Raw genomic sequence first — 112,992 nt, forward strand, 5'->3', positions numbered from 1 at the left:
CGGCCGGCCAGGAGCCGATGTTGCTGGTATCCAGATCGTTGAAGTCGATGTTGCGCAGACTTTGCAGCCATTCGGACGGCTTCATTTGTCGCCCTCCGTCGCGGCTGGCTGGGACTGACGCACGGTCAGCTGAAAGACGTTGGCCTGATCCACCTGACCGGCAGTCGTCGCTTTCACTTCATTAAGACTCGGCGCATCGAACCAGTCGGAAGCATCCAGATTGCGCATCAGCTCCGAAACGCGGTTGTTCGACTCCGCCGCGCCGCTGATCGACAGCGTCTTGCCGAGCAATTTCACGCTGGTGAAATACACCCCGTCCGGCAGCGTGCGCGCCAGTTGGTCGAAGATCCGCCCGCTGATCTGCCGGTTGCCCTGCAAGTCCTGGATGATGCGCATGCGCTCGACCAGTTGCTGGCGCCGTGCCTTGAGTTCGCTGATCTGCTTGATCCGTTCGTCGACCACGGCGATCTGTTTGCCAATGTAGTCATTGCGTGCTGTCTGCCGCTCGATGGCGGTGCCGACGATCTGATCGGCGATGAACACCGCGCCCACCGAGCCGACGAAGACCCCGATCAGAATCAGCAGAAAGCGTTTGCGCCGCTCTTCGCGGCGCTCTTCACGCCAGGGGAGAAGGTTGATCCGCGCCATCAGTCGAAACTCCTGAGCGCGAGCCCGCAGGCAATCATCAGGGCCGGCGCGTCACTGGCCAGGGCCCCGGCGTTGACCTTGCTGCTCAAGGCCATGTCGGAAAACGGGTTGGCGACCTGGGTCGGGGTGCCCAGACGCTGTTCGATCAGCCGATCCAGCCCCGGCACCGAGGCGGTGCCGCCGGCCAACAGGATGTGATCGACGGCGTTGTACTGCCCGGAGGCAAAGAAGAACTGCAACGAGCGCGAGACCTGCTGCACCAGAGCATCACGGAACGGTTGCAATACCTCGCTGACATAGTCGTCCGGCAGACCGCCCTGCTTTTTCGCCAGCCCGGCCTGCTCGACAGTCAGGCCGTAGCGGCGCTGGATTTCCTCGGTCAGTTGCCGGCCACCGAACAGTTGCTCGCGGGTATAGATGATGCGGCCGTTATGCAGGACGCTGAGGGTAGTCATGGTCGCGCCGATGTCCACCACCGCCACGGTCAGGCGTTCCTGCGAGGCTGCCAGTTGAGTGGCGAGCAGACCGAACGAGCGCTCTAGCGCATAGGCCTCGACATCGACCACGCGCGCGGTCAGCCCGGCCAGCGCCAGCGCCGCTTCGCGGACTTCGACGTTTTCCTTGCGACAGGCGGCCAGCAGCACGCTGACCCGCTCCGGGTTGCGCGGCGACACGCCCTGGACTTCGAAATCGATGGCGACTTCGTCCAGTGGATAGGGAATGTATTGGTCGGCTTCGATCTTCAGCTGGTTTTCCAGCTCGTCATCGGTCAGCCCGGCGTCCATCTCGATGATCTTGGTGATCACCGCAGAACCGGCCACCGCCACCGCCACGCTCTTGAGCCCGGTGCGCGCCTTGACCAGTACCCGGGCCAAGGCATGGCCCACGCCTTCGAGCTCGGCGATGTTCTTTTCGACCACGGCGTTGGGCGGCAGCGGCTCTACCGCGTAGGCCTCGACCCGGTAGCGGTCGCCCTGACGGCTCAACTCCAGCAGCTTCACCGAAGTGGAGCTGATGTCGATCCCCAGTAACGTATTGGTCTTTTTCTTGAAGAGTCCCAGCACTACCAATTCCCTATGACTTTCCGTGAGTTACGGACTCTGTAATACGCATTGCGTTCCTTCACCCCGTCTTGACAGAAGCGCAAATGACGCCCCCAGCAGAAAAGTGCTTATAATGCCCAGCGTTTTTTTCCGCTTTTTACTGCCGGCCCAGGTTGTTCTGTGTGTTACCGGAACCCTGTCGCCCAATTCATTCTTTGCCCTGGATGTTCAAAAGCCTTGATTCGTCTGCTGAAATTTTTCGGTTGGTCCATCGTCGCCGTTTTCTGCGGACTGCTTTTAGGTCTCAGCGGCGCGTTTCTTTACCTTAGTCCGGGTTTGCCGTCTGTGGAGGCGCTGAGAAGCATTCAGTTGCAGATTCCGCTCCGGGTCTACAGCAGCGACAACAAGTTGATCGCAGAATTTGGCGAAATGCGCCGTACTCCGATCCGTTTCGCCGACATTCCACCCAATTTCATTAATGCGTTACTAAGTGCTGAAGACGACAATTTCGCCAACCACTATGGCGTCGATCCGAGCAGCCTGATGCGCGCCGCGACCCAACTGGTCAAAAGCGGGCACATTCAGTCCGGCGGCAGCACCATCACCATGCAAGTGGCGAAGAACTTCTTCCTGACCAGCGAACGCAGCTTCTCGCGCAAAACCACCGAGATTCTTCTGGCCCTGCAGATCGAGCGGCAGCTGACCAAGGACGAGATCCTCGAGCTGTACGTGAACAAGATCTACCTGGGTAACCGCGCCTATGGCATCGAGGCGGCGGCGCAGGTGTATTACGGCAAGTCGATCCGTGATGTCAGCCTGGCGCAGATGGCAATGATCGCCGGCCTGCCGAAAGCCCCGTCGCGCTTCAACCCGCTGGCCAACCCGGCGCGCAGCAAGGAGCGCCGCGACTGGATTCTCGGACGCATGTACAAGCTCGGGAAGATTTCCGAGGCTGACTACACCGCCGCGATCAACGAGCCGCTGAACGCCAGCTATCACGTGCCGACCCCGGAAGTGAACGCACCGTACATCGCCGAAATGGCCCGTGCCGAAATGGTCGGTCGCTATGGCAGCGACGCTTACACCGAAGGTTTCCGCGTCACCACCACGGTGCCGAGCAACCTGCAGGAAATGGCCAACACCGCGCTGCACGAAGGCCTGATGACCTACGACCAGCGCCATGGCTACCGTGGCCCTGAATCGCGTCTGCCGGGCAAGACCCACGAAGCCTGGGCGACCGAGCTGACCAAGCAGCGCACCATCAGCAGCCTGGAGCCGGCCATCGTCACCCAGGTCGACAAGAATGGCTTGCAGGTGCTGACCCGTACCGGCGAAGAACACGTCGCCTGGGACACCATGAAATGGGCGCGGCCGTTCCTCAACACCAACAGCATGGGCGCCGCACCGCGTCAGCCGTCGGATGTGGCGCAGGTCGGCGACCTGATTCGCGTGCAGCGTCAGCCGAACAATTCGCTGAAGTTCAGCCAGATCCCGCAGGCGCAAGGCGCGCTGGTGTCGCTGGATCCGCAGAACGGCGCGATTCGCTCGCTGGTCGGCGGCTTTGCGTTCGAGCAGAGCAACTACAACCGCGCCCTGCAGGCCAAGCGTCAGCCGGGTTCGAGCTTCAAGCCGTTCGTCTACAGTGCTGCACTGGACAGCGGTTATACCGCCGCGACGCTGGTCAACGATGCGCCGATCGTGTTCGTCGACGAGTACCTGGACAAGGTCTGGCGGCCGAAGAACGACACCAACACCTTCCTCGGCCCGATCCGTCTGCGCGAAGCGCTGTACAAGTCGCGTAACCTGGTGTCGATCCGCCTGTTGCAGGCGATGGGTGTGGGCAAGACCATCGACTACATCACCCGTTTCGGCTTCAACAAGCAGGACCTGCCGCCGAACCTGTCGCTGGCGCTGGGCACCGCGACCCTGACCCCGATGGAAATCGCTACCGGCTGGAGTACCTTCGCCAACGGCGGCTACAAGATCACCCCGTACATCATCGACAAGATCGAAAGCCGCAACGGTGACACGCTGTTCGTCGCCAACCCGCCGACCGTGCCACAGGGTGGCTCGGCGACCGATGGCATCGCGGCGCCGACACCTCAGTCGATCACCGTCAACGCCGCACCGGTTACGGGTGAAGCACCGGGCGCTGCCGCCGCGCCACAAGCGCCGGCCGTGGCCGAGCGGATCGTCGATGGACGTACCACGTACATCCTCAACAGCATGCTGCAGGACGTGATCAAGCTCGGCACCGGACGCCGCGCACTGGCCATGGGCCGCAGCGACATCGCCGGCAAGACCGGTACCACCAACGAATCGAAGGATGCGTGGTTCTCCGGTTACAACGCCGATTACGTGACCACCGTGTGGACCGGTTTCGACCAGCCGGAAAGTCTCGGTCGCCGCGAGTTCGGCGGCACCGTGGCGTTGCCGATCTGGATGAACTACATGTCTGCCGCGCTCAAGGACAAGCCGCCGCACGTGCAGCCTGAGCCGGAAGGCATCCTCAGCCTGCGGGTGGATCCGGTCAGCGGTCGTGCGGCAACGCCGAGCACGCCGGGCGCCTACTTCGAGCTGTTCAAGTCCGAAGACACGCCGCCCTCGGTGAATGAGCTGGGCAACGGCGCCGTACCGGGCAGCCCGCTGCCGGCGGATGAGCAGGCGCCGATCGATCTGTTCTGATCAATGCGCCCCAAAAAGCCCCGCCTTCGATTGAAGTGCGGGGCTTTTTTTATGGCTGTGATTTTATGTTGTCTGGGCCGGCCTCTTCGCGAGCAAGCCCGCTCCCACAGTGAGCGAGTTGTAGCCACAAAACCTGTGGGAGCGGGCTTGCTCGCGAAGAGGCACTGAAGAACACCACAAATCACACAGGCACAAAAAAGCCCCGACTCTCACAAGCCGAGGCTTTCGTTGAAGCGCTACAACGGCTTAGCCGTTGAACACGTCATCCACGCTTTTCAGCGGGTAGTTCTTCGGATACGGCAGGGTCGCCACACCGGTCTCGATCGCAGCCTTGGCCACAGCGTCGGAGATCAGGGTGATCAGGCGCTTGTCCATTGGCTTCGGAATGATGTACTCACGACCGAATTCCAGCGGCGCACCACCGTAGGCGTCACACACGTCCTGTGGCACTGGCAGTTTGGCCAGCTCACGCAGGGCGTTGGCCGCAGCCACTTTCATTTCTTCGTTGATGCGCTTGGCGCGAACGTCCAGGGCACCACGGAAGATGAACGGGAAGCCCAGAACGTTGTTCACCTGGTTCGGGTAGTCGGAACGACCGGTGGCCATGATCACGTCGCTGCGGGTGGCGTGCGCCAGCTCCGGGGAGATTTCCGGATCCGGGTTCGAGCAGGCGAAGACGATCGGGTTGGCCGCCATCGACAGCAGACCTTCAGCGCTCAGCAGGTTCGGACCGGACAGGCCGACGAACACGTCAGCGCCTTTCAGAGCATCAGCCAGGCTGCGCTTGTCGGTGGCGTGAGCGAACACGGCTTTGTACTGGTTCAGGTCATCACGGCCGGAGTGGATCACGCCGGTACGGTCAACCATGGAGATGTTTTCGATTTTTGCGCCCATGCTCACCAGCAACTTCATGCAGGAGATGGCCGCAGCGCCGGCGCCGAGGCAGACGATTTTGGCTTCCGGCAGGGTTTTGCCGGCGATTTCCAGGGCGTTGATCATGCCCGCAGCGGTCACGATCGCGGTGCCGTGCTGGTCATCGTGGAATACCGGAATGTCGCACTGCTCGATCAGAGCACGTTCGATCTCAAAGCACTCAGGCGCCTTGATGTCTTCCAGGTTGATGCCACCGAAGGTGATGGAGATGCGTTTTACGGTGTCGATGAAGGCTTGCGGGCTTTCGGAGTCGACTTCGATGTCGAATACGTCGATACCGGCGAAGCGCTTGAACAGTACACCTTTACCTTCCATCACTGGCTTGGAGGCCAGTGGGCCGAGGTTACCCAGGCCCAGAATCGCGGTGCCATCGGAAATGACTGCAACCAGGTTGCCCTTGCCGGTGTATTTGTAGGCCAGTTCAGGATCGCGGGCGATCTCACGCACTGGTTCAGCTACGCCGGGGCTGTAGGCCAGCGACAGGTCGCGGGCGGTAGCAGTGGCCTTGGTGAGCTCGACACTCAGCTTCCCTGGACGAGGATTGGCATGATATTCGAGAGCGGCAGTTTTCAGATCAGACATTTTGGCATTCCGCTTTTTACTGTTGGACAGACTGGTCAGCGAGGATACGCGCCTCGCAAAGTCCCCACAAGACTGAGCGGTCACCCCTGTCAAGCGCCCTGTCCTACGACTTTGGGCCAAGAGCCACGGCGCACAAGGGCTTGACTGTTCACAATCGGTAGAAAAAATGTCTACAATTTTTCTTCAGCGCGCGCTTAGCAGCATCGACGGATCGGTCAACGGCAGCAGCCAACGCGGCTGACCCGGTTTCAACCCGCCACGCCGCGAACGATCGACAACCCACCCGCGAGCCTCGATCTGTCTGCCCTTCAGCGTTTGCAACCGAGCGCTGTCGAATTGTCCGACCAGATTGGGTGCAACGCGCAGTACAACCGAGTCCTGTAACTCGATCCAGATTCCGCCGCGATTGCGCTGAACCTTGCTCACACGCCCACTGACCACGGCGAAACCCGAAGTGCGGATCTGCTCCGCTTTCAGTACAGGCGACTGGCGCCAGAGGCCTCGACCGGCCTGACGGGCGCTGCGTTCGGCCGCCTGCTGACAGGCAACAAGATCGACATTCGGCGCCACCGCCACCTGAAACCCAAGGCCGTCGGCGAGCATTTGCGCTTCAAGATTGGTGCCGTTGGTGCTGTAGACATGCGCGAGGGTGCGACCGAAATGGTCTTTGGCCTGCTTGCCGGGGAGCAGACCGACCCGACCGTGGCTGTCCGCCACCAGTGCTTCAAGACGTTTGCGCGCCGCCACGGCGAAGGGTTCGTCACTGCGGCCCTGCTTGCCCAGCTCCGGCGTGTTGAGACCGATCATCCGCACACTGCGCCCATCGCTCAGGCGTAGCGTGTCGCCATCGACCACGCGCTGGACGCTGACGCTGCTCAGGCCGGCAGGCGTGGGGCAAAATGCCTGGGCAGCGGACAGCCAAATCGCGGACACAAAAAAGGCGCCCACAAGGGACGCCTTTTTCATCAGCCTGGAGAAACCGTCGAAGTTTTCCAGAATGACCAATCTTACTTCTTGGCGCCGAAGGCACCGAAACGGTCGGCGAACTTCTGAACGCGGCCACCGGTGTCCAGAGTCTTCTGCTTACCGGTGTAGAACGGGTGGCACTCGTTGCAAACGTCGATCGCCAGGGCTTTGCCGAAGGTCGAACGGGTTTCGAACTTGTTGCCGCAGCTGCAGGTTACTGCAACTTCTGGGTAATTCGGGTGGATATCAGCTTTCATGATGTCTTCCTCAGCTAGCGTGCCGCCACCCAACACTATTGTTGAATACCGCACGTAATTAGGCCGCGGATTCTACCAGACAATGTCAATCGCGCAAGCTGTCCCTGAGACCGACCGTCTGCTAGGCTCCCGGCCCATTGCGCTGTCCCTGTGGGAGCGAGCCTGCTCGCGAAGACGATCTATCAGCCAGCATATCAGCCGCCTGATACACCGCTTTCGCGAGCAGGCTCGCTCCCACAGGTTATATACGCAGTCCTTTTAATCGCCTGCTGATCGAGATCCCCCCGCGTGCCCGACGCCATTCTGCGCCTCGCCCTGCCTTCGCCCCTGCGCCGCCTGTTCGATTATCGGGCGCCGGCCGGGGTGCTGCGCGCCCAGTTGCAGCCGGGCATGCGCCTGCGGGTGCCGTTCGGGCGGCGGGAGATGATCGGGATTCTGGTCGAGATCGCCGATACCAGCGACGTGCCGCTGGAGAAACTCAAGCCGGCGTTGGCCCTGCTCGATACCGAGCCGCCGCTGCCGCCCGCGCTGTTCAAGCTGTGCCTGTGGACATCGCAGTATTACCAGCACAGCCTCGGCGACACCTTGAGCTGGGCACTGCCGGTATTGCTGCGTCAGGGCGAACCGGCCGAAGCCCGTCAGGAGCGTTTCTGGTCGGTCGCGCCGGGCGCCAGCCTTGATGATCCGCGCATCGCCCGCGCGCCACGGCAACGGGAAGCGCTGGCGACGCTGGCGCAGCACCCGCACGGCGTCGCCCATCAGTTGTTGAGCAAACTGATGTTGAGCAAGGACAGCCTCGACCTGCTGCTGGCCAAGGGCCTGGTGCAGGTGGAGATCCGCCGGCACGCCCCCGGCGTGCGCCATGAACACTGGCTGGCGCAACCGGAACTGCCGCTCAATACCGAACAACGCGCCGCTTACGAAGCGATCCGCGCCGGGTTCGACAGTTATCACGCGTATCTGCTGGCGGGCGTCACCGGCAGCGGCAAGACCGAAGTCTATTTGCAACTGATCCGCGAAACCCTCGAAGCCGGCAAGCAGGTGCTGGTGCTGATCCCGGAGATCAACCTCGGCCCGCAGACCCTGGCGCGTTTCGAGCAGCGCTTCAATGCGCGCATCGCCCTGCTGCATTCGGCGGTCAACGACCGTGAGCGTCTCGATGCGTGGCTCGCCGCCCGTGACGGCGAGGCCGACATTATTATCGGCACTCGCTCGGCGCTGTTCACCCCGATGAAGAACCCGGGTCTGATCATCATCGACGAAGAACACGACGGCTCCTATAAACAGCAGGAAGGCCTGCGCTACCACGCCCGGGATCTGGCACTGGTGCGCGCGCGACAGGAAAACATCCCGATCGTCCTCGGCTCTGCCACGCCTTCGCTGGAAAGCCTGCACAACGCCTACACCGGTCGTTATGGCCTGCTGCGCCTCAACGAGCGGGCCGGCGGCGCCAAGCAACCACGTTTCCTGCGCCTGGACGTGAAAAGCCGCCCGCTGGACAGCGGCATTTCCGGGCCGATGCAGCAAGCCATCGGCCAGACCCTCGCGGCGGGCCAGCAGGTGCTGGTGTTTCTCAACCGGCGCGGCTTTGCGCCGACGTTGCTGTGCCACGATTGCGGCTGGATGTCCGAGTGCTCACGCTGCGATGCGCGAATGACCGTGCACCAGCGCTACGGCGAACTGCGCTGCCACCACTGTGGCAACGTCGAGCGCACGCCGCGCCAATGCCCCAAGTGCAACAAAGTCGATCTGCGGCCGGTGGGCGCCGGCACCGAACGCGCCGAAGAGCGCCTGGCGATTCTGTTCCCGGACTACCCGGTGCTGCGCGTCGACCGCGACAGCACTTCGCGCAAGGACGCGATGAATCAACTGTTCGCGACGATTCAGAAGGGCCAGCCATGCATTCTGGTCGGCACGCAGATGTTGGCCAAGGGGCATCACTTCCCCCGGGTCACGCTGGTGTCGATTCTGGATGCCGACGGCGGGCTGTTCTCCGGCGACTTCCGCGCCAGCGAGCGCATGGCGCAATTGATCGTGCAGGTGGCCGGGCGCGCCGGGCGGGCGGAGGAGCCGGGCAAGGTGATCATCCAGACCCACCTGGCCGACCATCCTTTATTGGTGCAACTGACCGAGCAGGGTTACTTCGCCTTTGCCGAACAGGCCTTGAGCGAGCGCCGCGCCGCCGGACTGCCGCCGTTTTCACACTTGGCGCTGTTGCGTGCCGAAGCGCACAAACCGGGGCAGGCCGAAGGTTTTCTCGATGAGGCATGCAACGCGGCCGAACGCTTGCTGGTCGAGCAGAATCTGAGCGGCATCGAATTGCTCGGGCCGGTGCCGGCGCCGATGGAGCGCCGAGCCGGTCGCTATCGTGCACAGTTGTTGGTGCAGGCGGCAGCCCGGGCCCCGCTGCATCGGTTGCTCGCCAACTGGTTGCTGGAACTGGAGCAGATGCCGAGCGGGCGGGCGGTGCGCTGGTCGCTGGATGTCGATCCCGTGGATCTGTATTGATCTGAAAATCGCCTTCGCGAGCAAGCCCGCTCCCACAGGGTATGAGCCAGACAAATGAACGCCGCTGATCCATTGTGGGAGCGGGCTTGCTCGCGAAGAGGCCCGAATTGTCACCACATATCCATAAGCTGCCTGCTAAGGTTGGCAAGCCCGCCTTCGCAACGGATAATGCCCAGTTTTTCCACCCGCGCATCGATGCGCCGCCGCGCTTGCGGTCGAAAGAGAAGACCATGAAAGACACCATTCGCCAGCTGATCCAACAAGCCCTCACCCAACTCGTCAACGAAGGTGTGTTGCCTGAAGGCCTGTCGCCGGCGATTCAGGTGGAGAACGCCCGCGACAAAACCCACGGCGACTTCGCCAGCAACATCGCCATGATGCTGGCCAAGCCTGCGGGCATGAAGCCGCGCGATCTGGCGGAGAAAATCATCGCTGCGCTGCCGGCCGACGAGAACGTCACCAAGGCCGAAATCGCCGGTCCAGGCTTCATCAATTTCTTCCAGAACACTCAGGCGCTGGCCAATCGCCTCGAAGCCGCTTTGGCTGACGAGCGCATTGGCGTGCGCAAGGCTGGTCCTGTACAGCGCACCGTGGTCGATTTGTCGGCACCGAACTTGGCTAAAGAGATGCATGTCGGTCATTTGCGCTCGACCATCATCGGCGACGGCGTGGCGCGCGTACTTGAGTTCCTCGGCGACGAAGTGATCCGCCAGAACCACGTGGGCGACTGGGGCACCCAGTTCGGCATGCTGATGGCAATGCTGGAAGATCATCCAGACATGCTCAAAAGCGCACTGTCGGATCTGGAAGAATTCTACCGCGCCGCGAAAAAACGTTTCGACGAAGATCCAGTGTTTGCCGATCGCGCCAGGAAGCTGGTAGTCGATCTACAAGCAGGAGATGAAGAGTGCATCAAGGCATGGAAGGGCTTTACCCACATTTCCCTTTCTCACTGCCAGGACATCTACGAAAAGCTCAACGTCAAACTGACCATGGCCGACGTGATGGGCGAAAGCGCCTACAACGACGACCTGATCAACGTGGTCAACGACCTGAGAGCGGCGGGCATGCTGGTCGAAAGTAACGGCGCCCAGTGCGTGTTCCTCGACGAGTTCAAGAACGCCGACGGCGACCCGCTGCCGGTGATCATCGTCAAGGCTGACGGCGGCTACCTCTATGCCACCACTGACCTGGCAGCCGTACGCTACCGCAGCGGCAAGCTGAAAGCCGATCGCGCGCTGTACTTCGTCGACCAGCGTCAGGCCCTGCACTTCCAGCAAGTGTTCGCCGTGGCGCGCAAGGCCGGCTTCGTCACCCATCCGATGGAAATGGAGCACATGGGCTTCGGCACCATGAACGGCGCCGACGGCCGTCCCTTCAAAACCCGTGATGGCGGCACCGTGAAACTCGTTGACCTGCTGATCGAAGCAGAGGATCGGGCGTTCAAACTCGTACAAGAAAAGAACCCGGAATTACCGGTCAAAACTCTGCACGAAATCGCGAAAGTCGTCGGTATCGACTCCGTGAAATACGCCGACTTGTCCAAGCATCGCACCAGCGACTACAGCTTCAACTTCGACCTGATGCTGAATTTCGAAGGCAACACCGCGCCATACCTGCTGTACGCCTACACCCGCGCTGCCGGCGTATTCCGCAAACTGGACAAAGACTTCAGCGAGGTCCAGGGCCAAATTGTCCTCGAAGCCGAGCTGGAACAGGAGCTGGGCACCAAACTGGCACAATTCGGTGAAGTGCTGAACGGCGTCGCGGAAAAAGGCACTCCGCATATTCTGTGCACTTACCTCTACGATCTGGCCAGCCTGTTCTCCAGCTTTTATGAGAACTGCCCGATCCTGAAAGCTGAAACACCAGAACAGATGCAAAGCCGTCTGCGCCTGACCGAGTTGACGCGTCGAACCCTTAAACAAGGCCTGGAGCTGCTGGGCCTGAAAGTCCTGGAGCAAATGTAAGTTGGCTGCCAAGAAAAAACCTGCACCCAAGCGTGGCGCCAGCCGTTACCAAGCTCCTGCAAAGCAACCGATCCCGGGCTGGCTGTGGATGGCCATCGGCCTGACGGTCGGTGCGTTCATCGTGTTTCTGATGAAACTGGAGCCTGGCAAGGGCAGCGACACGGTCAAGCGCGAGAAAGTCGAGCAGGCGCAACAGCAGAAAGCGTCGAAGATCGCCGAGGCCAACAAGACCCCGCCGAGCCCGACGCAACCGGTGAAGCCGAAGTACGACTTCTACACCTTGCTGCCGGAATCGGAAGTGATCGTGCCGCCGGATGCCGTGCCGGAGAAAACCCTGCCGACGCCACAAGTGCCGACCACGCCGGTCACCCCGGCGGAAGCGGCGAAGATCGACACCGCGCGGGCGCAGGCTGCGCTGTCAGGTATTACCCCGCCGCCAGCGCCACCGGTGGCGAAAGCGGCGCCGGTGACCAAGTTCTTCCTCCAGGCCGGCTCGTTCCGCAAAGAGGCGGACGCGGACAAGGTGCGGGCGCAGATCATTCTGCTGGGCCAGGCTGTTTCGGTTGAGTCGGGCACGGTGAAGGATGAAACCTGGTACCGCGTATTGGTCGGCCCGTTCAGCAACCGCGAACAGCTGACGACTGCGCAGAAACAACTGGCCGGCAGCGGCTTCAGCAACCTGTTGTTACAACAACGCCAGAGCCGCTGATTCCGTCAGTCGCATCGCGTCATCGTTCATTCGCGAGCAGGCTCGCTCCCACAGGAATCACGCAGTCCCTGTGGGAGCGAGCCTGCTCGCGAAGGCGTCATAACCGGCACAACATATTCCCGGTCTGTCCTCCGCCGTTCGTCCCCCTGCGCCCTCCTCGGTTGAAATCCTATCCAGCACCCCCATATGAATGGGCATAAGGCATTTTCGCCCCGCTGCGTGGAGACTCTTCCCTTGACCACCATCGTTTCAGTCCGCCGCCACGGCAAAGTCGTCATGGGCGGCGACGGCCAGGTTTCTCTCGGCAACACCGTGATGAAAGGCAACGCGAAGAAAGTTCGTCGCCTGTACCACGGCCAGGTCATCGCCGGTTTCGCCGGTGCCACCGCCGACGCCTTCACCCTGTTCGAACGTTTCGAAGGCCAGCTCGAGAAACATCAGGGCCACCTGATCCGCGCCGCTGTCGAACTCGCCAAAGAATGGCGCACCGACCGCTCCCTGAGCCGCCTCGAAGCGATGCTCGCGGTCGCCAACAAGGACGCCTCGCTGATCATCACCGGCAACGGTGACGTGGTCGAACCCGAAGACGGCCTGATCGCCATGGGTTCCGGCGGCGCCTACGCGCAAGCTGCGGCCAGCGCGCTGTTGAAAAAGACCGACTTGTCGGCCCGTGAGATCGTCGAAACCGCCCTCGGTATCGCCGGCGACATCTGTGTATTCACCAACCACACCCAGACCATTGAGGAGCAGGATCTCGCTGAATAAGCCTGACGCGGCCAAAGTGCCACGGCTTGTTTCTGCTTGAGGACCGTCAATTACTATGTCCATGACTCCCCGCGAAATCGTCCACGAACTCAACCGCCATATCATCGGCCAGGACGATGCTAAGCGCGCCGTCGCGATTGCCCTGCGCAACCGCTGGCGCCGCATGCAGCTGCCTGAAGAGCTGCGCGTTGAAGTGACCCCGAAAAACATCCTGATGATCGGCCCGACCGGTGTCGGTAAAACCGAGATCGCCCGTCGCCTGGCGAAACTGGCCAACGCGCCGTTCATCAAGGTCGAAGCGACCAAATTCACCGAAGTCGGCTACGTTGGCCGTGACGTCGAATCGATCATCCGTGATCTGGCCGACGCCGCGATCAAGATGCTCCGCGAGCAGGAAATGACCCGCGTGCGTCATCGTGCCGAAGACGCTGCCGAGGACCGTATCCTCGACGCACTGCTGCCGCCTGCACGCATGGGCTTCAGCAATGAAGAAGCACCGAGCAGCGATTCCAACACCCGTCAGCTGTTCCGCAAGCGCCTGCGCGAAGGCCAGTTGGACGACAAGGAAATCGAGATCGAAGTCGCCGAAGTGACCGGCATCGAAATCGCCACGCCGCCTGGCATGGAAGAAATGACCAGCCAGCTGCAGAACCTGTTCGCCAACATGGGCAAGGGCAAGAAGAAAGCTCGCAAGCTCAAGGTCAAAGAAGCGCTGAAACTGGTGCGCGACGAAGAGGCCGGGCGTCTGGTCAACGAAGAAGAGTTGAAGGCCAAGGCGCTGGAAGCGGTCGAGCAACACGGCATCGTGTTCATCGACGAAATCGACAAGGTCGCCAAGCGCGGCAATGTCGGCGGCGCCGACGTGTCCCGTGAAGGCGTACAGCGCGACCTGCTGCCGCTGATCGAGGGCTGCACCGTCAACACCAAGCTGGGCATGGTCAAGACCGACCACATCCTGTTCATCGCCTCCGGTGCGTTCCACCTGAGCAAGCCGAGCGATCTGGTGCCGGAGCTGCAAGGCCGTCTGCCGATCCGTGTCGAGCTCAAGGCGCTGAGCCCGGAAGACTTCGAGCGCATCCTCAGCGAGCCGCACGCTTCGCTCACCGAGCAATATTGCGCGCTGCTGAAAACCGAAGGCCTGAACATTCAGTTCCAGCCGGAAGGCATCAAGCGTCTGGCGGAGATCGCCTGGCAGGTCAACGAGAAGACCGAGAACATCGGTGCCCGTCGTCTGCACACACTGCTTGAGCGCCTGCTGGAAGAGGTGTCGTTCAGTGCCGGCGACCTGGCCAGTGCGCATGACGACAAGCCGATCCTGATCGACGCTGCGTACGTCAACAGCCATCTGGGCGAATTGGCGCAGAACGAAGATCTGTCCCGTTATATCCTGTAGGTCACTCTTACAGATGTAATGGAACTGTGGGAGCGAGCCTGCTCGCGAAGACGGCAGTACATTCAACCGTTGCGTTGACTGAACCACCGCATTCGCGAGCAGGCTCGCTCCCACAAGGTTCCGCACAAGACGGAAACCTGCTCATGATCCCCACCGACATCAAACTGCACAAAGCCTCGAAAACCCTGACGCTCAAATACGCGTCCGGCGAGGAGTACACCCTGCCCGCCGAATTCCTGCGCGTGCATTCCCCTTCCGCCGAGGTCCAGGGCCACGGCAAACCGATCCTGCAATTCGGCAAGCTCAATGTCGGCCTCAGCGGCCTGGAACCGGCCGGTCAGTACGCACTGAAACTGACCTTCGACGACGGTCACGACAGCGGCCTGTTCACCTGGGATTATCTCTACGAGCTGGGGCGACGTCATGACGCACTCTGGGCCGATTATCTGGCCGAGCTCAAAGCGGCCGGGAAAACCCGCGATCCGGACGAGTCAATCGTCAAGCTGATGCTCTAGTCCGAGACTCTTGCTCTTTAGAGGGCATTTTCTAAATTCATCTGTTTGAATGCTCTGCTGTGTGGCCGAGGATCGGCCTGCTTGCGAAAAAAATTAAACTCGGGTAACCAATGGAGCTGGCAAGTTCCCTGCAGTGCTCTACGACTGTAAAGCAGCTATGCAGAATTAACGGTCACCCGAGCAGTAGTACCTGGCATTCGCTGTGGAACTGCACAGCAGAAAACGGGTACTCGTCTCAGGACAATGGAGCGTCGTAGATGAGTAACAAGAATAACGATGACCTGAAGTACCAAGCCTCGGAAAACACCCTGGGGCTTAATCCCGTCGTTGGGCTGCGCGGAAAGGATCTGCTGGCCTCTGCTCGAATGGTGCTGACCCAGGCCATCAAACAACCGATCCATAGCGTCAAGCACGTGACCCATTTCGGTCTTGAACTGAAGAATGTGCTGTTCGGCAAATCCGAACTGCAACCGGCCAGCGATGACCGTCGCTTCGCTGATCCGGCGTGGAGTCAGAACCCGCTCTACAAACGTTATCTGCAAACTTACCTGGCGTGGCGCAAGGAGCTCCATTCCTGGATCGACGACAGCAGCCTGTCACCCAAAGACATCGCGCGCGGCCACTTCGTGATCAACCTGATGACCGAAGCCATGGCCCCGACCAACACCGCCGCCAACCCGGCGGCGGTCAAACGCTTCTTCGAGACCGGCGGCAAAAGCCTGCTCGACGGCCTCTCGCATCTGGCCAAGGATCTGGTGCACAACGGCGGCATGCCGAGCCAGGTCAACATGGGCGCGTTCGAAGTCGGCAAGAGCCTCGGCGTGACCGAAGGCGCGGTGGTGTTTCGCAACGACGTGCTGGAGCTGATCCAGTACAAGCCGATCACCGAGCAAGTCCACGAGCGTCCACTGCTCGTGGTGCCACCACAGATCAACAAGTTCTACGTTTTCGACCTGAGCCCGGACAAGAGTCTGGCGCGCTTCTGCCTGCGCAATAACGTGCAGACTTTCATCGTCAGCTGGCGCAACCCGACCAAGGCCCAGCGCGAGTGGGGCCTGTCGACCTATATCGATGCGTTGAAGGAAGCGGTCGACGTCGTCACGGCGATCACCGGCAGCAAAGACGTGAACATGCTCGGCGCCTGTTCCGGCGGCATCACTTGCACCGCCCTGCTCGGCCACTACGCCGCCCTCGGTGAGAACAAGGTCAACGCCCTGACCCTGCTGGTCAGCGTCCTCGACACCACCCTGGACAGCGACGTCGCCCTGTTCGTCGACGAACAGACGCTGGAGACCGCCAAGCGCCATTCGTATCAGGCAGGCGTGCTCGAAGGCAAAGACATGGCCAAGGTCTTCGCGTGGATGCGCCCCAACGACCTGATCTGGAACTACTGGGTCAACAACTACCTGCTGGGCAACGAGCCACCGGTGTTCGACATCCTGTTCTGGAACAACGATACGACTCGACTGCCGGCCGCGTTCCACGGCGACCTGATCGAGATGTTCAAAAACAACCCACTGATCCGCCCCAATGCACTGGAAGTGTGCGGCACGCCGATCGACCTCAAGCAGGTCACCGCCGACATCTTTTCGCTGGCAGGCACCAACGACCACATCACCCCGTGGAAGTCCTGCTACAAGTCGGCGCAGCTGTTTGGCGGCAAGGTCGAGTTCGTGCTGTCGAGCAGCGGGCACATCCAGAGCATCCTGAACCCGCCGGGCAACCCGAAATCGCGCTACATGACCAGCGAAGGCATGGCCGCCAATGCCGACGAATGGCAAGAGAACTCGACCAAGCACACCGATTCCTGGTGGCTGTACTGGCAGGCGTGGCAGGCCGAGCGCTCGGGTAATCTGAAAAAGGCACCACTGAAACTGGGCAACAAGGCGTATCCGGCTGGCGAGGCCTCGCCGGGCACATACGTTCACGAGCGGTAACTGACACACCTCATTCCCCTGTGGGAGCGGGCTTGTGGTGAGGGGATTCATCCCCGATGGGTCGCGCAGCGGCCCCAAAACCTGCAATCGCGGCAACTATGATTCTCCGCGTTTGAGGGTGTGCGACTGCTTCGCAGTCGATCGGGGATAAATCCCCTCGCCACAGGCTCACTCCGACAAGGGAGCGGGGATGAATTAATCCACAGGGCCTGAAGCATGCCGCAACCGTTCATTTTCCGTACCGTCGATCTGGATGGGCAGACCCTCCGCACCGCGGTACGCCCCGGCAAGCCTCATTTGACGCCCTTGCTGATTTTCAACGGCATCGGCGCCAACCTGGAGCTGGTGTTTCCGTTCGTCGCGGCGCTGGACCCGGATCTGGAAGTGATCGCCTTTGACGTGCCCGGTGTCGGCGGCTCGTCGACGCCCAACCGGCCTTATCGCTTTCCCGGGCTGGCGAAGCTGACGGCGCGGATGCTCGACTACCTCGACTACGGCCAGGTCAATGTGATCGGCGTGTCGTGGGGCGGCGCGCTGGCGCAGCAATTCGCCCACGACTACCCCGAGCGCTGCAAGAAACTGGTGCTGGCGGCGACCGCGGCCGGCGCCTTCATGGTGCCGGGCAAGCCGAAAGTGCTGTGGATGATGGCCAGCCCACGCCGTTACATCCAGCCATCGCACGTGATCCGCATTGCGCCGTTGATCTACGGCGGCTCGTTCCGCCGCGACCCGACGCTGGCCGCCAGCCATGCAGCGAAAGTGCGTTCGGCGGGCAAGCTCGGTTACTACTGGCAGCTGTTCGCCGGCCTCGGCTGGACCAGCATTCACTGGCTGCACAAGATCCATCAGCCGACCCTGGTGCTGGCCGGCGACGACGATCCACTGATCCCGCTGATCAACATGCGCATGCTCGCCTGGCGCATCCCCAACGCCCAGTTGCACATCATCGACGACGGTCATCTGTTCCTGATCACCCGCGCCGAAGCCGTGGCGCCGATCATCATGAAATTCCTTGAGGAGGAACGGCAGCGCGCCGTGATGCACCCGCACCCGACCCCGCTGGGCGGATAAATCACGGCGGCAGGCTTTATGCAGGGTTTTGAACAACGTGCGCGGCAGGACGCCGCGCAGGCAGCAACCCGTAACTGCGACTATGGTGTTCTGGTTCGGTGAGTTTGTTTTTGACCTGAAGACGAAGGAGTGTTGAGTCATGCGCGACAAACCTGCGACGGGCGTAGTGCCCAGTCCCGCCGTGTTCATCAATGCACAAAGTGCAATGACCGGCCTGCGTGGGCGGGACTTGCTCTCGACCTTGCGCAGCGTCGCCGCCCACGGTCTGCGCAACCCGATTCACAGCGCGAAGCACGCCTTGAAACTCGGTGGCCAGCTCGGTCGCGTGCTGCTCGGTGAAACCCTGCACCCGACCAACCCGCAGGACGCGCGGTTCGCCGATCCGGCGTGGAGCCTCAATCCGTTCTACCGGCGCAGTCTGCAGGCGTATCTGGCCTGGCAGAAACAGGTCAAGAGCTGGATCGATGAAAGCAGCATGAGCGAGGACGATCGCGCTCGCGCGCACTTCGCGTTCACCCTGCTCAACGATGCCGTCGCGCCCTCCAATACCTTGCTCAATCCGTTGGCGGTCAAGGAGCTGTTCAATTCCGGCGGCCAGAGTCTGGTGCGCGGCCTGAGCCATCTGTTTGATGATCTGCTGCACAACGATGGCCTGCCACGCCAGGTTACCAAGCAGGCGTTCGAGGTCGGCAAGACCGTCGCCACCACCACCGGTGCGGTGGTGTTTCGCAACGAGCTGCTGGAGCTGATCCAGTACAAGCCGATGAGCGAAAAACAGTACGCCAAGCCGTTGCTGGTGGTGCCGCCGCAAATCAACAAGTACTACATTTTCGACCTCAGCCCGCAGAACAGCTTTGTCCAGTACGCGCTGAAAAACGGCCTGCAGACCTTCATGATCAGCTGGCGCAACCCGGACGTGCGCCACCGTGAATGGGGCCTGTCGACCTACGTCGAAGCCGTGGAGGAAGCGATGAACATCTGCCGGGCGATCACCGGCGCGCGCGAGGTGAATCTGATGGGTGCCTGCGCCGGTGGCCTGACCATCGCTGCGCTACAGGGGCATCTGCAGGCCAAGCGGCAGCTGCGACGGATTTCCAGTGCGACCTATCTGGTCAGCCTGCTCGACAGTGAGATCGAAACCCCGACCACCCTGTTCGCCGACGAACAGACCATCGAAGCCGCCAAACGCCGCTCCTATCAGCGAGGCGTGCTCGACGGTCGCGACATGGCCAAGGTGTTTGCCTGGATGCGGCCCAACGATTTGATCTGGAGCTACTTCGTCAATAACTACCTGCTCGGCAAAGAGCCGCCGGCCTTCGACATTCTCTACTGGAACAACGATAACACTCGCCTGCCCGCCGCGTTCCACGGCGACCTGCTGGACTTCTTCAAACACAACCCGCTGACCCACCCGGGTGGCCTGGAAGTCTGCGGTACGCCGATCGATCTGCAGAAAGTCACCGTCGACAGCTTCAGCGTGGCCGGCATGAACGACCACATCACGCCGTGGGACGCGGTGTACCGCTCGACCCTGCTGCTCGGTGGCGAGCGGCGTTTCGTACTGTCCAACAGTGGGCACGTGCAGAGCATCCTCAACCCGCCGAGCAACCCGAAAGCCAATTACGTCGAGAACGGCAAGCTGAGCAGCGATCCGCGCGCCTGGTACTACGACGCCAAGCGCGTCGACGGCAGTTGGTGGCCGCAGTGGCTGGAGTGGATACAGCAGCGCTCCGGCACGCAGCACGAAACCACGTTTACCCTCGGCAACCCGAATTATCCACCGATGGAGGCAGCACCCGGCACCTACGTGCATGTGCGCTGACGCTTAACCGAACTTTTCTAAGAAGACTGGATGAAAACCCGCGACCGGATTCTCGAATGTGCCCTGCAACTGTTCAACGAAAAGGGTGAGCCCAACGTCTCCACCATGGAAGTTGCCAACGAAATGGGGATCAGCCCCGGCAATCTCTACTACCACTTTCACGGCAAGGAGCCGTTGATTCTCAGCCTGTTCGAACGCTTCCAGAACGAACTGGCGCCGCTGCTCGATCCTCCATCGGATGCCGAGCTGGCGCCGGAGGATTACTGGCTGTTTCTGCACCTGATCGTCGAGCGCCTGGCGCAGTACCGGTTTCTGTTCCAGGACCTGTCGAACCTCGCCGGGCGCCTGCCGAAACTGGCCAAGGGCATTCGCAACCTGCTCAACGCGCTCAAGCGTACGCTGGCGTCCTTGCTGGCGCGGTTGAAGGCTTCGGGGCAACTGGTCAGTGACACCCAGGCGTTGGGGCAACTGGTGGAACAGATCACCCTGACCCTGCTGTTCTCGCTGGACTATCAGCGGATTCTCGATCGCGAAGGCGAGGTCAAACTGGTGGTGTACCAGATCATGATGCTGGTGGCGCCGCATCTGCTGCCGCCGGTGAAAGTGGCGACGGAGCGGATGGCCCTGCAATACCTCGAAGATCACGACTGAATGGGCTACACATTGCCCCCCTGTGGGAGCGGGCTTGCTCGCGAAAGCGGTGGCTCAGCCAACATCAATGCTGAATGACACACCGCCTTCGCGAGCAAGCCCGCTCCCACAGGAGAATGGCGCTGTTCCAGCGATTCTCTGCACAAACAAAAACGCCCGACCTTCACAGGCCGGGCGTTTTGTTTTGCCCTGAAAAATCAGGACTGACTGGTTGGCGTCGACGGGGTCGATGCAGCAGTCGGGGTGGCTACCGGAGTCGGTGCAGCGGCGGAGTTCGACGCGCTGGCCGGGGTTGCCGGGGTGGCTGGCTTGGCTGCTGCGGGTGCAGCTGGCTTCGGCGCAGCGGCCTTCGGCGCGGCCGGTTTTTTCACTGCCGGTTTTTTCGCCGCAGCCGGTTTGGCCGAAGGTTTGGCAGCCGGTTTCGCGGCAGCGGTTTTCGCTGCTGGCTTGGCGGCTGGCTTGGCCGCGGACTTGGCCGCAGGTTTCGCAGCCGCTTTGGCAGCAACCGGTTTCGCGGCAGCCTTGGCGGCTGTTTTGGCAGCGGCCGTTTTAGCAGCAGGCTTGGCGGCAGCGGTTTTTGCCGCTGGCTTGGCCGCAGCTTTGGCAGCTGGTTTCGCAGCCGCTTTAGCCAGTGGCTTGGCGGCGGTTTTGGCTGCCGGTTTGGCCGCTGCGGTTTTCGCCGCGACCGGTTGGGTTTTCAGACCGGTGAGTTTCTCGATCTGCTTGGTCAAGGTCTCGACCTTGCTGTGCAGCGCTTTGACTTCATTGCGGCTAGGCACACCCAGGCGCGAAATCGCGCTGTTCAGGCGCTTGTCGAAAGCCCCTTCCAGCTCGTCCCACTTGCCCAGTGCGCGATCTTTCACGCCGCTGATGCGCGATTTGGCCGAAGAAGCGGAATCCTTGGCGGCATCGACTTTCTTGCCGACTGCAGACTTGGTGAGCTTCTCGGCTTTCTCGCCGTCTTTGACCAATGTATCGAAGAGCTTGCTGCCGTCAGTGTCGATCTTCGAGTACACGCCTAAACCAGCCAGCCAGATTTTGCGGGAGTAGTCTTCGACTTTCCCAATCCACGAGCTGCCTTCTTTATCGGTGTTCTTTTTACCAGCCATCCCGTTCTCCTTAAGATTTACGCGCGACGCGTTCGAGCAATGCCGTCAGCTCATCGAGCTTAGCAGAGAGTGTCTCAACGTCATGTTTAGACGGAATGCCGATACGATTCAAGGCGCTTGCTACACGGGAGTCGAACGCCTTCTCGACCTTGTCGAGCTGAACTTCGACGCGACCTTTGAACGAGCTGACTTCATCCTTGGCTTCGTCGATCTCGGCATTGGCGGCTTCGAGTTTTTCGGTGACGACTCTTTTGCCTTTCTTTTCAACAGTTTGACCAGCCTTGATCAGCTCTTGAAAGTAGTCGCTGCCCTCCTGGCCGACCTTGGTGTAGGCACCCAGGCCTGCCAGCCAGATCTTGCGGGCATAGGATTTGACGTCGCTCAGAGCAGAAGTCGAAGCGTCGATTTTTTTCTTCAGAATGACTTTGGCCATGGTGCACCTCACGCGCAGAAGGTTTGAGGAACTGCCCGCAAAAGTGTCGGGCTCAGGCACAAAGTAGGGAGAAAAATTAGAAACGGCACCCTAACAACTGACATAAACAGCAGGGGCACCACCAAACAAATGTGGGAGCGAGCCTGCTCGCGAATACGGTGTATCAGTCAATATTCGAGTCGACTAACACACCGCTTTCGCGAGCAGGCTCGCTCCCACAAGGGATCTCGGGTTACCGAAGAATCGCGATCAGACCAGCGCTTTATCCAAAGCCTTCTCGATCTCGGCTTTGATCATGCCGCTCATGGCCGACATCATGATGCCCAGTTCCACGTCGACACGGATCGAGTCGTCGGCCACATGCACCGCGCCTTTCACGCCCGAGCGCTTGAGGTTCAGGGTGTCGCCCGACCACTGCGGCTCCAGGCCATATTGATCGGAGAGTTTCTGCGCCAGCTTGTCGGCCTTCTCGCGGGCGGCTTCCTTGCCCAGGCTGTGGGCACGCTCAACACTGATTTTGGCCATCGAATGACTCCTGCTTGATGAATAGATGACGGTAAATCTTGACCGCGTCTGCGGCAAATCGTCCCGAAGGTCGCCCATCTTACCTTTAGCCATTCCAAGACAAAGCATGGCTTGGGGATTAGAATGTCGCGCATTCTCTTTTGGTGACAGCGATATGACTGATCAGCGCAAAGGCAGCGATGCCGAACCCACCACTCACTTCGGCTTCAAAAACGTTCCGGAAAGCCAGAAAGCGGAAAAAGTCGCTGAGGTGTTCCACTCCGTAGCCGCGAAGTACGACCTGATGAACGACCTTCTGTCGGGCGGCATGCACCGTCTGTGGAAGCGTTTTGCGATCGAACTGTCTGGCGTGCGTGCAGGCAACCGCGTGCTCGACATCGCCGGCGGTACCGGTGATCTGACCAAAAAATTCTCGCACCTGGTTGGCCCGACCGGTCAGGTGGTATTGGCCGACATCAATGAATCGATGCTCAAGGTCGGCCGTGACCGTCTGCTGGATCTGGGTGTGTCGGGCAACGTCGAATTCGTTCAGGCGGACGCGGAAAAACTGCCGTTCCCGGACAACCATTTCGACTGCGTGACCATCGCCTTCGGCCTGCGCAACGTGACGCATAAAGAAGACGCCCTGCGCTCGATGCTGCGCGTGCTCAAGCCCGGCGGCCGCCTGCTGGTGCTGGAGTTCTCCAAGCCGACCAACGCGCTGATGTCGAAAGCCTACGACGCCTACTCGTTCGCCTTCATGCCACTGATGGGCAAGCTGATCACCAACGATTCGGAAAGCTATCGCTACCTGGCCGAATCGATCCGCATGCACCCGAATCAGGAAACCCTGAAGTCGATGATGGTCGACGCCGGTTTCGACCGCGTGACCTATCACAACATGACCGCAGGCATCGTCGCCCTGCACCGCGGCATCAAGCCCTGATGTTGCTCACCGGGCTGCTTGCCAGCGTCGAACTCGGTCTGAACCGGGTGCTGCGTCTCGACAGCACGGCGCTGCCGCGGCTGGCGCATCTGACTGGCAAAGTGATTGCCGTCGATTGCCGCAGCCCGGCGCTGCAACTGTTCATCCTGCCCAGCGATGAGGGCCTGATGCTCGCCTCGCACTGGGAAACCGGCGTCGACTGCACGCTGCGCGCCCCGGCCTCGAGCCTGGTGAAACTGGCCCTGAGCAAAGACAAGACCGCGGTGCTGCACGCCCCGGAAGTCGAGCTCGACGGTGACAGCGGCGTGCTGCTGGAACTGGCCGGGGTGCTGCAGGACCTCGAGCTGGACTGGGAGTACGAACTCTCGCGCTGGCTCGGCCCGGTCGCCACGCAACTGATTGGCGGTCACCTGCGCAGCCGCGCACGCTGGTATCAACAAGGATTTGCCAGCCTCAACCAGAACCTCGCCGAATACCTCGCCGAAGAATCGCGCACCCTCGTCGGGCAGCGCGAAGCCGAAGCGCGATTCAGCGAACTGGACCGGATCAAACTTGATCTGGAACGTCTCGAGGCGCGTTTCGAGCGCCTTTCCCGATCCCTCGACCCAAGCGATAACGCATGAAGCTGCTTGCCGTCCGCCGTCTGTTGCGCATCCAGCGCGTCGTGATCCGCTACCGCCTCGATGACCTGCTGTTCGAGCTGCCGCTGCCCTGGTTCCTCCTGGCGCTGCGCTACGTGCTGCCGTGGCGCTGGTTGCCGCGCAAGCCGCTGGAGCTGAGCCGTGGTGCGCGTCTGCGCCTGGCGCTGCAGGATCTGGGGCCGATTTTCATCAAGTTCGGGCAGATTCTTTCGACCCGCCGCGACCTGCTGCCGGAAGACATCGCCGATGAGTTGATGCTGCTGCAGGACCGCGTGCCGCCGTTCGATTCGCAGCTGTCGATCAAGCTGATCGAAGAACAGCTGGGCAAGAAGATCAGCGAAGTGTTCAGCCGTTTCGACGTCGAGCCGCTGGCCTCGGCCTCGGTGGCGCAGGTGCACGCCGCGCAACTGAAGACCGGCGAAGAAGTGGTGGTCAAGGTGATCCGCCCGGGCCTGAAACCGGTGATCGCCCAGGATCTGGCATGGCTGTTCATCCTCGCCCGCGCCGCCGAAAAGGTCTCCGCCGACGCCCGCCTGCTGCACCCGGTGGACGTGGTGCAGGACTACGAAAAAACCATCTACGACGAGCTCGACCTGCTGCGCGAGGCGGCCAACGCCAGCCAGTTGAAGCGCAACTTCGAAGGCTCGCCGCTGCTCTATGTGCCGCAAGTCTATTGGGACTGGTGCCGGCCGAAAGTGCTGGTGATGGAGCGCATCTACGGGATTCAGGTGACGGATCTGGCGACCCTCGCCGACCAGCGCACCGACATGAAAATGCTCGCCGAGCGCGGCGTGGAGATCTTTTTCACCCAGGTGTTCCGCGACAGTTTCTTCCACGCCGACATGCACCCGGGCAACATCTTCGTCAGCACCGTCAACCCGTGGAGCCCGCAGTACATCGCGATCGACTGCGGCATCGTCGGCAGCCTGACCCCGGAAGACCAGGACTATCTGGCGCGCAACCTGTTCGCCTTCTTCAAGCGTGACTACCGCCGCGTGGCGCAGTTGCACATCGATTCGGGCTGGGTGCCGGCGGAAACCAAACTCAACGAATTCGAAGCGGCGATCCGCACCGTATGCGAACCGATCTTCGAAAAACCGTTAAAAGATATTTCATTTGGCCAGGTGCTGATGCGCCTGTTCCAGACCGCACGGCGCTTCAACATGGAAGTCCAGCCGCAACTGGTTCTGCTGCAGAAGACTCTATTGAACATCGAGGGCCTCGGTCGTCAGCTGTACCCGGATCTGGATCTGTGGAACACCGCGCAGCCCTTCCTCGAGCGCTGGATGCGCGAGCGCGTCAGCCCGAAAGCCTTGCTCGGCAACGTGCAGAGCCAGTTCGAACAGCTGCCGCACCTGGCCAACATGGCCCGCGACCTGCTCGAACGCATGTCGCAACCGCACGCCTACGACCCGCCACCACCGTGGCACAAACGCAAGGACGACTGGTTCCTGCGCCTGCTCGGTTGCGCACATCTGGCCGGCGGGACGATCCTCGCCGCCGGTGGCCCGTTGCACGAACTGGGGCATTGGCCGGCGGGCATCATGGTGGCCGTCGGCTTGTATCTGGTCGTTCGCCGATAGCCAGTTTGCTGATCGGCTGGCACACTGTTTGAACGCCTGAACCCGACTATTGAAGTGCGGGTTCGCTGTCGGAGTCGAAGATGAAAAACTGGCTGGACGAGATCAAGTGGGACGCCGATGGCCTGGTGCCGGCGATTGCCCAGGATCACAAGACCGGACGCGTGCTGATGATGGCTTGGATGAACCGCGAAGCGCTGGAACTGACCGCTGCGGAAAACCGTGCAATCTACTGGTCACGTTCCCGTGGCAAGCTGTGGCGCAAGGGCGAAGAGTCCGGCCATGTACAGACCCTGCATGAAATGCGTCTGGACTGTGACGCCGACGTGATCATCCTGATGGTCGAACAGATCGGCGACATCGCTTGCCATACCGGCCGTCAAAGCTGCTTTTACCGCGTCTTCGAAAACGGCGACTGGAAAACGGTCGACCCTGTCTTGAAAGACCCGCACGCAATCTATTCCGCAGGACACAAACATGAGTGACACCCTGACCCGCCTCGCTCAGGTACTTGAAGAGCGCAAAGGCGCAGCGGCCGACAGCTCATATGTAGCTAGTCTGTATCACAAGGGCCTGAACAAGATTCTGGAGAAAGTCGGCGAAGAGTCGGTCGAAACCATTATTGCCGCCAAGGACGCCGCCATCAGCGGTGACTGCAGCGATGTGATCTACGAGACTGCCGACCTGTGGTTCCACAGCATGGTCATGCTCGCCCAACTGGGGCAGCATCCGCAGGCCGTGCTGGATGAACTGGATCGTCGCTTCGGTCTGTCCGGACACGTCGAGAAAGCCTCGCGTCCGTCCGCCTGAACAATTTTTAGAGAGGAACAGCAACATGGGCATTTTTGACTGGAAACACTGGATCGTCATTCTGGTAGTCGTGGTGCTGGTGTTCGGCACCAAGAAACTGAAAAACCTCGGCACCGACGTCGGCGAGTCGATCAAGGGCTTTCGCAAAGCCATGAACGATGACGAAAAACCGGCCGCCGATCCGACCGTAACGCCTGCGCAGCCGGTACCACCGGTGCAGCCGCAAGCCACTGCTCAGGCCAACCCGCCGCACACCATCGACGTGCAGGCGCAGAAAGTCGAAGAGCCGATCCGCAAAGACGTGTGAGCACTGACTAATGTTTGGTATCAGCTTCTCTGAACTGCTGCTCGTCGGCCTCGTCGCCCTGCTGGTGCTGGGCCCCGAGCGTCTGCCGGGCGCTGCGCGCACCGCCGGCCTGTGGGTCGGCCGGCTGAAGCGCAGCTTCAACGCGATCAAACAGGAAGTTGAACGTGAAATCGGTGCCGACGAGATCCGTCGGCAACTGCACAACGAGCACATCTTGTCGCTGGAGCAAGAGGCGCGGAAGATTTTCAACCCGGTTCAGCAGGAGCCGACGCCGGTTGAACATGTGGGTCAGCAGACGATTCATGCGCCGACTGCACCCGTCGCGCCTGCTCCGACACCTGCACCTGCTGCAGTTGTAGCGCCGACAGAACCGGCAGCCGTAAAAACCTCGGTTGAACACGTTGCGCCAAACGCCGCGCCGATCACACCAGCGCCTCACGACTCCACTCTGCCGCCGCGAGCCCCATGAGCGATCTCCCCGAAAACGACCAGCACATGCCGCTGGTATCGCACCTCACCGAGTTGCGCACCCGCCTGCTGCGTTGTGTGGCGGCGGTGTTCATCATCTTCGCCGGGTTGTTCGCCTTCACCCAGCAGATCTACACCTTCGTCTCGACGCCGCTGCGCCAGTACCTGCCGGTCGGCGCGACGATGATCGCCACGGATGTGTCGTCGCCGTTCCTGACGCCGCTGAAGCTGACGATGATGGTCTCGCTGTTCCTCGCGATTCCGGTGATCCTGCATCAGATCTGGGGCTTCATCGCGCCGGGCCTGTACAAGCATGAGAAGCGCATCGCCGTGCCGCTGCTGGTGTCCAGCATCCTGCTGTTCTACACCGGCATGGCGTTCGCCTATTACTTCGTGTTCCCGCTGATCTTCAAGTTCTTCGCCGCCGCCACCCCGGCCGGCGTGGAAATGATGACCGACATCACCAGTTACCTCGACTTCGTGATGACGCTGTTCTTCGCCTTTGGCGTCGCGTTCGAAATTCCGGTGGCCGTGGTGCTGCTGGTGTGGATCGGCGTGGTCGACGTCAAATACCTGAAGAAGATCCGCCCGTACGTGATCATCGGCTGCTTCGTGGTCGGCATGATCCTCACCCCGCCGGACATCTTCTCGCAGACCCTGCTGGCGGTACCGATGTGGATGCTGTTTGAAATCGGCATTCTGTTCGGCGGCCTGATCAGCAAGCGCGAACGCCCGGACGAAACACCGGCCGACGATCACAACGACCAGCCGCCAGCGACCCAGGCATGAACCTGCTGTTGCTCGAAGAGGCCGACTTCATCGCGGCCGACCGCGTCGTGCTGCGTGACCGGCGCCTGACCCACATGCAGGAAGTGCACCACTCGGAAGTCGGTGACAGCCTGCGCGTGGGACGGATCAATGGCTTGATGGGCTCGGCTGAGCTGCTTCGCCTTGAGGCCGGTGAAGCAGAGTTGCGTGTCACCCTCGATCAATCACCACCGACCAAGCTGCCATTGACGCTGGTATTGGCCCTGCCCCGCCCGAAAATGCTGCGACGGGTGTTCCAGACCGTGGCGACCATGGGCGTGTCGAAGGTGATTCTGGTCAACAGCTACCGGGTCGAGAAGAGCTTCTGGCAGACGCCGTTTCTCGAGCCGGAAGCGATTCGCGAGAATCTGATTCTCGGCCTCGAACAGGCCCGCGATACCGTGCTGCCGGAAGTCATCATCGAGAAGCGCTTCAAACCGTTCGTCGAAGATCGTCTGCCAGCGATCAGCGAAGGCACCCTCGGCCTGGTCGGCCATCCCGGCAATTACCCGCCGTGCCCACGTGCGTTGAGCGAACCGGTGACCCTGGCGATCGGCCCCGAAGGTGGCTGGATTCCCTACGAAATCGACCTGCTGGGCAAATCCGGCCTGCAACCGGTGCAACTGGGCGAGCGCATCCTGCGCGTCGAAACCGCCGTCACCGCCCTGCTCGCCCGCCTGTTCTGACACACCGCTCCCCCTGTAGGAGCTGCCGCAGGCTGCGATCTTTTGATTTTGTTTTTTAACAGCAAGATCAAAAGATCGCAGCCTCGTTGCACTCGTCAGCTCCTACAGGAATCCGGGGTTGGCATTCAAATCGGGTTACAGATTGCCACCACCCCGCCGATACAGTCCCCATAAGTCCAATTAGTGGTCCGAGGGGAGTCGTCGCATGTACCGTTGGTTAGCCGAGAATCTTGGGAACGTCAGCGTCAAACGCAAGCTGGGTATCGGTTTCGGCCTGGTGCTGTTGCTCACCCTGCTGATTACCTTTACCGGCTGGACCGGCATGGGCGGCATTATCAGCCGTGGCGACAAGCTCGGCTTCATCTCCAGCCTCAATGAACTGACCAAGGACCTGCGCCTGGCGCGTCTGGACTATGAAGCGCGTCGTGGCGAACAAGGCCCGGGCGCGGTCAACGAGTTGCTGGCCAAACTCGCCAGCGGCTTGCAAACCGCGCGTGACCTGATCGAGCAGCCCTCAGATGCGGCCATGGTCGATCAGCAACTGGCCGCTGTCGCCGAGTACAAACGTGCCTTCGCCGACATGACACAGGCCACCGTGCAGCGTGAGGACGCGCGCAGCAAGCTCGGCGCCAGTGCCGACAATGCCGTGGCCAAAGTCTCGGAAGTCGAGAAATCCATGCTGCAAGGTGACAGCGTCGCGCAATTCAACAGCGTGATCGAACTGAGCAAACTGTTGCAGCAAGCGCGCTATCAGGTGCGCGGCTACACCTACAGCGGCAAGGCCGAGGCGGAGCAGCCCGCGCTGGACGCCATCGACAATGCACTGAAAAACCTCGACAGCCTGCCGGCGAAACTGCCCGAACAGCACATCGCCAACCTGCAACAGGCCACCGACTCGATCAAGGCTTATCGCGCGGCGGTCGCTCAGTTCCGCGACTCGCAGGTGAACAATGCCAAGGCCGGGGCAACCATGACGGCGCAGGGCGACATCCTCCTCGACCTCAGCAAGAAGCTCACCGAATCACAAACCGTGGTGCGCGATACCGATGCCGCGCACGCCAAGAACATGCTGATCATCGCCACCCTGCTGGCCGTGGCCTTCGGTTTGCTGGCCGCGTGGGCGATCACCCGGCAGATCATCATTCCACTGAATCAGACCCTGAAGGTCGCCGAGCGCGTGGCTGCCGGCGACTTGACCCACAACCTGGTGTCACAGCGTCGCGACGAACTCGGCCAGTTGCAGCGCTCGATGCAGAGCATGACCCAAGGCCTGCGCGAGTTGATCGGTGGCATCAGCGACGGCGTCACGCAGATCGCCAGCGCTGCCGAAGAGCTGTCGGCGGTCACCGAGCAGACCAGCGCCGGGGTCAACAATCAAAAAGTCGAGACCGACCAGGTCGCCACCGCCATGAACGAAATGGCCGCCACTGTGCAGGAAGTCGCGCGTAACGCCGAGGAGGCTTCCGAAGCCGCCGTGGCCGCCGACCAGCAAGCCCGTGAAGGCGACAAGGTGGTCGGTGAAGCGATCGCGCAGATCGAGCGTCTGGCCGTCGAAGTCGGCCACTCCACCGAAGCCATGGGCGAACTCAAGCGCGAGAGCGACAAGATCGGCAGCGTGCTCGACGTGATCAAGTCCGTGGCCCAGCAAACCAACCTGCTGGCGCTCAACGCCGCGATCGAAGCAGCGCGTGCCGGTGAGGCCGGGCGTGGTTTTGCGGTGGTCGCCGATGAAGTGCGCAGCCTCGCCCAGCGCACGCAGAAGTCCACCGAAGAGATCGAGGAACTGATCGTCGGCCTGCAGAACGGCACCCAGCAAGTGGCAACGATCATGGACAACAGCCGCAGCCTGACCGACAGCAGCGTCGAACTGACCCGCCGTGCCGGTGGCTCACTGGAAAGCATCACCCGCACCGTCTCGGCGATTCAGGCGATGAACCAGCAGATTGCAGCGGCAGCCGAGCAGCAGAGTGCCGTGGCCGAGGAGATCAACCGTAGCGTGCTGAATGTGCGGGATGTGTCGGATCAGACCTCGGCGGCGAGTGAAGAGACCGCGGCGTCGAGTGTTGAGCTGGCGCGGCTGGGGACGCATCTGCAGATGCTGGTGGGGCGGTTCAAGGTTTGAGGTGATGCATCGGCCTCGGTTCGCTTTGGACCGAGGTGATGCTATCGCTGGCAAGCCAGCTCCCACAGGTTGCTAGTCGTTCACAAAGTTTGTGTTCAACCCATTCACTGTGGGAGCTGGCTTGCCAGCGATGGCGTCCGAAAGAACGCCGCCGTTACAAGACCTGCCGCAGGAAAGCCTGAGCGCGCGAATCCTTCGGCGCATCAAAGAACTCCGCCGGGGAAGCATCTTCCAGCAGTTTGCCGTGATCGAAGAACAGCACTCGATCCGCCACTTCCCGGGCGAAACCCATTTCGTGGGTCACGCAAACCATGGTCATGCCTTCCACGGCCAGGTTCTTCATCACATCCAGCACTTCGCCGACCATTTCCGGGTCGAGGGCCGAAGTCGGTTCGTCGAACAGCATCACTTTCGGGTCCATCGCCAGCGCCCGGGCAATCGCCACGCGCTGTTGCTGGCCGCCGGACAGGCGTGATGGATATTCCCGAGCCTTCTGCGCAATACCGACCTTTTCCAGCAACGCCAAGGCCTTGGCCTCACTTTCCTTCTGCCCACGCTTGCGCACGACTTTCTGCGCCAGACAGAGGTTTTCCAGCACGGTCATGTGCGGGAACAGGTTGAAATGCTGAAAGACCATGCCGACTTCGCGGCGGTAAGCGTTGACGTCGGTTTTCGGGTCGGCCAGTTGCAGGCCGTCGATGCTCACCGAGCCCGAGTCGAACTCTTCCAGGCCGTTGAGGCAGCGCAGGAAGGTCGACTTGCCCGAACCCGACGGGCCGATCACCACCAGCACTTCGCCTTTGGCAACGGAAGTGGTGACGTTATCCACAGCCCGAACTACCTGGCCACGGGTGTCGAAGACTTTTACCAGATCGCGGACTTCAATCACTTTGCGCGAGCCTCCGCTCAAGCCGGCTGGCGATTTTCGACAGCGGCAGGTTGATCAACAGGTACAGGCCGGCGACGCAGAACAGGATCTCGAACGGCGAGAACGAGGTGGTGATGACTTCACGACCACTTTTCAGCAGCTCGGTGATCGCAATCACCGACACCAGCGAGGTGTCCTTGACCAGGCTGATGAACTGCCCGGCCAGCGGTGGCAGTACGCGTTTGAATGCTTGCGGCAGTACCACGTGGCGCATCGACTGGCCGGCGCTCAGACCGAGCGAACGCGCCGCTTCGTTCTGGCCACGGGCAATCGACTGCACCCCGGAACGGATGATCTCGGCCACGTAGGCGCCGGTAAACAGCGACAGCGCGGCGATCCCGGCGAACTCGCGGGACAGGTTCATCACCGTGCCGATGAAGAAGTAGAAAATGAAAATCTGCACCAGCAGCGGCGTGCCGCGTACCAGTTCGACGTAGATGCTCGACAGGTCGCGCAGGGTCGGGTTGCTCGACAGGCGGCACAACCCGGTGACCAGACCGATCAGCAGACCGAGTACCCCAGACACCACCGACAGCCACAGCGTGGTCCAAAGGCCCCACAGCAGCGGCCCTGCCGCCCAGTGCCGGGTCACGCCCACGACGTCACCTTCAGCCACATCGTCGCCCTGAGCGAATTGCAGGCTGTTTTCGTCGACGGTCAGGTGCTGCTCGTCACCGGCGTCGTTGCGCAGGGTGACCTGCGCGCTACCGCCCTTGCGTACCAGCTCGGTAACGGTGGAGATATCGGTGGCACGCTGGGATTCTTCGGCCTGATAGGCGAAGTACTGCGGCACGCGGTTCCAGCGCCATTCGTAGGACATCAGCGACGTGGCGTAATACAACGCGCCCGCCAGGCCGACCAGCACCAGCACGGTCAGGACGTGCCAGGGCCATTGGGCTTTTTTCTGTTTCATTGCAGGTTCCGGATTTTTGTTGCTATGGAGGGCCTCTTCGCGAGCAGGCTCGCTCCCACAGGGAAATGCATTCCAATGTGGGAGCGAGCCTGCTCGCGAATGGGGCGACTCGGTCTGACTGACCCAGTGTTATTCCATGTCCTTGAGCCACTCGGTGCTCTTGAACCACTTGTCATGGATGCGATCGTAGGTGCCGTCTTCGTGGATCTGGTGCAGGAAGTTGTTGATGAAGTTGATGCTGTCGTAATCACCCTTCTTCAGACCGAAGGCCAGCGGCTCGTAGGTGAACGGCTTGTCGAGGAACACCAGTTTGCCGGCGCCGACCTTGTTCACCGCGACCACGTTGTACGGCGCGTCGTAGATGAAGGCGTCGGCCTTGCCGTTGACCACGTCGAGCACGGCTTCCTGCTCGTTGTCGTAGCCGTGGTACTTGGCCTTGGCGATCAGCTTCTTGGCAACCATTTCACCGGTGGTGCCGAGCTTGGAGGTGATGCGATAGTCGGCGGTGTTCAGGTCTTTATAGGACTTGATGGTGCCTTCCAGTTCCTTGCGGATCAGCAGGGTCTGGCCGACCACGATGAACGGTTCGCTGAAGTTCAGGCGCAGGTTGCGCTCCTGAGTCAGGGTCATGCCGCTGCCGATCATGTCGAACTTGTCGGTCATCAGGGCCGGAATGATCCCGTCGTAACCGGTGGACACCAGCTCGAGCTTGACGCCCATGGCCTTGGACATGGCTTTGAGGATGTCGACTTCGAAGCCGATGATCTCGCCGCGCTTGTTGGTCATTTCGAACGGCATGTAGGTCGGATCCATACCGACTTTCAACGTGCCGCGCTTGACCGCGTCATCGATTGCACCGGCGTGCGCCGCATTGACTGCAACCAGTGCCGTGACGCCGACCAGCAGCATCGACAGATACTTCTTCATCTTCAAGTCCCCAAAACCATTGCAATTGCGGCGCGAAAACCGACTGAAATGGACAAGATCGTCCGGGCGCGCCAATTCGGGGACGGATGCTAACGCACTCGTTCGTTTGCACAAGGTTTTTTGATCGATTGCAGATCAGCGCCCGCTGTCGTCAGGACAAAAAAAACCCCGCTTTCGCGGGGTTTCTTCATCAGGCCGGTTGCGCCTGCAGACTCACAGGCTTGAGTGGCAGCAGCGGCGCATGCGGATCGGCTTTCACCGAAGCGCGCCAGGCATCCAGCCATTCCTTGTGATCTTCGGACCAGACCAGCTCGTGCAGACGCGCCAGGGCCACCGGATCGCTCAGCAGTTGCAGGCGATCGTGGTTGCTCAGTGCCGCCGGGCCAGCCTTCAGGGCGTGACGTACACGCTCCTGACGCAGCCACTCGATCGGCTCGGCCTGACCGTGACGCGAGGTCGCCAGCGAGCACGCCAGGGCGTTCTGCTGCGGATCGACCACGGCGCGGATGAAGCCGTCGTTCAGCGCGTGCCAGCGGTTCTCGTGGGTGTACTGATCGGTCGCCAGCAGCGCCTGTGGCGGATTGTATTCCTCTGGGATGAGGAACAGGCTCTCGTCACGGGATTTGAGGCCCAGACCGACACGGCTGGAAATCACCGACACCGGGATCGACAGCATCAGCGAACCGACGATCGGCACCAGCCACCAGAGGAAACTCGGGTTCAGCCAGATCACCAGCAGTGCCCAGCAGAAACCCAGCAAGGTCTGCGGACCGTGGCGCTTGACCGCCTCGCTCCAAGGTGTGGAGTCATCGTCACGCTGCGGCGAGTTCCAGGTCGCGGCCCAGCCGAGGAACGCGGCGAGCACGAAACGGGTGTGGAAAATCATCCGCACCGGCGCCAGCAGCATGGAGAACAACATCTCCAGCAGCATCGACAGGGTCACCTTGAACTTGCCACCGAACTCTTTCGCGCCCTTGGCCCAGATGAGGATGATGCTCAAAAGCTTCGGCAGGAACAGCAGCACGATAGTGGTCGAGAACAGCGCGATCGCCTTGTCCGGGTGCCATTGTGGCCACAGCGGATAAAGCTGACGCGGTTCCAGGAAGTACTGCGGCTCCATCAGTGTGTTCACCGCCAGCAGCGCGGTCGACAGCACCAGGAAGAAGAACCACAACGGCGCCGACAGGTACGACATCACGCCGGTGAGGAACACTGCGCGGTGCACCGGGTGCATGCCTTTGACCAGAAACAGGCGGAAGTTCATCAGGTTGCCGTGGCACCAGCGACGGTCACGCTTGAGCTCGTCGAGCAGGTTCGGCGGCAGCTCTTCGTAGCTGCCCGGCAGGTCGTAGGCAATCCACACGCCCCAACCGGCACGGCGCATCAGTGCGGCTTCGACGAAGTCGTGAGACAGAATCGCCCCGGAGAACGCACCCTTGCCCGGCAACGGCGCCAGGGCGCAGTGGTCGATGAACGGCTTCATGCGGATGATCGCGTTGTGACCCCAATAGTGGGATTCACCCAACTGCCAGAAGTGCAGACCGGCGGTGAACAGCGGACCGTAAACGCGGGTAGCGAACTGCTGCATGCGCGCATACAGGGTATCCATGCCCGACGCACGCGGCGCGGTCTGGATGATCCCGGCGTCCGGCGTGGCTTCCATCAGGCGTACCAGACTGGTCAGGCACTCGCCGCTCATCACCGAGTCGGCGTCGAGCACGACCATGTACTTGTAGTCACCACCCCAGCGACGGCAGAAGTCGTCGAGGTTGCCGCTCTTGCGTTTCACACGGCGGCGACGGCGGCGATAGAAGATCTTGCCGAAGCCCTTGGCTTCACGGCAGACGTCCAGCCAGGCTTGCTGCTCGGCGACGCAGATATCGGTGTCGTTACTGTCGCTGAGGACGAAGAAGTCGAAGCGATCCAGATCACCGGTAGCGGCGACCGACTCGAAGGTGGCGCGCAGACCGGCGAATACCCGGGGCACGTCTTCGTTGCAGATCGGCATCACCAGCGCGGTACGAGCGTCTTTCGGAATCGGCTCGTTGCCGGCACTTTTGCCGGAGATACGGTATTTATCGTGACCGGTGAGCAACTCGAGGAAGCCCATCAGTGCCGTCCAGAAACCGGCCGAGACCCAGCAGAACAGAATCCCGAACAGGATCAGGATGCTGGTCTGCAGCGCATACGGCAGCACTTGCGTGGCGGTTTGCAGCAGCGGCTGGTGCAGCACTTCGTCCAGATCGACGAACGACCAGCCCTGGTACGGCATGATGCCTTTCATGTACCAGCCGGCAACGATGGTCTGACCGAGCATCAGCAGCAACAGAATGTAACGTCGAATCGAACCAACCGTGCGCCAGCGCGCTGCCGGCAAGACGTTTTCGTCCTTCGGCGGCTGCGGCGGGTTGGTGCGCCCGGTCAGGCGGCGCCAGCCACGCACCAGAATATTGGTGCGCCAAGGCTCCGGCACGACTTTGGTCCGACGGATCGGCGGAGTCGCCTTCATGCTGACCCGACCGCTGGCGTCGAGCACCAGCATTTCCGCCTCTTCCAGCTCCTCGGCGGTGCTCAGGGTCAGGCGCTTGCCCACCGAAGCCTGGGCGGCTTCGGCAGGCGCGTCGAACGTCGGCGACGACAGACGCTGGTGCAGTTCGCTGAAGGACTGGCAGCCCGCGAGTTCCGCGCGCTGCTCGTCGGTCATCGGCAGATGCGCCAGATACTCGGACAGAGTCTCTGGCTGTACTTGAGAGTTACTCATCGGCAGGCAACTGATAGCTCCAGGTCTCGGTCAGGACTTCTTCAGTCGGTGCCGATTCCGGTGTGGCTGGGGCCGCGTTCGCAGCCGCTGGCTGCTTGGCGTCTTTGTTGGCCTTGTCCTTGGCATCTGCGGCTGGCTTGGCGTCGGCCTGTTTGGCCTCGGCTGCCTTGGCTTCCTTCTCGTCTTTCTCTTGTTGCTTGGCCGCGACCTTGTCCGCCTTGGCCACCGACGAGTTCGACGCCGGTACCGAAGACTTGGCCAGATCAGCGGTGACCACTGGCTGTACCAGGGCGGCCCGCATCTCGGTGGACTTGCTCGCGTCCTTGATCTTCATGCGCAGGGTCAGGCGCCAGCCCTTGGTTTCCGGGTTGTAACGCACGCTGTTCTCGACCAGTTCGGCGTTATCGCCAACGCTGACCTGACTGCGCACGTCGGCATCCGGGGCCAGAGCCGCCAACGATGGACCTTCGAAGTCGACCAGGTAGGCGACGCTGCCATCCGGTTGACGGATCAGGTTCGACTGCTTAACGTCACCGGTCGAGCGCAGGGTCTGCTTGACCCAGGCGCTGTCGGGGGCGTGAATCGCCGCTTCGTCCATGGTCCAGTGCAGGCGGTAGGCGAAGTCCAGCGGCTTGCCTGGCTCCGGCATGGTTTCCGGGCTCCAGAACGCAACGATGTTGTCGTTGGTTTCATCGGCGGTCGGAATCTCTACCAGATCAACGGTACCCTTGCCCCACTCGCCCTTCGGCTCGATCCAGGCGCTTGGGCGCTTGTCGTAGCGATCGTCGAGGTCTTCGTAGTGGCTGAAGTCGCGGCCACGCTGCAGCAGACCGAAACCACGCGGGTTCTCGACGCTGAAGTTGCTCACGGCCAGGTGTTTCGGGTTGTTCAGCGGACGCCAGATCCACTCGCCGTTGCCGGCATGGATCGACAGACCGCTGGAGTCGTGCAGTTCACGACGGTAGTTGAGGACTTTCGACGGCTGGTTGGCGCCGAACAGGAACATGCTGGTCAACGGTGCGATGCCCAGTTTGCCGACCTTGTCACGCAGGAACATCTGCGCCTTGACGTCGACAATGGTGTCGCTGCCCGGACGCAGGATCAGGCGATAGGCACCGGTGGCGCGCGGCGAATCAAGCAGGGCGAAGATCACCAGATGCTTGTCACCCGGCTTCGGCTGCTGAATCCAGAACTCGCGGAAACGCGGGAATTCTTCGCCCGACGGCAGTGCGGTGTCGATCGCCAGACCACGGGCCGACAGACCGTAAGTGTGACCCTTGCCGACGACGCGGAAGTAGCTCGCGCCGAGCATGGTCATGATTTCGTCTTGTTTGTCGGCCTTGTTGATCGGGTACAGCACACGGAAACCGGCGTAGCCCAGTTGCTCAGTGGCTTTCGGATCGAACTTGAGGTCGCCGAAATCGAAGCGGGTCGGATCGTATTTGATCTCTTCGACGGTGTTCGCCGTGATTTCGTTGATTTTCACCGGCGTATCGAAGTGCATGCCCTGGTGATAGAAGGACAGCTTGAACGGTGTCTTCTGATCGGCCCACTCAGCCTTTTCGGTGAGGAAGCGGATTTTCTGATAATCCGCGAACTTCATGTCACGGAATTCGTTCGGCAGGTTGCTGCGCGGGGCTTCGAACTTCTGCCCGGCCAGCTCTTTAGCCTTGGCTGATACATCGTCAAGATTGAACGCCCAAAGCTGGCCGGCGCTGAGCAGGCACAGGAGCGCCGAGCCGGCTACCAGGGCACTTCGCATGCGTTTGGCAGACATTTTTGCTGCATTACAGGGACTAACAATCACGAGCAACCCTCGCCGAAAACAGATCAAAAAACCAACGGCCAGCTATCTATATGCCAGGTTGGCGAGCATTGTTCCGACTCCGCTGGGGCAAAATGATTCCCCAATCGGATCCAGACAAGTCTCTACCTAAGTCAAAAATGGAACAGCGAACGCTGATCCCCATAGCGCGCGATTATCTAGTAGCCCGCGTGACAACGCATCAGGGGTAACAAAGTATTTATCGCGAAAAACGCCTGTTTTCAGTCGAAAAGCCCTTGAAACACCTTTTCAAGGGCTTTCATATCTGTAACAGGAAGGTTACCGGGCCATCGTTGACCAGGTGCACCTGCATATCCGCGCCGAATCTACCTGATGCCACAGTGCCATGCATCTGTTTCGCTTTGTTGAATAGATAGTCGAACAATTCCTCGCCCAATGCCGGAGGGGCCGCGGTCGAGAAACTCGGGCGCAACCCACTCTTGGTGTCAGCGGCCAGGGTGAACTGAGAGACCAGCAGCAACCCGCCACCTACATCCGCCAGGGACAGATTCATCTTGCCCTCGGCGTCACTGAATACCCGATAGTTAAGCAGCTTATGCAAAAGTTTGTCGGCGCTGGTACGGGTATCGTCGGGTTCGATCGCCACCAGCACCAGCAAACCCTGATCCACCGCGCCGACTGTCTCTCCCGCGACTTCGACCCGTGCACCGCGCACGCGCTGTAACAGCCCCTTCATGCTTCTTCGGGCGGCAGGTCGAGCAAGCGACGGGCCATGTTGCTCGCGGCACGCACCAGCGCATCGGTGATGCCCGGTTCGGAGGCGGCGTGACCGGCGTCACGAATCACCTGCAGCTCGCTGTTCGGCCAGGCCTGATGCAGCTCCCAGGCGTTGTCCAGCGGGCAGATCACGTCGTAGCGACCGTGAATGATCACCCCCGGCAGATGAGCGATCTTGCCCATGTCGCGGATCAGCTGATTTGGCTCGAGGAATGCGTTGTTGGTGAAGTAGTGACATTCGATCCGCGCGATCGACAGGGCGCGCTGCGGTTCGGAGAAACGGTCGACCACCAGCGGATTCGGGCGCAGGGTCGCGGTGCGTCCTTCCCACGTAGACCAGGCCTTGGCCGCGTGCATCTGGGCAATCTGATCGTTACCGACCAGACGCTTGTGGAAGGCGCTGAGCAGATCGTCGCGCTCGTCCAGCGGGATTGGCGCGATGTAGTCCTGCCAGTAATCGGGAAACAGACGGCTGGCACCGGCCTGATAGAACCACTCGATTTCCTGCGGACGGCAGAGAAAGATCCCACGCAGGATCAGACCGTGTACGCGCTCCGGGTGGGTTTGCGCGTAGGCCAGCGCCAGAGTCGAACCCCACGAACCGCCGAACAGCACCCATTTATCAATGCCCAAGTGCTTGCGGATACGCTCAAGGTCAGCGACCAGATCCCAGGTGGTGTTGTTTTCCAGGCTGGCGTGCGGGGTGGAGCGTCCGCAGCCGCGCTGGTCGAAGGTGACAATGCGATACAGGTTCGGATCGAAATAGCGACGGCTCTGCGCGTCGCAACCGGCACCCGGGCCGCCGTGGATGAACACCACCGGCAAGCCTTCCGGCGAGCCGCTTTCGTCGACATACAGCGTGTGGGTGTCATCGACAGCCAGATCGTGCCGGGCGTGGGGTTTGATCTGCGGAAACAATGTCTGCATTGCGTGCTCCGTAAGGGGTCGAGGTCATCCCTGGGGGGACTTCTATTATTCTGCCGTTCGGCATCATAAACCCGATTTACGTCAATGAGCATGCCCGTACGCAGTCACAATTTTTCTGCTGCATAGAAAACCTGTGGGAGCGGGCTTGCTCGCGAAAGCGCTATGTCATTCAACGCATATGTTGCCTGACGCGCCGCCTTCGCGAGCAAGCCCGCTCCCACAGTGGGTTACGCGGTGTAGTGCGACTTTGCCCAGGCCAGATAGCCCTGCAGCAACTCCTTGAGCACCACCCGCGTCGGCTCTGCCAGATCGGCGCGGTAGCGGAACGGTTCGAACTCTTCCATGTAGGTGCTCTGGCACAACTCCAGTTGCACGGCGTGGATGTTCTCGGCGGGGTTGCCGTAATGGCGGGTGATGTGGCCGCCCTTGAAGCGTCCGTTGAGCACGTGGCTGAAGTTGCCGTGGCGTGCGCAAATGGCTTCGAGCTGTCCAGCAAGCTGTGGATCGCAACTGGCGCCGTTGAAGGTGCCAAGGTTGAAATCCGGCAGTTTGCCGTCGAACAGGTGCGGGATGATCGAACGGATCGAATGCGCGTCGAACAGCAGCGCATAGCCGAACTCGGCCTTCAGCCGCGCCAGCTCTTGTTGCAGGGTGCGGTGATACGGCGTCCAGACCTGTTCCAGGTAGGTCGCGCGCTCTGCTTTCGAGGGCTCGTGCCCTTCGCGGAACAGCGGAATGCCATCGAACAGCGTCGCCGGGTACAGGCCTGTGGTGGCGCCGACATACAACGGCTTGTCATCGGACGGACGGTTAAGGTCGATGACGAACCGCGAGTACTCGGCGGCCAACGTGCTGACGCCCAACTCCTCGGCAAAATCGTAGAGCTGCGGAATGTGCCAGTCGGTGTCCGGCAGGCTTTTCGCGTCCGCGATCAGCCCGGCTTCGACCGCTGGCGTCAGGCGCACGCCGGCATGCGGCATGCTGATCAGCAGCGGTACGCGACCTTGTTTGAAACTCAGAACCTTATCCACAACCGCTCTCCTACAGACTTGATTCGACGCCGTGACGCACGACGCGTTTGTCCAGATCACCACCGAGCCAATAGGCCAGATCCGCCGGACGATCGATGTGCCAGGCGACGAAATCCGCGACCTTGCCGACTTCCAGCGAACCGTGGGTATCAGCCATGCCCAGCGCTTGCGCGGCGTGAATGGTCGCGCCGGCCAGGGCTTCTTCCGGGGTCATGCGGAAGCAGGTGCAGGCCATGTTCAGCATCAGGCGCAACGACAGCGCCGGCGAGGTGCCGGGGTTGAGGTCACTGGCGATAGCGATCTTGACCTTGTGCTTGCGCAGGGCGTCCATCGGCGGCAGCTGGGTTTCGCGCAGGAAGTAGAACGCCCCCGGCAGCAACACCGCGACGGTGTCGGACTTGGCCATGGCGATGGCGTCGTCTTCGTCCATGAACTCCAGATGGTCGGCAGACAACGCGTGATACCGTGCGGCCAGACTGGAGCCATGCAGCGACGACAATTGCTCGGCATGCAGCTTCACCGGCAGGCCGAGTTTTTGTGCGGTGATGAACACCCGCTCGACCTGCTCCGGCGAGAACGCCAGGTACTCGCAAAACGCATCCACCGCATCGACCAGCCCTTCGGCGGCCAATGCCGGGAGCATCTCGGCGCAGATGTGCTCGATGTAGTCGTCAGCGCGATCCTTGTACTCCGGCGGCAGCGCGTGGGCGGCCAGACAGGTACTGCGCACGCTGATCGGCAGCTCCTTGGCCAGGCGACGAATGACCCGCAGGATCTTGCGTTCACTGGCCAGATCCAGACCGTAGCCGGACTTCATCTCGACCGTGGTCACGCCGTCGCGCATCAGGCTTTTCAAACGCTTGGCGGCGCTGGCGAACAGCTCGTCTTCGCTCGCTTCACGGGTGGCGCGCACAGTGCTGGCGATACCGCCGCCCTGCGCCGCGATCTCGGCGTAGCTGACGCCTTGCAGGCGTTTCTCGAATTCGCCGCTGCGGTTGCCACCGAACACCGTGTGTGTGTGGCAGTCGATCAGGCCGGGGGTGACCCACGCGCCTTGCAGGTCGTTGACCGCCGGGTATTCGCCAGAGGGCAATTGATTGCGCGGGCCGATCCACTCGATGTGCGCACCGGACGTCACGATGGCCGCATCCTCTATGATCGAGTAGACGCCTTGCGCCATGGTTGCGACGTGGCAGTGTTGCCAGAGGGTTTTCATCCCTTAGTCTCCACAGTATTCAAAATCGATTTCGCGAGCAGGCTCGCTCCCACAGTTGAAATGCATTCCCCTGTGGGAGCGAGCCTGCTCGCGAAGAGGCCATTACAGGCTAGGCAGTAATTTCGCCGGAACCCATTCGCTCAAGCACCGCGAAGCCAACAACTCAGTCGCCGCATTGATGTCCGGCGCAAAGAAGCGATCCTTCTCATAAAACGGCACTTCGCGCCGCAGAATCGCCCGCGCCTGTTCCAGCTTGGCCGAGGTCTTCAGACCGTTGCGCAGGTCCAGCCCCTGCACCGCCGCCAGCCACTCCACCGCGAGAATCCCGCGGGTGTTTTCGGCCATTTCCCACAGGCGCTTGCCGGCGGCCGGGGCCATCGACACGTGGTCTTCCTGGTTGGCCGAGGTCGGCAGGCTGTCGACCGAATGCGGATGGGCCAGTGCCTTGTTCTCGCTGGCCAGTGCCGCGGCGGTCACCTGAGCGATCATGAAGCCCGAGTTGACGCCGCCATTGGCCACCAGGAACGGCGGCAGTTGCGACATGTGCTTGTCCATCATCAGCGAGATACGGCGTTCGCTCAGCGAGCCGATTTCAGCGATGGCCAGGGCCATGTTGTCGGCGGCCATGGCCACCGGTTCGGCATGGAAGTTACCGCCGGAAATCACATCGCCTTCAGCGGCGAACACCAACGGGTTGTCGGAGACGGCGTTGGCTTCGATGGCCAGCACTTCGGCGGCCTGACGGAACTGGGTCAGGCAAGCGCCCATGACTTGTGGCTGGCAACGCAAGGAGTACGGGTCCTGAACCTTCTCGCAGTTCTGGTGCGAGTCGGACACTTCGCTGCGCTCGCCGAGCAGATCGCGATATGCGGCGGCGGCATCGATCTGACCTTTCTGGCCACGAGCGGCGTGAATACGTGCATCGAACGGCGAGCGCGAACCGAGCACCGCCTCAACCGTCAGACCGCCAATAGCCAGAGCACCGGCAAACAGGTCTTCACCTTCAAACAGACCGCGCAGGGCAAACGCCGTGGACACCTGAGTGCCGTTGAGCAGCGCCAGACCCTCTTTCGCCGCCAGGGTCAGCGGGGTCAGACCGGCGACGTTCAGCGCTTCGGTGGCTTCCATCCACTCGCCCTTGTAGCGCGCCTTGCCTTCGCCCAGCAGCACCAGCGACATGTGCGCCAGCGGCGCGAGGTCACCCGATGCACCCACCGAACCCTTGAGCGGAATATGCGGATAAACCTCGGCGTTGATCAGCGCGATCAGCGCGTCGATCACCACGCGGCGGATGCCGGAAAAACCACGACTGAGGCTGTTGACCTTGAGCACCATTATCAGCCGCACCAGCTCATCGCTGATCGGCTGGCCGACGCCGGCGGCGTGGGACAGCACCAGAGAACGCTGCAGGTTTTCCAGGTCTTCACTGGCGATGCGGGTCGAGGCCAGCAGCCCGAAACCGGTGTTGATGCCGTAGGCAGTGCGGTTCTCGGCAAGGATCTGCTCGACGCAAGCGACGCTGGCCTCGATCTGCGCCGCAGCGCTGTTGTCGAGGGTCAGCTTGACCGGTTGCTGATAAACGTCACGCAGTTGGGCCAGGCTCAGTTGGCCGGGAATCAGGTTCAGCGCAGTCATTAAAATGCTCCTTTTGAACATTGTTATTAACTACCAGTCGCTCCGGAGCATTCCGTTATCCGTCGTTTCTCGTCTTGTGGACGATCCGCGCCTTGGCACGCTGGTATGGGTAGTTGTCAGTGCAGATTCGGTAATACGTTGTGCAGCGAATTCGGGTGTTTCAGAACGCTCGCGGCGGCGGCGATATCCGGCGCCAGCCAGCGATCCTGATCGTAGGCCGGGACGCTTTCGCGCAGCAGGCGCCACGCCCGGTCAGTGCCCGCACCAAAGCGCTGCTCCTTGAGGAATTCAAAGGCCTGCGCCGCCAACAGGTACTCAATGGCGAGGATCTGCGTGCAGTTTTCCAGGGCGCGGTGCAGCTTCAACGCAGCGCTGGTGCCCATGCTCAGGTGGTCTTCCTGCAGGCCCGAGGTGACGTAGTTGTCGAGCACTGCCGGTTGCGCCAGCTGGCGGTTCTCGGCACACAGCGAAGCGGCGACGTATTGCACGATCATCATCCCGGAGTTCACTCCCGGATTGGCCACCAGAAACGCCGGCAGACCGCTGACGTGCGGGTTGACCAGACGATCGAGACGGCGCTCGGCAATCGAGCCGATTTCAGCCATGGCAATCGCCAGCAGATCCGCCGCCATCGCCACTGACTGGCCGTGCGGGTTGGCCTGCGACATCACCCGGAAGTTGTCGGGCGTGCCCAGCAGCAACGGGTTGTCAGTGCAGCCGTTGAGTTCGGCTTCGACCTGTTTGATCGCATGTTCCAGTTGATCGCGCGCAGCGCCGTGCACCTGCGGAATCGAACGGATGCTCAGCGCATCCTGAGTGCGAATGCCTTTGCTGGTCGCGATTACTTCACTGCCATCGAGCAAGGCGCGCAGGTTGCTACCGACCTGTTGCATGCCGGGGTGCGGCTTGAGCGCGATGATCTCGGCATCAAACGCGGCGATCTGCCCGCGCTGCGCTTCGAAACTCATGGCACCGATCACATCGGCCCATTGCACCAAGCGCGTCGCGTCGGCAATCGCCAGACAGCTGAGGCCGGTCATGCACGGCGTGCCGTTGACCAGGCACAAGCCGTCCTTCGCCCCGAGCTGCACCGGTTGCAGGCCTTCTTCGGCCAGCGCCTGTTGCGCCGAAGTGATCTGCCCGCGATAGCTGACATTGCCCACGCCCAGCAGCGCGATGCCGATGTGCGCCATGTGCGTCAGGTAACCCACCGAACCTTGCGACGGAACCTGCGGGGTGATGCCGCGATTGAGCAGCGCCAGCAGCGCTTCGACCACCCGGCGATGAATGCCGGATTTGCCGTGGCTGAAGTTGTGAATCGCAGCGCAGATGATCGACCGGGTTTGCTCATCGGGCAGTACCGGGCCGACGCCGCAGGCGTGACTGAGCAAGGTGTTGCGCGAGAGCTGGCTGAGTTGTTCGTCCTTCAGCGACACGTTGGACAGACCACCCAGACCGGTGTTGACGCCATAGGCACGCTCGCCGCTTGCGACGATGCGCTGAACGATGCCCTGAGCGTTTTCGATGCGCGCCCAGGTCTCGCTCGATAACTCCAGTTGCGCGCCGTGACGGGCGACGGCGACCACGTCCTGCCAACGCAGGGGGTTGCCGGTGATGATGATTTTTTCAGCCTGGGACATCTAAAACCTCATGCCAATTCTGTTGATACACCCTGTGGCGAGGGGATTTATCCCCGATGGGCTGCGCAGCAGCCCCAAAACCTGCAGCCAGGATGTTTCAGGTGCACCGCATGCAATGTTTGGGGGCGGCTTCGCCACCCATCGGGGATAAATCCCCTCGCCACAAAGGCAATCCATTTCAGACTACTGCCGCCCGCCGCTGCACGAACCGGTCAACATACTCGTCTGCCGGCGAATGCAGGATCTCTCTTGGCGTGCCGACCTGGATCAGGCGGCCGTCCTTGAGAATCGCGATGCGGTTGCCAATGCGCACGGCCTCGTCGAGGTCGTGAGTGATGAAGACGATGGTCTTGTGCAGGGTCTTTTGCAGCTCCAGCAACTGGTCCTGCATCTCGGCGCGGATCAGCGGATCCAGCGCACTGAACGCTTCGTCCATCAGGATGATGTCGGTGTCGGCCGCCAGTGCCCGGGCCAGGCCCACGCGCTGGCGCATGCCACCAGAAAGTTGGTGCGGATATTTGTTTTCGTAGCCTTTGAGGCCCACGGTGTTGATCCAGTGCAACGCGCGTTCAGCGCACAGTTGTTTGCTCTCGCCGCGCACTTTCAGGCCGTAGGCGACGTTCTCGATCACGGTCTTGTGCGGCAGCAGGCCGAAGCTCTGGAACACCATGCTGATCTTGTGCCGGCGAAATTCGCGCAGCGCTTCCATGTCGTATTGCAGGATGTCCACCCCATCGACCAGGATCGCGCCGCTGGTGGGGTCGATCAGGCGATTGAAGTGGCGCACCAGGGTCGATTTGCCGGAACCGGACAGGCCCATGATCACGAAGATCTCGCCAGTGCCGATGCTCAGCGACAGGTCGTTGACCCCGACCACGCAACCGGTTTCGTTCAGCACTTGGTCCTTGGTCTTGCCCTGGCCGACCATCGCCAGCGCGTCCTTGGCGCGGTTGCCGAAAATCTTGAAGACGTTTTTGACTTCGATCTTGCTCACGGTTGCGTTGTTCATTTGCTCACCTCATGCCGTGGCCGACCGTACGCCTGAGTAATGCGGTCGATGACCACCGCGAGAATCACGATCGCCAGACCGGCTTCGAGGCCGCGTCCGACGTTGAGGGTCTGAATCCCCACCAGCACATCTTCACCCAGGCCACGGGCGCCGATCATCGAGGCGATCACCACCATCGACAGGGCCATCATGGTGGTCTGGTTGATCCCGGCCATGATGCTTGGCAGGGCCAGCGGCAGTTGCACGCCGAACAGTTGCTGCCAGCGGTTGGCGCCGAAAGCGTTGATCGCTTCCATCACTTCCCCGTCGACCTGGCGGATGCCCAGATCGGTCAGGCGGATCAGCGGCGGCGCGGCGTAGATCACCGTGGCGAAAATCGCCGGGACCTTGCCCAGACCGAACAGCATCAGCACCGGAATCAGGTACACGAAACTCGGCATGGTCTGCATGATGTCGAGCAGCGGCATCAGCACCGAACGCAAGCGATTGCTGCGCGCCGAAAGGATCCCCAGCGGAATGCCGATCAGCACCGAAATGATCGTCGCGACCATCATCAGCGCCAGGGTCTGCATGAGTTTGTCCCACAGGCCGACAGCACCGACGAGGAACAGCAGACCGACGATGACAGCGGTGGTCAGCACTTTGCGCGTGGCGTGCCAGGCGACCACGCCGACGATCGCCAGCATTAACCACCACGGCGCCGCGCGCAGCAGGCCTTCAAGGTTGACGATGGCCCACAGCAGGGTGTCCGAGATGTGGCGGAACACATCACCGTAGTTGGTGACCAGCGAATCGACCCAACCGTTGACCCAGTCGGCGATGGAAAAGGTAAAGCTTTCGGGAAACATAAGCGGCTCTCAATCAGAAATCTCAATCAAGCGATTTACGGCATATCTCCCGGCCAGCCTCACGGTTGACCGGGAGGTATCGACCTACAGCGCCGCGTCGATTTTCTTGGCTGCGTCGTCACTGACCCACGCGTGCCAGACCTCAGGATGTTCCTTGAGGAAGATTTTCGCCAGTTTTGGCGACTCGATACGTTCCTTCGCCATGCGGCCCAGGTTCTGGTTCAGCAGGTCGATCGGCAGGTTGACCTTTTCCAGCACGGCCACCAGTTCTGGCGCCTGCTCGTGGAAGGTTTTCGACAGGCCGACCTTGATGCTCACGCTCTTGTCGACGCCCGGCTTTTCTTCCAGCTTGACCGCGTCGATCTGGCCCATCAGCGGGGTTGGCGACCAGTAATAAAACAGGATCGGCTCGCCACGCTTGTAGCTCGACAGCACCGCCGCATCCAGGGCCGGGCCGGTGCCCGGGCGGAAGTTGGTGTAGGTGTTTTCCAGGCCGTAGCTCTTGAGCATTTCGCTGTTGTCCAGCTCGCAGGTCCAGCCCGCCGGGCAGTTGTAGAAACGGCCCTTGGACGGCTCTTCGGCGTCTTTGAAAACAGCCGCGTACTTGCCCAGGTCGGCGATGTTTTTCAGCTCCGGGGCTTTTGCCTCGATCTTGCGTTTGGCGTCGCCTTCGATCACGTAGCGCGGCACGTACCAGCCTTCGATAGCGCCGACGATCGGGGCGCCGACACCGACGACCTTGCCGGCCTTCTCGGCCTTGTTCCAGACTTCGCTGCGGCCGACCCATTCTTCGGCGAACACTTGAATGTCGTTGCTGCTCAGGGCGTTCTCCATGGTGATGGAGTTGCCCGGCAGGCTGTCGGTCTTGCAGTCGTAACCTTTCTCCAGCACCACTTGCAGCACGTCGGTCAGCAGCATGCCGCTTTCCCAGTTCAGACCGGCGAATTTCACCGGTTTACCGGACTCGCACCAACCGGCTGCCTGAGTGGCACCGGCACTGGCCAGCAGGCCCATGGACAACAGTGTGGTGAGCAGGGTCTTGTTCGATTTCATTGTTGCGACGCTCCTAATCATGAATTGGCTTACGGCAGTCAAGAGGCATCCAGCCCTGTCCACGTCCAATCAGGCCTGCGCCGCAGCGCGCCCGGCCCCACTTTTTTCAGGTGGTACAACGCTGTTCTGCTCGACCGGCAGAATCAGTTGATCAGGCACCGAGCCGTGCCATTTTTTTGCGCACACGTAATAGAGGGCAGCAGGCAGCACCAGACCGATGATCCAGGAGATATCCACGTCACCGAGGGCGGCCACCAGCGGGCCGGTGTAGAACTTGGTGGAGATGAACGGCAGTTGCACCAGCACGCCGAACACATAGACGCTGATCCCGAGCAGATTCCAGCGGCCATAGCGACCGTTCGGATCGGCCAGCGCCGGCACGTCATAGCGCTCGCGGGTGATGCAGTAGTAGTCGACCAGGTTGATCGCGCTCCATGGCGTGAAGAACGCCAGCAGGAACAGGATGAACGACTTGAACGCACCGAGGAACGAGTGCTGACCGAGCAAGGCGATCAGGGTGGCGGCGCCGACGATCACCAGCACGAACACCAGCCGTTGCAGGCGCGAGACCGTCAGGTGTCCACGGAAGCCGCTGATGATGGTGGCGATGCACATGAAGCTGCCGTAGGAGTTCAGCGTCGAAATGGTCACCTTGCCGAAGGCGATGCTGAAGTACAGCAGCGCGGCGGTGGCACCGGTGCCGCCCAGTCCGACGATGTAGGCCACTTCGTGACCGGCAAACTGGCCGTTGGCCGAAGCTGCCGCGAACACGCCGAGGACCATCGCCACCTGCGCGCCGATGACCGAACCGGCGCCAGCGGCAAAGAAGGTTTTCACCGAGGAAACCTTGCTCGGCAGGTAACGCGAATAGTCAGCCACATAAGGGCCGAACGCGATCTGCCAGGACGCCGCGAGCGACACCGCCAGCAGGAAGCTGCTCCAACTGAAGTGACGGATCTGCAACAGTGCGCCCACATCCACCTGACTCAGCAGACGGCTGAACAGATACACGAAGGCAATCACGCCGATGACACTGGCAACCCGGCCGATCCAGTGGATCACCCGATAACCGAGCACCGTGACCACTACGATGACACTGGCGAACAGCAGGATGCCAACCGTGTCGCTGACGCCAAACAACTGGCCCAGCGCCTGGCCGGAAAGCACCGTACCGGTGGCGGTGAAACCCAGGTACATCAGGCACACCAGCACGATCGGGATCGCCGCGCCGTACACGCCGAATTGCACGCGGCTGGAAATCATCTGCGGCAGGCCCAGTTTCGGCCCTTGCGCCGCATGCAGCGCCATCACGCCACCGCCCAGCAGTTGACCGATCAACAGACCGATCAACGACCAGAACACATCACCGCCCAGCACCACGGCCAGGGCCCCGGTGACAATCGCAGTGATTTGCAGATTCGCACCCATCCACAGAGTGAACTGGCTCAACAGACGACCGTGTCTTTCCGCTTCCGGGATGTAGTCGATCGAACGCCTTTCGATCAACGGTTTGTTGCCTGCACGATCGGGAGTTACAGCCATGATTCAACCTCTGTGGATTGTTTTAATTGTTCTCTCGAGCCTACTCGAACCCTTGTGGGAGCTGTGTTACTTGCCGCCGGTAATCATCGGCAGGTTCAGCCCCTGCTCCTTGGCGCAGTCGATAGCGATCTGGTAACCGGCATCGGCGTGACGCATGACACCGGTCGCCGGGTCGTTGTGCAGCACGCGCGCAATACGCTCGGCCGCTTCGTCAGTACCGTCGCAGACAATCACCATGCCCGAGTGCTGCGAGAAGCCCATGCCCACGCCACCGCCGTGGTGCAAGGAAACCCAGGTCGCGCCGCTCGCGGTGTTCAACAGGGCGTTTAGCAGTGGCCAGTCGGACACGGCGTCGGAACCGTCCTGCATCGATTCGGTTTCGCGGTTCGGGCTGGCAACGGAGCCGGAATCGAGGTGGTCGCGACCGATCACGATCGGTGCCGACAGCTCGCCGCTGCGCACCATTTCGTTGAACGCCAGACCGAGCTTGGCGCGCAGGCCCAGACCGACCCAGCAGATACGTGCCGGCAGACCCTGGAAGCTGATGCGCTCACGGGCCATGTCCAGCCAGTTGTGCAGGTGCGCGTCGTCCGGGATCAGCTCTTTGACTTTGGCGTCGGTTTTGTAGATGTCCTGCGGATCACCCGACAGCGCCGCCCAGCGGAACGGACCGATGCCACGGCAGAACAGTGGGCGGATGTAGGCCGGTACAAAGCCCGGGAAGTCGAACGCGTTTTCCACGCTTTCTTCTTGCGCCATCTGACGGATGTTGTTGCCGTAGTCGAAGGTCGGAATGCCTTGTTTCTGGAAGTCCAGCATCGCTTTGACGTGGACGGCCATCGACTGCTTGGCGGCCTTGATCACAGCGGCCGGCTCGGTCTTGGCGCGGGCGCGGTATTCGTCCCAGGTCCATCCAGCCGGCAGATAGCCATTGAGCGGGTCGTGGGCGCTGGTCTGGTCGGTGACCATGTCCGGGCGCACGCCACGCTTGACCAGTTCCGGCAGAATTTCTGCCGCGTTGCCCAGCAGGGCGATGGAGATCGCCTTGCCTTCGGCGGTGTATTTGGCGATGCGCGCCAGGGCGTCATCGAGATCTTTGGCCTGCTCGTCGACGTAGCGGCTTTTCAAGCGGAAATCGATGCTCACCTGCTGGCATTCGATATTCAGCGAGCAGGCACCGGCCAGGGTGGCCGCCAGTGGCTGAGCACCGCCCATGCCGCCCAGACCCGCGGTCAGGACCCACTTGCCTTTGAGGTTGTCGTTGTAGTGCTGACGACCGGCTTCGACGAAGGTTTCGTAGGTGCCCTGAACAATGCCCTGGCTGCCGATGTAGATCCAGCTGCCGGCGGTCATCTGGCCGTACATGGCCAGGCCCTTGGCGTCGAGTTCGTTGAAGTGTTCCCAGCTCGCCCAGTGCGGCACCAGGTTGGAGTTGGCGATCAATACGCGCGGGGCGTTGCTGTGGGTCTTGAACACGCCGACCGGTTTGCCCGACTGCACCAGCAGGGTTTCATCGTCGTTCAGATTGGTCAGGCTCTCGACGATCTTGTCGTAGCACTCCCAGTTACGCGCGGCACGACCGATGCCACCGTAGACCACCAGCTCTTTCGGATTCTCGGCCACTTCTGGATCGAGGTTGTTCATCAGCATCCGCAGCGGCGCTTCGGTCAGCCAGCTCTTGGCGGTCAGCTTGTTGCCGCGCGATGCACGGATTTCGACGTCACGTCTCTTTGTATAAACGGCAGTTGTAGGCTTATTGTCAGTCACGAAAAAGACTCCTCAGCGATCAATTCAAACCAACCCTGGCAGTGGGCAAGCAGCCTGCGCGCCTCAATGCGCGACAAGCGAATCAGTGGACGCTGCGGACTTATACGCATACGTCTTTACTTGTACATACAAGCATATGCAATCAAGCGGCCAACTTGCTGGAGGGGCGCTCAAGAAAAATTGCGGACAGGGCTGCAGAGCGCCTGAGACAAGGGTTACGGCGTGGATGAAAATTTTTGCGGGGAGGAATTGAGGATTTGGCGGATCGTTACGAACCCGTGGTTTTGCGCCACGCTGGGGCGTTCGGTAACAAGTTGGTGCGTGGGTTGGGAACACCCCAAAAGCAAAAGATCGCAGCCTTCGGCAGCTCCTACAGGGTGGACATCAATTCCAGTGTAGGAGCTGCCGAAGGCTGCGATCTTTTAAGTTTTTAATCAGCGCGCAGTCAGCTCGATCACGCAGCACGCGGCGTTTACCGCGACTTCAAGCAGGCCGGTGTTACCGTCCAGCTGCAGGCAATCATGCCGACCCAGTTGCGCAGTGCTGTCACCGACCTGCACTTGCAGTAACTCACTGACACTGAACACCAGCACCGTCGTCGCCGAGCTGAAAAACCGCTGCTCGCCTTCCAGCCACTGCAACCGCGCGCTGTACCGCTGCGGCGCGTAGATCAGGTTGAAGTCGCGGATCGCGCCACCGAGCAAAGTGCAGGACACTTGGCTTTCGCCGCTGAAGGCAAACGGGTCCAGCGGTAACAGCGGCCGCGTGTCATCACCATCGACGCACAGGGTCATGCCATCGCCCTGCAGTACCGTGATCACCCGCTGGTAACCGGCAAAGGTCGAGAAACCACCGGACTCGGCAATGTCGGCAATCGACAGGCGCCAGCCGAAACCATCGAGGCCGGCACCCGCATCACGGGTAATCTCTTCGGTGCTGCCGCCGCCGTTTTTCCACGGCATGCGCGGGTAGCCTTCAGCGCGTAAAACCTTTACCTGACTCATTTATGAAAGCGTCCTTCCAGACGATGACGGGAACCTGGGTGAATCAAACGCGCGGCGGTCACCGGCTGACGCCCCGACCACGTGCGGCGACGGATCAGCAGGCAAGGCTCGCCTTTTTCGATCTGCAGCAACTTGCACTCGGACGGCTCGGCGAGGATCGCCTCGACGACGTGCTCGCCTTCGGTCAACGGCGCGACCTGGTTGAGATAGGCGTAAGGGGTCTGCAGGGTGAAGTCCTGCTTGAGGTATTCCGGGGCGACCAGCGCGTTGACGAAGCGGTCTTCGATTTGCACAGGAATGTCGTTTTCGTAATGCACGATCAACGAGTGGAAGACCTTCTGCCCTTCGCGCATGTCCAGCGCCAGCGCGCGCTCGGAACCGGCGGCCTCTTCTTCGAGGGTGATCACCTGGCAGGTGTGGCGATGGCCACGGGAGGCGATCTCGTCGGCGATGTTGTGCACTTCGAACAGCGCGGACTGGCTCTTCGGTTCGGCGACAAACGTACCGACACCTTGCATGCGCACCAACAGGCCGTCGGCGGTCATTTCGCGCAGCGCGCGGTTGATGGTCATGCGGCTGAAACCGAGCTGGCTGACCAGTTCGCTTTCCGACGGTACGCGGTAATGCGGTGGCCAGTTACCGCTGTCGATCTGCTGGGTGATCATCTGTTTGACGCGGGCGTACAAGGGCGCCGGACTGTCGCCCAGGTTCGCGGCCAACGGAGAGACTGGAGGCGGAGTCGGCACGGTTGATCCCTGTTCATTGGATGAAGGTTGCTAGCTTGCCGGAGTTTACCGGGCAGGCAAACGTCTGTATATGTATATACAAATAACACACGATGGGGTGCTGAACCATGTCCGCTTTCTTTGCCGAACGCGCGCTGCTGCCTAACGGATGGGCCAATAATGTACGTCTTGAGGTCAATGCCGATGGCGTGTTGACCCAAATCCTGGCCGATTCCACCGCAGACGGCGCCGAACGGCTGAGCGGTCCGCTGCTGCCGGGCATGCCCAATTTGCACTCCCACGCCTTCCAGCGCGCGATGGCCGGGCTGGCCGAAGTGGCCGGTAATCCCAACGACAGTTTCTGGACCTGGCGTGACCTGATGTATCGCCTCGTCGGAAAAATCAGCCCGGAGCAGCTCGGTGTGATCGCCCGTCAGCTGTACATCGAAATGCTCAAGGCCGGTTACACCTCAGTTGCTGAATTCCACTATGTACACCACGACAACAACGGTCAGCCGTACGCCGATCCGGCCGAGTTGGCACTGCGCATCAGTCAGGCAGCGAGCGAAAGCGGTATCGGTCTGACTCTGTTGCCGGTGCTGTACAGCCATTCCGGATTCGGCGGCCAAACGCCCAATGATGGGCAGCGCCGCTTCATCAACAGCACCGAAAATTATCTGAATCTGCAATCGCGCTTGCAGCCATTACTGGCTCAGCAAAAAGCGCAGTCGCTGGGTCTGTGCTTCCACTCGTTGCGCGCGGTCACCCCGCAGCAGATCAGCGAAGTGCTGGCCGCCAGCGACAAGCAGTGCCCGGTGCACATTCACATCGCCGAACAGCAGAAGGAAGTCGATGACTGCCTGAGCTGGAGCGGTCGCCGTCCGCTGCAATGGCTCTACGAAAACACCGAGGTCGATCAGCGCTGGTGCCTGGTTCACGCGACCCACGCCAACCCGGAAGAAGTCACGCTGATGGCCAAGAGTCGCGCCATCGCCGGCCTGTGCCTGACCACCGAAGCGAATCTGGGCGACGGGATTTTCCCGGCGGTGGATTTCCTCGCTCAGGGTGGGCGCATGGGCATCGGTTCCGACAGCCATGTGTCGCTCAGCGTGGTCGAGGAATTGCGCTGGCTGGAATACGGCCAGCGTCTGCGCGATCAGCGGCGTAACCGTTTGTATGGCGCGGATCAACCGATGGTCGGGCGCACGTTGTATGACGCGGCGCTGGACGGCGGCGCCCAGGCTTTGGGACAGCCGATTGGTGCGCTGCAAGTCGGCAAACGTGCGGACTGGATCGTGCTCGATGGCAATGATCCGTATCTGGCCACCGCCAGCGGTGACGGGATTTTGAATCGCTGGCTGTTCGCTGGGGGCGATCGCCAGGTGCGCGACGTGCTGGTCAATGGCCAATGGGTGGTGCGCGATGGACGGCACGCGGGCGAAGAGGAAAGCGCTCGGGCATTCATCCAGGTCCTGCGCGAATTGCTGAGCTGACACATAACAAAATGTAGGAGTGAGCCTGCTCGCGATGACTGTGTGTCAGTCACATATTTATGTCTGACACACAGTCATCGCGAGCAGGCTCACTCCTACATTGATTTTGTGGTTGCCTTTAGTTCGAAGTCTTGGCCATCTGCCGATCCGACGCCCGCCAGATCAGTCGCGTGGTGTCGTAACCCTGCTGCCGCGCCCTGCTCAGCAACTCCTCACGCACCACACCATTGACCGTTGGCGTGCGCGACAGCAACCACATGTACTTGCGACTCGGGTCGCCGACGATGGCGGTCTTGTAGTCGTCGCTGACGTACAACACCCAGTATTCGCCTTTCGCCACACCCGGAATCAAGCGCGAGAACCAGGTATCGAACTCGACCCACAACTTATCGGTCTTGCCGGGTACCTGTGGATAAGCCTTGCCTTTGGCTTCTTCCCACTGCCAGTCGGAGGTCAGGCAGCGATTGAGCACATCGACATTGCCGTCGGGTCTGAGCGAGTAGTGGGCTTCGGACTGCGCGCAGTTGCGCTGGAAGTACATCGGCAGGCGCGCCAGTTCATACCAGGTGCCCTGATAACGCTTGAGATTGACACTGTGAGCCGTCTTGGGCGCCAGCGGATCTTCACCGTGGGTGGCGCAGCCGGCCAGTACCAGGCCGGCAAAAAGGACGAACAATAACCGCTTCATTATTTTTCTCCCGTGGGCGCATAGCCCCGGTTTACTTCAGGCCTTGGCCGGAAAACATCAGCACTTTGTCACCGGCGTACTGCACGCTGATAAAGCTGTTTTTATCGCCCCAGGTGCAACTGGACATGCCGAGCGCACCCGAACAGTCGGTGGGTTTGCCGAGCAGCGTCTCAACCTCGGCCTTGGCCATGCCGGCCGAAAGCTTGGAATAGTTTTCCTGATTGACCTTGCTGCACGCGGCCAACAGCACGCAAAAAGTCAGAAGGGCGATAGATCGCAGCGACATGAAGTAACTCCTGGAGCGGAAGGGGGATGGCATGGTGCCAACCAGAAGCTTAGAAGAGAAAACCCTCATCTGGTTCCCTTCAGAAAGGGCTATTTATCGCTCCGCTCGTCTGGCATTTACCGGTAAATCAGACACTTTGTGCGGCTATTGAGCATTTCGTCGCATTTCATCAAAGACGCCTAATCTTTGGCGCGCGGCGGTCGAAATAAGAGCAGCGCAAAGCCCCCGAGTGTGGCAAATTGCCGCCCTTTCTCGACCAGCCCCTTCGCGGTAGTTCATTCGATGACCAGAAACATGAAATTCAGCCACAAGATCTTGTTGGCTGCCGCCCTCGTGGTGGCCGTTGCGTTCGCCTGTTTCATTTTGTTCAACGACTATCGACAACGCGAAGCCCTGAACAGCAGTACCGAAGCCTCGATGCAGGAACTGGGCAGCCTGACCACTAGCAACATCCAGACCTGGCTGGAAAGCCGCATCCAGTTGCTGCAATCGCTGTCGCAGCAGGTCGCCGCCGACGGCAGCGCCCCGGCCAGCCTCAAGCGCATCATCGACCTGCCCGCCTACACCGGCAATTTCCAGCTCAGCTACTTCGGCGGCGCTGACGGTGTGATGTTCTCGGTACCCGCCGGCAATCGCGCGCCGGACTACGACCCGCGCGCCCGAGGCTGGTACAAGGCAGCCAACAGCGCCCAACAGACCATCGTCACCGAACCCTACATCGCCGCCTCGTCGGGCAAACTGGTGATCACCGTCGCCACCCCGGTGCAGCGTCAGGGTCAGATGATCGGTGTGGCCGGCGCGGACATCGACCTGACCAGCGTCAGCGCGATCATCAACTCGCTCAACTTTGGTGGCCACGGCCATGCGTTCATCGTCAGCGCCGATGGCAAGATTCTGATTCACCCGGACAGCAAACTGGTTCTGAAAACCCTCGCCGAGGCCTATCCGAACGGTGCGCCGAAAGTCAGCCCGGGCCTGAAAGAAGTCGAATTCGACGGCAAGACTCAACTGATCTCCTTCACCCGCGTTAACGGCGTGCCATCGGCCGACTGGTACGTGGCGCTGGTGCTGGACAAAGACACCGCGTTCTCGATGCTCAGCGAATTCCGCACCTCGGCGCTGATCGCCATGGTGATCGCGGTGGTGATCATCATCGCCCTGCTCGGCATGCTGATCCGAGTGCTGATGCAGCCACTGCTGACCATGGGTCGCGCCATGCATGACATCGCCGAAGGCGAAGGCGACCTGACCAAGCGCTTGGTGATCCACGGCCACGACGAGTTCGGCGCGCTGGGCCTGTCGTTCAACCGCTTCGTCGAGCGTATTCACACCTCGATCCGCGAAGTGTCCTCGGCCACCGGCCAGGTCAACGAAGTCGCCCTGCGCGTGGTTGCCGCATCGAACTCGTCGATGTACAACTCCGACCAGCAGGCCAGCCGCACCAACAGCGTGGCCGCGGCGATCAACCAGCTCGGTGCCGCCGCTCAGGAAATCGCTCAGAACGCCGCCCTTGCTTCGCAGCACTCCAGCGATGCGCGCAGCCTGGCGGTCGACGGCCAGCAGGTTGTGGATAAAACCATCCACGCGATGCAGCAGTTGTCGGCAAAAATCAGCGACTCCTGCGGCAACATCGAAACCCTCAACAGCAACACGGTGAACATCGGGCAGATTCTGGAAGTGATCACCAGCATCTCGCAGCAGACCAACCTGCTGGCGCTAAACGCTGCCATCGAAGCGGCCCGCGCCGGTGAGGCTGGCCGTGGTTTCGCCGTGGTCGCTGACGAGGTGCGCAACCTCGCCCACCGCACCCAGGATTCGGCGCAGCAAGTGCAGAAGATGATCGAAGAACTGCAAGTCGGCGCGCGTCAGGCCGTGAGCATCATGACCGAGAGCCAGCGCGAGAGCGAAAGCAGCGTCGGCATCGCCAACCAGGCCGGCGAACGTCTGGGCAGCGTGACCCAGCGCATCGGCGAGATCGACGGGATGAACCAGTCGGTGGCTACCGCGACCGAAGAGCAGACCGCCGTGGTCGAGTCGATCAACGTCGACATCAACGAGATCAACACGCTGAACCAGGAAGGTGTCGAGAACCTGCAGGCAACCTTGCGCGCTTGTTCGGATCTGGAGCAGCAGGCGGCGCGGTTGAAGCAGCTGGTAGGCAGCTTCAGGATCTAAGGCGCGGCCACTGGCGTCTTCGCGAGCAAGCCCGCTCCCACAGGTTTTTGTGAACGACACAGATCCCCTTTGGGAGGCAGCCTGCTGGCGATGACGGCGTTAGCGACGATTGAATTTTGAGTTGAAATACGCTGGTCAGCTCGCAATGACGCTGGACTGAATTAAGACTAAACTCAGTCCTGTTCAATTTGGCGAGACTCAACCATGAAGCTTTCATCGCAAATCAAACCGATCAGTTACCTCAAAAGTCATACAGCGGAGATCGTCAAGTCGATCACTGAAAGCCGTGAGCCATTGGTCATCACCCAAAATGGTGAAGCCAAGCTTGTAGTTATGGACGTGAAAAGCTTTGAGGAGCAGGAAGACACAATGGCTTTGCTGAAGCTATTGGCAATGGGCAATCGGGAGATTGAGGAAGGCAAGTATCGAGACGCTGAGGATGTTTTCGCGGATTTGGACAGGGCCGACCATCAATGAGTTTAAAGGTCGTTATTCTTCAGTCCGCACAGACAGATCTCAAAGAACTCCGTACCTACCTTATCAAACAGTTCTCGAGTCAGACGTGGCAGAGTACCTACGCTGATCTCAAGACCGCCATTCTTGGTCTCGCAGACCTTCCTTATTCCGGTTCAATCCCCGAGGAAATCGAGAAGCTCAATCTTGGTCAATACCGACAAATCATTTCCGGGATGAACCGAGTCATTTATGAAGTCAGAGAAAAAAATGTCTTCGTTCATATCATTGTCGACTCAAGAAAAAGCCTGCCTTCACTTTTGATGAAGAGACTGTTGAACGGCAATCCTTGAACTCAACAAATCAGAACCGCGACCCAGGCTGACTGAGAAACGCCAACTCCTCCGCCGTAGACTCCCGCCCCAACACCGCATTGCGATGCGGAAACCGTCCAAACCGTGCAATCACTTTACGATGCCGCTCGGCATAGTCCAGATTGTCGGCAAACACCGCCCGCTCGCTTTCCGGCTGTTCAGCCAGCAGATCGATAAAGCGCGACACGGCTTCGTTCTGCACCGCGAGGTTTTCGCAGTGTTCGAACACCAGATAAATGAATACGCGCTGGATCGGCTTCAGTTGCCGGTCGAAGTCCGCCGCAATGCCCTGCGCGACAAGTTTCTGCGCACGCAGATCACCCGAGAATGCTTTGGGCGTGTCGCGAAAAATCATGCGGGGCAGTTGATCGAGCAGCAGCACCACCGCCAGCCAACCTTCGGGACGTTGCGTCCACTCGGTCAACTCACCAGCGAGGGCCTGATCGACAAAGACCCCGAAACGCTCACGCGCTTCGAGGTCCTGGCGGTCTTTCTTGCCGAACCACAACGTGCCCTTGTCAGCCGATATCTCGCGCGGTGATTCGGCGTGTCCAAACCACCAGTCGAGCAGCGGCTGCCAGGGCGCGGTCATGGCTTATTCCTTGTGGTAAGCCGTGGCGCGGGCGACTTCTTCTTTCGAGCCGAGGAACACCGCTACGCGCTGGTGCAGGCCTTCCGGCTGAATGTCGAGGATGCGTTGGTGACCGTCGGTGGACGCGCCGCCGGCCTGTTCCACCAGGAACGACATCGGGTTGGCTTCGTACATCAGACGCAGTTTGCCGGGCTTGGATGGCTCACGGCTGTCGCGTGGGTACATGAACAGACCGCCACGGGTCAGGATGCGGTGCACGTCGGCCACCATCGCCGCGACCCAGCGCATGTTGTAGTTCTTCTTCAGCGGGCCTTCTTCGCCGGCCAGCAGTTCGCTGACGTAGCGTTGCACCGGGGCTTCCCAGTGGCGCTGGTTGGACATGTTGATCGCGAATTCCTGGGTGGTTTCAGGAATGGTGATGTCTTCGTGGGTCAGTACGAAGCTGCCCATTTCGCGGTCCAGGGTGAAGCCTTTGACGCCGTCGCCCAGAGTCAGCACCAGCATGGTCTGCGGGCCGTAGATCGCGTAACCGGCGGCAACCTGCTGGGTGCCTGGCTGCAGGAAGGCTTTTTCGTTCAGCGGCTCGTTCTGGCTCAGGTATTCGTTCGGGCAACGCAGTACCGAGAAGATGGTGCCGACCGGAGCGTTGATGTCGATGTTCGACGAGCCGTCCAGTGGGTCGAACACCAGCAGGTAGGCGCCTTTCGGGTATTTGCCCGGGATCTGGTAGGCATTGTCCATTTCTTCGGACGCCATGCCGGCCAGGTGACCGCCCCATTCGTTGGCTTCGAGCAGGATTTCGTTCGACAGCACGTCGAGTTTCTTCTGCACTTCGCCTTGGACGTTTTCAGTGCCCATGCTGCCCAGAACACCACCCAGGGCGCCTTTGGACACGGCGTGGCTGATTTCTTTGCAGGCACGCGCCACCACTTCGATCAGGAAGCGCAGATCGGCAGGAGTGTTATTGCTGCGGGTCTGCTCAATCAAATAGCGACTCAGGGTAACGCGGGACATGGACGGCTCCGGTGGAATGGGGGGCTAAAAACCCGCGCAGTTTACAGGGAGTCTGAAAACGTAGCGAGCGATGACGCCCGGTAACGTGCATTGGGGCGCAATTGCTTGTATCAGACGTGATCGGGTCGAGAGAGTTCAGGTACCGGATTGAGCGTAGTTCGAAACGGGACGGGTGGTGCGTGCGCAACCGCGACCGATCTGAAATTCTCGTTGGCCGATCAGCCGCCTTCGCGAGCAAGCCCGCTCCCACATTGATCGCGTCCATCGAGGCTACTCGGTCAACTGTGGGAGCGAGCCTGCTCGCGATTGGCGCGCAGCGCCAGCCATTCTCAGGAATTGGTCGGTGGCTTGCGCAGCAGACTCGCCGCCATCGCCCCGAGGAACACCACACTCACCAGCAACACCGCCCACAGGCCGATTTTCTTCCAGTTGGTCTCGGCCACTGCCGCCGTAGTCGCCGGCGCAGCCTGCGTGGCAACCACTTCACCCTGCACCGAGGCCTTGCCCAGCGCCGCGAGTTTTTCCGCTTTGAAATCCGGAATCAGCGTGCTCAGTGGCAGGTTCGCGGTTTTCACCGTCGGATTGCCCAGCGCCAGGCTGTAAGGCCCGTCACCCCGTGCGAGGAAAATCACCTGCGTCGCCCGCACCGCGTATTTCAGGCTCGGTGCCTGCTCGCCCAGACCACCGCCACGCTCATCCACGCTCAATTTCAGTTGCTGCACAGTCTGCCCGTACAACTGCAATTCGTTCTGCACCACGTCCTGACCATTCTGAGTCAGGCGATACAGCAAACCGTTGCTCAGTGTCTGCCACGGCAGGCTGCTTTCGCGGCGACCGGCGAGAGTGACCGGCGCCAGACTGTTCGGCTGCTTCAGCTCGACCTGCACCCGCTCGACATTCAGGCCCATCGGCAACTGCCAGGTGTACTCACCGGACTTGGTGCTGCTGCCCGCCAGCGCTTGCGACCAGACCAACGGCAGCGGCACGTTACGCGGATCGCTGCTTTTCAGTTGCGCCGACGTGAGGATGGGCGCCGAGGTTGGCGCATCCCACAGCAGACGCAGGTAGCGAGCGGATTGCCCCGGCAGCGTCACTTCGTGCTGTTCGATGCGTTCGTCGGAAAAGGTCAGCCGCGCGACCTGCCCCTCGCCCCACGCCTGCCAGTGCTGCAAGTCATCACTGGCCTCGATGCTGAAGCGCTGGAAGCCGTCACGCTCGCTGGTCCAGTCGATAATCAACTGCTGCAGCGGCACCTTGATCGCACTGGCATCGAGCAACCAGCCACGCAGCACTTCTTCGCCGGCCTCCAGCTGAGTCGACGGCTGCACTTCAACCAATGTGCCGGTGGTGGTCGATTGCACGCGTACGTTCGGCGCTCGCTCGCTGGCGTCGGCGGCGTTGTACAAGGGGAACCACTTCACCTCATGCAACTGACCGTCGTCGCGGGTCTGCGCCGATTCCCGGGCCAGGGCATAGGCCTGCGGTTCGCCGGCGGCGTTGAATACGCGCAGGTCGCTGAGATCGGTCTGGCGGGCCTGCAATTGTGCGCTCAGCGGCAGGTCGAGGCGATACCACGGGCCGTTGCCGCTCACCGTCAGCGGCACCTGCGTGGCGAAGTCCGCCGGTTTTTCCTGGGCGCCGGCAACCATCACCACGCCCAACGCCAACCACCCCAGATTCAGCATGCGACTCAAGATGAAACTCCTTCGGTATCCGGCACGGGTTTGTCCGCCACCGGTTCGGCTTCGACACGTTTCGGTGGCAGCGGTGCGAAATAGCCCACCACCAGCAGCAACACGCCGACGCCGATAAACGAGACGATCCGGGCCAGTCCGCCACGGTTGCTCAATTCGACAAAAATCAGTTTGGCCACCACCAGCGCAATCAACGCCGCGCCGATCAGCCACACTTCGCGCCGGTGACGCAGGTGTCCGCCGATCATCAGCCCCAACGCCATCAAGGTCCAGACGATGGACAACCCGGCCTGCACCAGCATCGATTCGAGCAGCAGATCCAGCTCGAACGGAATGCCCGCCCAATGGTGCGCAGCGCGGGTCACCAGCGCGGTGCAGAAAGCGAACAGCGAAACCCCGGCGACCAGTTGTGTGGCGTACTCGGCGTAATCCTTGCGCAGGGCAAACTGCGTCACCGCATGACGCGACCACACGTACACCCCGAACAAGGCGAACAGCAGGCCCAATTCCAACGGGTTGATCAGCGGCACGTAAGGCAGCGGTTCGGCGTTACCGTCGCTGACACCGTTGGCCAGCCAGAACCACGCCAGCATCAGCACTGCCAGCGGCGCGGCAGCGTACAAACGATATTCCCGCGGGAATGCCGCCACCGGCCATGGCCAGCTGCGCGGAGCCGCCGCCAACAGCAGATACAGGCTCGGCAGGATCGCCCAGCCCAGCCAGCGCCAGGCGTTGTATTGCTCGGACAACAGCAGCAAGCCGAAGCGCAACTCCAGCGCCAGCACGCCGATCAGCAGCCAGCAACCCAGCACGTGCGCCGCGCTCAAGGCCCGTGCCGGCAGCATCGGTGCCAGACGCCGCAGGCTGAAGAAGTGCACGACGAACACCAGCCCCCACGCCAGCCAGCCGAAGTTCGCCGCCGGGTGATAACGCGCATGCCACGCCACCAGCAGCACCAGCCCCGCCGCCGGGATCAGCAAGGTGCAGAGCAGGCCCAGCGCCGGCCATTTCAGGCGCAGCGCCAACAATGTCCACAGCGCCACACTCAGCGCGGCAATCGGCAGCAACAGCATCGCCTGCAGATTCAGCGGGGCAAAACGCAGCACCTCACTGACCCACGCCAACGCCCACCAACCGGCGCCCCACACCAGCAGCACTTCAGACAGGCGTTGCAAACTCAGCGCATCGAACGCCGAGGCGTGATTGCCCAGTTGGAGACGCCAGGCACCGACCAGCGCGGCCAGCCCCAATACCAGCGGCGTCCAGAAACCGCCATGGGCCAACGGCCGCAGTCCTTCGCTGGACAGCGGCCCGAGCAACTCGGGGCCGGCCAACAAGAACGCCGCGCCACCGATCAACTGCAACAACAGGCCGAAAACAAAACTCACGCGCTGCTTGAGGTACAGGCTCAGCCAGATGATCAGCAGACCGCTCGCCGCCCACACCGCACTCGCGGTTTGCCACGGCAGCACGAACAACACCGCCAGATTGATCAGCACCAACCCCGCCAGCAACACCACCGACAAGCCACGCAGCAGCCGCACATCGCCGCGCACCATCTCGTCGCGCGCCGCCAGCAGCATCCCTCCGATCAACGCCAGACCGATCACGGATGCGCTGAGCAAACCGGTCCACCCGGCGCTGAACACGGCCGCCGAATCCTCACCTGCACCTTGCAGGCGCAACAGGAACAACGCACCGCCGAGCAACTGCACGGCGAACGCGGTGAACAGGAACGTGCGCGATTGCAGGCGCAGGCCGACAAACAGGGTCACCAGTCCGGCCAAGGCCCAACTGATCGCTGTCGCCTGAACCAGGAAAAACAGCGGCGCCAATAGGTACAGGAAGGTCAGACCCAGTGCCGCCAGCACCGGCAAACCCTGGCGCTCCCACGGCGAAGCCTGTTCCGCCGAGGCTTTGCGCAATTGATAGAAACTAAACAGCAGTGCGATGCCGAGCATCAACGCCCCCAGCGGTGCGCCGTCGAGCAGGCTGCTTTCGCCAACCCGCAACTGACTGAGAAAGGCCAGCGCCGACCCCAGTTGCAGCAGCAGGGCAAACGCTCGGGCGAACGGCCGATGCTGACGCAGGCCGAGCCAGAAAATCCCCGCGCCCTCCACTGCCCACGCCGCCGAAGTCCAGCGCGCATCGAGGCCCAGCGGGATCGCCAGACTGGCGAAAATCACCCCCAGCGCCAGACAGGTTTCGCCCAGCAACAAAGCGCGACCGCCCATCAACACCCGGGCCAGGCCCATGTAGATCACGCCCAGTGCGAGTGCGCTGAACGCAGCGGCGAACTCCAGGTGCTGCACCAACGCAAACTGCAGACCGAAGCCCACGATGGGCGGGCCGAACAGCATCGTGCCGTCGACGTAATCGCCCTTGCGCGCCGACCAGTGCAGCAGCGCCTCGCGATCGCCGTCCGCCGGCGCATCGGGCATGTCGAGCAACTTGCGCCGGGCGAACAACAGGCCGATGCCCAGGTACATCAGGAAGAACAGGATCAGGAACGGCTCGGTGCTCCACAGCAACTCAGGTGCGTAGGAACGCAGTCCCCAGGCGAAACCGATGCCGAAGGTACCGACAAAACCGATCAGGTTGAGCAGGCGCCAGGCCTTGAACCAGGCAATGGCGAGAATGCCGGCATTGAGCAACGCGAAATAGCTGAACAGCGCGACGTGGTTGCCGGCCCCGGTCGAGGTCAGGATCGGCGCGGCGAAACCGCCCAATGCTGCAGCCGCCGCCAGCCCCAGCGCATCCTGGGTGATGGCGAGAATCGCCGAGAACACCGTGACCGCCACCAGCAACCCCAGCGCGGCGGACGGATCGAGCAACGGATGCAGACGCATCGCCGCAAACACCGTCAGGTACAGCACCGCGATCCCGGTGCCCTGCAGAATCAGCGCATAACTGCTGTTGCGCGTACGCAGCCACCAGCCCAGTGCCAGCAGGGCCAACGCCGCCGCCGCGACGCCGGCATAACGCAGTTCGATCGGCACCACCATGCCCTCGGTGGCGTAGCGCAGCAGGAACGCCAGACCGAAAAACAGCAGCACCACACCAACCCGCAGCACGGTGTTGCCACCGAACAGCCAGTTACGCGCAGCGCTGATGCCACGCTCGATCAGGTTCGGGCCACGAGGTTCGGCAGGCTGTGCCGGCGCTGCTGGCTCGTCGGTAACAGCATCCAGACGCCAGACATCCGCCGGCAGCGGCTGGCTGGTTTCGCTGGCAACGGCAGAGATCGGTTCTAGTTCGGGCGGCAGTTCCCAGACCAGATCCGGCGTGGGGGAGGATGATTGTTCGGCGACGATGATCGGCTCAACGATGGCGTCCGGCATCGGCGCCACGCTCGGCGGTGTGGTGCGCACGCTGGCACCTTCAAGCAGAAACAGACGCTGCTCGACGGCTTGCAGGGCGACCTTGGCCTGTTCCAGTTGACGCTGTTGGTCGGTGGCCTGCGAGCCAAGCCGGGCGATGCGCAGCGTTTGCCCGATCGCCAGCCCGAGCAGTGCACCAAGCAGCGCGGCACTGAACGACTCATCGAGCAGCCAGCCGAGCAGCAGCCCGATCAACATGAACATCCATTGCATGGTCGATATCCCTAAGCGGCCCCGAGGCGGGGCAATCCCGACAGTTGCTTCAGTCTAGGCACAAACCCTTGTAGGAGTGAGCCTGCTCGCGATAGCGATTTGTCAGTCAACGAAGCTGTTGAATGTGACGGCGCTATCGCGAGCAGGCTCACTCCTACATTGGATCAGTGGTGACTGAACAGCCCGGTAACCGGCGCTCAGTATATCGATCCGGCCCAACAATCGTTGGGCCTTACGCACATTTGTTGCAGAAAATCACTCCAGTGCCTTCCAGATATCCGTGGCGTACTCGCGAATCGTCCGGTCGGACGAGAACCAGCCCATCCGCGCCGTGTTGAGCACCGCCGAACGCCACCAGTTGTTGGCGTCGTGCCAATGCGCATCGACGCGTTTTTGCGCTTCCCAATAGGAATCGAAGTCAGCGCAGACCAGGAAGCGATCGTAGTCCACCAGCGAATCGATCAGCCCGGTGTAGCGCGACGTGTCATCCGGCGAGAACACACCACTGCGGATCGCTTGCAGCACGTCGCTCAAACGATGCGACGCGGCGATGTCCGGCGCGGCGCTGAACTCGTGGTTCTGTTTGCGCGCCTCGACCTGCTGTGCGCTGAGGCCGAAGATGAACATGTGCTCGGCGCCGATGCGCTCGCACATTTCCACGTTGGCGCCGTCGAGGGTGCCGATGGTCAGCGCACCGTTGAGGCCGAACTTCATGTTACTGGTGCCCGAGGCTTCGAACCCGGCCGTGGAAATCTGCTCGGACAAGTCCGCCGCCGGAATGATGCTCTCGGCCAGGCTGACGTTGTAGTTGGGCAGGAACACCACTTTCAGCAAACCACGCACGGTCGGGTCGTTGTTCACCACCCGGGCGATGTCGTTGGTCAGTTTGATGATCAGTTTGGCCTGGTGATAACTGGCCGCTGCTTTACCGGCGAAGATTTTCACCCGAGGTACCCAGTCGACTTCAGGCTCGGCGCGGATTGCCTGATACAGCGCCACGGTGTGCATCAGGTTGAGCAACTGGCGCTTGTATTCGTGGATCCGCTTGACCTGCACGTCGAACATCGCCGCCGGATTGACCGCGATCCCCAGCCGCTCGTGAATCAGATAGGCCAAGGCCTTTTTGCTGTGCAGGCGCTGTTCGGCGAAGGCTTTGCGGAAGGCGGTTTTTTCAGCGAACGGTTCCAGGTCGAGCAGGCGCTCTTCCGGGTTATCCAGCACCTCCGGGCCGAGGGAGTCGACCAGCATCGAGGTCAGCTCGGAGTTGGCCTGGAACAGCCAGCGGCGGAAGGTGATGCCGTTGGTTTTGTTGTTGATCCGCTCCGGGTAGAGCTTGTGCAATTCGGCGAACACGGTCTTGCGCATCAACTGCGTGTGCAGCCCGGACACGCCGTTGACGCTGTGCGAACCGAGGAACGCGAGGTTGCCCATGCGCACCCGGCGACCGTTGTCCTCTTCGATCAACGACACCGCGCGCAGCACGTCGAAATCATGAATGCCTTTGGCGCGCAGCGAGTCGATGTGCTGCGCATTGATCAGATAAATGATCTGCATGTGCCGCGGCAGCATGCGTTCCATCAGGCCGACCGGCCAGGTTTCCAGCGCTTCGGGCAACAGCGTGTGGTTGGTGTACGACAAGGTATCGACCGTGACTTGCCACGCCGCATCCCAGGCCACGTCGTAGACGTCGACCAGTTGCCGCATCAATTCAGCAACGGCAATCGAAGGGTGGGTGTCGTTGAGCTGGATCGCCGCGTGATCGCCCAGGGTCAGCACCGAGGTGTGCATGTTGCGATGACGACGCAGCAGATCCTGCAAGGAAGCGGCGACGAAGAAGTATTCCTGGCGCAGGCGCAGTTCCTGCCCGGCCTCAGTGCTGTCGGCCGGATAAAGCACGCGGGAAATACTTTCAGCGCGGGCGACTTCGGCGACGGCACCCAAGTGGTCACCGGCGTTGAAACGCTCCAGGTGCAGATCTTCCATGGCGCGTGCACGCCACAGCCGCAGGGTGTTGACGCTCGCCCCGCGCCAGCCGACCACTGGCGTGTCATAGGCAATCGCGCGCACGGTTTCCGCAGGCGACCAGACCTGTTTGGTCTTGCCGCTGGCATCGGTCACGGTTTCGACACTGCCGCCGAAGCCGATCGAGTACACCACTTCCGGACGTTCGAACTCCCACGGGTTGCCGAAATCCAGCCAGTGCTCGGTCTGTTCCTGCTGCCAGCCATCGACGATGGCCTGCCGGAACAGCCCATGCTCGTAGCGAATGCCGTAGCCGTGCCCGGCGATGCCAAGGGTCGACATGCTTTCCATGAAGCACGCCGCCAGACGGCCGAGGCCACCGTTGCCGAGTGCCGCGTCGGGTTCCAGCAGGCGGATGCGTTCGAGATCGACGCCCAGTTCGGTCAGCGCTTCACGCGCGACGTCGAGCAGGCCGAGATTGCTCAGGCTGTCGTAGAGCAAACGACCGATGAGAAATTCCAGCGAGAGGTAATACACCCGCTTCTGGCCTTTGCGGTAGATCTGCCGGGTATGGTCCATCCAGTGTTCGACCATGTGGTCGCGCGCCGCCAGGGCAATGGCTTCGAACCAGTCATGGTCGAAAGCGTGATCCGGGTCTTTGCCCACTGCATAGGTGAGCTTGGTCAGGACGGCATCGCGGAATGCGGCCACCTCTGCTTCGCGAACTAGTGGTTCTTGAGTCATCGATAGGACCTCGAGCGAGCGGGGAATTGTCTGAGCCTAGACGGTCTGACCGACGGTAGAGGCGCAGGTTCTGCAGTTTTTCCGAAGTCGGTGAGATAGCCCGGCATTACCTTGGCGAGTGGGCTAATGAATGCAGGGGCCGTGCCGGACTGAATGACATTTGCGCGGCATTTGCAAAAATCTGGCGAAAGGTTGTTCAAAAATCCACCAGTCCCGGTATGATCGCGCGCCCTGATGCACACACGCCTGGTAACCCCCGATGATGAAGCCCAACCTGATTGCCGCCGCCGAGATCGATCGTCTCGATACGTGGGCCAAATATTCGGCCCCGATGTGCGGCTCTTGTGTCTCCAGCTGCTGCACCCTGCCGGTCGAGGTCAAGATCAAGGACCTGGTACGCATCGGCGTGGTTGACGAGTTCGAACTGGGTGATCCGCCGAAGAACATCGCCAAGCGCCTGCAAAAGGAAGGGCTGGTCGAGCGCTTCAACCAGAAGTCGGGGATCTTCACCCTGCAGCGCATGAGCAACAACGATTGCTACTACCTGGATCGTAAGAGCCGCCTGTGCACCATTTATGACAAGCGCCCGGACACTTGCCGCAACCACCCGAAAATCGGCCCGCGGCCGGGGTATTGCGCGTACAAGCCGAAAGAAGTCGAGCGGGTGCAGAATTCGCGGTCGATCGAGAAGTTTTGATCTTTCCTGAAATGTGCGGCGGCTGCTCGCGAAGGGGCCGGCACAAACAACGCGTAAACCCCAGACAAACAAAAACGCCCCCGGTCTCGCGACCGGGGGCGTTTTTTCAAGCTCGGGCTAAATTACGCCTTGGCTTTCTTGGCAGCGCGGGTACGCTCGCTTTCGTCCAGGATCTTCTTGCGAAGACGGATGGACTTAGGCGTGACTTCGCACAGCTCGTCTTCCTGGATGTATTCCAGAGCCTGTTCCAGAGTGAAGCGAACAGGTGGTACCAGAGCGATGGTTTCGTCTTTACCCGAAGCACGCATGTTGTCGAGCTTCTTGCCTTTGGTAGGGTTCACACCCAGGTCGTTGTCGCGGCTGTTCTGACCAACGATCTGACCGTTGTAGATCTCCTGGCCGTGTTCTACGAACAGCTTGCCACGAGCCTGCAGGGTTTCCAGCGAGTAGGTCAGTGCCTTGCCGGTTTCAACCGAAACCAGAACGCCGTTCTGACGGCCGGACATGTGGCCCGACTTCACTGGAGCGTAACGGTCGAAGATCGAGGTCAGGATGCCAGCACCGTTGGTCAGGGTCAGGAACTGGTTACGGAAACCGATCAGACCGCGAGCAGGGATGTTGTATTCCAGACGAACACGGCCCTTGCCATCCGGCACCATGTTGCTCAGGTCGCCCTTACGCAGACCCATCTCTTCCATGACCTTGCCCTGCGATTCTTCAGGGATGTCGATGGTGACGTTTTCGAACGGTTCCTGCTTCACGCCGTCAACTTCACGGATGATCACTTCAGGACGGCCCAGGGCCAGCTCGAAGCCTTCGCGACGCATGGTTTCGATCAGTACCGAGAGGTGCAGCTCACCACGGCCGGAAACCTTGAACTTGTCAGCCGAGTCGCCTTCTTCAACGCGCAGTGCAACGTTGTACAGCAGCTCTTTGTCCAGACGATCCTTGATGTTACGGGAGGTCACGAACTTGCCTTCTTTACCGCAGAATGGCGAGTCGTTTACCTGGAAGGTCATGGAAACGGTTGGCTCATCAACGGTCAGCGGCTTCATCGCCTCGACGGTGTTGATGTCGCACAGGGTGTCGGAGATGAACAGCTCGTCGAAGCCGCTGATGCAGACGATGTCGCCAGCCGCTGCTTCTTCAACGTCAATGCGGTGCAGACCGTGGTGACCCATCAGCTTCAGGATACGACCGTTGCGGCGCTTGCCGTCGGCGCTGATCGCGACAACCGGGGTGTTCGGCTTGACGCGACCACGAGCGATACGGCCAACACCGATAACACCCAGGAAGCTGTTGTAGTCCAGAGCGGAGATCTGCATCTGGAACGGACCGTCACGGTCAACGGCCGGAGGCGGAACGTGGTCGACAACTGCCTGGTACAGCGCAGTCATGTCTTCGCCCATGGCGGTGTGATCCAGACCGGCGATACCGTTCAGGGCCGAAGCGTAAACAACCTGGAAGTCCAGTTGTTCTTCGGTAGCACCGAGGTTGTCGAACAGGTCGAAGATCTGGTCCAGAACCCAGTCCGGACGCGCGCCTGGACGGTCAACCTTGTTGATGACCACGATTGGACGCAGGCCGGCTTCGAACGCCTTCTTGGTCACGAAACGGGTTTGCGGCATAGGGCCGTCTTGAGCGTCAACCAGCAGCAGAACGGAGTCAACCATCGACATTACGCGTTCTACTTCGCCGCCGAAGTCGGCGTGGCCCGGGGTGTCCACGATGTTGATGTGGTAGCCGTTCCAGTTGATGGCGGTGTTTTTCGCCAGAATGGTAATACCGCGCTCTTTTTCCTGGTCGTTGGAGTCCATCACGCGCTCGTCGTTGAGCTCGTTGCGCTCCAGAGTGCCGGATTGACGCAGGAGTTTGTCTACCAGGGTGGTCTTACCATGGTCAACGTGGGCAATGATGGCGATGTTACGTAGATTTTCGATCACTTGTGTATCTCGATCAGAGGATTCGGTTTGCTGACAAGTCTTGGCAGCGATTAACAGTAGTGTCCGGCATGGCCGTTACAGCTTGACGGCGGTGTCGGGGGGCCGGTGACGCAGGCCACAGGCAAACAGCCCCGGGCACTTAGCTCGGTCGATAAACGCGCACATTGGCATGCCCCTCACTGAGCAAATGGTGAGCATGCAGGCGACTCATCACGCCTTTGTCGCAATACAGCAGGTACTGGCGAGTCGGATCCAGCTCCTTGAAACGAGCGTTCACTGCGTAGAACGGCATCGTCTGTACTTCTATGCCGGCGAGTTCCAGCGGGTCATCCTCGGCCGCATCCGGGTGACGGATGTCGATGACGATCTGACCGGCCAGCGCTTCGCCGACTTCTTCGATCTGCAAATCCTGGCCCAATTCGTCGATCACTCGGTCGATCGGCACCAGCTTGGCGTTTTCGAGCGCACGCTCGAGAACCGCCATGTCGAATTCTTTCTCTTCGTGCTCAACACGGTGGCGCTTGGCGGCGGTCTTCGGATTGACCGAGATGACTCCGCAGTACTCCGGCATGTGCCGGGCGAAATCGGCGGTGCCGATCTCGTTGGCCGTGTCGATGATGTCCTGCTTGTGCGCAACGATCAGTGGGCGCAGGACCAGTTTGTCGGTCACGCAGTCGATCACCGACAGGTTCGGCAGCGTCTGGCTCGATACCTGGGAGATCGCTTCGCCGGTGACCAGCGCGTCGATGTGCAGCCGGTCGGCGATGGCCGAAGATGCGCGCAACATCATACGCTTCAATACGACGCCCATATGACTGTTATCGACTTTGCCGAGAATTTCGCCCAACACTTCTTCGAACGGAACACTGACAAATAGCACGCGTTGCGAGCTGCCGTACTTCTTCCAGATGAAATGCGCGACTTCCATCACGCCCAATTCGTGGGCACGCCCGCCGAGATTGAAGAAGCAGAAATGCGCCATCAGGCCGCGACGCATGATCTGGTACGCGGCAACCGTCGAGTCAAAGCCGCCGGACATCAATACCAGCGTCTGCTCCAGGGCGCCGAGCGGGTAACCGCCGATGCCGTTGTGCTGGCTGTGGATGACAAACAACCGTTGGTCGCGAACTTCGATGCGAACTTCGATTTCCGGGTCTTTGAGGTCGATTCCGGCCGCACCGCACTCACGACGCAGCTTGCTGCCGACGTATTTTTCGACGTCCATCGAGCTGAACGGATGCTTGCCGGCGCGCTTGCAGCGCACCGAGAAAATCTTCCCGGCCAGCACATCGCCGTAGTGCTGCTTGCACTTCTCGGTGATGTCGTCGAAGTCGCCCAGCGGGTACTCGTCGATCTGCAGAAAATGCGCGACACCCGGGGTGCAGGTCAGGCGCTCACCCATCTCTTTCAAGGCTTTGGGGTCGGTAACGCGGGTTTCCAGCTCGAGATTGTCCCACACACCGTTCACCACCACGGCCGGGTCCAGATCGCGGAGCACGGCGCGGATGTTCTTGGCCAACTGGCGGATGAAACGCATCCGGACAGGGCGGCTTTTGATGGTGATCTCGGGGAAGACTTTTACGATTAGTTTCATGAAAACAGCGCGCGCAGGGCCAGCCGAAAAAGGGGGGCGCGGATTATAGCGGAAATTGCTCAAGGTTTAACCAGTTAATATGCAGAAGGTTTCACTTGCACCAAAACGGGTCATTTCTGATTTGAAGCGCTACATTAAGGGGCGAGATTTTCACCCTTATGGCACTTTGCGGTGCTCAAAGCGTGAAATTGGGGCAAAAAACCCATGCTGGGGCACTGGCATGCAATTTGCTCCCTTGTGAGGCAGGTTGCCTTGGCAGAGTATCTGCGCCGGCATCACCCCTATTAAGGGCATCCACTACCAAGCCCTAAGCCACCCGGAGGACACTATGTCGAAGTCGGTTCAACTCATCAAAGATCATGACGTCAAGTGGATTGATCTGCGCTTCACGGACACCAAAGGCACTCAGCACCACGTGACCATGCCGGCTCGCGATGCGCTGGAAGACGACTTCTTCGAAGTCGGCAAGATGTTCGACGGTTCCTCCATCGCTGGCTGGAAAGGCATCGAAGCCTCCGACATGATCCTGCTGCCGGACGACGATACTGCCGTTCTCGACCCGTTCACCGAAGACGCAACCCTGATCCTGGTTTGCGACATCATCGAACCGTCGACCATGCAAGGTTACGATCGCGACCCGCGCGCCATCGCTCACCGCGCCGAGGAATACCTGAAGACCACCGGTATCGGTGACACCGTCTTCGCTGGCCCAGAACCAGAATTCTTCATCTTCGACGAAGTGAAGTTCAAGTCGGACATCTCCGGCTCGATGTTCAAGATCTACTCCGAACAAGGCTCGTGGATGTCCGACCAGGACATCGAAGGCGGCAACAAAGGCCACCGCCCTGGTATCAAAGGCGGCTATTTCCCGGTTCCGCCGTTCGACCACGACCACGAAATCCGTACTGCCATGTGCAACGCACTGGAAGAGATGGGCCAGACCGTTGAAGTTCACCACCACGAAGTGGCGACTGCCGGTCAGAACGAAATCGGTGTCAAGTTCAACACCCTGGTGAAGAAAGCTGACGAAGTTCAGACTCTGAAATACGTTGTCCACAACGTAGCCGACGCTTACGGCCGCACCGCGACCTTCATGCCGAAGCCACTGTACGGCGACAACGGCTCGGGCATGCACGTGCACATGTCCATCGCCAAAGACGGCAAGAACACCTTCGCGGGCGAAGGCTATGCCGGCCTGTCCGAAACCGCCCTGTACTTCATCGGCGGTATCATCAAGCACGGTAAGGCCCTGAACGGCTTCACCAACCCGGCTACCAACTCCTACAAGCGTCTGGTGCCAGGTTTCGAAGCGCCGGTGATGCTGGCCTACTCGGCTCGCAACCGTTCCGCCTCGATCCGTATTCCTTACGTCAACAGCCCACGCGGCCGTCGTATCGAAGCACGCTTCCCGGATCCGGCTGCCAACCCGTACCTGGCTTTCGCAGCACTGCTGATGGCCGGTCTGGACGGTATCCAGAACAAGATCCACCCAGGCGATGCCGCTGACAAAAACCTGTACGACCTGCCGCCTGAAGAGGCGAAAGAGATCCCACAAGTTTGCGGCAGCCTGAAAGAAGCCCTGGAAGAGCTGGACAAGGGCCGTGCGTTCCTGACCAAGGGCGGCGTGTTCTCCGACGACTTCATCGACGCTTACATCGCGCTGAAATCCGAAGAAGAAATCAAGGTCCGTACCTTCGTACACCCACTGGAATATGAGCTGTACTACAGCTGCTGATCCGGTAGCGCCGCGCTACGCGGCGTGACAATAAGAGGCCTCCTTCGGGAGGCCTTTTTATTGCCCACGATTTATGAAACTACGCAAAACCCCTGTGGGAGCGGGCTTGCTCGCGAAGGCGGTGGGTCATTGACAGGGATGGCGACTGATACGCCGCCTTCGCGAGCAAGCCCACTCCCACAGGGATTTTTGGCGTCTGAATGATCTCCGGATATATCCTGGGTTGGGCCAACCGCCGCACCTGGCCTATGCTGCACCCCATCGCTTTCTTTCCCGGTCGATTTCATGGGTCGCACCTTTCTCTACATCCTGCTGCTGATCGCCCTGCCCGCCGCCGCGCAGATCTACAAGTACACCGATGCCAATGGCAACACGGTTTACAGCGATCACTCGCCGGACGGTGTTCAGGCGCAGCCGGTCGAGTTGCCGCCACTCAACCGCGTCGAGCCACAGGCACCGAGCGCGCCAACGCCTTCAAGCACCGACACACGCCCCGCGGCACGCAGTGCCTACGAGGTGTTGGAGCTGACCGGCCTGCCCAGCGAAGAAGCGCTGCGCGCCAACAACGGCACCTTCACTGTCAATGTGCTGATCAAGCCGCGCCTGCAGGCGCCGCACCAGTTAAGGCTGGTGCTGGACGACACACCTTATGGCCAGCCGAGCAACGTGCCGATCCTGCAATTGGTGAATGTCGATCGCGGCGAGCATCGTCTCGCGGTGCAGGTGATCGACGGCGAAGCGATCATCCAGCAGAGCCCGGCGGTGGTGTTCACCGTACAGCGGGTGCACAAGCCGTGAGAAATTTCTGGCTGATCCTGTGCCTGTTCGCCCTGCCCGTTTCGGCAGAGGTCTTCACCTATGTCGACGCGCAGGGCAATCGCGTCTACACCGACCAGCCGCGCGGCAACGCCAAGCGCGTGCCTATCGCCACCAGCAATCGCATGTCGGCCAACCCCACGGCTGCAGCACCGATCAGCGCTGTAAAAAAGGTCGCGGAACAACCACCGTTTCACTACGACATGCTGCGCATCCTGATCCCCGAGCCGGATGCGACCCTTCGCAGCAGCGCGGGCGAGGTGATCGTCAGTGTCACCAGCGAACCTGGCTTACAGCAGGGCCATCGCTATCGCCTGCTGCTGGACGGCCAGGCCACTGGCGAGCCGGGACTTAGTCCGGTATTCCCGCTGAGCAACATCGACCGCGGCAGTCACAACCTGTCGGTGGAAATCCTTGATGAGCAGGGTCGCACTGTCGAGCGCACCGCCAACCAGCCATTCCACATGCTACGCATCTCGCTGGCGCAGAAACGACAGGTCAAACCCTGCGTCAGCGAGGACTACGGCGTGCGCCCGGAATGTCCGCTGAAAGACAAACCCGCCGAAGAAAAAAATCCCTTCCTGCGCTTCTTCTAACGCCATTCAGCTTTACGCACTATATTGGTGCAATAGGCTGCACCGTACCCAGATTCCAACCCATTTTGGTTCGAAACTTCCCGTTCGAGCTGGCACCCTGCCACTCAAACGAGCGTCAAACGCCTGTTTCACGGGTTGAACGCTTCTTTTCGGAGCCTTGGTTTGGTTTTTGCATTTTCCGTTTAACGACGCCTGCTTCTTGCGCACGCTCCGCCCCCAAAAGAGGCTCCGATGACTATTAGCGACGCAATCCACCGTTTGCTGCTCGACAACCTGACCACCGCTACCATTCTGCTCGATGCCGAACTGCGCCTTGAGTACATGAACCCGGCGGCCGAGATGCTGCTGGCCATCAGCGGTCAGCGTAGCCATGGACAGTTCATCAGCGAGTTGTTCACCGAGTCCACCGAGGCGCTCAACTCGCTGCGTCAGGCGGTCGAACAGGCACACCCTTTCACCAAGCGCGAAGCGATGCTCACCGCCCTCACCGGCCAGACTCTGACCGTGGACTACGCAGTGACGCCGATCCTCAGCAACGGCGCGACCATGCTTTTGCTTGAGGTGCACCCACGTGATCGCCTGCTGCGGATCACCAAGGAAGAGGCGCAACTGTCCAAGCAGGAAACCAGCAAGATGCTGGTGCGCGGCCTCGCTCACGAGATCAAGAACCCGCTCGGCGGCATCCGGGGCGCCGCGCAGTTGCTGGCCCGCGAACTGCCGGAAGACAGCCTGCGCGACTACACCAACGTGATCATTGAAGAGGCCGACCGCCTGCGCAATCTGGTCGACCGCATGCTCGGCTCGAACAAGCTGCCGTCGCTGGCGTTGTGCAACGTTCACGAAGTGCTCGAACGCGTCTGCCAACTGGTCGAAGCGGAAAGCCAGGGCTGCATCACCTTGGTGCGCGACTACGACCCGAGCATTCCCGACGTATTGATCGACCGCGAACAAATGATTCAGGCCGTACTGAACATCGTGCGCAACGCGATGCAGGCGATCAGCAGCCAGAACGAGCTGCGTCTGGGCCGCATCAGCCTGCGCACCCGGACCATGCGCCAGTTCACCATCGGCCACGTCCGTCATCGCCTGGTGACCAAGATCGAGATCATCGACAACGGCCCGGGGATCCCTGCAGAACTTCAGGAAACCATCTTCTTTCCCATGGTCAGCGGCCGCCCGGACGGTACCGGGCTAGGCCTGGCCATCACCCAGAACATCATCAGCCAGCACCAGGGCCTGATCGAGTGTGACAGCCACCCCGGCCACACCACGTTCTCGATCTTTCTGCCACTGGAACAAGGAGCCACATCGACATGAGCCGTAGTGAAACCGTGTGGATCGTCGATGACGACCGTTCTATCCGTTGGGTTCTGGAAAAGGCCTTGCAGCAGGAAGGCATGACCACGCAGAGCTTCGACAGCGCCGACGGCGTGATGAGTCGTCTGGCCCGTCAGCAGCCTGATGTGATCATTTCCGACATCCGCATGCCGGGCGCCAGTGGCCTCGACCTGCTGGCACGTATCCGCGAACAGCACCCACGGCTGCCGGTGATCATCATGACCGCGCACTCCGACCTGGACAGCGCGGTGGCCTCGTACCAGGGCGGTGCTTTCGAATACTTGCCGAAGCCATTCGACGTCGACGAGGCGGTATCGCTGGTCAAGCGCGCCAATCAGCATGCGCAAGAGCAGCAAGGCCTGGAAGTGGTGCCGGCGCTGACCCGCACCCCGGAAATCATCGGCGAAGCGCCGGCGATGCAGGAGGTGTTTCGCGCCATCGGCCGCTTGAGCCACTCCAACATCACCGTGTTGATCAACGGCGAATCCGGCACCGGTAAAGAACTGGTGGCCCACGCCCTGCACCGCCACAGCCCGCGCGCGGCCTCGCCGTTCATCGCGCTGAACATGGCGGCGATCCCCAAGGACCTGATGGAATCCGAGCTGTTCGGCCACGAAAAAGGCGCATTCACCGGCGCGGCCAACCTGCGTCGCGGGCGCTTTGAACAGGCTGACGGCGGCACGCTGTTCCTCGACGAAATCGGCGACATGCCGGCAGATACCCAGACCCGTTTGCTGCGGGTGCTGGCCGACGGCGAGTTCTATCGCGTCGGCGGCCATGTGCCGGTCAAGGTCGACGTGCGGATCATTGCTGCAACTCACCAGAATCTGGAAACCCTGGTGCATGCCGGGAAATTCCGTGAGGACTTGTTCCACCGCCTCAACGTGATCCGCATCCACATTCCACGCCTGTCGGACCGTCGCGAAGACATCCCGACCCTGGCCAAGCACTTCCTCAGCCGCGCCGCGCAAGAACTGGCGGTGGAGCCGAAGCTGCTCAAGAGCGAGACCGAGGAATACCTGAAGAACCTGCCATGGCCGGGCAACGTGCGGCAGCTGGAGAACACCTGCCGCTGGATCACCGTGATGGCCTCCGGACGCGAAGTGCACATCAGTGACCTGCCACCGGAACTGCTGAGCCTGCCGCAGGACTCGGCGCCAGTGACCAACTGGGAGCAGGCGCTGCGCCAGTGGGCCGATCAAGCGTTGGCCCGCGGCCAGTCGAGCCTGCTCGACAGCGCGGTGCCGGCGTTCGAGCGGATCATGATCGAGACCGCACTGAAGCACACGGCCGGTCGCCGTCGTGATGCGGCGGTATTGCTCGGCTGGGGGCGTAATACCCTGACGCGCAAGATCAAGGAATTGGGGATGAAAGTGGACGGTGGGGATGATGATGAGGGGGATGAGGGCTGATCAACCACGCCCTCTGTGAGAGTGGGCTTGCTCACGAAAGCGCTGTTCATGAAACGTATCAGTGACTGACGCGACGCCTTCGCGAGCAAGCCCGCTCCCACAGTGGCCCCGCCGTGCACCAACCTAATGCACTTTGACCCGTGATCGGGCATCGCAGCCGGTGCAAAAACCATTCAGGCAAGACTGAAAAAACCGACCAGTAAAAACGCGAAAGCCCCGATTTACGGGGCTTTCGCGCATCTGAATCTTTTTTCTGTTTCGAAATACTAAAACTGGCACGCCGCCTGCAATAACCCTCACAGGTGATTCGATTCACCACCCGTTTCGGGGACCTTGGTACAGGCAGGCCGGGGATTCCCCTCTTTACACCGGGTTCAAACCGCAACGCGGCGAACCCACCCTTTTGGGATCCTTGGTACAGGCAGGCCGGGGGTTCCCTCTTTACACCGGACCGACGCTCTCAGCGAAGTCCACCCCGTTTTGGGAACCCTGGTACAGGCAGGCCGGGGATTCCCGCTTTTATTGCCCCCGGAGATGGATCTCCAGCCGCCAGCGGTCATCGACCTTGCTCCCGGCCCAGTCCCCCTGCAGCGGCCGCGCCGCCAGCACCGTCAGCAACAGCCCACCGTCACTCAAGCGCGTTCGCCAGTTCACGTCCTTGCCGTTGAGCTTGAGCTGACCCTTTTGCGCCTTGCCCTCTGCCTGAAACAACAGGGCCACCGTGCCATCGATGATTTCACCGTGCAGCTTCGGTTCGTTGCTGAACCACACCACCAGGCCGTCACCGGTCACGTCGACCTGCTGCAGCACGCTGGGGTCCGGCGTGGTCAGGCGACCGATCATCAAGCCGACCATCACGCCGACAATCGCCAGCGAACCGATCACCCGCGGGAATAGTTTCGAACGCGGGTCGGCTTGCGGCGTAGAATGCGCGTCATCTTTACCTTCGGAGCCGTGCATGTTTCACGTCATCCTTTTTCAACCAGAAATTCCGCCGAACACCGGCAACGTTATCAGGCTGTGCGCCAACAGCGGCTGCCACCTGCATTTGATCGAACCGCTGGGTTTCGAGATGGACGACAAGCGCTTGCGCCGGGCCGGTCTCGACTACCACGAATATGCCACGTTGCAGCGCCACGCCGACCTCGCCAGTTGCCTGGAAAGCCTCGGCAACCCACGGCTGTTCGCGTTCACCACCAAGGGCTCGCGGCCGTTTCACGACGCCGCGTTCGTCCCGGGCGATGCGTTCATCTTCGGCCCGGAAAGCCGTGGCCTGCCGGCGGAAGTGCTCGACGCCCTGCCCGCCGAACAGCGCCTGCGCCTGCCGATGCGTGAAGGCTGCCGCAGCCTGAACCTGTCCAACACTGTGGCGGTGGCCGTGTACGAAGCGTGGCGGCAGAACGACTTCAAATAACACCGGATAACAAATGTGGGAGCGGGCTTGCTCGCGAAGGCGTCGGATCAGATGACATTGATGTCGCCTGAGACTGCGCTTTCGCGAGCAAGCCCGCTCCCACATTGGACTTGCGTCGTCGCTCAGATACTTACTGAACGGTCGGCGTCTCGCCAGCTTCCTGCATGCGCTGCAGCTCTTGCGCGTACAGGGCGTCGAAATTCACCGGCGCCAGCATCAGGGCCGGGAACGAACCACGAGTCACCAGGCTGTCCAGGGTTTCGCGCGCGTACGGGAACAGGATGTTCGGGCAGAACGCACCCAGAGTGTGGCTCATCGAAGCCGCGTCGAGGTTCTTGATCAGGAAGATACCGGCCTGTTGCACTTCAGCGATGAAAGCCACTTCGTCGCCGTTTTTCACGGTCACGGACAGGGTCAGTACCACTTCGTAGAAATCACCTTCCAGTTCTTTCTGACGGGTGTTCAGGTCCAGACCGACGGTCGGGTCCCACTGCTGGCGGAAGATCGCCGGGCTTTTCGGGGCTTCGAAGGACAGATCGCGTACGTAGATGCGCTGCAAGGAGAATTGCGGTGCGGTTTCTTCTTCGCTGGCTGCAGTGTTCTGTTGGTCAGTCATCTCAGATCCTTTCTGATCTTGGGTCTTTTAGGGAGTGCTGTACGTGGGTGCAGCCGTTCAGGCCTTGAGCAACGCGTCGAGCTTGCCGGCGCGCTCCAGGGCATACAAATCATCACAACCGCCGATGTGCTTTTCGCCGATCCAGATCTGCGGCACCGACGTGCGTCCGGCCTTCTGGCTCATGGCAGCACGAATCTGCGGCTTGCCATCGACCTTGATCTCTTCGAAGGCCACACCTTTGTTCGCGAGCAATTGCTTGGCTCGCATGCAATAAGGGCAGTAGTCGCTGGAGTAGACGATGACTTCGCTCATATCACTTCACCAGCGGCAGGTTGTCGCCTTTCCAGCTGGAGATCCCGCCGGACAGCTTGGCGGCAGTGAAGCCGGACTTCATCAGCTCGCGAGCGTGGGTGCCAGCGGTCTGGCCCAGGGCGTCGACCAGAATGATGGTCTTGGCCTTGTGCTTTTCCAGCTCGCCGGTACGCGCAGCCAGTTTGTCTTGAGGAATGTTGATCGCGCCAACGATATGGCCGGCGGCGTAATCTTTCGCCGGACGGATGTCCACCACCACGCCTGCGTCCTTGTTGACCAGTGCGGTCAGTTCGCCGGTGCTCAGGCTTTTACCGCCGCCCTGCATCGTGTGCGCCAGCAGCAGAGCCAGCAGTACGACGAAGATACCGACAAGAATGTAGTGGTTAGTGGCAAATTCAATCAGGTGAGCAACCATCGAAGGAGGTTCCAGGGCGTTAAAATGTCGGCCAGTATACACAGCCACTATGGTGGGCCAAACCCCGTCCGGCGGTGACGTGGTCGGAACTAAGCATTAAACTCGCCACTCCCTTTTCCATCGCCCTCTTCTTTATTAGCCACGAGTGGATTCCATGACTACCACGCCTAAACCTTTGGTCCTGATGATTCTCGACGGCTTCGGTCACAGTGACAGCCACGAATCCAATGCCGTGTATGCGGCGAAGAAGCCTGTGCTCGATCGTCTGTGGGCCACGGTGCCGAACGGCCTGATCTCGGGCAGCGGCATGGACGTTGGTCTGCCGGACGGCCAGATGGGCAACTCCGAAGTCGGCCACATGAACCTCGGCGCCGGGCGCGTGGTGTATCAGGACTTCACGCGCGTGACCAAAGCGATCCGCGACGGTGAGTTCTTCGACAACCCGACCATCTGCGCTGCCGTGGATAAAGCCGTGGCCGCCGGCAAAGCCGTGCATTTCATGGGTCTGCTGTCCGATGGCGGCGTGCACAGCCACCAGGATCACCTGATCGCCATGGCCGAACTGGCCTTCAAGCGCGGCGCCGAGAAAATCTACCTGCACGCCTTCCTCGACGGTCGCGACACGCCGCCGAAAAGCGCCGCTTCGTCGATCGAACTGCTCGACGCGACCTTCCAGGCGCTCGGCAAGGGCCGCATCGCCAGCCTCATCGGTCGCTACTTCGCGATGGACCGTGACAACCGTTGGGACCGCGTATCTCAGGCCTACAACCTGATCGTTGACGGCAACGCCGAATTCAACGCCGCCACCGCTCAGGAAGGCCTCGACGCCGCCTACGCCCGTGGCGAGAGCGACGAATTCGTCAAAGCCACCACCATCGGCGAGCCGGTCAAGGTCGAAGACGGCGACGCCGTGGTGTTCATGAACTTCCGCGCCGACCGTGCCCGCGAACTGAGCCGCGTATTTGTCGAAGACGATTTCAAGGAATTCGAGCGCACGCGCCAGCCAAAAGTGCAGTACGTGGGCTTGACCCAATACGCCGCCAGCATCCCGGCCCCGGCGGCTTTCGCTCCGGGCAGCCTGGAAAACGTGCTTGGCGACTATTTGGCGAAAAACGGCAAGACCCAGCTACGCATCGCCGAAACCGAAAAATATGCGCACGTGACCTTCTTCTTCTCCGGCGGCCGCGAAGAGCCGTTCCCGGGTGAAGAGCGCATCCTGATCCCGTCGCCGAAAGTCGCCACCTACGACCTGCAACCGGAAATGAGCGCACCCGAGGTCACCGACCGCATCGTCGACGCCATCGAGCATCAGCGTTACGACGTGATCGTGGTCAACTACGCCAACGGCGACATGGTCGGCCACAGCGGCGTGTTCGACGCTGCGGTAAAAGCCGTGGAATGCCTGGACACCTGCGTCGGGCGCATCGTCGAGGCGCTGGAAAAGGTTGGCGGCGAAGCGTTGATCACCGCCGACCACGGCAACGTCGAAAAAATGGCCGATGAAGAAACCCACCAGGCGCACACCGCGCACACCACCGAGCCGGTGCCGTTCATTTATGTCGGCAAGCGTGACCTCAAGGTCCGTGAAGGCGGCGTACTGGCGGACGTCGCGCCGACCATGCTGATGCTGCTTGGCCTGGAAAAACCGGCGGAAATGACGGGGACTTCGATTCTGGTGTAATCGCCAGATCAAACACCGCCAAACCCTGTGGGAGCTGGCTTGCCAGCGATAGCAATCTGACAGCCAACAGCTATGTTGAATGTGCAGACGCCATCGCTGGCAAGCCAGCTCCCACAGTGGTTTATGGGGTTTTCGAAATGGAAATGGGCCTCTGCGCCGCTCCAGTTATCACACAAGCCCAATTGGGCGTTTTTTTTGCAGCCTCGGGCGGGCATACTAGGCCGTCCATTACCCTGGTGCCGCCCGCCTCTATGCTCCGCGTCCTGATCGCCCTCGCTCTGACCTGCCTGCTCCAACCGGCCTTCGCTGACGAGCGCGCGCAAACCCAACAGCAGTTGGATGCCACGCGTCAGGACATTGCCGAGCTGAAAAAGCTGCTGGGCAAGCTGCAGGAAGAAAAATCCGGTGTGCAGAAAGAGCTCAAGGGCACTGAAACCGAGATGGGCAAGCTCGAGAAGCAGGTCGATGCCCTGCAGAAAGAGTTGAAAAAAAGCGAATCCGAGCTGCAGCGGCTCGATGCGGAGAAAAAAAAACTCCAGAGCGCGCGCACTGAACAGCAGCGACTGATCGCCATCCAGGCCCGCGCGGCCTACCAGAATGGCCGTCAGGAATACCTCAAGCTGCTGCTCAACCAGCAGAATCCCGAGAAATTCGCCCGCACCCTCACCTATTACGATTACCTGAGCCAGGCCCGCCTGGAGCAGTTGAAGAACTTCAACGAAACCCTGCGCCAACTGGCCAATGTCGAAAAAGACATCGCCATGCAGCAGGCGCAATTGCTGGTGCAGAAAAGCAGCCTCGACACCCAGCGCGACGAGCTGGAAAAAGTCCGCAAGGAACGCCAGCAAGTCCTCGCCAAGCTCAACGATGACGTGAAAGCCCGCGACCAGAAACTGGCCGCCCGCGAGCAGGATCAGGCAGACCTGTCTAAAGTCCTTAAAACCATTGAAGAAACCCTGGCCCGTCAGGCCCGTGAGGCAGAAGAAGCGCGGCAGAAAGCGCTGATCGCCCAGCAGGAAGCGGAAAAAAAGCGTTTGCGTGAGGCGCAGGCTGACAACAGCGACGCCCCACGAAAACCCGTCAAATCAACCCCCGGCGCGCTGGTGTCCAGCAGCGGTGAGACCTTCGGCGGCCCTTTTGCTGCAACCCGGGGAAAACTTCCGTGGCCGGTTGATGGTCGATTGCTGGCACGCTTCGGCGAAAGCCGTGGCGACGATGCCCGCACCAAGTGGGATGGTGTGATGATCAGCGCCGCTGCCGGCAGCCAAGTGCATGCCGTGCATGGCGGGCGCGTGGTGTTCGCCGACTGGTTGCGTGGCGCCGGGCTGCTGGTGATCCTTGATCACGGCAATGGTTATCTGAGTCTTTACGGTCACAACCAGACACTGCTCAAGTCGGCCGGTGACGTGGTAAAAGCCGGTGAGTCGATCTCCACTGTGGGTAACAGTGGCGGTCAGGACACACCAGCGCTGTATTTCGCAATTCGTCAGCAGGGTCACCCGAGTGATCCGGCGCAATGGTGTCACGCGCAAGGATAAGCGCGTCGCCTAATTCAGGAGTTCGTTCGACATGCTGCATTTGTCCCGCCTTACCTCGCTGGCCCTGACGATCGCCCTGGTGATCGGCGCGCCTCTGGCGTTCGCCGCTCAACCGGCCCCGGCCGTCGCTCCGGCAGGCACTGCCGCGACCGCCAAGGCCCCGTTGCCGTTGGAAGAGTTGCGCACCTTTGCCGAGGTCATGGACCGGATCAAGGCGGCGTATGTCGAGCCGGTGGATGACAAGACCCTGCTGGAAAACGCGATCAAGGGCATGCTCAGCAACCTCGATCCGCACTCCGCGTATCTCGGCCCTGAAGACTTCACCGAACTGCAGGAAAGCACCAGCGGCGAATTCGGCGGCCTGGGCATCGAAGTCGGCTCCGAAGACGGTTTCATCAAGGTCGTCTCGCCGATCGACGACACCCCGGCGTCGAAGGCTGGCATCCAGGCCGGTGACTTCATCGTCAAGATCAACGGTGCGCCAACTCGCGGCCAGACCATGACCGAAGCCGTGGACAAGATGCGCGGCAAGATCGGCCAGAAGATCACCCTGACCCTGGTGCGCGACGGTGGCACGCCGTTCGATGTGACCCTGGCCCGCGCCGTGATTCAGGTGAAGAGCGTCAAGGCGCAGCTGCTGGAATCGGGCTACGGCTACATCCGCATCACCCAGTTCCAGGTCAAGACCGGCGAAGAGGTCTCCAAGGCCCTGGCCAAGCTGCGCAAGGACAACGGCAAAAAGCTCAACGGCATCATCCTCGACCTGCGCAACAACCCGGGCGGCGTGTTGCAGGCGGCAGTGGAAGTGGTCGACCACTTCATCAAGAAAGGCCTGATCGTCTATACCAAAGGCCGGATCGCCAACTCCGAACTGCGCTTCTCCGCCACCGGCAAAGACGAAAGCGAAGCGGTGCCGATGGTCGTGCTGATCAACGGTGGCAGCGCCTCCGCTTCGGAAATCGTCGCCGGCGCCCTGCAGGATCAGAAACGCGCGGTAGTCATGGGCACCACCAGTTTCGGCAAGGGCTCGGTGCAAACCGTGCTGCCGCTGAACAACGACCGCGCGCTGAAGATCACCACGGCACTGTACTTCACGCCGAACGGCCGCTCGATCCAGGCCCAGGGCATCGTCCCGGACATCGAAGTGCGCAAGGCCAAGATCACCAACGAAGCGGACGGCGACTACTTCAAGGAAGCCGACCTGCAAGGTCACTTGGGCAACGGCAACGGCGGCGCAGACAAGCCGACCGGTTCCGGCACCAAGGCCAAGGCCATGCCGCAGGATGACGATTACCAGTTGGCCCAGGCCCTGAGCCTGCTTAAGGGCTTGAGCATCACGTCCGGCCGTTGAGGATGTCTTTGCGTTTGCTCTTCGTCCTGCTGTGCTATCTGGCGGGTGCTGCTCACGCAGAACCCGCCAGGACGCCACCGCCAAAAGCCTACCTGACGCTGATCATCGACGACCTGGGGCAGAACCTGCCCCGGGATCGCCGTGTGCTGGCTCTGCCCGGCCCAGTGACCACGGCGATCATGCCCGACACCCCGCACGCCACCGAATTCGCCCGCGAAGCCCATCGCGCCGGCAAGATCGTGATCCTGCACATGCCGATGGATCCGGCCACCGGTCCGTACGCCTGGCACCCCGAACTGCCGCTCGAAGAGCTGCAAAAGCGCCTCGACGCCGCGTTCAAAATGGTCCCCTACACGGCGGGCATCAACAACCACATGGGCAGTCGCATGACCGCCCAGCCGGTGGCGATGGCGTGGCTGATGGGCGAGTTGCAGCGTCGGCACAAGTTCTTCGTCGACAGCCGCACCAGTGCGCAAACCGTGGCGGCGCGGCAAGCACAGAAGATCGATCTGGCGAGTGTTTCGCGCGATGTGTTTCTCGATGACGAACGCACCGAAGCCGCCATTTTCAACCAGCTGCAGACGGCGATCAGCCTGGCCCGCAAGCAGGGCTCGGCCGTGATGATCGGCCACCCTTACCCGCAGACGCTGGCGGTGCTGGAACGTGAATTGCCGAAGCTCAAGGCGCAAGGCATCGAGTGGATCGATATCAAGCAGATGATCAGCGTGCGGAGTAACAAAGCGACAGCTGCACACGGGAAAAATGGAATTTATCGTTAAGCTATCAACTTATTAAATTCTCATAAGCCTCTACGACCAAAATAAGCAGCAATAACTTATAGAACCGACTCAAACCTAACTGTCTTATTCTGCGCCAGTCTTGCACCCATATATTAGCCAAGGACTGGCCATGAACTTTAAATATATCCACCCAAGCTTTTTATTACTGACGGCCTTCTCACTTCCTGCCTGTTCCAGCCCTGTCGATTACGGCAAGGGCGCTGAAAACTTCTCACCGTCGCAACACCCGACTAACAAAGATGGCGAAAATAACCACTGGATGGGAATCGGTGAGTACAAAAGCCGCGAGCACGGTTCCTGCACCGCCTTCCTGATCGACACTAACAGCTCTCGACCGTCCGATTCCGCCTATGCACTGACCAGCGCCCACTGCGTGGGCAAGGAAAACGGGGTCATGCGACTAGATGACCCTATCGAAGCCAGCATTACCTTCAACAGCTTCATCGATACGACTGCTGCCTCCAGGACCGTTTCTCTGCAGAAAGTAGCCTGGAGCAGTATTCAGGGTGTCGACCTGGCTCTGTTGGAGCTTGGAGTGTCACAGGGCGAACTTCTGGCTCAGGGCATCACGCCCATGAAACTGGCCCGGCAGGCGCCGGCAGAAGATAGCGACATTCTGATAGTGCACAAACCCGTGGGCTCTCCATTACAAATGTCAGCCTGCACCCACATGCCCTCCCCGGCGATTTTCGAAAAGCCCTGGGTTTGGCGGCATACCGTCAGCAACCAATGCAAAGATATTGCTTCCGGAAGCTCGGGGAGTCCGGTCATCGTTCGAGCGACCAACGAGGTCTATGGCGTCCTTGGGACCTTGGCTCACCATCTGACGCCGCTGCCTGGATACGGTCAGATGCCGAGCGGCAGTTACGGCAGTCCCACCTCGGTTTTCATCAACTGCTTTATCGATGGCAAACTCAATACGGATCCGCAGGTGTGCGAATTATTTCCGGCAGCCTCTATCAGACTGCCTGCCCAACTGCCAACGCATGCAAAGATCAGCGTAACCGCTCAGGGCAACTACGTTTATCCAGAATGGAACTTTGAAATAACCGCCAGCACCCGGTTTATCCGGACCAAACGCACGTCGGACCCGGTCGAATGCGAAGTTCCGCAAGACTACAGCCAGCCAATCACCACCGGCACTGCGCCCACTCGATTAAATGTTCCGATGGGACCTGAAACCGGGCCTAGCAACCTTTGCATCATCGCCACAAACAGTACTGAGGACATATTACCCGCAGGCACTTATCGCAATGCCGTCACTGTTCCCACTTATCTGGTTGATGCGGGCCCGACGCCTGTTCCGACCATAGAGACTTCGTTTAACAAAGAGATAAACAGGGCACTGATTCTGTGGCCGGAACGCAAGAACGAGGGTCTTGATCGATACGAGGTAAAAGGCGGCCTTGATGAAAAAGTCAGTTGCGAAGACCCGCAGGGTTATAGGCATGTGACCTCCAATTGGCTACGCCCGCAAAGCAACTTCCCCCTCAAACTCTGCGTTTACGCTGTCGACCCCAACAATCAGCGCTCAGAATTGAAGGAATACATCCTGGAATGGGAAGCGCTCGAAAACAGCGCCCCCTGAGCTGACCAGTAACGTAGGCCTTGTGCTTCTGCATCAATAGGCAAAACAGGAGCGCAAGGCTGCCCATGGCAAGGAACGGTTTTTTGGAAATAACTGGTCACGACGTCATACATAGTTACCGCCAGAGACCGGTTGCGATTACCGATAGTGAGACCTGCAACAGGTCGCGACTCCCTTGAGTCGCCGTTCAACTATCAGGAGTGACCATGACCATTCATGACCAGGCCGCAGCGCCATCCAGACAAATCGAGCCGATCCGCCACGACAATCTGCTGATCCATTTCACCACGGAGTTTCACCGCATCTGGGACAGCACCGGCTCACGGGCTAAACCCGCGGCCTTCTGGCGCCCGACTCCGGCTCCGGATGTATTGCCGGGCTATTTCCCGCTCGGCGACGTGTTCGTCGCCGGGCACGACAACATTAACGGCAGCACCGTGGTAGCTGTGGTTTGCGAAGGCGATGCACCCAGTGCAGATCCGGCCAGGGGCCCGGCATTAAGGCGCCCGGACGATTTCGAGCTGATCTGGAAAGATTCCGGCTCAGGCTCGAAGAAAGACGGGGCCGTATGGCGACCGATCGCCCCGCAAGGTTATGTGGCCATGGGCGCGGTCTGCTCCAATGATCACGAAAAACCTTCACTCAACGCGGTTCGCTGTGTACGCGCCGATCTGGTGGTCGCCTCGGACGTTGGCGAACTGATCTGGAATGACAGGGGCAGCGGCGCCAAGCAGAGCTTCAGTGCATGGAGTGTCATACCACCCAATGCACCGCCGGGAGAGATTCATTTCGCACCGGGAACATTTGTTGCGGCCAGCAGTTTCAACCGGCCAGAGGGCAATGTCGGTGCCTATTCACTAAGCATGCAGATCGCGCCGCTGATCCAGTCACCGCCACAGCTACCAACGCTCTCCGCAGCGCAAGCCCCAGAAACCAAGGGAGCGGCCACCCTCGCCCAAGTCATCGAGCTGCCATGGTTCGTGGTCAAGGATGACTTGTCGCCAATTGAGCAATTACGCACCACGCCGTTTTATCGCCTGGAAAGAACCGACCAGTACTATTTGGTTGGGAGCGGACACAACACAGGCGAGGAGGCACGGGCTTTCAAGTGGACTGCGCAGCGGCTGCAGAATCCGAAGACGCTGCGTCTGTTCACTCAACTTACTGCGATCAGTTTTGTGAGCCCGTGGGCAACGAAGGCAGACGCTCCTCCGTCACTTCCATTCTCGGTAAGACTGGACAGCCAGTTCACTCACAGCGAGACGTCAACCAGTGGTTGGCAGACTCCATTTGTTACCCATGTGATCGCGATGGCCGGCAAAGGCAAATTCGTCGCGGTTTATCAGCTGGAGAGTTTCTACGAGCTGCGTCGTGCTGACGGCTCGCAAGCGGGGATCAATCTGGCTTACACCCAGAACGATAACCTGAGTCTGCTGCAGTTTCCGCCGCAAGAATGCACCCACCAGGCAACAGACAAGTCGTTGCCGACGGCTACAGATAGCGCCCCATGATCTCGTCGACAACCCCGTCCTTGCGCATTTGATCCAGCGCCGCCTGCAGCCTGGCGACCGTTGCGTCCGACACATCCTTGTTCAGCGCCAGATATAACTCGGCGCTGTTGAAGCGCAACACGGTCTTGAGTCCAGTGACCCCGTCCTGCCGCGCCAGATAGCGCCCGGCAGGATCACCCGTGGCCCACAGGTCGATCTGGCCATTGACCAGTTTTTTCGCGTTGTCCTGATCGCGCAGCACGACCATAGGCTTCAAGCCCTGTTTGGTCAGCGTCTCGGCAATCGCGTCGCCCTTGTAGGCGCCGATCTTGTATTTGCGCGCATCGTTGAGGGTGTCGAGGGTGATTTTGCTGTCGGCCCTGGCCAACATGATCCAGTCGTCCGGACCGATCGGGCCGACCCATTTGAACAGGTTTTCGCGGTCCGGCAGGCGGGCCATCACGAAGGCGCCGTAACCGGGGTTTTCCAGCGCCAGTTTGTAGACGCGCTCCCATGGGAAGCGCAGCGTCAGGCTATAGGTGAGCCCGGCGCGCTTGAACATTTCGCGGACGATGTCGGCGGCAATGCCGTTGATGTTCTCGCCCTTGGCGAAATTCTTGCCGTCTTTCGCCATGTTGTAGGGCGGAAAGTTTTCGGTGAGGAGCACCAGATCGGTGTCGGGACTGTTTTCGGCCCGCGCCGTGATGAGCAGCAACACAGAGGCACTGGCGAGAACAAGAAGCAGGCGTTTGATCATGTCGGGCTACCGGAATCCATGGCGTGCCCAAGAGTGCCTTGGGTACGCCATGCTGTCCACTGGCCTGTACGGTTTAGCGCATCACGATGCCGCGTTTGGCCATGTACGCTTTCGCTTCCTGCACAGTGTATTCGCCGAAGTGGAAAATACTCGCCGCCAGTACCGCGCTGGCGTGGCCTTCAAGGATGCCGTCGGCCAGATGCTGCAGGTTGCCGACGCCGCCGGAAGCGATCACCGGAATGCCCAGCGCATCGCTGATCGCGCGAGTCACGCCGAGGTCGAAACCATTTTTCATGCCGTCCTGATCCATGCTGGTCAGCAGGATCTCGCCGGCACCCAGGCCTTCCATCTTCTTCGCCCACTCGACGGCGTCGAGACCGGTCGGCTTGCGCCCGCCGTGGGTGAAGATTTCCCAGCGCGGGGTTTCGCCCGGGCCGGAGACCTTCTTCGCGTCGATGGCGACGACGATGCACTGCGAGCCGAAATGCTGCGCCGCTTCGCCGACGAATTCCGGATTGAACACCGCTGCGGTGTTGATCGAGACCTTGTCCGCACCGGCGTTGAGCAGGTTGCGGATGTCCTGCACGGTGCGCACGCCACCGCCGACGGTCAGTGGAATGAACACCTGGCTGGCCATGCGCTCGACGGTGTGCAGCGTGGTGTCGCGGCCATCGACGCTGGCGGTGATGTCGAGGAAAGTAATCTCGTCGGCACCCTGCTCGTCATAGCGACGAGCGATTTCCACCGGGTCGCCAGCATCGCGGATGTTCTCGAACTTCACACCTTTGACGACCCGGCCGTTGTCCACGTCCAGGCAAGGGATGATGCGTTTGGCCAGCGCCATGGTCAGTCCTCAGCCTTGGTACGAATCGCAGAAAGCTTGCGCTTCGGCGACGTCGAGGGTGCCTTCGTAGATCGCCCGGCCAGTGATTGCACCGATGATGCCCGGCGCCTTGGCGTCGAGCAGCGACTTGATGTCACCCAGATTGTGGATACCGCCGGAGGCGATCACCGGGATCTTCGTCGCTGCAGCCAGCGCAGCGGTGAACGGTACGTTGCAGCCCTGCATCATGCCGTCTTTGGCGATGTCGGTATAAACGATCGAGGACACACCGTCGGCTTCAAACTGCTTGGCCAGATCGATGACTTGCACGGTGCTGATTTCAGCCCAGCCATCAGTAGCGACAAAACCGTCTTTGGCATCCAGACCGACGATGATCTTGCCCGGGAACGCGCGGCAGGCCTCAGCGACGAACGCCGGATCTTTAACGGCTTTGGTGCCGATGATCACGTAGCTGACGCCCGCCTTGACGTAGTGCTCGATGGTTTCCAGCGAGCGGATACCGCCACCGATCTGGATCGGCAGGTTCGGGTAGCGTTTGGCGATCGCGGTAACCACTTCACCGTTGACCGGCTGGCCTTCGAACGCGCCGTTCAGATCGACCAGATGCAGACGGCGGCAACCGCCCTCCACCCACTTGGCAGCCATGCTCACCGGGTCATCGGAGAACACTGTGGAATCTTCCATGCGGCCCTGGCGCAGACGTACGCAGGCACCGTCCTTGAGATCGATAGCGGGAATAATCAGCATCTGGCAAACCTTCAAATTTGAATGTTCAGCTTGGCTCGGAAATCAGTTTTTCTCGAGCGCCCACAGGTCGCTTTCGATGCTTTCAAACCGCTCTTTGAGGTGGGTCTGCACATCGAAAATCGCCCTGTTGTAATAGTGCGGAGCAATTTCACGGGTAAACAGCTCAAGAATTTCCGCCGCCTCGAACGAACCCAGGTCAAGTTCGAACCGATCCTCCATGAACCGCTGGATCTTGCGGTTGGCCTCGTTCTCCTGTTCGGGAGTGAGGGTCAGGATCGGCGGTTTGGACTTCTTGGCAGCCATTTACCAGCGACCGTCCCACGCGGCGAAGTTCTGCAGCAATTGCAGGCCATGGGTATGGCTCTTCTCCGGGTGGAATTGAACGGCGAAACGCGAGCCTTCGGCCAGCGCGGCAGCGAAATCGACTCCGTAATGACCGCTACCGACTACCTGCCGCGCATTGGCGGCAGCGATGTAGTAGCTGTGCACGAAGTAGAAACGCGCCATGTCCGGAATGTCGTGCCACAGCGGGTGACTGACTTTCTGCTTCACCTCATTCCAGCCCATGTGCGGGACTTTCAGGTGCTCGCCATCTTCATGCAGGTCTTTGCCGAAGAACTTCACCGCGCCCGGGAACAGGCCGATGCAGTCGACGCCGTCGTTCTCTTCGCTGCTGTCGAGCAGGGCTTGCATGCCGACGCAGATGCCGAGGAACGGACGATCCTGGCTGACTTCACGCACCAGCGCGTCGAACCCGAGGCGACGGATCTCCGCCATGCAATCGCGAATCGCACCTACGCCGGGGAATACCACACGGTCGGCTTCGCGGATCACGTCGGCATCGCTGGTGATCAGCACCTTGCCGGCGCCAACGTGCTCGAGGGCCTTGGCCACCGAGTGCAGGTTGCCCATGCCGTAGTCGATAACTGCAACCGTCTGCATTACAGAACGCCTTTGGTCGATGGCATTTGCCCGGCCATGCGCTCATCCAGCTCAACGGCCATGCGCAGCGCCCGGCCGAAAGCCTTGAACACGGTTTCGATCTGGTGGTGGGTGTTGGTGCCACGCAGGTTGTCGATGTGCAGGCTGACCAAGGCGTGGTTGACGAAACCCTGGAAGAATTCCTGGAACAGGTCGACGTCGAAGCCGCCCACGGTGGCGCGGGTGTACGGCACGTGCATCTGCAGGCCTGGACGGCCGGAGAAGTCGATCACCACGCGCGACAGCGCTTCATCGAGCGGCACGTAGGCGTGGCCGTAGCGACGGATGCCTTTCTTGTCGCCGATGGCTTTGGCGAAGGCCTGGCCGAGGGTGATACCGACGTCTTCCACGGTATGGTGGTCGTCGATATGCAGATCGCCCTTGCATTCAATATCCAGGTCGATCAACCCGTGACGGGCGATCTGATCCAGCATGTGCTCAAGAAAAGGAACACCGATATCGAATCGGGCCTTTCCGGTGCCATCAAGGTTGATCGAGGCTTTGATCTGGGTTTCCAGAGTGTCGCGCTCGACAGACGCCTTACGTTCGGCCATCACCAGCTCCGCAAAATCATTGGGCGAAAAAGGCAGCCATTATAGGCACGCGGGGCCGAAACAGAAACACGCGACGTGAGATGGCTGACGGATAGAACGCCCGGCTGTCGCGGGTAGACATGTCCATACAAGCCATTACAGGCACCCCGAAAACAACTGTAGGAGTGAGCCTGCTCGCGATGAGGGCGTGACAGCCAACATTTCCGTGACTGTCAGACCGCTATCGCGAGCAGGGCTCACTCCTACAGGGGTACTACGTTTTGTTTAGTGAAACAGTACCGCCGTCTTCTGCAGGGTCACCCACACACCCCACGCCAACGGAATACCCACCACCAGCCATGCAGCGATTGCCAGCGGCTTGCTGCCCGGTGCGGCTTTCCACTCCAGCACGGTGCTCGCATCAGCCCCTTTGTCGTGGCCCAGCGCCTGTTCGGCAGCCAGCTCAGCGTCGGTCATGAAGTACTTGTCAGCCACCGGACGCACCAGCAGGTTGCACAGGAAACCCAGCACCAGCAGGCCGGCGAGGATGTACAGGGTGATGTCGTAAGCGGCAGCGCGTTCAACGCCGATGCTCAACTGATACTCACGCAGGTAGTTCACCAGCACCGGGCCGAGCACGCCGGCGGCGGCCCAGGCAGTCAGCAGACGACCGTGGATCGCACCGACCATTTGCGTGCCGAACAGGTCGGCCAGATACGCCGGAACGGTCGCAAAACCACCGCCGTACATCGACAGGATGATGCAGAACGCCGCCACGAACAGCGCAACGTTGCCCAGATGGCCCATGTTCGGGATCAGCGCGTACAGCGCAAAACCGAGGGCGAAGAACACGAAGTAAGTGTTTTTGCGACCCAGGTAGTCCGAGAACGAAGCCCAGAAGAAGCGGCCACCGATGTTGAACAGGCTCAGCAGACCGGTGAAGCCGGCAGCGATCGCAGCGATCGAAGCCAGTTGCCCGGCGTCCAGTTGACCGAACGGCACGTCGACGCCCAGCAGCTTGCCGCCGAACACTTCCTGCAGCAGTGGCGAGGCCATGCCGAGGATGCCGATACCGGCCGACACGTTCAGGCACAGCACCAGCCACACCAGACGGAACTGCGGGGTTTTCCACGCCACATTCACGTGCACGTGACGGTGGGTGATCATCGCGTTCGACGCTTTCTTCGCTGGAGCGGTCCAGCCTTCAGGCTTCCAGCCGGTTGGCGGCACGCGGTAGGCCAGGGCGCCACCGATCATGAGCACGAAGTAGATCGCCGCCATGGCCACGAAGCTTTGCCACACGCCGACACCGGCAGGCGAAGCGAAGTGGCTCATCAGCGCAGTCGCCAACGGTGCACCGACCATCGCGCCGCCACCGAAGCCCATGATCGCCATGCCGGTCGCCATGCCGCGCTTGTCCGGGAACCACTTGATCAGGGTCGAGACCGGCGAAATGTAGCCCAGGCCCAGACCGATACCACCGATCACGCCAGAGCCGATCCACATCAGCCAGATCTGGTGGGTGTAGATACCCAGTGCAGAGATCAGCAGACCGCCGCACCAGCACAGTGCCGACACCACACCGGCCTTGCGTGGCCCGGCGTGTTCCAGCCAGCCACCCCAGATTGCTGCCGAGCAGCCGAGGAAGATGAAGAACAGGGTGTAGATCCAGCCGAGCATGGAGATCGGCCAGTCGCATTGCGAAGAGAAGATCCGAGCGATGAAGCTCATGTCCGGTGCGCAAGCCACCGGAGCCGTGACGCCCAATGCCTTGGACAGCGGCAACCAGAACACCGAGAAACCGTAGGCCATGCCGATGCACAGGTGGATGGCCAGAGCGGCCGGTGGAACCAGCCAGCGGTTGAAACCGGGCTTGGCGATGATGCGTTCCTTGGACAGGAACGCAGGCTGGTCGGCGCGAAGACCGTCCGCCGTGATGCTCGTGCTCATTGTGTATCCCCCAATTATTAGTATGGTTCGCCAGCCACTGCTCACCCTCGGCCTTTATGCACGCAGGCATGACCGTTTTTTCGGGTGAAGCTCCTTGAAGGCGCGACGTTAAGTCGCAGAAGGACGGACGAACCGGCGAAGGTTACCATTTGCACGTGACAGAAAAACCAAACTGATATCACCTTTTTCATGTCATCTGATCTCGTCCCCACAGGAAAAAGCCATGCCGATCGCTGTCCAAGCGCTGAACGATGCCAGTTACCAGGATCAACAGGACCTGCAAAAAATCTATCGTGACGCTCCGCAATGGCTGTTCGCACCGTATTCCGGGGACGCTCAACTGATCGAAAACAGCCTGGCTGACGGCTCTTTGATTGCAGGACGTTTCAACGATCGCCTGCTCGGTGCAGCACGCCTGACAAGGCACGACAGGATTTGGCACTTGTCACATTTGTGTGTACGAAAAGTCACCCGGCGCCGTGGGGTAGCCGAGAGACTGGTGAACCAAGCACAGAAAATGGCGTCGCAAGCGGGTGCCCAACTGCGCCTGCTGGCACCGGCCGGGCACCTTGAAATCCAGGCGCTGGCCGCCAGATTGCAATTGCCGCTGGACCTCATTGCGACATGACAGCGCCCCGAACCGGGCGGATGCAGCGCTATACTCCCCGGCTAAATTACGAATTCGACTAACTACAAGGACTCGCCCATGAAAGCGTTCGGCAAAATCCTGGGTCTGGTACTTCTCGGGCTGTTGCTGATCATTGTGGCGGCGGGCTTCGCCCTGACCCACCTGTTTGATCCCAACGACTATAAAGACGAGATTCGCCAGATAGCCCGCGACAAGGCCCACATCGAGCTGACGCTCAATGGCGATATCGGCTGGAGCCTGTTCCCGTGGCTCGGCCTGGAACTGCATGAGGCCAGCATCGCCACCCTGATCAACCCGACCGAACCGTATGCCGACCTGCAGATGCTCGGCCTGTCCGTGCGCGTGCTGCCGCTGTTGCGCCGCGAAGTGCAGATGAGCGATGTGCGCGTCGAAGGCCTGAACCTGCGCCTCAAACGCGACAAGAACGGCCACGGCAACTGGGAAGACATCGGCAAGCTGCCACCTCCTGCCACGCCTGCCGGCAGCCCGACGCCTGCCAGCCCGCCTGTTGCAGAGGCCCCCGTCCAGCCGGAAAAACCGCCGCAGCCGATCCGCCTCGACATCGACAGCCTGACCGTCAACAACGCCCGGGTTGAATACACCGACGAGCAAACCGGCAAGCAGTACAGTGCCGAAAGCATCCAGCTGAGCACCGGTGCGGTACACGATTCGACCAACATTCCGCTGAAAGCCACGGCGTTCCTCAGCACCAATCAGCCTGTGCTGCGGGTGCGCACCGAGCTCAACGGCGAGCTGCGCATCGAACGCGCCCTGCAACGTTACAAGTTCGAAGACATGAAACTGTCCGGCGAACTGACCGGCGACCCACTACAAGGCAAGGCCATGACCTTCTCCGCCCAAGGCCAGATTTCCCTGGACAAGGCAGCGAACGTCGCCGAATGGACCGGGATCAAGATCTCCGCCAACCAGTTGCGTGCCCTCGGTGAGCTGAAAGCCAACGACCTCGACAAGACCCCGCAGATCACTGGCGGAATCTCGATCGCCCAGTTCGACCTGGCGAAATTTGTCGATAGCATCGGCCAGACGTTGCCAGCCATGGCGCCCGGCAGCCTGACCAAGGTCGAACTGGTCAGCCGCGTGGCCGCCACGCCAACCAGCGTCGCCTTCGACAACATCAACCTGAAACTCGACGACAGCAGCTTCAGCGGGCGCATTGCCGTGGAAGATTTCGCCAAGCAGTCGCTGCGGGCGATCCTCAAGGCTGACACGTTCGACGTCGACCGCTACCTGCCGCCGAAATCGGAAAAAGCCAAAAACGCCACGCAAGTGCGTCAGGCCGAAGTCGCCAGCACCGAAGCCGATGCCATGGCCGGCGCTGGCAGCACACCGTTGCCGGACAAACCAAGCAAAAGCGCCTGGAGCACCGAGCGTCTGCTGCCGGTCGAGCGTCTGGCCAAACTCGACGTTGATGCCGATCTGAGCTTCGGCCAACTGACCCTCGACAAACTGCCAATCCAGAACGCCGCGCTCAAAGCCACCGGCCAGGGCGGCCTGCTGACGTTGGAAAATCTGCGTGGCGGCCTGTACAACGGCGACTTCGAAGCCAAGGGCACCCTCGACGTACGCCCAAGTGCGCCGGTGCTGAACCTGCAAACCAGGATCAACCGCGTGCCGGCCGAGAAAATCCTCGAAAGCCAGGGCAAGAATCCGCCGGTCAAAGGCCTGGTCACACTGACCAGCAGCCTCACCGGCAGCGGCAACAGCCAGCAGGCGCTGATCGAAACCCTCAACGGCAACGCCAGTTTCGTGATCAACAACGGTGTGCTGCTCAACGCCAACCTTGAACAGCAACTGTGCAAAGGCATCGCCACCCTCAACCGCAAAACCCTCAGCGGCGAGCCAAGGGGCAAGGACACGCCGTTCCAGGAACTCAAGGGCAACCTGACCTTCCGCAACGGCATCGCCAGCAACCCGGACCTGAAAGTGCGCATCCCCGGCATGACCGTCAACGGCGATGGCGACATCGACCTGCGGGTGCTGGGCATGGATTACCGCGTCGGCATCATCGTCGAAGGCGACACCAGCGCCATGCCGGATCCGGCCTGTCAGGTCGGCGAGAAATTCGTCGGCATCGAGTGGCCGCTGCGCTGCCGCGGCCCATTGGAACTGGGCGCCAAGGCCTGCCGTGTGGACAACGAACGTCTCGGCCAGGTCGCGACCAAAATGGCCGGTGACAAACTCAGCGAGAAGATCGATGAAAAACTTGGCGACAAGGTCAGCCCGGAATTGAAAAACGCATTGAAGGGGCTGTTCAAGCGATGACAGCGGAGCAGTTTTCCACGGCGGTGCTGGAATGGTTTGACCGCCACGGCCGCCACGATTTGCCTTGGCAGCAAGACATCAATCCGTATCGGGTGTGGGTGTCGGAGATCATGTTGCAGCAGACCCAGGTCAGCACCGTGCTCAATTACTTCGACCGCTTCATGGCCGCGCTGCCAACGGTGCAAGCGCTGGCCGAAGCGCCGGAGGACGAAGTGCTGCATCTGTGGACCGGGCTCGGTTATTACACCCGAGCACGCAACCTGCAGAAGACCGCAAAGATCGTCGTCAGCCAGTACGGCGGCGAATTTCCGCGAGACGTCGAAAAGCTGACGGATTTGCCGGGGATCGGCCTGTCCACCGCCGGCGCCATCGCCAGCATCAGCATGGGCCTGCGCGCGCCGATCCTCGATGGCAACGTCAAACGCGTTCTGGCGCGTTTTACCGCGCAAGAGGGTTACCCGGGGGAACCGAAGGTCGCCAAACAGCTGTGGGCCAACGCAGAGCGTTTCACGCCGCACGATCGGGTCAACGCCTACACCCAGGCGATGATGGATCTCGGTGCCACGCTGTGTACGCGCAGCAAACCGAGCTGCCTTCTGTGCCCGCTGGAAAAGGGCTGCGAGGCGCACATGCTCGGCCTGGAGACGCGCTACCCGATCCCCAAGCCGCGCAAGGCCATCCCGCAAAAACGCACGCTGATGCCGCTGCTGGCCAACGGCGAAGGCGCGATTCTGCTTTATCGCCGCCCGTCCACGGGGCTTTGGGGCGGTTTATGGAGCCTGCCGGAACTCGACGATCTCGACGACCTGCAACATCTGGCCGACCAGCACTCGCTGACCATGGGCGAGCAGCAGGCGCTGCCAAGCCTCATCCACACGTTCAGCCATTTCCAGCTGTCCATTGAACCCTGGCTGGTTCAGGTGCAGGAGGCCGGTCAGCACGTGGCCGAGGCCGACTGGCTCTGGTATAACCTCGCCACCCCGCCGCGCCTGGGCCTTGCCGCCCCGGTCAAAACCTTGCTCGAACGCGCGGCCGCCGTATTGAACGCAGGAGAGTCGTCATGACCCGCACCATCATGTGCCGCAAGTACAAAGAAGAACTGCCCGCGCTGGAACGCGCTCCTTTCCCGGGCGCCAAAGGTCAGGATATTTTTGACCACGTCTCGGCCAAAGCCTGGGCTGACTGGCAGAAACACCAGACCCTGCTGATCAACGAAAAGCGTCTGAACATGATGAACGCCGAAGACCGCAAATATCTGCAGGGCGAAATGGACAAGTACTTCTCCGGCGAGGATTACGCCAAGGCGGAAGGCTACGTTCCGCCTGCGGAGTAAACCCGCAAAATCGGGGGGCGGATCGTAAGCGACGGAATTAATTTAAGAAATTTTAAAAAAGTCGTTGACGTAAATCCGAAAAACCCTTTTAATGCGCCCCGTTGCCCAGATAGCTCAGTCGGTAGAGCAGGGGATTGAAAATCCCCGTGTCGGCGGTTCGATTCCGTCTCTGGGCACCAAATACCGAAAACCCTGAATCGCAAGATTCAGGGTTTTTTTATGCCTGCGATTTGATGGCGGCTCAATCCAGTCTTTTTTCTGGGCTGCGCAAATGCGCGACGGGTTTCGAACAAAGGCGATCCGCGCTACTTTGGCCGCACCTTAAGGAAGAGGGTCATCCGCTCGATGAACCAGAAAAGAACCCGCGTCCCCCTGCCCCATCCGCCACCCTATCGCCAGAGCCGGGTGGCATTCTGGCTGACGGTGCTGGTCGGCGTACTGATCGCCTTCCTCATCGCCGCGTCGACTTATCTGATCATCCACAGCTTGATCAGCGGCTCCATCACCACATGGAACCGCTCCGGTCCACGCCACACCTACACCCTTGCGCTGCAACCGCGAATGTTCTGGTTCGAGATCGTGTCGCAATGCATCGGCACCGTATTCCTGATAGCCGTCGGCTGGATCGGACTATGGATTCACCGAATGGCGCAAGAACCCACTGACAAGCAGAAGGGCAAGCGTACGCGGGGGTAAATGACGGTTGGCCCTCAGAGGGTGTTGACGTAGTCGACCGGCAACAAAACCGTGTCGAGCGCAGCGTCTACCGGCAGCGATACCACGGTAATCACCGGGCAAACGATCATCATGTAGCAGATGACCGCGGAGGGCATGCCGTCTCCCCCTCTCACGCCAAGCAAGTGCAGGTTGCCATCGACACCTTTGTAGTACGGTTCTGCAGAATCACCGTTCAGGCGCCCCATCATCGTTCCACAACCAGCCAACAGCAAAACCAGGCTCACCGCTGAGCCAATACGCACAATCCCTTTCAAACCAGCACTTCCTTGCATCACAGAAACATAAGGCGCGGGATTGTACCCGCGCCTCAACTTTCAATTGAACCCAACACTATCCAGCGTCATTCCAGTGGAACACCAGATTGCGGGCAGCGCCGCTGCCAATGTCTGTCACGTCACGCCGTGTTTCGCCATTGCGCGTGGCGACCACGGTGTACTTACCGGGTGGCAGTTGCACGTACACCAGCGGACCCGTTTGGGTGAGGGTCAGCACGGTTTGCCCCGGCGACTTTTCAATCATCACATCGACATCAGCGGTGTACTGGTCTTGCGCGCCCACCGCGAACGTCATGTGCAGGTTGTAACCGGTGGATTGTTGAATGGCTTTTGACTCGTCCAGGCCGATCCCGCCGGACAGGTAGTTGATGCCATTTTGCTGTTGTTGCTGGACTTGCACGCCGGCACTGTCGACCGGGTCCAGGTTGGCTGCCTGCAACATCGCCGGAAAGGCCAATGCCGCCACCGCCGCGATGGGCAGCAGGAATGAAAGAACGCGTTTCATGATGACAACTCCCGGGCTCTTGTAGAGCCCAACCGTTACTCCTTATTTGATCCGGCCAGGGAAGCACGTGTTTTAGAATGATTGGAACTTGGCCAGGGTGCGAAAGGGACTAATTCGAGACGCACTGCGGCTCGAATTCACAGAGTCGCCAACCTTCAATCCGGAATGCACTGCGTTTCAAGTGATTGCGCAGCCGGGCGTTGAAGCTCATTCTCGATCCGTCTTCGCCAAGGCCAAGTCCATATGAATTCACGCAGTCCCGCGTTTACGCCCGACACCGCAACCGTGAACGAACCTTTCAAAGAAGCTGCCGCAGATGGCTTTATGGTCGGCGGCTTCACCTGGCGTCACGCCCTGCCCGATGCGCAACGCCCCGTAGTCATCATCAACGCCGCCACCTCGGTACGCTGCCGACACTACTCGCGCTTCGCCGATTACCTGTTCACCAACGGCTTCGACGTGATCACCTACGACTACCGAGGCATCGGCGAATCGCGTCCGGCAACTCTGAAAAGCCTTGAGGCTTCATGGACCGACTGGGGCGCGCTGGATTTCGAAGCGATGCTCAAGCGCGCTCAACGGGAATTCCCCGGCCAGCCAATCGATGTGGTCGGCCATAGCTTCGGCGGTTGCGCGGCTGGGCTCGGCGAGTCCGGGCAGGTCATTCGTCGACTGGTGACAGTCGGCGCGCAGTTCGCTTACTGGCGCGACTATGCGCCGGCACAGCGCTGGCGCATGTTTGGTAAATGGCATTTGCTGATGCCGCTGCTGACGCGGCTCTGTGGCTATTTCCCGGGCAAACGCCTCGGCTGGCTCGAGGACACGCCAGCAGGCGTCGTACGCGACTGGAGCACGCCTGCCGCGCGCTACGAGCAGCGTCCGAGCGGCCGCCGACTGCTGAAAGCAAGCGGTCGCCTGCCCTTCGCCAATGTCCGCGCAAAGACCTTGGCGATCAGCATCAGCGACGACCCTTACGGCACGATCCCGGCCATCGAACGCCTGCTCGGCTACTTCAGTCATGCGCACAAAACCCACTTGCGCATCGCGCCGCAGGACATCGGCGAACAACAAGTCGGACATTTCGCCTTTTTTCGCAGCGCATACCAAGCCACACTATGGCCCATTGCTCTGACCTGGCTGCAAACCGGCGAGTTGGCCCCCGACACACCCGGGCGGCCAGTGCCACGCAGCTGAGCCCTTTCAACGCACGACGGAACACACCATGGCCTCCGCCAACAAGCAGCAAAAACGCGCCGCCCGGGCCAAGACCAAGGCCAAGCAAAACCGCAGCAAACGCGCCGAGGCGCCGGTCGCACTCGACCCGAACGATGACCGTATCGACTTCGAGTCGGTGGACCTGACCGAGCTGTTCAAGAAAATGATCGACGCCGAGAAGATCAGCCAGCAAGCCATGTGCACCGCGTTCCTCGAAGACCCTTTGCTGGGGCTGGTCTACGAGCAGGAAGGCGAAGAAGGCGCGATGGATTTCATCCTCGCCGCGCTGATCGAGTATCGCCAGTGGTCCCAGGAAACCGACGAAGCCGGCGCCCTGGCGTGGATCGAATCCCCGGCCTTCCAGGCCGACTATGTGGCGGCGTCCGACGCGATCGCCGCACAAACCCAACAGAAGAACTGAGTTCCCATGGCATCCCTGAACAAGCAACAGAAACGCGCCAAACGCGCCAAGGCCAAAGCCAAACACATCCGCATGGTCGGCCGTAAGCCGCTGGACCAGGACGACAACCTCGGGCATCTGGACGAGCCGATCCCGGAATACACCCTGGCGATGTTCAGCAAAATGCGCGAAGCCGAAGCCGTCAGCCGCAACGAAATGCTGCTGACCCTGCTGCGCGAACTGGCGTTCATCATCGTTGACCATCCAGAGCTGCTGGACATGGAAAACGCCGAGAACGAAGGCATGGCCGCCACTCACCTGGCCGCCGACATGCTGATCGACTACCGTATGTGGGCCGACGGCATGGACATCGAAACCGCCCAGGCCTGGCTGACCGAGCCACAGTTCATCACCGATTTCGGGATTGCGCTGGATACTTACGGCAAGTCGCTGGACACCCAGGAAGACAAGGGCGAATAAACCCCGCGCACAAACAAAAACGGCCGCTCGTCATCACTGACAGCGGCCGTTTTGCATTATGCGTTGCGGATCAGTTCAACACCACCGCACCACGGTTTTCCAGCTTGCGGCGGCGTGCCACCAGCAGGCCTGCGGCAACGACCATGAGGCTCAGCAGGCCGGTTGCGAGGATTTCCACGCGATGGGCTTCCTGGAACAGCATGATGGTCAGGGCGGCGACGATGAAGATGATCACCGCGTAGGTCAAGCCCGGGAACAGCCACATGCTGAAGACGATTTTCTCGCCGCGGGCCATGCGTTGTTTACGCATGCGCAGTTGCGAGAACGCGATCACCAGGTACACCAGCAGCGCGATGGCGCCGGAGCTGGCCAGCAGGAATTCGAACACGGCAGCCGGGGCCACATAGTTGGCGAAGGTGCAGAGGAACGCCGCGCCGGTCGACAGCATGACGGCCCAGTAAGGCGTACCGCTTTTGTTGACCCGAGTCGACATCGCCGGTGCGTCACCGCGCTTGCCGAGGGAGAACAGCATGCGCGACGAGGTGTACAGCGCCGAGTTCAGACAGCTGGTTACCGCGACCAGCACCACGATGTCGACGATCATTTTCGCGTTCGGAATGCCCATGCGCTCAAGCACGGTCTGGTAGGAACCGAGGTTGGCCAGCGTAGGATCGTTCCACGGCACCAGGGCCACAACGATGAAGATCGATACGAGGTAGAACAGGCCGATCCGCCAGATCACCGAGTTGGTGGCCTTGGAAATCTGCTTGCCCGGGTTCTTCGATTCCGCAGCCGCGATGGTCACGATTTCGGTACCCATGAACGAGAACATGGTGGTCAGGATTGCACCCAGCACCGCGCCCATGCCGTTTGGCAGGAAGCCGCCGGAATCAAACAGGTGCGAAACACCGCTGACCTGGCTGTTCGGCAGGAAGCCGAAAACGGCCGCAAGACCCAGCGCGATGAAGCCTATGATCGCCAGGACTTTGATCAAGGCAAACCAGAATTCGAATTCACCGTAGTTTTTCACGCTGAACAGGTTGGTGACCGTCAGCAGCATGGTGATGATCAGTGCAAACGCCCAGATCTCGATCCCCGGGAACCAGGCATGGAGGATGGTCGCGGCGGCGTTGGCTTCCAGTGGAATCACCAACACCCAGAACCACCAGTACAACCAGCCGATGGTGAAACCGGCCCAGTGCCCGATGGCACGGTCGGCGTATGTCGAGAACGAGCCGGTGTCGGGCGAAGCGACAGCCATCTCACCGAGCATGCGCATCACCAGCACCACCAGGGTACCGGCGGCGGCGTAGGCCAGCAGCACGGCGGGGCCGGCGGCAGCGATCGCGTGGCCGGAGCCAACGAACAGACCGGCGCCGATAACACCGGCGATCGACAACATGGTCACATGACGCGGTTTGAGCCCCTGTTCGAGGCCATTGGAGCTTGGGGTACTGCTCATCGGAACTACCTTTGCGAGGAAAGCGATTGCGTCCGTCCTGTCTGGTTTTCCTTCTCGTAAAAAGAAACCAACAGGGCGTTCCAGATTCTGCACGCAATAAATGCGCCAAAATGTTTCAAACTCTTCTGGGCCGCGGTTTTCAGCGAGACCGGACAGTCATCGCAAGTCATTGGAATGAATGGCAATTCGCCAGAGCGTTACCCTGCGACTCACTTTTCAGACGATTCAGCGCACCAGAAACACACTGAAAAAGTGTGGATGCACAATAAAAGGGCGATTCAGGAACGTTCGGCCGGATAGCGCTTCCAACACCCCGCCAAAGCTGGCACCATCGCGCCTTTTTTTACGCAACACCCACGGGTTTGCACGTTCAAACACCCGTTCGGTTGTTGATGTGGCGACAGTCTGCTGTGCCGATGCGACAACCTGCCACACGCCATCCGCTTACCGCTCGTAGCGCTGTTGGCTGCCATTGAAACGCTATGCTAGCTTGGCCGCCTCGCCAGGAAGGCCCGCCAACAGCAGGAGCGCAACATATATGAGGAACGCACATGGCTGAGGCCACGCCCGCGCTTGAAATCCGCAACTTGCACAAACGCTACGGACAGCTTGAGGTGCTCAAAGGTATCTCGCTGACCGCCCGCGACGGCGATGTGATCTCGATCCTCGGTTCCTCCGGTTCCGGCAAGTCCACGTTCCTGCGTTGCATCAACCTGTTGGAAAACCCGCACCAGGGCCAGATTCTGGTGGCCGGTGAAGAACTCAAGCTCAAGCCCGCCAAGAATGGCGAACTGGTTGCCGCTGATGGCAAACAGATCAACCGCCTGCGTTCCGAGATTGGTTTTGTATTTCAAAACTTTAATCTGTGGCCGCACATGAGTGTGCTCGACAACATCATCGAAGCCCCGCGCCGCGTGCTCGGCCAGAGCAAGGCCGAGGCGATCGAAGTCGCCGAAGCGCTGCTGGCCAAGGTCGGCATCGCCGACAAGCGCCACGCCTACCCGTCGCAACTGTCCGGTGGTCAGCAACAACGCGCGGCGATTGCCCGCACGCTGGCGATGCAGCCGAAGGTGATTCTGTTCGACGAGCCCACCTCCGCGCTTGACCCGGAAATGGTTCAGGAAGTACTTAGTGTCATCCGCGCACTGGCCGAAGAAGGCCGCACCATGCTGTTGGTGACCCACGAAATGGGCTTTGCCCGTCAGGTCTCCAGCGAAGTGGTGTTCCTCCACCAAGGGCTGGTGGAAGAGCAAGGATCGCCTCAGCAGGTGTTCGAAAACCCGCTTTCGGCGCGCTGCAAACAATTCATGTCCAGCAACCGCTAACGGAGCAACATGCATGCAGAATTTTAAAAAGGTCTTCCTGGCCGCCGCCGTCACCCTCGCGTTCAGCGCCGGTGCCATGGCCGAGACTCTGAAGATGGGCATCGAAGCGGCTTACCCGCCGTTCAACAACAAAGACGCCAGCGGCAACGTGGTCGGCTTCGACAAAGACATCGGCGACGCCCTGTGCGCCAAGATGAAAGTCGAGTGCAGCGTGGTCACCTCCGATTGGGACGGCATCATTCCTGCGCTGAACGCCAAGAAGTTCGACTTCCTGGTCTCCTCGCTGTCGATCACCGAAGAGCGCAAGGGCGCGGTAGATTTCACCGACCCGTACTACTCGAACAAGCTGCAGTTCATCGCGCCGAAAGATAAAGACTTCAAAACCGACAAGGATTCGCTCAAAGGCAAGATCATCGGCACCCAGCGCGCCACCCTCGCTGGCACTTGGCTTGAGGACACCTACGGCAGCGATATCGAAGTCAAACTCTACGACACCCAGGAAAACGCCTACCTGGACCTGACCTCCGGTCGTGTCGACGCCATCCTGGCCGACAAGTACGCCAACTACGATTGGCTGAAAAGCGACGCCGGCAAGAACTATGAGTTCAAGGGCGACGCGGTCGTGGAAAGCGACAAAATCGGCATCGCCGTGCGCAAAGGTGATCCACTGCGTGAGAAGCTGAACGCCGCGCTGAAGGAAATCGTAGCTGACGGTACCTACAAGAAGATCAACGACAAGTACTTCCCGTTCAGCATCTATTGATCTGACCTGCGGGACCGGCACCGTGATCCGACGGCGCCGGCTCCCGGCCTTGCCTGCCGCGATTTGAAAAGAAATCCATGATTATCGACCTCTACGGATTCGGCCCGGCCCTCGCCGCCGGTGCGCTGATGACCGTCAAACTGGCGTTGACGGCCCTGTGCCTGGGACTGGTGCTCGGTCTGCTCGGCGCCTTGGCCAAGACTTCCCCGTACAAGCCGCTGCAATGGCTTGGCGGCACTTATTCGACCCTGGTGCGTGGCGTCCCGGAATTGCTCTGGGTGCTGTTGATCTACTTCGGTACGGTCAACCTGATGCGCAGCCTCGGTGAGTTTTTCGGCAATCCCGACCTGCAACTCAGCGCCTTCGCCGCTGGCGTGATTGCGCTGGGCCTGTGCTTCGGCGCCTACGCCACGGAAGTGTTCCGCGGCGCGATCCTTGCCATTCCCAAGGGCCATCGCGAAGCGGGTGTGGCGCTGGGCCTGTCGAAATGGCGGATCTTCACCAAGTTGATCATGCCGCAGATGTGGCGCATCGCCCTGCCAGGCCTGGGCAACCTGTTCATGATCCTGATGAAAGACACCGCGCTGGTCTCGGTGATCGGCCTGGAAGAAATCATGCGTCACGCACAGATCGGCGTGACCGTGTCGAAACAACCGTTCACCTTCTATCTGGTGGCGGCGGTCATGTACCTGGGCCTGACGGTGCTGGCGATGACCGGCATGCACTTCCTGGAAAAACGCGCCGCTCGCGGCTTTGCGAGGAGCGCTTCATGAACTGGGAAGTGATCATCAAGTGGCTGCCGAAACTGGCGCAGGGCGCGACCCTGACCCTGGAGCTGGTGGCGATTGCCGTGATTGCCGGTCTGTTGCTGGCAATTCCACTGGGCATCGCCCGCTCTTCGAAGCTGTGGTACGTGCGCGCTTTGCCCTACGCCTACATCTTCTTTTTCCGTGGCACGCCGTTGCTGGTGCAACTGTTCCTCGTCTATTACGGCCTGGCGCAGTTCGATGCGGTGCGCAGTAGCGCACTGTGGCCGTACCTGCGCGATCCGTTCTGGTGTACCACCGCGACCATGACTCTGCACACCGCGGCGTACATCGCCGAAATTCTGCGCGGCGCGATCCAGGCGATTCCGCCCGGCGAAATCGAGGCGGCGCGGGCGTTGGGCATGTCCAAGCCCAAGGCGATGTTCTACATCATGCTGCCGCGAGCGGCGCGCATCGGCCTGCCGGCCTACAGCAATGAAGTGATCCTGATGCTCAAGGCCAGCGCGCTGGCGAGCACCGTGACCCTGCTGGAACTGACCGGCATGGCCCGCACGATCATTGCCCGCACCTACCTGCCGGTGGAAATCTTCTTCGCCGCCGGCGTGTTCTATCTGCTGATGTCCTACGTGCTGGTGCGCGGCTTCAAGCTGCTGGAGCGCTGGCTGCGCGTCGATGCCTGCCAAGGGCGTTGAAACTTCCCACGTGCTGACGGGCGAGGCCCTACTCGCCCGCTTCACCGCACTGGATGCTTTTCTGATTGAGCATCAGGCGCTGTGGAAACCTCGTCCGTTCACCCATCTTTCGATTGCATGGGAAACCGCCTACCCCGAATTGGCTTCGTGGCTACGCGGACGATCGCTGGAAGATACAGAGCTTGTGCATAACCACCCTGCCGATCTCATCGATGCGCCGGAGCCATTCGCTGCACTGGCGGCGTTGTCGGCTGAGCTGAGCGCAGTCGGAGAGTTGCCGGAACATGCGCTGGAAACCCCAGGCCATCGATTGAATGTCGATGTGCCGGGGCGCAAGTGGCAGCAGATCGAGGCGTTCGCCAGTCGCTTGTCTTTCGCCTCGCCGCCGGCGCATTGGCTGGACTGGTGTTCCGGCAAGGGACATCTGGGCCGACGCCTGTTGGGTACGGGGCAACAACTGACTTGTATCGAATACGATCCGGCGTTGGTCGCCAGTGGTCAGGCATTAAGTCAGCGCCGTCATTTGCACGCCCTGCATGTCGAGCAGGATGTACTGGCGGCAGACGCAGCGAGCGTTATAAGTGCTCAGCACACCCCGGTCGCCCTGCACGCCTGCGGCGATCTGCATGTGCGCTTGATGCAACTGGCGAGCGCGGCCGGATGTCAGCAGATGGCCATCGCCCCGTGCTGCTACAACCGGATCAATCGCAGCGAGTACCAGGCATTGTCCTCAGCGGGTTTGCGATCCGCCCTACAGCTCTCGCTCGAAGATCTTTCGCTGCCCATGAGCGAAACCGTCACCGCCGGTGCAAGAGTCCGACGTCAGCGCGACACCTCCATGGCCCGACGCCTGGCTTTCGATTTGCTGCAACGGCAAGTGCGCGGAGTAGACGAATACCTGCCCACCCCGTCCCTGCCCAGCGCCTGGCTGGGAAAACCCTTCGCCGATTACTGCCGCGACCTGGCAGCGCTGAAAGAGTTATCCACAATCGGCACGCCAGACTGGCAGGCACTGGAAGCCGCCGGTTGGCAGCGGTTGGCCGAAGTTCGCAACCTGGAATTACTGCGCGGACTGTTCCGACGACCGCTGGAGCTTTGGCTGAATCTTGATCGAGCCATTTTTCTCGCCGAACAGGGATACGTCGTAAGCCTCGGCACCTTCTGCGACGCACCGCTGACTCCGCGTAATTTCATGCTGCTGGCCGAGCGCGCTTGAAATCTTTACAGCCTGTGGATAACTCTGTTGATGGTTTTCCCGTGGATCCAATATTCACGGCTGTTAGACCGCTTAAACAGCATTGGTCATTTTTTGTTCATATTGATAAAAAACCAGTAAAACAGGGATTTGCGCACAAAATGAGAACGTGTCCACAAAATCCCCTGCAATGCAGCCGTAGCGCCCATCCGTTGTGCATAAGCTTCCAATCAAAACGACATAAACGGGTGAAATGGGTGCTTGAACGGTGCAGAAATCCTGCCCTCACGCTCATTCTGGTTTGATCGCGTAGCACCTCGGTTTTGCGGCTAAAAACTCGGCGACACCGCTCACGCCAAGCCTGATCCAGCGCCTGCGTAAAAATAGTCTGAATTCAGGGGTTTACAGAACCAACCCAATCGCTATAATCGTCGCCCACACGCCGGTATAGCTCAGTTGGTAGAGCAACTGACTTGTAATCAGTAGGTCCCGGGTTCGACTCCTGGTGCCGGCACCATACAAAACGAAGCCCCTGCAGAAATGCAGGGGCTTTGTTGTTTCTGGCGTTTGAATATAAAAAGCGCTACGGCTGAGTGATCATGACTTTGACCCTTAGGTTATGAGCGCTCACCCTATCTAAAAGATCTTTGCTATGGATCGGCAACACACAAGACCGCCTGACTTCATCAGCGCAAAAGGCCTCCCCATAGAGCAAAGCCAACAATCTGCAGACATGCCATTCAGCACCTTGTCAGCAATTGAGATATCGAACTCCCCCACCGACAAAATTCAAATAAGCGAGCGCTGAAGGTCCGTCACAAGTTGATACGCGAAGTTGATTTTGACGCAGAGTTTTGCGCATAAACTCGCCCCTGACAACATGGAACAGGGAGTCAACTGATGTCCACATGCAAAAAAGCCTTGGAAATCCGCGAAGCATTTGAGGAGGCCGGAAACGCGCTCTCGTTATTCATCGATCTGTGCACATCTGACATTCAACTCACCCAACGCAGCATACTGGCCTTGTCGGCTTATGGCAGAACCTGCATGAACACCTTTGAGGACGCCGAACGCTGGTTGCGCAGTCAAGACAAGGCACGAGCCAACGTCCTCCCTGAACAGACCCAAGCAGGGAAATAAGGGACAGAAATAAGGGACAGAAATAAGGGACAGACCACGTTTTGAGCTGAGACTGTGGTCTGACTCTATTTTTCCCCACCTATTTTGATCGTGTCACCACGGTGCTTAGGTCGGCGAAAACGCTTTGAGAAACCCCGGCCTTCCTTTGCTCTTCAGTGGCCGCCGAGAGCGGCTGCAGCGTTACGCGCGAGGCCTTTCCAGCCTTCATCTGACGTACAGATTCCATCACGTCCGTCTGAAATCGCTCTAGCTCATTTGCCATGCCTGTTCTTCGCCTTCAGCTATTTTCTCCAACGCTCGCTTGCTGAACTTATGCAGCTTGAACCGAAAGCGAAATCCGCCTTCCAAGTTGCTGCAACGCACGCTCAACATTCTCGATTTTGGAGTGATGCAGAAAATCTACCAAGCGATCGACCTGGGGCCGTTGTACGCCGAGACGACGTGCCAACTCGGCCTTGCTTAAACCTGACTCCAAAAGCGTATTCCACAGAGCAACCTTTGCTGCAGTCAGCGCAGGCAGACGCAATACGACGCCACTTGCCTGTTCTCCTGCCTGCCCGGTCGGAATCAACCGGCGATCATCAACGTATATCGAGAGCGCCGTCTCGATTGCATCAATGGCGGTGTCCAACGCTTGCTCGAGGGTGTCGCCAACGGCGTGCATCTCAGGAATTTCTGCGCAGGACAACCAGACACTGTCCGGCTCTTCGTGAACTTCCAACGCATATTCGAACATCACGATTCCTCTCATGGGGTACAGCTGAGCCTCAATCCTTGAGGCCCAGCTGTTTGATTATCGATTTTCTCAACCCTTCGCCCATTTCCTTGGCTCCATGGTCGGGAAACACAGTTGATTTGCCATTCAAGGAAACCTTGAAGTGACTGCCCTTGCCGGTTTGAAACTCAACGCCTTGGGCTTTCAACCATCGCCGAAACTCGCTGTACTTCATGTGCATCACTCGCCGTTTCGGTAAAGCGAATGTGCAACATATTTGCTGCATTCGCAACATAAGTGTTGCACCACACAGAGATGGCAACGGCCACCACCTGGCCACGATTGCGCATCCGTCATCCGCAAGCTACCGTCAAATCCGTCGCTGCCAATTCAGCGATCGGGCCTGAGAACCCGCGTAAGATACAGGCGCACCAGCGCCCAAAATCACGATTGCCGGCGCTTTTTTGTGTCTGCACTCACGTGTAATGGCGGCTGTGCGTGGGAGACTTTCGGGTCTGCCGGGTTCCTGTATCTCCGGTTTCTCAGCCTGCGCATAGCTGCCACCCTTTCGCCTGAGAACGAAAAATGGCGGCTCTCATTTGATACAGGGAGTTCACAAATGAATGCCATCGATCCATCCGTAATCCGCCGCGCTGCCACACCGGTTACCTCACTCCACGCCTTACGTACGGCAGGTGAAGCGATATGACCGACTACCTCGATTTGAAAACCCCAGGCCTTACGCACTTTTCCTTCCAGGCCAATCAAGCGCTGTTCCGCACCAATCGTGGTGTTCCAGTGATGGCCGCCCTCTCGCACGCCTCACACTTGCTTCACATCTCCAAGCTACTGACCACCGACTCCACAGTTTCTCGCGATCCTGACCTTCACTCTTATGCCTCTCAGTATCTGCAGGAGTTGAGCAAGGCGCTGATCGACGATGTGGTGAAAGTGCTGGATGCGCCAACAGCAAGCCATTGACGTTAACTACCAATAAGAGGCCCTCGCCATACAGCGAGGGCTTCTTGCGATTCACACCTGACTGATCTCAAACACAAATGAAATCCTTCTCTGACTCGCACTCCACACATAACGCAAATGCTTACCCTGCTTCGGAACCGACACCGCTGGCGGGCGGAACGCAGCAACACATTCGTGACCCGGCAGGCGAACACTGTTGTAGAGCAGTCCCCAGGATGCAGACTCACGCAGTTGTCGAGCAAACGCCTGGGATGGGCCATAGGCGTCTGGATCGGGTTGATGCAAATCGGGAAAGTCATCACGAACATCATGCAGCGGCTTAACCACACGATTGACGTAAGTACGCATGGTCAACTCAAGATCCGCCTCGTTGGTGGCCGCGAGGAAACGTTCCTGGTGATAGCAGGTTTCGGCGATGGCCGCGGCCTGGCTGCTGGCGGCGTAGTAGACGCCGAAGGCGCCATCGGTGAAGCGGCTGCTTTTGCCGATGTGGGTAAACGC

106 protein-coding genes, 2 tRNA genes and 2 pseudogenes (2 of these 110 cut by a window edge) are annotated in these 112,992 nt (G+C 60.5%); 57 read left to right on the forward strand and 53 right to left on the reverse strand.

Features of this window, described 5'->3' with window-relative positions:
- The 3 genes in view from pilO to ACM6I7_RS18375 are tightly spaced (each overlapping or abutting the next) and all read right to left on the reverse strand, a layout consistent with a single transcriptional unit that may run on beyond the window.
- Positions 1-85: the 5' portion of a type 4a pilus biogenesis protein PilO gene (pilO, locus tag ACM6I7_RS18365; RefSeq protein ID WP_414888997.1), read on the reverse strand. It extends 539 nt beyond the left edge of the window; 85 of the gene's 624 nt are visible here — the first part of the coding sequence; its start codon is at positions 83-85; its stop codon lies off the left edge, out of view.
- A complete protein-coding gene (locus ACM6I7_RS18370; protein WP_414888998.1) occupies positions 82-648 on the reverse strand; it encodes a PilN domain-containing protein in 567 nt (188 codons plus the stop codon). The genes pilO and ACM6I7_RS18370 overlap by 4 nt, the downstream gene beginning before the upstream one ends.
- The gene (locus ACM6I7_RS18375; protein ID WP_247840908.1) at positions 648-1,712 is read right to left on the reverse strand and encodes a type IV pilus assembly protein PilM; all 1,065 of its coding nucleotides are present in this window, start codon (positions 1,710-1,712) and stop codon (positions 648-650) included. The genes ACM6I7_RS18370 and ACM6I7_RS18375 overlap by 1 nt, the downstream gene beginning before the upstream one ends.
- A gap of 219 nt (positions 1,713-1,931) precedes the next feature.
- Between ACM6I7_RS18375 and ACM6I7_RS18380 the strand changes: the two genes are divergently transcribed.
- Positions 1,932-4,376, forward strand: a complete 2,445-nt coding sequence (locus ACM6I7_RS18380; protein WP_414889040.1) for a penicillin-binding protein 1A — start codon at positions 1,932-1,934, stop codon at positions 4,374-4,376.
- A gap of 246 nt (positions 4,377-4,622) precedes the next feature.
- Here ACM6I7_RS18380 and ACM6I7_RS18385 read toward each other — a convergent pair whose 3' ends face one another.
- The 3 genes from ACM6I7_RS18385 to rpmE form a co-directional block, all read right to left on the reverse strand.
- Entirely contained in the window at positions 4,623-5,891 is a 1,269-nt protein-coding gene (locus tag ACM6I7_RS18385; RefSeq protein ID WP_414888999.1) for a malic enzyme-like NAD(P)-binding protein, read from the reverse strand.
- Positions 5,892-6,074: 183 nt separating this feature from the next.
- Positions 6,075-6,857, reverse strand: coding sequence for a thermonuclease family protein (locus ACM6I7_RS18390; protein WP_414889041.1), 783 nt, complete (start codon positions 6,855-6,857; stop codon positions 6,075-6,077).
- 41 nt (positions 6,858-6,898) lie between these two features.
- On the reverse strand, positions 6,899-7,114 hold the full coding sequence (gene rpmE / locus ACM6I7_RS18395) for a 50S ribosomal protein L31 (protein WP_007968345.1): 216 nt from the start codon (positions 7,112-7,114) through the stop codon (positions 6,899-6,901).
- Between the two features lie 288 nt (positions 7,115-7,402).
- On the opposite strand from rpmE, the gene ACM6I7_RS18400 reads away from it, so the two are divergent.
- The 10 genes from ACM6I7_RS18400 (at position 7,403) to ACM6I7_RS18445 (ending at position 20,455) form a co-directional block, all read left to right on the forward strand.
- On the forward strand, positions 7,403-9,622 hold the full coding sequence (locus tag ACM6I7_RS18400; protein ID WP_414889000.1) for a primosomal protein N': 2,220 nt from the start codon (positions 7,403-7,405) through the stop codon (positions 9,620-9,622).
- A 230-nt stretch (positions 9,623-9,852) separates the two neighbouring features.
- Positions 9,853-11,592 (forward strand): arginine--tRNA ligase, encoded by a 1,740-nt coding sequence (gene argS, locus ACM6I7_RS18405; protein ID WP_096794688.1) that lies wholly within the window; start codon positions 9,853-9,855, stop codon positions 11,590-11,592.
- Between the two features lies 1 nt (position 11,593).
- Positions 11,594-12,301, forward strand: coding sequence for an SPOR domain-containing protein (locus tag ACM6I7_RS18410; protein WP_041074932.1), 708 nt, complete (start codon positions 11,594-11,596; stop codon positions 12,299-12,301).
- Between the two features lie 234 nt (positions 12,302-12,535).
- Positions 12,536-13,066 (forward strand): ATP-dependent protease subunit HslV, encoded by a 531-nt coding sequence (hslV, locus tag ACM6I7_RS18415; RefSeq protein ID WP_007968352.1) that lies wholly within the window; start codon positions 12,536-12,538, stop codon positions 13,064-13,066.
- Positions 13,067-13,121: 55 nt separating this feature from the next.
- Positions 13,122-14,459, forward strand: a complete 1,338-nt coding sequence (hslU, locus tag ACM6I7_RS18420; RefSeq protein WP_115988381.1) for an ATP-dependent protease ATPase subunit HslU — start codon at positions 13,122-13,124, stop codon at positions 14,457-14,459.
- Between the two features lie 143 nt (positions 14,460-14,602).
- The gene (locus ACM6I7_RS18425; RefSeq protein WP_027611305.1) at positions 14,603-14,974 is read left to right on the forward strand and encodes a gamma-butyrobetaine hydroxylase-like domain-containing protein; all 372 of its coding nucleotides are present in this window, start codon (positions 14,603-14,605) and stop codon (positions 14,972-14,974) included.
- A 257-nt stretch (positions 14,975-15,231) separates the two neighbouring features.
- The gene (gene phaC, locus ACM6I7_RS18430; RefSeq protein WP_103368730.1) at positions 15,232-16,911 is read left to right on the forward strand and encodes a class II poly(R)-hydroxyalkanoic acid synthase; all 1,680 of its coding nucleotides are present in this window, start codon (positions 15,232-15,234) and stop codon (positions 16,909-16,911) included.
- 216 nt (positions 16,912-17,127) lie between these two features.
- The gene (gene phaZ, locus ACM6I7_RS18435) at positions 17,128-17,982 is read left to right on the forward strand and encodes a poly(3-hydroxyalkanoate) depolymerase (protein WP_027611303.1); all 855 of its coding nucleotides are present in this window, start codon (positions 17,128-17,130) and stop codon (positions 17,980-17,982) included.
- Positions 17,983-18,121: 139 nt separating this feature from the next.
- Positions 18,122-19,804, forward strand: a complete 1,683-nt coding sequence (gene phaC, locus ACM6I7_RS18440; protein ID WP_003220865.1) for a class II poly(R)-hydroxyalkanoic acid synthase — start codon at positions 18,122-18,124, stop codon at positions 19,802-19,804.
- A 30-nt stretch (positions 19,805-19,834) separates the two neighbouring features.
- On the forward strand, positions 19,835-20,455 hold the full coding sequence (locus tag ACM6I7_RS18445) for a TetR/AcrR family transcriptional regulator (RefSeq protein ID WP_414889001.1): 621 nt from the start codon (positions 19,835-19,837) through the stop codon (positions 20,453-20,455).
- 197 nt (positions 20,456-20,652) lie between these two features.
- On the opposite strand, the gene ACM6I7_RS18450 is transcribed toward ACM6I7_RS18445, so the two are convergent.
- The 3 genes from ACM6I7_RS18450 to ACM6I7_RS18460 form a co-directional block, all read right to left on the reverse strand.
- Positions 20,653-21,564 carry a phasin family protein gene (locus ACM6I7_RS18450; protein ID WP_414889002.1) on the reverse strand — a complete coding sequence of 304 codons (912 nt, stop codon included), beginning with the start codon at positions 21,562-21,564 and terminating at the stop codon, positions 20,653-20,655.
- A 10-nt stretch (positions 21,565-21,574) separates the two neighbouring features.
- Positions 21,575-21,997, reverse strand: coding sequence for a phasin family protein (locus ACM6I7_RS18455; RefSeq protein WP_027611299.1), 423 nt, complete (start codon positions 21,995-21,997; stop codon positions 21,575-21,577).
- A 249-nt stretch (positions 21,998-22,246) separates the two neighbouring features.
- Positions 22,247-22,522, reverse strand: a complete 276-nt coding sequence (locus tag ACM6I7_RS18460; RefSeq protein WP_003220859.1) for a polyhydroxyalkanoic acid system family protein — start codon at positions 22,520-22,522, stop codon at positions 22,247-22,249.
- Positions 22,523-22,676: 154 nt separating this feature from the next.
- On the opposite strand from ACM6I7_RS18460, the gene ubiE reads away from it, so the two are divergent.
- From ubiE to ACM6I7_RS18515, 11 genes and pseudogenes are all read left to right on the forward strand, one after another.
- Positions 22,677-23,447, forward strand: a complete 771-nt coding sequence (gene ubiE, locus ACM6I7_RS18465; RefSeq protein WP_007961779.1) for a bifunctional demethylmenaquinone methyltransferase/2-methoxy-6-polyprenyl-1,4-benzoquinol methylase UbiE — start codon at positions 22,677-22,679, stop codon at positions 23,445-23,447.
- Complete coding sequence (locus tag ACM6I7_RS18470; RefSeq protein WP_085732555.1) at positions 23,447-24,070, forward strand: SCP2 domain-containing protein; 624 nt, start codon at positions 23,447-23,449, stop codon at positions 24,068-24,070. Before ubiE ends, ACM6I7_RS18470 begins: the two co-directional genes overlap by 1 nt.
- The gene (ubiB, locus tag ACM6I7_RS18475) at positions 24,067-25,671 is read left to right on the forward strand and encodes a ubiquinone biosynthesis regulatory protein kinase UbiB (protein WP_027611297.1); all 1,605 of its coding nucleotides are present in this window, start codon (positions 24,067-24,069) and stop codon (positions 25,669-25,671) included. Before ACM6I7_RS18470 ends, ubiB begins: the two co-directional genes overlap by 4 nt.
- A gap of 80 nt (positions 25,672-25,751) precedes the next feature.
- Positions 25,752-26,153, forward strand: a complete 402-nt coding sequence (gene hisI, locus ACM6I7_RS18480) for a phosphoribosyl-AMP cyclohydrolase (protein WP_007909357.1) — start codon at positions 25,752-25,754, stop codon at positions 26,151-26,153.
- Positions 26,146-26,478, forward strand: a complete 333-nt coding sequence (locus ACM6I7_RS18485) for a phosphoribosyl-ATP diphosphatase (protein WP_003220849.1) — start codon at positions 26,146-26,148, stop codon at positions 26,476-26,478. The genes hisI and ACM6I7_RS18485 overlap by 8 nt, the downstream gene beginning before the upstream one ends.
- A 25-nt stretch (positions 26,479-26,503) precedes the next feature.
- On the forward strand, positions 26,504-26,785 hold the full coding sequence (locus tag ACM6I7_RS18490) for a twin-arginine translocase TatA/TatE family subunit (protein WP_003220847.1): 282 nt from the start codon (positions 26,504-26,506) through the stop codon (positions 26,783-26,785).
- A gap of 10 nt (positions 26,786-26,795) precedes the next feature.
- Positions 26,796-27,254 (forward strand): Sec-independent protein translocase protein TatB, encoded by a 459-nt coding sequence (tatB, locus tag ACM6I7_RS18495; RefSeq protein WP_346650691.1) that lies wholly within the window; start codon positions 26,796-26,798, stop codon positions 27,252-27,254.
- Positions 27,251-28,042, forward strand: a complete 792-nt coding sequence (tatC, locus tag ACM6I7_RS18500; protein ID WP_027611295.1) for a twin-arginine translocase subunit TatC — start codon at positions 27,251-27,253, stop codon at positions 28,040-28,042. The genes tatB and tatC overlap by 4 nt, the downstream gene beginning before the upstream one ends.
- Positions 28,039-28,746: a 16S rRNA (uracil(1498)-N(3))-methyltransferase gene (locus ACM6I7_RS18505; protein WP_414889003.1), complete on the forward strand. Its 708-nt coding sequence runs from the start codon at positions 28,039-28,041 to the stop codon at positions 28,744-28,746. Before tatC ends, ACM6I7_RS18505 begins: the two co-directional genes overlap by 4 nt.
- Before the next feature lie 322 nt (positions 28,747-29,068).
- Positions 29,069-30,013: pseudogene (locus ACM6I7_RS18510) on the forward strand (methyl-accepting chemotaxis protein); the annotation flags it as partial.
- A 141-nt stretch (positions 30,014-30,154) separates the two neighbouring features.
- A complete protein-coding gene (locus ACM6I7_RS18515) occupies positions 30,155-30,868 on the forward strand; it encodes a methyl-accepting chemotaxis protein (RefSeq protein WP_371262571.1) in 714 nt (237 codons plus the stop codon).
- A gap of 154 nt (positions 30,869-31,022) precedes the next feature.
- On the opposite strand, the gene ACM6I7_RS18520 is transcribed toward ACM6I7_RS18515, so the two are convergent.
- The 18 genes from ACM6I7_RS18520 to hutC form a co-directional block, all read right to left on the reverse strand.
- A complete protein-coding gene (locus tag ACM6I7_RS18520) occupies positions 31,023-31,757 on the reverse strand; it encodes an amino acid ABC transporter ATP-binding protein (RefSeq protein ID WP_139053562.1) in 735 nt (244 codons plus the stop codon).
- On the reverse strand, positions 31,750-32,709 hold the full coding sequence (locus ACM6I7_RS18525) for an amino acid ABC transporter permease (protein WP_027611292.1): 960 nt from the start codon (positions 32,707-32,709) through the stop codon (positions 31,750-31,752). Before ACM6I7_RS18525 ends, ACM6I7_RS18520 begins: the two co-directional genes overlap by 8 nt.
- 129 nt (positions 32,710-32,838) lie before the next feature.
- A complete protein-coding gene (locus ACM6I7_RS18530; RefSeq protein WP_003220833.1) occupies positions 32,839-33,636 on the reverse strand; it encodes a transporter substrate-binding domain-containing protein in 798 nt (265 codons plus the stop codon).
- Between the two features lie 190 nt (positions 33,637-33,826).
- Positions 33,827-36,397 (reverse strand): glucans biosynthesis glucosyltransferase MdoH, encoded by a 2,571-nt coding sequence (gene mdoH / locus ACM6I7_RS18535; RefSeq protein ID WP_115988388.1) that lies wholly within the window; start codon positions 36,395-36,397, stop codon positions 33,827-33,829.
- On the reverse strand, positions 36,390-38,174 hold the full coding sequence (locus ACM6I7_RS18540) for a glucan biosynthesis protein G (RefSeq protein WP_167734086.1): 1,785 nt from the start codon (positions 38,172-38,174) through the stop codon (positions 36,390-36,392). The genes mdoH and ACM6I7_RS18540 overlap by 8 nt, the downstream gene beginning before the upstream one ends.
- A gap of 307 nt (positions 38,175-38,481) precedes the next feature.
- The gene (dtd, locus tag ACM6I7_RS18545) at positions 38,482-38,919 is read right to left on the reverse strand and encodes a D-aminoacyl-tRNA deacylase (RefSeq protein ID WP_414889004.1); all 438 of its coding nucleotides are present in this window, start codon (positions 38,917-38,919) and stop codon (positions 38,482-38,484) included.
- Positions 38,916-39,887 carry a prolyl aminopeptidase gene (pip, locus tag ACM6I7_RS18550; RefSeq protein WP_003220824.1) on the reverse strand — a complete coding sequence of 324 codons (972 nt, stop codon included), beginning with the start codon at positions 39,885-39,887 and terminating at the stop codon, positions 38,916-38,918. The genes dtd and pip overlap by 4 nt, the downstream gene beginning before the upstream one ends.
- Positions 39,888-40,114: 227 nt before the next feature.
- Positions 40,115-40,918, reverse strand: coding sequence for an N-formylglutamate deformylase (gene hutG, locus ACM6I7_RS18555; RefSeq protein WP_247269358.1), 804 nt, complete (start codon positions 40,916-40,918; stop codon positions 40,115-40,117).
- Between the two features lie 10 nt (positions 40,919-40,928).
- On the reverse strand, positions 40,929-42,134 hold the full coding sequence (gene hutI / locus ACM6I7_RS18560; RefSeq protein WP_414889005.1) for an imidazolonepropionase: 1,206 nt from the start codon (positions 42,132-42,134) through the stop codon (positions 40,929-40,931).
- Positions 42,135-42,236: 102 nt separating this feature from the next.
- Positions 42,237-43,769: a histidine ammonia-lyase gene (gene hutH, locus ACM6I7_RS18565; protein WP_414889006.1), complete on the reverse strand. Its 1,533-nt coding sequence runs from the start codon at positions 43,767-43,769 to the stop codon at positions 42,237-42,239.
- Positions 43,770-43,885: 116 nt separating this feature from the next.
- Positions 43,886-45,409, reverse strand: a complete 1,524-nt coding sequence (hutH, locus tag ACM6I7_RS18570) for a histidine ammonia-lyase (protein ID WP_414889007.1) — start codon at positions 45,407-45,409, stop codon at positions 43,886-43,888.
- Positions 45,410-45,587: 178 nt separating this feature from the next.
- Positions 45,588-46,418, reverse strand: coding sequence for a quaternary amine ABC transporter ATP-binding protein (locus tag ACM6I7_RS18575; protein WP_047601084.1), 831 nt, complete (start codon positions 46,416-46,418; stop codon positions 45,588-45,590).
- Positions 46,415-47,266 carry an ABC transporter permease gene (locus ACM6I7_RS18580; RefSeq protein WP_027611284.1) on the reverse strand — a complete coding sequence of 284 codons (852 nt, stop codon included), beginning with the start codon at positions 47,264-47,266 and terminating at the stop codon, positions 46,415-46,417. Before ACM6I7_RS18580 ends, ACM6I7_RS18575 begins: the two co-directional genes overlap by 4 nt.
- 84 nt (positions 47,267-47,350) lie before the next feature.
- Positions 47,351-48,319 (reverse strand): ABC transporter substrate-binding protein, encoded by a 969-nt coding sequence (locus ACM6I7_RS18585; RefSeq protein ID WP_027611283.1) that lies wholly within the window; start codon positions 48,317-48,319, stop codon positions 47,351-47,353.
- Positions 48,320-48,388: 69 nt separating this feature from the next.
- On the reverse strand, positions 48,389-49,861 hold the full coding sequence (locus ACM6I7_RS18590) for a purine-cytosine permease family protein (protein ID WP_027611282.1): 1,473 nt from the start codon (positions 49,859-49,861) through the stop codon (positions 48,389-48,391).
- Between the two features lie 66 nt (positions 49,862-49,927).
- Complete coding sequence (hutU, locus tag ACM6I7_RS18595) at positions 49,928-51,628, reverse strand: urocanate hydratase (RefSeq protein ID WP_414889008.1); 1,701 nt, start codon at positions 51,626-51,628, stop codon at positions 49,928-49,930.
- A 434-nt stretch (positions 51,629-52,062) separates the two neighbouring features.
- Positions 52,063-52,632 carry a HutD family protein gene (locus ACM6I7_RS18600; RefSeq protein ID WP_414889009.1) on the reverse strand — a complete coding sequence of 190 codons (570 nt, stop codon included), beginning with the start codon at positions 52,630-52,632 and terminating at the stop codon, positions 52,063-52,065.
- Positions 52,629-53,297 carry a histidine utilization repressor gene (hutC, locus tag ACM6I7_RS18605; protein WP_230679353.1) on the reverse strand — a complete coding sequence of 223 codons (669 nt, stop codon included), beginning with the start codon at positions 53,295-53,297 and terminating at the stop codon, positions 52,629-52,631. The genes ACM6I7_RS18600 and hutC overlap by 4 nt, the downstream gene beginning before the upstream one ends.
- A gap of 188 nt (positions 53,298-53,485) precedes the next feature.
- Between hutC and ACM6I7_RS18610 the strand changes: the two genes are divergently transcribed.
- Positions 53,486-54,850 (forward strand): formimidoylglutamate deiminase, encoded by a 1,365-nt coding sequence (locus tag ACM6I7_RS18610; RefSeq protein WP_414889010.1) that lies wholly within the window; start codon positions 53,486-53,488, stop codon positions 54,848-54,850.
- Positions 54,851-54,968: 118 nt separating this feature from the next.
- Here the strand turns inward: ACM6I7_RS18610 and ACM6I7_RS18615 are convergent, their stop codons facing one another.
- Positions 54,969-55,538 (reverse strand): lipocalin family protein, encoded by a 570-nt coding sequence (locus tag ACM6I7_RS18615; RefSeq protein ID WP_414889011.1) that lies wholly within the window; start codon positions 55,536-55,538, stop codon positions 54,969-54,971.
- A 31-nt stretch (positions 55,539-55,569) separates the two neighbouring features.
- Positions 55,570-55,824 carry a hypothetical protein gene (locus tag ACM6I7_RS18620; protein ID WP_003220802.1) on the reverse strand — a complete coding sequence of 85 codons (255 nt, stop codon included), beginning with the start codon at positions 55,822-55,824 and terminating at the stop codon, positions 55,570-55,572.
- Between the two features lie 294 nt (positions 55,825-56,118).
- Between ACM6I7_RS18620 and ACM6I7_RS18625 the strand changes: the two are divergent.
- From ACM6I7_RS18625 to ACM6I7_RS18640, 4 genes and pseudogenes are all read left to right on the forward strand, one after another.
- Positions 56,119-57,141: pseudogene (locus ACM6I7_RS18625) on the forward strand (cache domain-containing sensor histidine kinase); the annotation flags it as partial.
- A 93-nt stretch (positions 57,142-57,234) separates the two neighbouring features.
- Complete coding sequence (locus ACM6I7_RS18630) at positions 57,235-57,999, forward strand: methyl-accepting chemotaxis protein (protein WP_371260421.1); 765 nt, start codon at positions 57,235-57,237, stop codon at positions 57,997-57,999.
- Positions 58,000-58,203: 204 nt separating this feature from the next.
- Complete coding sequence (locus tag ACM6I7_RS18635) at positions 58,204-58,476, forward strand: type II toxin-antitoxin system Phd/YefM family antitoxin (protein WP_047290864.1); 273 nt, start codon at positions 58,204-58,206, stop codon at positions 58,474-58,476.
- Entirely contained in the window at positions 58,473-58,805 is a 333-nt protein-coding gene (locus ACM6I7_RS18640; RefSeq protein WP_103368319.1) for a type II toxin-antitoxin system RelE/ParE family toxin, read from the forward strand. Before ACM6I7_RS18635 ends, ACM6I7_RS18640 begins: the two co-directional genes overlap by 4 nt.
- A gap of 10 nt (positions 58,806-58,815) precedes the next feature.
- On the opposite strand, the gene ACM6I7_RS18645 is transcribed toward ACM6I7_RS18640, so the two are convergent.
- The 5 genes from ACM6I7_RS18645 to ACM6I7_RS18665 all read right to left on the reverse strand — a co-directional run bounded on the left by ACM6I7_RS18645 (position 58,816) and on the right by ACM6I7_RS18665 (position 68,425).
- Entirely contained in the window at positions 58,816-59,418 is a 603-nt protein-coding gene (locus ACM6I7_RS18645; protein ID WP_027611273.1) for a DUF924 family protein, read from the reverse strand.
- 3 nt (positions 59,419-59,421) lie between these two features.
- On the reverse strand, positions 59,422-60,432 hold the full coding sequence (locus ACM6I7_RS18650) for a class 1 fructose-bisphosphatase (RefSeq protein WP_007961744.1): 1,011 nt from the start codon (positions 60,430-60,432) through the stop codon (positions 59,422-59,424).
- Positions 60,433-60,761: 329 nt separating this feature from the next.
- Complete coding sequence (locus tag ACM6I7_RS18655) at positions 60,762-62,126, reverse strand: DUF3999 domain-containing protein (protein WP_414889012.1); 1,365 nt, start codon at positions 62,124-62,126, stop codon at positions 60,762-60,764.
- Positions 62,123-65,719 (reverse strand): DUF2339 domain-containing protein, encoded by a 3,597-nt coding sequence (locus tag ACM6I7_RS18660; protein WP_414889013.1) that lies wholly within the window; start codon positions 65,717-65,719, stop codon positions 62,123-62,125. The genes ACM6I7_RS18655 and ACM6I7_RS18660 overlap by 4 nt, the downstream gene beginning before the upstream one ends.
- A gap of 255 nt (positions 65,720-65,974) precedes the next feature.
- The gene (locus tag ACM6I7_RS18665) at positions 65,975-68,425 is read right to left on the reverse strand and encodes a glycogen/starch/alpha-glucan phosphorylase (RefSeq protein ID WP_414889014.1); all 2,451 of its coding nucleotides are present in this window, start codon (positions 68,423-68,425) and stop codon (positions 65,975-65,977) included.
- A gap of 259 nt (positions 68,426-68,684) precedes the next feature.
- Between ACM6I7_RS18665 and ACM6I7_RS18670 the strand changes: the two genes are divergently transcribed.
- Positions 68,685-69,122, forward strand: a complete 438-nt coding sequence (locus ACM6I7_RS18670; RefSeq protein ID WP_007961740.1) for a YkgJ family cysteine cluster protein — start codon at positions 68,685-68,687, stop codon at positions 69,120-69,122.
- 122 nt (positions 69,123-69,244) lie between these two features.
- Here ACM6I7_RS18670 and typA read toward each other — a convergent pair whose 3' ends face one another.
- Positions 69,245-71,065, reverse strand: coding sequence for a translational GTPase TypA (typA, locus tag ACM6I7_RS18675; RefSeq protein ID WP_007961739.1), 1,821 nt, complete (start codon positions 71,063-71,065; stop codon positions 69,245-69,247).
- A gap of 139 nt (positions 71,066-71,204) precedes the next feature.
- A complete protein-coding gene (thiI, locus tag ACM6I7_RS18680) occupies positions 71,205-72,659 on the reverse strand; it encodes a tRNA uracil 4-sulfurtransferase ThiI (protein WP_027611269.1) in 1,455 nt (484 codons plus the stop codon).
- Positions 72,660-72,987: 328 nt separating this feature from the next.
- On the opposite strand from thiI, the gene glnA reads away from it, so the two are divergent.
- The 5 genes from glnA to ntrC all read left to right on the forward strand — a co-directional run bounded on the left by glnA (position 72,988) and on the right by ntrC (position 78,556).
- Entirely contained in the window at positions 72,988-74,394 is a 1,407-nt protein-coding gene (gene glnA / locus ACM6I7_RS18685) for a glutamate--ammonia ligase (RefSeq protein WP_003220788.1), read from the forward strand.
- A 285-nt stretch (positions 74,395-74,679) separates the two neighbouring features.
- On the forward strand, positions 74,680-75,192 hold the full coding sequence (locus ACM6I7_RS18690) for a DUF4124 domain-containing protein (RefSeq protein ID WP_115988402.1): 513 nt from the start codon (positions 74,680-74,682) through the stop codon (positions 75,190-75,192).
- Positions 75,189-75,806: a DUF4124 domain-containing protein gene (locus ACM6I7_RS18695; RefSeq protein WP_103368314.1), complete on the forward strand. Its 618-nt coding sequence runs from the start codon at positions 75,189-75,191 to the stop codon at positions 75,804-75,806. The genes ACM6I7_RS18690 and ACM6I7_RS18695 overlap by 4 nt, the downstream gene beginning before the upstream one ends.
- 231 nt (positions 75,807-76,037) lie before the next feature.
- On the forward strand, positions 76,038-77,123 hold the full coding sequence (glnL, locus tag ACM6I7_RS18700) for a nitrogen regulation protein NR(II) (protein ID WP_007961730.1): 1,086 nt from the start codon (positions 76,038-76,040) through the stop codon (positions 77,121-77,123).
- A complete protein-coding gene (ntrC, locus tag ACM6I7_RS18705; protein ID WP_007961729.1) occupies positions 77,120-78,556 on the forward strand; it encodes a nitrogen regulation protein NR(I) in 1,437 nt (478 codons plus the stop codon). The genes glnL and ntrC overlap by 4 nt, the downstream gene beginning before the upstream one ends.
- Before the next feature lie 519 nt (positions 78,557-79,075).
- Here ntrC and ACM6I7_RS18710 read toward each other — a convergent pair.
- Complete coding sequence (locus ACM6I7_RS18710; protein WP_414889015.1) at positions 79,076-79,516, reverse strand: hypothetical protein; 441 nt, start codon at positions 79,514-79,516, stop codon at positions 79,076-79,078.
- Here ACM6I7_RS18710 and trmL point away from each other — a divergent pair.
- Complete coding sequence (gene trmL / locus ACM6I7_RS18715) at positions 79,515-79,970, forward strand: tRNA (uridine(34)/cytosine(34)/5-carboxymethylaminomethyluridine(34)-2'-O)-methyltransferase TrmL (protein ID WP_027611265.1); 456 nt, start codon at positions 79,515-79,517, stop codon at positions 79,968-79,970. The two genes, ACM6I7_RS18710 and trmL, sit on opposite strands and share 2 nt — an antisense overlap.
- Before the next feature lie 130 nt (positions 79,971-80,100).
- Here the strand turns inward: trmL and secB are convergent, their stop codons facing one another.
- From secB to ACM6I7_RS18730, 3 genes are read right to left on the reverse strand one after another with little or no spacing between them, the layout of a single operon-like run.
- A complete protein-coding gene (secB, locus tag ACM6I7_RS18720; protein WP_027611264.1) occupies positions 80,101-80,586 on the reverse strand; it encodes a protein-export chaperone SecB in 486 nt (161 codons plus the stop codon).
- A 57-nt stretch (positions 80,587-80,643) separates the two neighbouring features.
- A complete protein-coding gene (gene grxC / locus ACM6I7_RS18725) occupies positions 80,644-80,898 on the reverse strand; it encodes a glutaredoxin 3 (RefSeq protein WP_003220774.1) in 255 nt (84 codons plus the stop codon).
- Between the two features lies 1 nt (position 80,899).
- Positions 80,900-81,313, reverse strand: a complete 414-nt coding sequence (locus tag ACM6I7_RS18730; protein WP_007961724.1) for a rhodanese-like domain-containing protein — start codon at positions 81,311-81,313, stop codon at positions 80,900-80,902.
- A gap of 154 nt (positions 81,314-81,467) precedes the next feature.
- Between ACM6I7_RS18730 and gpmI the strand changes: the two genes are divergently transcribed.
- The 6 genes from gpmI (at position 81,468) to ACM6I7_RS18760 (ending at position 89,782) form a co-directional block, all read left to right on the forward strand.
- Positions 81,468-82,994 carry a 2,3-bisphosphoglycerate-independent phosphoglycerate mutase gene (gene gpmI, locus ACM6I7_RS18735; protein WP_135294771.1) on the forward strand — a complete coding sequence of 509 codons (1,527 nt, stop codon included), beginning with the start codon at positions 81,468-81,470 and terminating at the stop codon, positions 82,992-82,994.
- 251 nt (positions 82,995-83,245) lie between these two features.
- Positions 83,246-84,532, forward strand: coding sequence for a murein hydrolase activator EnvC family protein (locus tag ACM6I7_RS18740; protein WP_027611262.1), 1,287 nt, complete (start codon positions 83,246-83,248; stop codon positions 84,530-84,532).
- 31 nt (positions 84,533-84,563) lie between these two features.
- Positions 84,564-85,883 (forward strand): S41 family peptidase, encoded by a 1,320-nt coding sequence (locus ACM6I7_RS18745; RefSeq protein WP_027611261.1) that lies wholly within the window; start codon positions 84,564-84,566, stop codon positions 85,881-85,883.
- 2 nt (positions 85,884-85,885) lie between these two features.
- Positions 85,886-86,662, forward strand: coding sequence for a divergent polysaccharide deacetylase family protein (locus ACM6I7_RS18750; RefSeq protein ID WP_097086964.1), 777 nt, complete (start codon positions 85,886-85,888; stop codon positions 86,660-86,662).
- 130 nt (positions 86,663-86,792) lie between these two features.
- Positions 86,793-88,271, forward strand: coding sequence for a S1 family peptidase (locus tag ACM6I7_RS18755; protein ID WP_414889016.1), 1,479 nt, complete (start codon positions 86,793-86,795; stop codon positions 88,269-88,271).
- A gap of 206 nt (positions 88,272-88,477) precedes the next feature.
- Entirely contained in the window at positions 88,478-89,782 is a 1,305-nt protein-coding gene (locus tag ACM6I7_RS18760) for a Vps62-related protein (RefSeq protein WP_414889017.1), read from the forward strand.
- Here ACM6I7_RS18760 and ACM6I7_RS18765 read toward each other — a convergent pair.
- From ACM6I7_RS18765 to ACM6I7_RS18795, 7 genes are all read right to left on the reverse strand, one after another.
- Positions 89,763-90,518 (reverse strand): substrate-binding periplasmic protein, encoded by a 756-nt coding sequence (locus tag ACM6I7_RS18765; protein WP_414889019.1) that lies wholly within the window; start codon positions 90,516-90,518, stop codon positions 89,763-89,765. The genes ACM6I7_RS18760 and ACM6I7_RS18765 overlap by 20 nt on opposite strands.
- Positions 90,519-90,591: 73 nt before the next feature.
- Complete coding sequence (hisF, locus tag ACM6I7_RS18770; RefSeq protein WP_007909211.1) at positions 90,592-91,362, reverse strand: imidazole glycerol phosphate synthase subunit HisF; 771 nt, start codon at positions 91,360-91,362, stop codon at positions 90,592-90,594.
- A gap of 9 nt (positions 91,363-91,371) precedes the next feature.
- Positions 91,372-92,109, reverse strand: a complete 738-nt coding sequence (gene hisA / locus ACM6I7_RS18775) for a 1-(5-phosphoribosyl)-5-[(5-phosphoribosylamino)methylideneamino]imidazole-4-carboxamide isomerase (RefSeq protein WP_095137961.1) — start codon at positions 92,107-92,109, stop codon at positions 91,372-91,374.
- Between the two features lie 42 nt (positions 92,110-92,151).
- Positions 92,152-92,412: a DUF2164 domain-containing protein gene (locus ACM6I7_RS18780; protein WP_003220751.1), complete on the reverse strand. Its 261-nt coding sequence runs from the start codon at positions 92,410-92,412 to the stop codon at positions 92,152-92,154.
- Complete coding sequence (gene hisH, locus ACM6I7_RS18785) at positions 92,413-93,051, reverse strand: imidazole glycerol phosphate synthase subunit HisH (RefSeq protein WP_103368308.1); 639 nt, start codon at positions 93,049-93,051, stop codon at positions 92,413-92,415. It lies immediately after the preceding gene.
- On the reverse strand, positions 93,051-93,644 hold the full coding sequence (gene hisB / locus ACM6I7_RS18790) for an imidazoleglycerol-phosphate dehydratase HisB (RefSeq protein ID WP_007909204.1): 594 nt from the start codon (positions 93,642-93,644) through the stop codon (positions 93,051-93,053). Before hisB ends, hisH begins: the two co-directional genes overlap by 1 nt.
- A gap of 264 nt (positions 93,645-93,908) precedes the next feature.
- Positions 93,909-95,573 carry an OFA family MFS transporter gene (locus ACM6I7_RS18795; protein WP_414889020.1) on the reverse strand — a complete coding sequence of 555 codons (1,665 nt, stop codon included), beginning with the start codon at positions 95,571-95,573 and terminating at the stop codon, positions 93,909-93,911.
- 223 nt (positions 95,574-95,796) lie between these two features.
- On the opposite strand from ACM6I7_RS18795, the gene ACM6I7_RS18800 reads away from it, so the two are divergent.
- From ACM6I7_RS18800 to ACM6I7_RS18825, 6 genes are all read left to right on the forward strand, one after another.
- Entirely contained in the window at positions 95,797-96,201 is a 405-nt protein-coding gene (locus ACM6I7_RS18800; protein ID WP_414889021.1) for an acetyl-CoA sensor PanZ family protein, read from the forward strand.
- 78 nt (positions 96,202-96,279) lie between these two features.
- Entirely contained in the window at positions 96,280-98,505 is a 2,226-nt protein-coding gene (locus ACM6I7_RS18805) for an AsmA family protein (RefSeq protein ID WP_027611251.1), read from the forward strand.
- Complete coding sequence (mutY, locus tag ACM6I7_RS18810) at positions 98,502-99,569, forward strand: A/G-specific adenine glycosylase (protein ID WP_027611250.1); 1,068 nt, start codon at positions 98,502-98,504, stop codon at positions 99,567-99,569. Before ACM6I7_RS18805 ends, mutY begins: the two co-directional genes overlap by 4 nt.
- Positions 99,566-99,838 carry an oxidative damage protection protein gene (locus tag ACM6I7_RS18815; protein ID WP_003220737.1) on the forward strand — a complete coding sequence of 91 codons (273 nt, stop codon included), beginning with the start codon at positions 99,566-99,568 and terminating at the stop codon, positions 99,836-99,838. The genes mutY and ACM6I7_RS18815 overlap by 4 nt, the downstream gene beginning before the upstream one ends.
- Positions 99,839-99,941: 103 nt before the next feature.
- Positions 99,942-100,017 (forward strand) — tRNA-Phe (locus ACM6I7_RS18820).
- Between the two features lie 166 nt (positions 100,018-100,183).
- Positions 100,184-100,534, forward strand: a complete 351-nt coding sequence (locus tag ACM6I7_RS18825; protein WP_414889022.1) for a hypothetical protein — start codon at positions 100,184-100,186, stop codon at positions 100,532-100,534.
- Positions 100,535-100,548: 14 nt separating this feature from the next.
- Here ACM6I7_RS18825 and ACM6I7_RS18830 read toward each other — a convergent pair whose 3' ends face one another.
- Both ACM6I7_RS18830 and ACM6I7_RS18835 read right to left on the reverse strand, forming a co-directional pair.
- Complete coding sequence (locus ACM6I7_RS18830) at positions 100,549-100,830, reverse strand: YceK/YidQ family lipoprotein (protein ID WP_098966737.1); 282 nt, start codon at positions 100,828-100,830, stop codon at positions 100,549-100,551.
- Between the two features lie 76 nt (positions 100,831-100,906).
- Complete coding sequence (locus tag ACM6I7_RS18835) at positions 100,907-101,356, reverse strand: carboxypeptidase regulatory-like domain-containing protein (protein ID WP_414889023.1); 450 nt, start codon at positions 101,354-101,356, stop codon at positions 100,907-100,909.
- A 243-nt stretch (positions 101,357-101,599) separates the two neighbouring features.
- On the opposite strand from ACM6I7_RS18835, the gene ACM6I7_RS18840 reads away from it, so the two are divergent.
- Genes ACM6I7_RS18840 through ACM6I7_RS18850 form a run of 3 tightly spaced genes read left to right on the forward strand, consistent with a single transcriptional unit; the run spans position 101,600 to position 103,451 of the window.
- Positions 101,600-102,550, forward strand: a complete 951-nt coding sequence (locus ACM6I7_RS18840) for an alpha/beta fold hydrolase (RefSeq protein ID WP_414889024.1) — start codon at positions 101,600-101,602, stop codon at positions 102,548-102,550.
- A 28-nt stretch (positions 102,551-102,578) separates the two neighbouring features.
- Complete coding sequence (locus ACM6I7_RS18845) at positions 102,579-102,992, forward strand: hypothetical protein (RefSeq protein WP_414889025.1); 414 nt, start codon at positions 102,579-102,581, stop codon at positions 102,990-102,992.
- A gap of 6 nt (positions 102,993-102,998) precedes the next feature.
- A complete protein-coding gene (locus ACM6I7_RS18850; RefSeq protein WP_103368299.1) occupies positions 102,999-103,451 on the forward strand; it encodes a hypothetical protein in 453 nt (150 codons plus the stop codon).
- A 70-nt stretch (positions 103,452-103,521) separates the two neighbouring features.
- On the opposite strand, the gene gabP is transcribed toward ACM6I7_RS18850, so the two are convergent.
- Complete coding sequence (gene gabP, locus ACM6I7_RS18855; protein ID WP_027611243.1) at positions 103,522-104,913, reverse strand: GABA permease; 1,392 nt, start codon at positions 104,911-104,913, stop codon at positions 103,522-103,524.
- 551 nt (positions 104,914-105,464) lie between these two features.
- Here gabP and ACM6I7_RS18860 point away from each other — a divergent pair.
- The 7 genes from ACM6I7_RS18860 (at position 105,465) to ACM6I7_RS18890 (ending at position 110,795) form a co-directional block, all read left to right on the forward strand.
- Positions 105,465-106,238 (forward strand): ABC transporter ATP-binding protein, encoded by a 774-nt coding sequence (locus ACM6I7_RS18860; protein WP_041071351.1) that lies wholly within the window; start codon positions 105,465-105,467, stop codon positions 106,236-106,238.
- A gap of 13 nt (positions 106,239-106,251) precedes the next feature.
- On the forward strand, positions 106,252-107,001 hold the full coding sequence (locus ACM6I7_RS18865; RefSeq protein ID WP_027611242.1) for an ABC transporter substrate-binding protein: 750 nt from the start codon (positions 106,252-106,254) through the stop codon (positions 106,999-107,001).
- 77 nt (positions 107,002-107,078) lie between these two features.
- A complete protein-coding gene (locus tag ACM6I7_RS18870; RefSeq protein ID WP_007961693.1) occupies positions 107,079-107,774 on the forward strand; it encodes an ABC transporter permease in 696 nt (231 codons plus the stop codon).
- A complete protein-coding gene (locus ACM6I7_RS18875; RefSeq protein ID WP_003220713.1) occupies positions 107,771-108,460 on the forward strand; it encodes an ABC transporter permease in 690 nt (229 codons plus the stop codon). Before ACM6I7_RS18870 ends, ACM6I7_RS18875 begins: the two co-directional genes overlap by 4 nt.
- A complete protein-coding gene (locus tag ACM6I7_RS18880; protein WP_414889026.1) occupies positions 108,441-109,676 on the forward strand; it encodes a methyltransferase in 1,236 nt (411 codons plus the stop codon). Before ACM6I7_RS18875 ends, ACM6I7_RS18880 begins: the two co-directional genes overlap by 20 nt.
- A gap of 420 nt (positions 109,677-110,096) precedes the next feature.
- Positions 110,097-110,172: transfer RNA gene (locus tag ACM6I7_RS18885), tRNA-Thr, on the forward strand.
- A gap of 383 nt (positions 110,173-110,555) precedes the next feature.
- Positions 110,556-110,795, forward strand: coding sequence for a hypothetical protein (locus ACM6I7_RS18890; protein ID WP_027611240.1), 240 nt, complete (start codon positions 110,556-110,558; stop codon positions 110,793-110,795).
- A 310-nt stretch (positions 110,796-111,105) separates the two neighbouring features.
- On the opposite strand, the gene ACM6I7_RS18895 is transcribed toward ACM6I7_RS18890, so the two are convergent.
- Entirely contained in the window at positions 111,106-111,531 is a 426-nt protein-coding gene (locus tag ACM6I7_RS18895; RefSeq protein ID WP_096796733.1) for a type II toxin-antitoxin system HicB family antitoxin, read from the reverse strand.
- Between the two features lie 31 nt (positions 111,532-111,562).
- On the reverse strand, positions 111,563-111,745 hold the full coding sequence (locus ACM6I7_RS18900) for a type II toxin-antitoxin system HicA family toxin (RefSeq protein ID WP_041071532.1): 183 nt from the start codon (positions 111,743-111,745) through the stop codon (positions 111,563-111,565).
- Between the two features lie 470 nt (positions 111,746-112,215).
- Here ACM6I7_RS18900 and ACM6I7_RS18905 point away from each other — a divergent pair, with 470 nt between their 5' ends.
- Complete coding sequence (locus ACM6I7_RS18905; protein ID WP_096796706.1) at positions 112,216-112,491, forward strand: DUF3077 domain-containing protein; 276 nt, start codon at positions 112,216-112,218, stop codon at positions 112,489-112,491.
- Positions 112,492-112,542: 51 nt separating this feature from the next.
- Here ACM6I7_RS18905 and ACM6I7_RS18910 read toward each other — a convergent pair whose 3' ends face one another.
- A protein-coding gene (locus ACM6I7_RS18910) for an RES family NAD+ phosphorylase (RefSeq protein WP_096796707.1) crosses the window boundary here: on the reverse strand, positions 112,543-112,992 show its 3' portion. The gene runs 231 nt beyond the window's last position; only the last 450 of its 681 coding nucleotides appear in the window; the start codon falls outside the window, past its right edge; its stop codon occupies positions 112,543-112,545.

The sequence above is a fragment of the Pseudomonas sp. IT-93MI4 genome (assembly GCF_949767635.1).
Taxonomy (GTDB): Bacteria; Pseudomonadota; Gammaproteobacteria; order Pseudomonadales; family Pseudomonadaceae; genus Aquipseudomonas; species Aquipseudomonas putida_A.

Bases quoted from the DNA above. Each gene is read 5' to 3' on its own strand.
- ACM6I7_RS18865 (WP_027611242.1), top strand. From the start codon at position 106,252: ATGCAGAATTTTAAAAAGGTCTTCCTGGCCGCCGCCGTCACCCTCGCG.
- ACM6I7_RS18740 (WP_027611262.1), top strand. From the start codon at position 83,246: ATGCTCCGCGTCCTGATCGCCCTCGCTCTGACCTGCCTGCTCCAACCG.
- hisI (WP_007909357.1), top strand. From the start codon at position 25,752: ATGAAAAACTGGCTGGACGAGATCAAGTGGGACGCCGATGGCCTGGTG.
- ACM6I7_RS18590 (WP_027611282.1), bottom strand. From the start codon at position 49,861: ATGGCTGTAACTCCCGATCGTGCAGGCAACAAACCGTTGATCGAAAGG.
- tatB (WP_346650691.1), top strand. From the start codon at position 26,796: ATGTTTGGTATCAGCTTCTCTGAACTGCTGCTCGTCGGCCTCGTCGCC.
- ACM6I7_RS18580 (WP_027611284.1), bottom strand. From the start codon at position 47,266: ATGTTTCCCGAAAGCTTTACCTTTTCCATCGCCGACTGGGTCAACGGT.
- secB (WP_027611264.1), bottom strand. From the start codon at position 80,586: ATGACTGACCAACAGAACACTGCAGCCAGCGAAGAAGAAACCGCACCG.
- ACM6I7_RS18760 (WP_414889017.1), top strand. From the start codon at position 88,478: ATGACCATTCATGACCAGGCCGCAGCGCCATCCAGACAAATCGAGCCG.
- ACM6I7_RS18875 (WP_003220713.1), top strand. From the start codon at position 107,771: ATGAACTGGGAAGTGATCATCAAGTGGCTGCCGAAACTGGCGCAGGGC.
- pip (WP_003220824.1), bottom strand. From the start codon at position 39,887: ATGCAGACATTGTTTCCGCAGATCAAACCCCACGCCCGGCACGATCTG.
- ACM6I7_RS18730 (WP_007961724.1), bottom strand. From the start codon at position 81,313: ATGGTTGCTCACCTGATTGAATTTGCCACTAACCACTACATTCTTGTC.
- hslU (WP_115988381.1), top strand. From the start codon at position 13,122: ATGTCCATGACTCCCCGCGAAATCGTCCACGAACTCAACCGCCATATC.
- dtd (WP_414889004.1), bottom strand. From the start codon at position 38,919: ATGAAGGGGCTGTTACAGCGCGTGCGCGGTGCACGGGTCGAAGTCGCG.
- ACM6I7_RS18765 (WP_414889019.1), bottom strand. From the start codon at position 90,518: ATGATCAAACGCCTGCTTCTTGTTCTCGCCAGTGCCTCTGTGTTGCTG.
- ACM6I7_RS18710 (WP_414889015.1), bottom strand. From the start codon at position 79,516: ATGCACGGCTCCGAAGGTAAAGATGACGCGCATTCTACGCCGCAAGCC.
- ACM6I7_RS18470 (WP_085732555.1), top strand. From the start codon at position 23,447: ATGTTGCTCACCGGGCTGCTTGCCAGCGTCGAACTCGGTCTGAACCGG.
- ACM6I7_RS18665 (WP_414889014.1), bottom strand. From the start codon at position 68,425: ATGACTCAAGAACCACTAGTTCGCGAAGCAGAGGTGGCCGCATTCCGC.
- ACM6I7_RS18490 (WP_003220847.1), top strand. From the start codon at position 26,504: ATGGGCATTTTTGACTGGAAACACTGGATCGTCATTCTGGTAGTCGTG.
- phaC (WP_003220865.1), top strand. From the start codon at position 18,122: ATGCGCGACAAACCTGCGACGGGCGTAGTGCCCAGTCCCGCCGTGTTC.
- rpmE (WP_007968345.1), bottom strand. From the start codon at position 7,114: ATGAAAGCTGATATCCACCCGAATTACCCAGAAGTTGCAGTAACCTGC.
- ACM6I7_RS18515 (WP_371262571.1), top strand. From the start codon at position 30,155: ATGAACGAAATGGCCGCCACTGTGCAGGAAGTCGCGCGTAACGCCGAG.
- hisA (WP_095137961.1), bottom strand. From the start codon at position 92,109: ATGCTGATTATTCCCGCTATCGATCTCAAGGACGGTGCCTGCGTACGT.
- ACM6I7_RS18615 (WP_414889011.1), bottom strand. From the start codon at position 55,538: ATGAAGCGGTTATTGTTCGTCCTTTTTGCCGGCCTGGTACTGGCCGGC.
- ACM6I7_RS18890 (WP_027611240.1), top strand. From the start codon at position 110,556: ATGTCCACATGCAAAAAAGCCTTGGAAATCCGCGAAGCATTTGAGGAG.
- ACM6I7_RS18840 (WP_414889024.1), top strand. From the start codon at position 101,600: ATGAATTCACGCAGTCCCGCGTTTACGCCCGACACCGCAACCGTGAAC.
- ntrC (WP_007961729.1), top strand. From the start codon at position 77,120: ATGAGCCGTAGTGAAACCGTGTGGATCGTCGATGACGACCGTTCTATC.
- ACM6I7_RS18450 (WP_414889002.1), bottom strand. From the start codon at position 21,564: ATGGCTGGTAAAAAGAACACCGATAAAGAAGGCAGCTCGTGGATTGGG.
- ACM6I7_RS18610 (WP_414889010.1), top strand. From the start codon at position 53,486: ATGTCCGCTTTCTTTGCCGAACGCGCGCTGCTGCCTAACGGATGGGCC.
- tatC (WP_027611295.1), top strand. From the start codon at position 27,251: ATGAGCGATCTCCCCGAAAACGACCAGCACATGCCGCTGGTATCGCAC.
- ACM6I7_RS18455 (WP_027611299.1), bottom strand. From the start codon at position 21,997: ATGGCCAAAGTCATTCTGAAGAAAAAAATCGACGCTTCGACTTCTGCT.
- mdoH (WP_115988388.1), bottom strand. From the start codon at position 36,397: ATGAGTAACTCTCAAGTACAGCCAGAGACTCTGTCCGAGTATCTGGCG.
- hisB (WP_007909204.1), bottom strand. From the start codon at position 93,644: ATGGCCGAACGTAAGGCGTCTGTCGAGCGCGACACTCTGGAAACCCAG.
- ACM6I7_RS18525 (WP_027611292.1), bottom strand. From the start codon at position 32,709: ATGAAACAGAAAAAAGCCCAATGGCCCTGGCACGTCCTGACCGTGCTG.
- grxC (WP_003220774.1), bottom strand. From the start codon at position 80,898: ATGAGCGAAGTCATCGTCTACTCCAGCGACTACTGCCCTTATTGCATG.
- phaC (WP_103368730.1), top strand. From the start codon at position 15,232: ATGAGTAACAAGAATAACGATGACCTGAAGTACCAAGCCTCGGAAAAC.
- ACM6I7_RS18460 (WP_003220859.1), bottom strand. From the start codon at position 22,522: ATGGCCAAAATCAGTGTTGAGCGTGCCCACAGCCTGGGCAAGGAAGCC.
- mutY (WP_027611250.1), top strand. From the start codon at position 98,502: ATGACAGCGGAGCAGTTTTCCACGGCGGTGCTGGAATGGTTTGACCGC.
- ACM6I7_RS18780 (WP_003220751.1), bottom strand. From the start codon at position 92,412: ATGGCTGCCAAGAAGTCCAAACCGCCGATCCTGACCCTCACTCCCGAA.
- ACM6I7_RS18630 (WP_371260421.1), top strand. From the start codon at position 57,235: ATGTACAACTCCGACCAGCAGGCCAGCCGCACCAACAGCGTGGCCGCG.
- ACM6I7_RS18835 (WP_414889023.1), bottom strand. From the start codon at position 101,356: ATGAAACGCGTTCTTTCATTCCTGCTGCCCATCGCGGCGGTGGCGGCA.
- ACM6I7_RS18755 (WP_414889016.1), top strand. From the start codon at position 86,793: ATGAACTTTAAATATATCCACCCAAGCTTTTTATTACTGACGGCCTTC.
- ACM6I7_RS18385 (WP_414888999.1), bottom strand. From the start codon at position 5,891: ATGTCTGATCTGAAAACTGCCGCTCTCGAATATCATGCCAATCCTCGT.
- ubiB (WP_027611297.1), top strand. From the start codon at position 24,067: ATGAAGCTGCTTGCCGTCCGCCGTCTGTTGCGCATCCAGCGCGTCGTG.
- hutH (WP_414889006.1), bottom strand. From the start codon at position 43,769: ATGACTGCGCTGAACCTGATTCCCGGCCAACTGAGCCTGGCCCAACTG.
- thiI (WP_027611269.1), bottom strand. From the start codon at position 72,659: ATGAAACTAATCGTAAAAGTCTTCCCCGAGATCACCATCAAAAGCCGC.
- phaZ (WP_027611303.1), top strand. From the start codon at position 17,128: ATGCCGCAACCGTTCATTTTCCGTACCGTCGATCTGGATGGGCAGACC.
- ACM6I7_RS18805 (WP_027611251.1), top strand. From the start codon at position 96,280: ATGAAAGCGTTCGGCAAAATCCTGGGTCTGGTACTTCTCGGGCTGTTG.
- ACM6I7_RS18640 (WP_103368319.1), top strand. From the start codon at position 58,473: ATGAGTTTAAAGGTCGTTATTCTTCAGTCCGCACAGACAGATCTCAAA.
- glnA (WP_003220788.1), top strand. From the start codon at position 72,988: ATGTCGAAGTCGGTTCAACTCATCAAAGATCATGACGTCAAGTGGATT.
- ACM6I7_RS18845 (WP_414889025.1), top strand. From the start codon at position 102,579: ATGGCCTCCGCCAACAAGCAGCAAAAACGCGCCGCCCGGGCCAAGACC.
- ACM6I7_RS18895 (WP_096796733.1), bottom strand. From the start codon at position 111,531: ATGTTCGAATATGCGTTGGAAGTTCACGAAGAGCCGGACAGTGTCTGG.
- ubiE (WP_007961779.1), top strand. From the start codon at position 22,677: ATGACTGATCAGCGCAAAGGCAGCGATGCCGAACCCACCACTCACTTC.
- ACM6I7_RS18575 (WP_047601084.1), bottom strand. From the start codon at position 46,418: ATGAACAACGCAACCGTGAGCAAGATCGAAGTCAAAAACGTCTTCAAG.
- ACM6I7_RS18425 (WP_027611305.1), top strand. From the start codon at position 14,603: ATGATCCCCACCGACATCAAACTGCACAAAGCCTCGAAAACCCTGACG.
- ACM6I7_RS18600 (WP_414889009.1), bottom strand. From the start codon at position 52,632: ATGAGTCAGGTAAAGGTTTTACGCGCTGAAGGCTACCCGCGCATGCCG.
- hisF (WP_007909211.1), bottom strand. From the start codon at position 91,362: ATGGCGCTGGCCAAACGCATCATCCCTTGCCTGGACGTGGACAACGGC.
- ACM6I7_RS18690 (WP_115988402.1), top strand. From the start codon at position 74,680: ATGGGTCGCACCTTTCTCTACATCCTGCTGCTGATCGCCCTGCCCGCC.
- ACM6I7_RS18670 (WP_007961740.1), top strand. From the start codon at position 68,685: ATGATGAAGCCCAACCTGATTGCCGCCGCCGAGATCGATCGTCTCGAT.
- ACM6I7_RS18795 (WP_414889020.1), bottom strand. From the start codon at position 95,573: ATGAGCACGAGCATCACGGCGGACGGTCTTCGCGCCGACCAGCCTGCG.
- hisH (WP_103368308.1), bottom strand. From the start codon at position 93,051: ATGCAGACGGTTGCAGTTATCGACTACGGCATGGGCAACCTGCACTCG.
- ACM6I7_RS18645 (WP_027611273.1), bottom strand. From the start codon at position 59,418: ATGACCGCGCCCTGGCAGCCGCTGCTCGACTGGTGGTTTGGACACGCC.
- ACM6I7_RS18620 (WP_003220802.1), bottom strand. From the start codon at position 55,824: ATGTCGCTGCGATCTATCGCCCTTCTGACTTTTTGCGTGCTGTTGGCC.
- ACM6I7_RS18870 (WP_007961693.1), top strand. From the start codon at position 107,079: ATGATTATCGACCTCTACGGATTCGGCCCGGCCCTCGCCGCCGGTGCG.
- ACM6I7_RS18370 (WP_414888998.1), bottom strand. From the start codon at position 648: ATGGCGCGGATCAACCTTCTCCCCTGGCGTGAAGAGCGCCGCGAAGAG.
- ACM6I7_RS18650 (WP_007961744.1), bottom strand. From the start codon at position 60,432: ATGTCCCGCGTTACCCTGAGTCGCTATTTGATTGAGCAGACCCGCAGC.
- gabP (WP_027611243.1), bottom strand. From the start codon at position 104,913: ATGAGCAGTACCCCAAGCTCCAATGGCCTCGAACAGGGGCTCAAACCG.
- ACM6I7_RS18745 (WP_027611261.1), top strand. From the start codon at position 84,564: ATGCTGCATTTGTCCCGCCTTACCTCGCTGGCCCTGACGATCGCCCTG.
- ACM6I7_RS18635 (WP_047290864.1), top strand. From the start codon at position 58,204: ATGAAGCTTTCATCGCAAATCAAACCGATCAGTTACCTCAAAAGTCAT.
- ACM6I7_RS18850 (WP_103368299.1), top strand. From the start codon at position 102,999: ATGGCATCCCTGAACAAGCAACAGAAACGCGCCAAACGCGCCAAGGCC.
- ACM6I7_RS18390 (WP_414889041.1), bottom strand. From the start codon at position 6,857: ATGAAAAAGGCGTCCCTTGTGGGCGCCTTTTTTGTGTCCGCGATTTGG.
- ACM6I7_RS18860 (WP_041071351.1), top strand. From the start codon at position 105,465: ATGGCTGAGGCCACGCCCGCGCTTGAAATCCGCAACTTGCACAAACGC.
- hutI (WP_414889005.1), bottom strand. From the start codon at position 42,134: ATGAAAACCCTCTGGCAACACTGCCACGTCGCAACCATGGCGCAAGGC.
- ACM6I7_RS18900 (WP_041071532.1), bottom strand. From the start codon at position 111,745: ATGAAGTACAGCGAGTTTCGGCGATGGTTGAAAGCCCAAGGCGTTGAG.
- trmL (WP_027611265.1), top strand. From the start codon at position 79,515: ATGTTTCACGTCATCCTTTTTCAACCAGAAATTCCGCCGAACACCGGC.
- hutH (WP_414889007.1), bottom strand. From the start codon at position 45,409: ATGTCCCAGGCTGAAAAAATCATCATCACCGGCAACCCCCTGCGTTGG.
- ACM6I7_RS18445 (WP_414889001.1), top strand. From the start codon at position 19,835: ATGAAAACCCGCGACCGGATTCTCGAATGTGCCCTGCAACTGTTCAAC.
- ACM6I7_RS18825 (WP_414889022.1), top strand. From the start codon at position 100,184: ATGAACCAGAAAAGAACCCGCGTCCCCCTGCCCCATCCGCCACCCTAT.
- ACM6I7_RS18880 (WP_414889026.1), top strand. From the start codon at position 108,441: ATGCCTGCCAAGGGCGTTGAAACTTCCCACGTGCTGACGGGCGAGGCC.
- glnL (WP_007961730.1), top strand. From the start codon at position 76,038: ATGACTATTAGCGACGCAATCCACCGTTTGCTGCTCGACAACCTGACC.
- hutC (WP_230679353.1), bottom strand. From the start codon at position 53,297: ATGATCACCCAGCAGATCGACAGCGGTAACTGGCCACCGCATTACCGC.
- ACM6I7_RS18505 (WP_414889003.1), top strand. From the start codon at position 28,039: ATGAACCTGCTGTTGCTCGAAGAGGCCGACTTCATCGCGGCCGACCGC.
- ACM6I7_RS18800 (WP_414889021.1), top strand. From the start codon at position 95,797: ATGCCGATCGCTGTCCAAGCGCTGAACGATGCCAGTTACCAGGATCAA.
- ACM6I7_RS18905 (WP_096796706.1), top strand. From the start codon at position 112,216: ATGACCGACTACCTCGATTTGAAAACCCCAGGCCTTACGCACTTTTCC.
- argS (WP_096794688.1), top strand. From the start codon at position 9,853: ATGAAAGACACCATTCGCCAGCTGATCCAACAAGCCCTCACCCAACTC.
- ACM6I7_RS18660 (WP_414889013.1), bottom strand. From the start codon at position 65,719: ATGCAATGGATGTTCATGTTGATCGGGCTGCTGCTCGGCTGGCTGCTC.
- ACM6I7_RS18815 (WP_003220737.1), top strand. From the start codon at position 99,566: ATGACCCGCACCATCATGTGCCGCAAGTACAAAGAAGAACTGCCCGCG.
- ACM6I7_RS18485 (WP_003220849.1), top strand. From the start codon at position 26,146: ATGAGTGACACCCTGACCCGCCTCGCTCAGGTACTTGAAGAGCGCAAA.
- gpmI (WP_135294771.1), top strand. From the start codon at position 81,468: ATGACTACCACGCCTAAACCTTTGGTCCTGATGATTCTCGACGGCTTC.
- ACM6I7_RS18585 (WP_027611283.1), bottom strand. From the start codon at position 48,319: ATGAAATCGAACAAGACCCTGCTCACCACACTGTTGTCCATGGGCCTG.
- ACM6I7_RS18540 (WP_167734086.1), bottom strand. From the start codon at position 38,174: ATGTCTGCCAAACGCATGCGAAGTGCCCTGGTAGCCGGCTCGGCGCTC.
- ACM6I7_RS18750 (WP_097086964.1), top strand. From the start codon at position 85,886: ATGTCTTTGCGTTTGCTCTTCGTCCTGCTGTGCTATCTGGCGGGTGCT.
- ACM6I7_RS18530 (WP_003220833.1), bottom strand. From the start codon at position 33,636: ATGAAGAAGTATCTGTCGATGCTGCTGGTCGGCGTCACGGCACTGGTT.